The sequence below is a fragment of the Paraburkholderia lebeckiae genome, assembly GCF_050436325.1.
Taxonomy (GTDB): Bacteria; Pseudomonadota; Gammaproteobacteria; order Burkholderiales; family Burkholderiaceae; genus Paraburkholderia; species Paraburkholderia tuberum.
Genome location: NZ_JBNDLZ010000002.1, coordinates 1 through 114502, shown reverse-complemented (window position 1 = coordinate 114502; position 114502 = coordinate 1). Strand labels below are relative to the sequence as shown.

The window sequence follows — 114502 nt, the reverse complement described above, 5'->3', positions numbered from 1 at the left end:
CCGCAAGCTCGATTCGCTTGAAAAAAGAGGATTGATTGAACGAATTCGCAGCACTTCCGACCGACGCTGTGTCGAGCTCACACTGACTGAAAACGGCCGCCAGTTGTTGCGCGGAACCCTGCCGCACATCGTCGATGCAAGCAATCGGCAGCTTCGCGGCTTCACGGTCGAAGAAGTCCGAACCGTCAAACATTTACTCGATCGGATGATCGTCAATCTGAGCTGACTAGCGATAGCAAGCTCGGAACGGACCAGCGTCTGCGCCCCAAGTCAACGCGCATCGATATTTGAAAAGGAGCTTTTATGGAGCACCCCGAAACAACGGAAAGGCAACGCGGGAACCCGGCGCAGGAGCCCAGCCTCGTGCCGCTGCCGGTTCCTCACGTATATCGCGGTCGCACTGTCAACGGAAGCGCCATCAGGCACGTATCGCGTGATCTTGGCCAAGGGTTCTGCACACCCAGGATCGACCTTGACGACCTCGTGTGGCCGCGAGCTGAGTCAGGCCCCGCCTTCGATATGCCGATTGCGAAGGTTATCGACTTTCTTGTCGAGCTGGGGCCGCGTTTGCATCTGGACGTCAATCCGCTGATGCAGGCCGCGCTCGAGTCAATGATCAAAGTGAGTCCGCTCGGGCGACGGATTCTCGAAAACTGCTATCGCGACATTCCCAACCTTTTCGCACGCGAGGTGATCGAGGACGAGTTGCGCATAAGTCTTGGCGATGCGCGCCTCGTCGACGGTTGGGTGGCGCGCACGCTGCGCGGGCGCCCGAGTCGTCTGCGCGCGTTTCCACCGCGCCTCGTACATGTGCTCGCAGGCAACTCGCCGATGGTGGCTGCCATGACGGTCATGCGCGCGGCGCTGACGAAAGGCGTCCACCTGCTCAAGCTCCCTTCGAACGATCTTTTCACGGCCACTGCAATTCTGCGCACGATGGCCGACATCGACCCGGATCATCCCGTCACCCAGTCGTTTTCGGCTGCGTATTGGCGCGGGGTGGAGACGAAAATGTCGAGTCGATTCTTTATCGTCCGCAGTACTTCGACAAGATTGTCGTATGGGGCGGCGACAGCGCGGTTCGGCACGTGATGCGCTACGCTGGCCCCGGGCTCGAGCTGGTCGCGTTCGATCCGAAGGTATCTATCTCGCTGGTCGGCCGTGAAGCCTTTGCATCCGACGAGGTGCTGCGCGACGTCGCGCGTGCCGGCGCAGCCGATGTGCTGTCGTTCAACCAGGACGCGTGCAATGCGAGCCGGTATCAATTCATCGAAGGCGACGAAGACGACGCCGACCGCTATGCCGGGCAACTAGCGCTGGCGCTCGGCCAGGACTTTCGCTATGGCGACGGCCAGGGCCCGCTGGTGCCCAGCGATATTCGCGAAGCGGTTGATGTGCTGCGTGAGATGGAACCGCTCTACCGGGTGTTCGGCGGATACGACGGCAAGGGGCTCGTCATTCGCTCGGAAGAAATGGTCGATTTTCATCCCATTTGCAAGACCGTCAACGTCGTTCCCGTGGCAAGCCTGCGCGACGGTGCGCGCTATGCGACCGTCGCCACGCAAACGGTCGGCATCTATCCGCCGCACCGGGTCACAGAGGTGCGCGACGCGCTCGCGTGCGCTGGCGTCCAACGCATCGTGGCACTGGGCGAGTCTATTTCAGATGGGGTTGGCGGCTATCCGCACGACGGCATGTTCCCGATCCATCGATTCATGAAATGGGTCTCGGAGGAATCGGGCCCGAATCCGGAGGAGAAGCAATAATGCAAGCCCTTTCCACGCTGCTTCAACTCACGGATCTTCAAGACCCCTTCCGCAACGCGCCGGAAAGCCTCCAGGCCGCGCAACTGCAAGCCGTGCGCGAGCGCTTCGCGCAGCGCCGGCAGCAGATTCGCATTCTCGACAAGCGAGCCAGCGAGGCCGGAGTGACGGAAGTGAAGAGCATGAGCGACGCCGTGCCATTGCTTTTTGCCGACTCCGTCTACAAGAGCTATCCCGATTCGTTCATCGAGCAGGGAAAATGGCGCCACCTCACGGCGTGGCTTCAAACGCTCACAACCCGCAAGATCGACGAACTCGACTACGGCACGATCGCCGATCTCGACGACTGGATCCATGCGCTGCGTCGAAACGGCCACTACGTGATGAGCTCGAGTGGAACCTCGGGCAAGCAGTCCTTCATTTACCAGAGCGAAGCCGACCGCGAACTCGGCTGGCGCCTCCTCTCCCAAGGCATTCGCTGGGCGGCGAGCGGCATGCGCGATCCGTCGCGTCGCTATCCCGTGTTCCTTCTGACGCCCTCCTCCGGCTCCTACACTGGAACGGAGCGCATGGCGAAATTCGCCGAATCGATTGCGATGCCGGGCGACCTTCATTACATGTCGGATGTGCCGCAAAGCGCCGCGCACACCACGCGCATGGCGCGCATGCGGCGGGCCATCGCGGACGGCACCGCGCTCCCCAGTGAAATCGAAGCCTTCCAGAACGAAAGTCGAGAACGCAGCGAACGCGTACAAGCCGATTTCCGGCAGTTCATCGACCAACTTCTCGAACGGCGTCACGAGCCGATGTTCATCATGGGCATGATGGGCATGCTTTATCAGATCGTCGCCACGGCGCGCCAGCGTGGCATTCCCGACGCCGACTTTCACCCCGACACGATCATTAGTATCGGCGGCGGCAAGAAAGGTGCGAATCTGCCAGAAGATTTCCAGCAACAGTGTGAGCGCTTCTTCAACTTCAACGCGACCAACTTCAACGACGGCTACGGCATGGGCGAAATATCTGGCTTTTGCCCGTGGTTTCACGAAGCGAAGGCGTGGACGGTCCCGCCCTGGCTCGTCCCGCTGGTGCTCGACTCGACCGGCGAACAACTGCTGAATCCTGCGGACGGGAAAGGCATCGTCGAGGGACGGCTCGCCATGATCGACCTGCTCTCGGATGGGCGCTGGGGCGGCCTGATCAGCGGCGACAAGGTCACCGTGGAGTTCGGTCACGGCATCGACAGCGTGCGCACGCCCATCATTCGCGACGTGGTGCGCTACAAGGATTTGCCCGGCGGCGACGACAAGCTGTCTTGCGCGGGAACGATCGACGCCTACGTCCGCGGAGAGATCGCCGACATGACCGAGGCCCGGACCGCCAATTAAATCGATGTTTGCTACTCATCTGAAGGTCAATCGACAATGACTGAAAAACAGACCAACCCACCCGTGTGGTTCATTACCGGCGTTTCGTCCGGCTTCGGCCGCTCGCTTGCGGAGGCGGTCCTCGCTCGCGGCGACAAAGTGGTCGGGACCGTTCGGAATGACGCACAGATCACGCCATTCGAAAATCTCGCACCCGGACGCGCCCACTGTGTGCTGCTTGACGTGACCGACGCGGCGGCGGTGCCTCGCGCCGTCGAGCAGGCCATCGAGCGCGCGGGACCCATCGACGTACTCGTCAACAACGCGGGCTACGGTCTGTTCGGCGCATTTGAAGAGGTCTCCGACGCGGAAGCACGTCAGCTGTTCGATACCAACGTGTTTGGAACGGTCAACGTGATACGTGCCGTACTGCCTCATTTTCGCGAGCGCGGCCGCGGTCATGTCGTGAACTTCTCGTCGGTTGCCGGGGTGATCGGCATCACGGGCTGCAGTTTCTATTGCGCTTCGAAGCATGCGATCGAAGGGCTTTCCGAATCGCTCGCTCGTGAACTGAGCCCGTTCGGGATTCGTGTGACCGTGGTCGAGCCGGGTGGCTTCCGCACCAATTTCGCAGGCGGATCGCTGAAGTGGAGCGAGGTCGAATCACCCGTCTATACGGAGACCGTGGGCAAGATGCGTCGTTACATGAGCAGCTACCACGGCACGCAGACGGGCGACCCGGCAAGGGCTGCCGACGCCATCGTGCGCGCGGTTTCCGCAGACACCCCACCGCTGCGGCTACCGCTAGGTCCGGACGCCGTCGACCTTGTTCGGAAGAAACTTTCGTCCGTGCAACACGACCTCGAAGCCTGGCTCGACGTGTCGAGTTCCACCGACTTCGACCACTGACGCCTGGCAACTCATAGCCCTGGAGACGACATGTCCGCTTTGGACCCGTTCTATGCAATGCTGCGCGGTGAAAGCGACCCGTTTCGCAAGCACCCCGATAACCTTCGCGAGCTTCAGCTCGCTGCCATGAAAGAGCGCTTCGCCGAGCGCCGCGAACGGATCAGGCTACTGCGTCGCAGAGCGGAAGATGTCGGCGTCAACGAGGTGACCCGCCATGAAGATATGGTGCCCCTGCTGTTCGCGCATCAGATCTACAAGAGCTACCCCGAGTCATTCATCGACAACGGCCGCTGGAAGCATCTTTCGGCATGGCTGCAAACGCTCTCGAGCAAACGGGTGGCCGAAGTCGATCTGGACGGCGTGGACAACGTCGACGCATGGATGGACCGTCTGCGCACAGCGGGACACCATGTTTTCAGCTCGAGCGGCACATCCGGCAAGTGCAGCTTCATCAGTCAGACGCAAGCCGATCTCGACAATGTCACCGAGTCGTGCGTGAAGCTGGGCGTCTACGGCAACGCAATGATCCGAAGAGATTTCGGCAAGCGCCCGGCTTTCCTCATGATGCCGCCTGCCGGCGCGCATCGGCATATCGAACCGGTACTGAACGCAGCGCAACGGCTCGGCGCGGAAACCACGCTGATGTTCGACGAACCGGTGCTCGCATCCGCAACGATTTCGATGGGCCGCATGCGCCGCGCAATCGCCGACGGCTCCGCGAAACCGAGCGAGGTCGCGGCGTTTCAGGAGCAGGCGGTGGCGCGCCAGCGTCATACCGGCAAGATGATCGACCGGTTTCTCGACAAGCTAACCGCGCAGCGCGAAGTTCCGGTGCTCGTCCAGGGCAACTGGTCGTTGCACTGGACGCTCATCGAGCGCGCCCGTCAGCGCGGCATCGCCGATGGCATCTGCCATCCGGATACGGTAATCACCACCGGTGGCGGCTTGAAGGGCACCTCGGCCCCCGCCGACTATCGGGAGCAAATCATCCGCTTCTACGGTATTCGTGCCGAGAACGTCCAGAACAGTTATGGCATGTCCGAGATGATCGGAACCGGCCCCTGGTCGGAAGTTGCGCAGGGTTATGCAATCTGCCCGTGGATCGTCCCGTTCGTCCTCGACAAGGCGGGAGAGCAACTGCTGAATCCTGCGGATGGACTGGGCGTCGTTGAGGGGCGCTTCGCGTTTTTCGACCTGCTGGCCGAAGGATACTGGGGTGGTTTCATCACTGGCGACAAGGTCGTGGTCGACTTTTCACCGGCGGAGAACACCGACGGCCTGCAGGGGCCGCTGGTCCGTCAAGTCGGCCGCTACGCCGATCTCGAAGAAGGCGAAGACAAGCTCTCGTGCGCCGGCACGATGGAGTCGTATGTACGTGGCATGATCAACGTTTGAGCCCTGCTGCGCGCGGTCCGAGCCCCAGGGGCGCCATTACTGGCGCCCCCTTGGGCTCATGAGTATACTGATGTTCTGATTCCGACATCAAACACTCCCCGATGTACAAACCTATGTCAGTTCAGGCTCCCAACGGAGCCTCGCGGCTCGCTGCGGCGGACAAACCTCGAACGGCTGGCCGGCCCACCCACGACGATGCAGTTCAGTTGCGCGAGCGGCTGCTCGACGCCGCCAAATCCGTGTTCATCAGAGAAGGTTTCGGCGCCGCCAGGGTCGAGGAAATCGCATCGCTGGCTGGCGTCAGCAAAACGACCGTGTATCGCCAGTTCGGCACGAAAGAAGAGCTTTTTCGCTCCATCGTCTGGCGCGGGATGGCCGATCTGCGGGGCAAGATCTCGGAGCACCTGGAACCGGGCCGCGATTTTTCTACGAACATGGCATACCTTATCGATGCGCTCGTCGAACACATGGCAATACCGGACAGCATGCACACTTCACGCATGGTCATTGGCGAGGCGATTCGCTTTCCCGATGTCGCAAGGCAGTTTCTGCAGTTCGTGGTGACGATGCTGGAGCCGCTAACCGGCGTTCTGGAAGCCGCCGCGCTCAGCGGCGTAATCGCCATCGACGATCCCTCGAACGCGGCGCGCGATCTTCTCACACTGGTCACAGGCGCGCCCGAAGTGCATCTCGCGGTTCAGACCACCCGTTCCGAACGGAAACGCCGGGCTGAGCGGATTCATCGGCTTCTGTTGACCGCGTGGAGGTACCGTGCGGCACTGGATAAGGTTCGAGCCCGGTCAATGCCGTAACGTTCGCGCGGCCATCCAGGTCTCGCCGACGCACTAGCTGTCAATTTCACCCATCACCTGGAATTGCCCCGACGCCTGGGCGATGCATTTCGCATTCGCCCAGATCCGGCAGTCGGAGAAAATCACCCGCTTTCCCGAACGTAGAACGTCGACGTGTGCTTCCACCCAGTCGCCCGGCTCCGCGTTCCCCATGAAATTGACCGTCAAGCCAGTCGTCAACACCCTGACGGCTGGTTGACGCGAATACTTGCTCGCCCACGTGATGGCGGTGTCTGCCAGCATGCAAACAGCGCCCCCGTGCATCATGTGGCCAAGGTTGCGATGCGCTTCGCGAACGTACATGCCGACGATGTGTCCGCGTTCGCTCTTGCGAAAGTAGGTAGGTCCGAACATCCGATGGAAGGGACCGAACTCCGGCATCAGTGCAAAGCCCTCCGGGATGAGCTTTGCGCCGCTCTCTTCGAGCGCGTCTACCGCCAATGAGTCTGCTTGCTCCAATGCAATCCTCCTGTTCAACGCCGCCTGCACACACACACGAGACGGCGCCAATATTGCTTTTTCATCGATAGAACATAGCGTATCATTATTCGCACACAAGTCACCTATGTGAATGTCCAATGGATACCAATTCGCTCTTTTCGCCCCTCGCCGTGCGCGGGGTCACGCTTGCCAACCGTATCGTCATGTCACCCATGACTCGCGGCTTTTCGCCGAACGGATTGCCCGGTAGTGACGTCGCCGCCTACTACAAGCGGCGTGCGCAGGGCGAGACAGGCCTGATCATCACGGAAGGCGTCGGCGTCGATCACCCCGCGGCGCTCGGCGAAGCCGGACTCGGAGAAAATTCGATTCCCGTGCTCGCCGGAGAGGAATCAGTTGCCGCGTGGCGACGCGTGACGGACGAAGTTCACGCTAGCGGCGGAATCATCTTTCCTCAGTTGTGGCATATGGGACCCATGAAAGAGGCGAATACGGGCCCCTTCCCGGGCGCCTCGCCACTGCGCCCATCGGGACTGTGGGGACCGGAAGGACGAATGACATCGCTCAACGCAGGTTACATGGAGCGCGTCATGCCGCCAACTCGCCCGATGACCGATGCCGAGATCGCGGACGTCATTGCAGCCTATGGTCGAAGCGCGCGCTATGCGACGGCCGCCGGCTTCGATGGCATCGCGATTCACGGAGCTCACGGCTATCTGATCGACGCTTTTTTGTGGGCAGAAACCAATCAACGCACGGATCGATGGGGCAAGGATCTCACGGCGCGCAGCCGCTTTGCCGCCGAAGTTGTCCGCGCAATCCGCGAAGCGATCGGCGCGACGATGCCGATCACGTTCCGCTTCTCCCAGTGGAAGCAGCAGGATTTCCGCGCGCGTCTCGCCAACGACCCGCACGAACTCGAGCACATTCTCGCGCCGCTCGCGGATGCTGGCGTCGACATCTTCGAGGCGAGCACCCGCTATTTCAACCGGGCGGAATTCGCGGGCTCAGAGATGAATCTCGCCGGTTGGGTGAAGAAGGTAACCGGCAAGCTTTCGATGACTGTTGGTGGGATCGGCATTAACAAGGGCTACTACGATTCAATGGCCGGGGCCGCGACAGCGGCGCAGCCCGACCTCACTGCCCTGCTCGATCGTTTCTCACGTAGCGAGTTCGATCTTGTTGGCGTGGGACGCTCGCTTCTACATGATCCGAACTGGGCGCGGCGCGCACGGCTTGGCGAGCCGTTCCTCGGGTTCAGCAACGACTCGCTCGAACACCTCACCTGAAACGCGATTTGCAGTTGGCGCCTTGACTCGGGCGTCAACTGCTATTTCCGGTTCGGGATCTTTACGTACGCCCGGTGACAGGAATCAACGCACCGGTCACCCCCGACGCGGCGCCAGACGCGAGAAAGAGAATCACCTCGGCGATTTCTTCAGGCCGTACCCAGCGGGAAAAGTCAGCGTCGGGCATATCCTTGCGGTTCTGTGGCGTATCGATGATGCCTGGCAAGATAGCGTTGACGGTAATGGATCGGCCTTTGAGTTCTTCGGCCAGCGCCTCAGTCAAACGCATCACCCCTGACTTCGAGGCCGCATACGCTCCCATGCCCGCACCCGCCTTCAGCGCGGCGCCGGCTCCAATATTGATGATGCGTCCGCCCTCCGCGCTGTCGGCAATATAGTCGAGTGCCGCTTTCGACGCAGTCGCTGCCGTGCGCACGTTCGTCCGGTACATCAGATCCCAGGTGTCGAGACTGCCGTCCGCCAGCGTTTCCCAGCTAAAGCCTCCCGCTACGTTGACGATCGCATCGAGCTTGCCAAGCTGCTCGACGAGCGCGGAAAGCGCCGAGCGCGCCGCATCGAGATCAGTCAGTTCGACGCCTCCTCGCCACCAGGAAGCGTGCAGCTGCTCCGCGCTCGCGTTCTCCGGCTCGAGCGCCTTGTCGATCAGCGCGACCTTCCAGCCGTTCTCCGCAAACACGCGACCAACCGTGCGCCCAAGCGTGCCGAATCCACCCGTTATCGCCACTACCCGTTGCATGTGCATCCCTCCCTCGCCGCGCCCGGCGCCGCCTGTACCGCTGGCGCCGGACACTGTAAAAGCTCAACGTCCCTTGAACACCGGCTCGCGTTTCTCGCGAAACGCGTTGACCGCCTCTTGATGGTCTTCCGTGAGGTTCGACAGCGCCTCGTATGCAATCGACGCGTCGAGAATGGCATGCGCAAATTGCTTCAGGCCAATGTTGATCGACGCCTTGGTCCACTGGATGGCGCGCGAAGCGCCGTTTGCGAGACGCTTCGCCATCGCGTCGACCACGGCATCCAGTTGGTCGGCCGGTACGGCATGATTGATGAGACCCAGTCGTGCCGCCTCTTCCGCGGTGACGAGATCCCCCGTCAACAGGTATTCCTTGGCCTTCGCATAGCCCACGAGCTGCGGCCAGATCACCGCGCCGCCATCGCCCGCCACGAAGCCGACTTTCACGTGCGGATCGCCAATCTTTGCGTGATTGGCCGCGTAGCTCAGATCCGAGAACAGCGCGATCGTCGCGCCGAGACCAATTGCATGACCGTTGATCTTGGCGATGACCGGCTTCGGACAATCCAGCATCGAGAAGACAATTTTCTTTGCACGCTGCATGCCTTCGAGAAACAGCGTGGGGTTGTCGATGACCTGCTGCATATGCTCGATATCGCCGCCCGCGCTAAAAGCCCGCCCTGCGCCCGTCAACACAACGACACGGGTCTCGACGTCCTCGGCGACATCCAGAAAGAGCCGTGACATCTCGATGTCCATTTGCTCGTCGAACGCGTTCAACGTTTCCGGCCGGTTGAGCGTAACGGTCAAGACGCCGCCATCGCGTTCGAGCAATAGCGCCTGATAGTCCGAAATATTCATGGCTAGCCTGTTCATAATGAAGAAATCGCGCGGGACCGACAGACCGTCTGCCGCCGCCGACCGGTACAAGGCCAATTACACGTGCAGCGGCATGAACCGGCGGCCGTTGTCGTACATGATCTTGCGCGTGTCTTCTTCCGAGAGCTCATTGCATGCTTCCGACGCGAAGTCCTTCGGTTCGGGCACGCCTTCCGCGTGCGGATAGTCGGAGCCCATCAACAGGAAGTCCGACGATCCCGTTTGAGCGATGATCTGGGCGATGTCGTCCTCCGGATACGCGACCACGAAGACATTTTCCTTGAAGATCTGGCTCGGGCGTTTCTTCAGTTGACCGCACGGCCAGTAGCCATTCTTCGCCATCCCCCGGCACTTGTCCATTTTGACCAGCAGCGAAGGCACCCACTCGGCACCGTTTTCGGCGCTGCACAGCTTGACTCGCGGGAAGCGCTCGAAGAAGTTGTAGAAGATGAACGACGACAGCGTTTCCATGACCGGCCGCTCGCCGTAACCGTGCATCCAGACAAAGGCGGTCTGACGCTGGCGCGACTGCTGCACGGGCTCGCCCCACACCGCCATATGATCCTTCATGTAGATCGCTTCCGACACATGGAAGGTGACGCGCACGCCCGCTTCGTTGAGGATCGACCAGAACGGATCGAAGTACGGATCCGCAGGTGCACGGCCATTGAACGGCCCCATCGGCATCAGGATCACCCGCACACCGTTCGCAACCAGCCACCTGGCTTCGGCGACAGCCGCATCGAGATCGTCGAGCGTGACGACCGGCGTCGTGTAGATGCGGTCTTTGTAGTTGAAGCCCCAGTCGTCAAGCATCCACTGGTTATACGCATGCAACACCGCATTTGCCGCAACGGGCTCGTTGAGGTAGGAAATACACGCGACCATTTCGCCTATGTACATCGTGCAGGCTTCAACACCGAATTCGTCCATCTTCTTCAGGCGCGCGTCGCGGTTGAACATGTCCGGCGTCGGCGAAACCCGCATATCGACGTTATCCTTGCCATCCTTCATCGCGCGCAGCCACTCATGCAGCTTGCCCGGCGGCGGAACGTGCCCCTCGGCCGATGTGTAGCCCTCGCTGATTTCCACCTTCCGGTCGCCCACATACATGCAGCGGTTGCCGTCTGCCGTGACACGGCTGGTAAAAGACCAGTCCTTCCTGAACTTCTCGGGCAAATGACGGTTGAATGCGTCCTCGACTTCGTAGAAGTGCGTGTCGGCGTCGTAGATCTTCCCTTGATACGTTTGCATGGTCTCGCTCCTGATCGTGGGGAGCGCTTCAGAACGTGCGCCCTTGAGAGAAGTATCGGGTCAAGCCATCGACCAAAAAACTCTCATATCGAACTCGAAAACGTCGATATCGATTTGATATCGGGCGGTGGCCTCGCGACCCTTGCGGTCGGCATCGAATTCTCCAAAAAAAAACAGCAATACGAACGACGTTCGTATATAAGTATAATCGAAACGAAGACACGCAACCGGAGACGTTTATGCAAGCCGAAGTACTCTCCCAGCCGGCACACCGAGCGCAACCGGTAGCGGGTCCACCGCGCGGGTTCACGATGGCGATCCTGCTTGCCGCAGTAGCGGCCTCGTCCGGCATCACCGTCATCTACACCGTGCTGGTCACGCTCTACAAGGCTTTTCCTGCGTCGAACTCCGTGAGCTGGACCGTCACCGCATACTGGCTCGGCTCGGCCGTCTTTGCCGCGGTGAGCGGGCGACTCGGCGACCTGTTGGGCTACCGCCGCATCCTGCTCGTGGTGATGTCGGTCGCTGCGGCGGGCGCAGTCGTGGCCGCATGCGCGACCGATGTCGGCATGCTCGTCGCGGGGTGTGCGATGCAATCAATCGCGGCAGGCATTACGCCACTCTCCATCGGTCTGGTTCGTGAGAATCTGCCACCCGCCAGGCTGCCTGCCGCGGTGGGGATGATCAGCGCGGCAGGCATGGTGTCGGCGGGGCTGATCTACATCTGCGCGGGCGTTGTCGTGGATCACTATTCGTGGCAGGGCGGCTTCTGGTTCAAAGTCGCGCTTTGCGTCGTGGCCGTCGCGGCGGTACGCGCGTGGGCACCGCCGTCGCCACCGAATCCCGGCGTGCGGATCGACTACGTTCGAGGTCTCGCGTTCGCTCCGGCACTTTGCGCCATCCTCTTCGCCGTGCAGCAAATCCGCACGTGGGGGCTCGGCGATCCGCGGCTGTGGGGCTTGATCGCTGGCGGGATGATCGTGCTCGGACTCTGGGCACGCCATCAACACGGGGCGCGTCATCCGCTCATCAATGTGCGTCTGCTGAAGACGCGCGAAGTCGTGTTGGCCAATGCATGCATGGCATTCCTCGCGGCAGGCGCCATGCAACTAGGACAGGTCTTCTCGCTGCTCGCCCAGCAACCTGCCGGCACGCGCTCCGGATTCGGGTTGAGCGCGACGGCGGCCGGATTACTGATGTTCAGCGTCAACATCGTCGCGCTGGTCGCGAGCCCATGGAGCGGCCGGGTTGCGGCCCGCTACAAGGCCCGGCCCGCTGCCTTGATTGGCATGCTCATACTGGCCTTGGGCTGGGCCTCGCTGATCGTGCTTCATCGCAGCCTGCTGCTCTTCGTTCCAGGTGCGGTGCTGTGCTCATTCGGCCTCGCCTTCGCAAGCACGGCGCTGTACAACCAGATCGTGGAAGCGACGCCTGCACATCAGACAGGCGAGGCAACGGGGATGCTCTACGTTTTCTTCTCGTGTTTCTTCGCGGTAGGTGCCCAGGCGGTATTTGCGCTGCTGCGCAGCGCGACGGCGGGACACGACGGTGCATCGTTTCCGGCCGATAGCGGCTATGTTTCGGTATTCGTCTACATCGCCTGTAGTTCGATCGCCGGACTGCTGGTCGCCTCCATGCTGCCGAAGCGTCGTACACGCTGACGGTCGTTGCGACCGATCCGTTGCGCGTGGGTGCAACGATTCTTCGACCGCACCGCGACCGCGACCGCGGCGCATTGAAGCACCCGCTTCACTGCGCCGCCGACCGACTGGCGAGTCACTCCTCTTCTGCCTGACCCAACGCAGACGCCCGCTGTGCGACTCTGATCATGTTCTCTTCGAGCCGGTGACGTTCGCGGTCGAAGCGTTCGAGCGGCGCACCAATTGCCATCGCCGCGATGACATTGCCATTCGGTCCGAAGATCGGCGACGACACGCCGGCCGAATCCGGCAGTAGTTCACCGCGACTCACCGACAGGCCGGTTTCGAGGATGTGGTCGAGTTCGTCACGCAACGCCTTCTTCGTTGCGATCGTTTGCGGGGTGCGGCGCTCGAATTTGACCGTCTTCATGTAGTCGTTAACGAAAGCGTCCGGTGCATGGGCGAGCAGCACGCGGCCCGCAGCCGTGCAATAGAGCGGGCGACGCAAACCGATGTGCATTGAATAGCGCACCGATTGCTCGCTCTCGATCACGTCGACATAGGTGATCTCTTTGTGTTCGACGTCAAGGACACCGACATACACGGTTTCATTGGTGCTCTTCGAGAGATCCACCAGGAACGGGCGCAGTATCTTCGAAAAATTCCACGCGGCCATCACGCCTGCCGACAACCGGAAGATCGACGGTCCCAGGCGATAGCGGCCTACGTCGTGCATCAAGTACCCTTCCGCCACCAGAGGTCGCAGCAGATTGAGCAGGCTGCTCTTAGGTGACTCGAGAGCGACATTCAGTTCTGCTAGCGACATCCCGTCCGGAGACTTCGCCAGCACATCGAAAATTCCGAGGAGTCGGGTCAGCGAGCGCGGCCCGCTGACGTCCCGGTCCGCCGGCGCTGAGGTCTCTTTCAACATGATTTTCCCCATGAATTGACTGTATAGATTATACGGGAACTATTCACATAGTTTTACATCGATCACAATCTGGCACACTTTTACACCACCCGAATTCGGGAATACGCCAGGGCGCTCCCTCACACCGCTTGAGATATATTTGAACATCGTTCGAAAAACTGAAATGTGGAAGCATCATCTTCCAGACCATTTACGCAATACGCTCGCGCGTCGAACAGCAACATCAACCTTCACTTCTGGATTCACTCATGTACACGAAAAAACTGGCAGAAAAGGTCGCCATCGTGACCGGAGGCGGCCAAGGCGTTGGACTCGGCATCGCCCTTGCGCTTGCCACCGAGGGGGCGAGTCTGGTCCTCACTGGTCGCACGGAGGCCAAACTCACGCGGGCTGCTGAGGAATTGAGCGCCCTCGGTTCGCAAGTGCTGGTCGTGCCCGGCGATACGCGCAATCGTGCCGACGCCGTGCGGACGGTCGAGCTTGCCGTCGAGCGATTCGGACGTGTGGACGCACTCATCAACAATGCCCAAAGCAGCAGCCCGGGGGTGCCGCTCGAGTCCGTTACCGACGATGACTGGAGCAACACGCTCGAATCGGGCTTGTACGGCACGCTGTATTTCATGCAGGCCGCATTGCCGCGGATGAAGTCGCAGGGCCGCGGCGCCATCATCAACTTCGGCTCGCGCACCGGTATCGAAGGCCTCAAGGGATTCGGCGCGTACGCCGCAACCAAGGAGGGCATTCGCGGGCTCTCGCGAGTTGCCGCGCGCGAATGGGGCGTCTACGGCATTACCGTCAACGTCATTTGCCCGGCAGCGCTCACACCTGCCGCCGAAGCCTACCTCGAAGCCAATCCTCAGGAACGCACTCGCTATCTCTCTGAAATTGCGCTTGGCCGCTTCGGCGATCCTCAGCGCGATATTGGACGAACAGTTGCATTTCTATGTAGTGACGACGCTAATTTCATAACCGGGCAGACTATCAGTGTGGACGGCGGACAGTCAATGCTCTAGTGCGTCTTTTTGAACACGGTGCAATATATGAAACGTCCAGTTGCATTATCGCGAGCCTCGATCCGAGCAGTGAGCTTCCCGCCGGGCGCGTACCACGAAGCTTGAAGAGCGATCAGGTGGTTCTCCTCTCACACACTTCGCGAGAGCGTGTGGAGTTTGGCCTTGGCTGCGGGACACCGAGCCAAGGCGTTTTTTCGCCGTTACCTTTGAGACTCGATCTCGTCTGTTGAGAAATTTCTTAAAACCATTCCGACGTGAAGAACGGCAAGTGCACGTCCATCCAGTCGAACTCGCTGCGGCAGTTCGCCCAAGCCCACTGAGGTGACTTTCCGCTGCGCACGGGAGTATCCGAACGTTGATGCGGACGCGAGATATTCGGGGCGTCCCTGCCGGAGTGGATACACCCGAGTTCTACGTGGTCTGTACATACGATACGGCTGTTGCTTCTCTCAGTCGTCATGACTCCCCTCCTTAGCTGCAACTTTTCACCATCACCACGTTGATCTTGCCGAACTCGCCGTTGATGTCCTTTCTATAGAATCTTCTTTTCGCGCAGGATATCGATATCCGACTGCGACATACTCAGCACATCACGCAGCACGTCGTCCGTATGTTGTCCGAGCATCGGCGGCGCCCCGTACGAATCGATAGGCGTGCCCGACATCTTGACCGGGTTGGCGACCATCCGAACCGCCTTATCCGTGAGCGGGTGCGCAACTTCGACGCACATCGCGCGTGCCTGCACATGCGGATCTGCGAACACCTGCTCCAGATTGTTGATCGGTCCGGCCGGCACCCCGGCGGCGTCGAGTGCTGCGAGCAGTTCATCGCTCTGCCATTGAACGATCAGCGGCTCGAACACTTCGCCCAGCGCGCGACGATTCTTCACGCGCAGCGCAATCTCGCTGAATCGTGGATCGCTGACTAGCTCGGGGTGCCCCAGAACGTTACACATGCGCGCATATTGCTCGTTGTTGCCCGCCACGATCATGATGTCGCGATCGGCGCAGCGGAACATGCGGGACGGCATACCACCGTTGCCCTCGGTACCGCGCCGGATGGGAATCTGGCCTGAAACGAGATACTGGCTTGCATAGTGCGATGTGGCAGCAATCATCGCGTCCAGCAACGCCAGGTCGATGTACTGCCCCTGCCCGGTACCGCCTTGCGCCGCGTCGCGATGATAAAGCGCTGCGATGATCGCCGAAGCGGCGTACTGACCACAAAGGATGTCCGCAAGACTGGGCCCGGTTTTCATTGGCCCGCCGCCCGGCACGTCGTCGCCGTTTCCGGTCACGCTCATCAGGCCACCCATCGCCTGGAAAATCGAGTCGTAGCCGGGACGCGGGCTATACGGTCCGGTCTGACCGAACCCGGTTATCGAACAGTAGATCAGGCGCGGATTGACCACCTTGAGGCTGTCGTAGTCGAGCCCGTACCGCTTGAGGTCGCCAACCTTATAGTTCTCGAGCAACACGTCGCAGTGCGCCGCCAACGAGCGGATCAGCGCCTGGCCTTCCGCCGTGGAGATATCGCACGTGATCGACTTCTTGCCTCGGTTCGCGCTAATAAAAAACGTCGACTCGCGCGTGACCTTTCCCTCCCGATCCATCAGGAACGGGGGGCCGAATTGCCGCGAATCGTCGCCCTTGCCCGGACGCTCGACCTTGATGACCTCCGCGCCGAGATCCGCCAGCATCTGAGCCCCCCAAGGCCCCGCGAGAATGCGGCTCAGGTCGAGTACGCGAACACCCGCCAATGCGCCTTTTGTCATAGCAAACGGTCCCCTTGAATTCACACCGGCTGCGCCGGAAGCCTTGCATCAGCGTCCGACGAACTTCGCCGTACGTTTTTCGATGAAGGATTGAACGCCTTCCTTCGCGTCTTCAGTGTTGTAGAGAAACTGCTGGGTCGACTGAATCGTCGCGTAAGCATCCTGCCAGCCTTGTCCCAGCGAGACGCGCGCGTTCTGCATCGTGGCCTGCACGGCTAGCGGTGCCTGCGCCGCGATTCGCTCGGCGATCCCGAGCGCCCGGTCGAACTCCTCCCCCGCAGGCACGACATCCTGCACGAAGTTCATGTGCCGTGCCTCGTCGGCGGTGAATTCGTCGCCAGTAAGTAGTACCTTCATCGCGTTGCCCCAGCCGGCTCGCTGCACCATGCGAAACGTCGCACCACAACCTGCCATGATTCCCCGCTTGACTTCAAGCTGGGAGAAACGGCAGTTGTCGGCCGCAACAGCCACTTCCGATGCAAGCATCAATTCGACCGCGACCGTGAAGCAGATTCCCTTCAGCGCAATGACGACCGGCTTGGTACGCTGCGGCGCGCGCAAGTTGAACGGATCGACCTCGCCTTCAGGAAGCAGCGGTTTCCCTTCGCGGCGCAACGGCGCGACCTTTGGCATGTCGAGCCCTGCCGTAAAGTGATCGCCTTCGGCGTATACCAGCCCGCAAAAAATATCGCTGCTCTTCTCGAGTTGCGTGTAAGCCATCGCAAGCTCGGTGAACATTTTCGGCGTGAAACCATTGCGCTTTTCCGGCCGGTCAATGCCCATCAAGAGCAGGTTCCCACGCTGCTCAACGCGAATCTGTCCGTCCTCGTGACGAGTGGTCATGCAGTGTCTCCTCGCGGTGTTTTCCGGTTAGCAATTCTGACCTCGCGCTCAATTGACAAAGCCGGGTCACACATTCAGAATCATAAACGTCGTTCACAAAATTGGCAACGCACGATACGCTCTGACGCTGCCGAGCGGCGCACCGCAGACACGCAAATCATCGGCGAGCAGGCCCCATCCGGGCCAAGGTGTTCACCCTCATTCGTTCAAGGAAGAACCATGGCCTACGAGACGATCATCGTCGAAACGCACGGGAAAACCGGCTTGATCAAGTTGAACCGTCCGCAAGCCTATAACGCACTGAACAACCAGCTGATGGATGAGCTGACGGCGGCACTCGACGACCTCGAAACCGACCCTGCCATCGGCGCCATCGTGATGACCGGTAGCGAGAAGGCGTTCGCCGCCGGAGCCGACATCAAGATGATGAACGAATGGACGTACATGGACGTGTACAAGAATCAGTTCATCACGTCGAACTGGGAACGCACGTCGCGTTGCCGCAAGCCGGTCATCGCCGCGGTCGCGGGTCTTGCGTTAGGCGGAGGCTGCGAACTGGCCATGATGTGCGACTTCATTCTCGCCGCCGACAGCGCCCGGTTCGCCCTGCCCGAAATCACGCTCGCGACCATTCCCGGCGCTGGCGGCACGCAGCGCCTTACGCGCGCGCTCGGCAAATCGAAGGCGATGGAAATGATCCTCACCGGCCGCAGGATGGACGCCATTGAAGCCGAACGATGCGGCCTCGTGAGCCGCATCGTGCCCGCCCACACGCTCGTCGAGGAAGCGCTGAAAACGGCCGACGAGATCGCGCGATACTCGCAACCCGTCGTAGCGATGGCGAAAGAGTGCGTCAACCGCGCCTACGAATCGAGCCTGGCAGAAGGCATCCTGTTCGAGCGGCGTATGGCGTATTCGACCTTCGCCACGGAAGATCGAAAGGAAGGCATGGCAGCCTTCGCCGAAAAGCGCAAACCTCAGTTTCGCGATTGTTGAATTGCTAAAAAGCGCCACGCTGTCGTGGCGAACAGAGCCCGCCAGGGTACGCGCGTCACGCGCATTCTCTGGCACCCAGACCTCCTATCCAGGCTACAGGCGCGCGATGAAACCGTATGTCAATCGCATTACTGAATTACTCGGCATTCAATATCCCATCATTCAAGGCGGCATGCGCTGGGTGGCGCGAGCCGAACTGGCGGCGGCCGTGGGCAATGCTGGCGGTCTCGGCTTCATCTCCGCGCACACCCATGCAAGCGCCGATGCACTCGCGCGCGAAATCGACAGGGTGCGTTCGCTCACCGACAAGCCCTTTGGAGTCAACCTGACCGTTCTCGGCGCCAATGTCGGTCTCGACTATGACGCGTATGTGCGCACGATCGTGTCTCAAGGCGTCCAGGTCGTCGAGACAGCAGGCAGCAATCCGGCGAAATACATCGCCGAGTTCAAGGCACACGGCGTCAAGGTCGTGCACAAGTGCGTGACGGTTCGCCACGCGGTGAAGGCGGAATCGCTCGGCGCGGACGCCGTCAGCATCGACGGGTTCGAATGCGCGGGGCACCCTGGCGAAGACGACATCCCTGGACTGATCCTGATTCCCGCCGCCGCCGACAAGCTGAAGGTGCCGATTCTCGCGTCTGGCGGCTTTGCCGATGGGCGCGGGCTGATGGCGGCTCTCGCGCTCGGCGCGGACGGCATCAACATGGGAACCCGATTCATGCTCACGCAGGAGTCCCCCGTCCACCCTGCGATCAAGCAACGGCTGCTGGAAGCGAGCGAGCGCGATACGGTGCTGGTTGGCCGCTCGATCGGCGATTCAAGCCGGGTGGTCAAGAACAGCGTGAGTCTCGCCGCGCTCGAACTCGAGCGCGCCGGCAACGTGACGCGCTCGGACCTCTACGCGCTGACCGGAGCGCTGCGCTGGATGGACGCATTCGTGACAGGAGAAGTGGAAGGCGGCGCCTTCCCCGCCGGTATCGTGACCGGCCTCATTCACGACTTGCCGACCTGTGCGGAATTGATCGGTCGCATCGTGAAGGAAGCCGCCGCGATTGCGCAACGCCAGCTCGGCTTCAGCGCTGCTCTGGCATGAAACTGACCGGCCTTCGCGTCGTGGACCTGTCGCAATTCATGCCGGGTCCGTTCCTCGCCGCCAACCTCGCCGATCACGGCGCGCACGTCGTCAAGATCGAACCGGTCACCGGCGACCCTACCCGCGGCGCACCCGGCACCGACGGCGCGTTCTTCGCCGCGATCAACCGCGGCAAGCGCAGCATCGCGCTCGATCTGAAACATCCGGACGCACGCGAGGTCGCGATCAAGCTGATGAACGAGGCCGACGTCGTGATCGAATCGTCGAGGCCGGGCGTGGCCGCTCGGCTTGGCATCGACTACGACACGATCAGCCGGACGAACCCGGGAGTCGTTTATTGTGCGATAACCGCATTCGGCCAAACCGGCCCGCTCTCTCAATTGCCCGCACACGATCCGGTAGTTCAATCGCTTGCAGGCACGCTGCCGCGCGATGGCCGGGGAATCCCAATTGCCACGGGGCCGTCGCTCGCTGCGCTGGCCGGTTCATTGACGGCGTTGTCCGCCGTGTTGATGGCGCTGCTGCGCGCGCGGGAAACGGGGCGCGGCGACTACATCGACATGGCGCTTTTCGATGCGGCGCTCACATCGCAGCCGTATCTGAGTGGCCGCTTGCTCAACGCGCCGGACAGCCAATTGCGAGGGCCGACTGAAGGCGACAGCGGGCTTGCGTTGCTCGACACCTATGAGACCGCCGATTCGAAGTGGCTCTGCCTTGGCGGCCGGGAACACAGCTTTGCAACCAACCTGCTTACACCACTCGGCCGTCCGGATCTCGTCGCCGACGCGATCGGCCCAGCCGGTGAAGGCCAGATACGCGTCCGGGAATTTCTGACGCAAATCTTCCTGACTCGCACACTCGATGAATGGCTCTGCTGGTTCGAAGGCCGAAACATCAGTGTGGCGCCGGTGCTCTCGCTCGCCGAAGCGCTCGACCATCCGCATGCGCACGAGCGCGGAATGGTCCAGAGGGATCCGTCCGGACACAACCACGTTGCAAGCCCGATTCACTTCCGTTTGGAGCCTGGGTCGCCACCGCTCGCCGTTCCACAACTTGGCGAGCACACAGAACTCGTGCTGCGGAGCATCGGCTACAGCGATGAACGGATTGCGGAACTCGTCGCGACCGGCGCAGTACGTGGGCAGCACGACGAAGCCCTGGCCCTTGCGCAACCCGCCACCTGACGCAAACAACACCATGCCATTACTGCTAGAGGCGGACGCCGTCGATTTCGCGTCCATCATCCGCCCCGGCGATACCCTCGCATGGGGCCAATCGAACGCAGAGCCCCTTGCGCTCACGCGCACTCTACTTCAGCAGCGGCACAGCATCGGCGCGTTCCGGGTCTTTCTCGGCGCCGGCAACTACGACACGTGCCGGCCTGAGCACGCGGACTGCATCGATTTCGTTTCGTACTGCGGGAGCGGCTCCAACCGCGCACTGGCCAAGGCTGGCGCGCTTGATATCCTGCCCTGCCATTATTCGCAGTTGCCAGAGATGATGGAGTCGGGTCAGCTATCGATCGACGTCCTGCTACTGCAGTTGGCGCCACCGGATGCGCACGGCCGCTACAGCTTGTCCGTCGCGCATGAGTATCTGATCCCGGCGCTCGAGCGCGCGCGCGTCATCATTGCGGAAGTCAACGAACAGGCACCCTGGACTTACGGCGAGCGATATCTTCGCGACGACGACATCGACTTCATTGTCCCGACGTCGCGCGCTCTGCCCGAGAGTTCGCCCAGCGCCGTCAGCCCGACGGAGCTGGCGATTGCACGGCACACGGCCGGATTGATCGAAGACGGCGCCACCATTCAACTCGGCCTCGGCGCGATTCCAGAAGCGATCCTCGCTTGCCTCAACGATCGGCGAGACATTGGCATCCATTCCGGCACGATCGGCGACAGAGTCGCCGATCTGATGGAAAGCGGCGTGATCAACAATGTGCGCAAGACCATCGACACGGGCAAGACCATTGCTGGCGTGATGATGGGGGGTCGCCGCATACACGAGTTCGCGCATCGAAACGACGCCGTGCAGTTTCGTTCGACCCGCTACACGCACGATCCGAACGTGCTCGCAAGCATCGACCGGTTCGTCGCCATCAACTCGGCGCTCGAGGTCGATCTGAGTGGCCAGATCAACGCCGAAATTGCCAGAGGCGTGTATGTGGGCGCGGTGGGCGGCGCACTGGATTTCCTGCGCGGCGCGCGGCGCTCGCGTGGCGGCGTTCCTGTCATCGCATTGCCGTCCACAGCGGGCAAGGGCGCGACCCGCATCGTCGCGTCGTTGAACGGACCGGTCAGCACGCCACGCAGCGACGCGGCCATCGTGGTGACCGAATATGGCGTGGCCGATCTGCGCGGCCTGACGCTGCGCCAACGGCGCGAACGCATGCTGGCAATCGCCCATCCGGACCATCGCAGCGCTCTCGATCAGATGGCGGGCGGCCCGCCTTCCAATCGCTTAAGAAGCGCGACGCTCGTCGGCTGATTGCAACCCGGCCGAATCAGAACTTTCAAACTTTGCAAGGAAACGTCCGATGAAACGCGCGGCAATTGTCTCCCCTGTACGAACGCCCGTCGGCACCTTTGGCGGTAGCCTGCGCGGCGTTGGCGTCGAAGACCTCGGCGCGCTCGTCGCGAATGAAACGATCCGGCGCGCTGGACTCGATCCCGCTCGCATCGACGACGTCGTCTTCGCGCAATCGTACGCGAACAGCGAAACACCTTGCGTGGGCCGCTGGATTGCGCTGCAGGCGGGCTTGCCCGTGGAGGTGCCGGGCATGCAGCTTGATCGACGTTGCGGCGGCGGCCTGCAGGCGCTCGTCACCGCCGCGATGATGGTGCAGACCGGCGCCGCCGACGTGGTGTTGGCCGGCGGCGTGGAAAGTATGAGCAATATCGAGTACTACAGCACGGACATGCGCTGGGGCGCACGGTCGGGCTCCGTCCAGTTTCACGACCGGCTCGCGCGGGGCCGCGAGCGCTCACAGCCGGAATCGCGCTTCGGCTTTATCTCCGGCATGATCGAGACCGCGGAAAATCTGGCCACCGACTATGGCATCAGCCGCGAGGCCGCCGACGAGTTCGCGCTGCGCAGCCATCAACGCGCGGCCGCCGCATGGGAGTCTGGCCATATGGCCGAAGAGGTCGTGGCGGTCAACGTTCCTCAGAAAAAAGGCCAGCCGCTTCCGTTTTCCAAAGATGAAGGATTCCGCACCGACGCCAGCATGGAAAGCCTCGGCAAGCTTCGCTCGTTAATGCCGGGCGGCACAGTCACCGCAGGCAACTCCAGCCAGCAAAACGATGCCGCTGCCGCTTGCCTCGTCGTCGCGGAAGACCGCCTCGAAGCGCTCGGGCTCGAACCCATGGCCTGGCTGACCGGCTGGGCCGCGGCCGGATGCGAGCCATCACGCATGGGCATTGGACCCGTGCCCGCAGTGCGGAAGCTGATGACGCGCATCGGGCTTACGCTCGAGCAGATGGATCTTGTCGAAGTAAACGAAGCATTCGCGTGTCAGGTGCTGGCAGTCCTCAAAGGCTGGAACTGGCACGATACCGACCGGCTCAACGTGAACGGCTCTGGCATATCGCTGGGCCACCCGATTGGCGCAACGGGCGTGCGCATCATGACAACGCTGTTGCACGAGTTGACGCGCCGGAAAGGACGTTATGCGCTCGAGACCATGTGCATCGGCGGTGGCCAGGGTATTGCCGCCGTGTTCGAGCGCGCCTGATCCTGAGCGATGAAGCGCACGGCCTTGCGCCGTGCGCGCGCCCGCACGCTCAGGCCTCCACTTCGAACATCACGAAGTCGGCCTTGGTCGCACCGCACTCGGGGCATGCCCAGTCATCGGGGATGTCCTCCCAGCGAGTGCCAGGCGCGATGCCCTCCGCGGGAAGTCCCATTGCTTCGTCGTAGTAAAAACCGCAAAAAATGCATTGCCACTTTTTCATGATCGTCGATGAGTCGTTGAGGGTGGGGATGCTTCAGGGCGCTACGTCCCAGACGAGCGGCAGATAGAGCATGCCGTTGACGGAGCCCGAGCCGCATCGCGGCTTGTCGCCCTCGCGAATGCGAAAATCGGGAATGCGTTTGAGCCACTCCTGGAGGAAAACCTTGATCTCCGTACGCGCAAGGAACGACCCCGGGCAGCGATGCGGGCCGTTGCCGAACGCGGCGTGCAGCACTGGCTTGCGCGTCAGGTCGACGGCGAGCGGATCGCTGAACTTGCGGTCGTCGAGGCCAAACAGGGAGTTCGGCAACTGAATCTGGTCACCCTTCCTGAACTGGATGCCCTTGTATTCCATGTCCTGTGTGATGAGCCGCGCCGTATTCGCCACGCCAAAGCGCCGGATCAGTTCGTCGACCGACGACACCATCAGATCGGGATTCTCGATCAGCTGCCTCCGGTGCGCCGGATTCTCGGCCAGAAAGCGCGCGATGAAACCCATCATCGATGCGACGGTATCGAGACCACCGAACAGCACGACGATAAACATCCCAAACATGCGCTCGGGGCTGATCGGCTTGCCTTCGATCTGCGCGTTGGCGATGAGGCTGACGAGATCGCCGCCCGCCTCTGCCTTGCGCTTCTCCACCCAGGTGGAGATATAGCCAATCAGCCGGTGCTGGGATTCGTTGCGCTGCTCGACGTTGCCGCGCACGGCCCATTCCGCCCATTCGAGCAATTGTCCTCGATCGCTCAACGGAAGATCGGCAAGACGCAGGAAAATCACGATCGGCAGGATCTTCGCGAACTCCGAGACGAACTCGCATTCGCCGCGTGGAGCGATTTCTTCCATCAGCTCGATTGCGAGGCTGCGCACGTCGCTTTCCAGCGAGGCGATAGCTTGCGGCAGGAAAGCGGGCGTAATCAAGTTGCGGTACGCGGTATGTTCGGGCGGGTCAAGCTCGAGAGGCACGAGCTGCGTCTCGTTGAGCGGCGGGATGTTGACACTGCGATGCGAAAAATGGGTGTGGTCCTTCTGCATCGCCTCGATGTCTTCGCCGCGCGTGGCGATCCAGTGGCCGCCATGGTACGGGGACCAGACGATATCGGGCCCGGTGTGCAGCGTCTTCCACGCCATATGAACATCGTCTTGCACGCCTGGCGGATTCATATAGTCGAAATCGACCACGAGTTCTCGCGGAACATGGTCCGGCACGGTCCAGTCTTTCGTAGGGTTCATCTCGCGTCTCCTATCATTTGGTCGTCTTCGAATGGATGAGTCGTCACACTTTGCATCAACGTGCTAGCGTTCATATTATGCAACGCCGTTCAGTTTTGATATTATACCGAAGCGAGCTTTTTTACATCAACGCCTATCGAACGGAGACAAGAGTGAGCGATTTCGTCAAGGACAAGGTGGTAGTGGTAACGGGTGCGGGTGCCGGCATCGGGCGCGATTTTGCGTTGCAATTCGCGGCGAGCGGCGCAAAGGTCATCGTCAACGACCTTGGTCGCGACGCCGAATCCGGCCAGTTCGCCGCAGAGCGCGTCGTCGAAGAAATCAAGGAGGCCGGCGGGCAAGCGCTTGCCTCGACGGATAGCGTCGCCGAATGGGATTCAGCGCAGAAGATCGTGCAGGCCGCGCTGGACACGTTCGGCCGCATCGACTGTGTGGTCAACAACGCCGGCATCGTGCGTGACCGCATGTTCTTCAACATGAGCCTCGACGAGTGGAAGGCCGTAGTCGACGTGCATCTGAACGGGTCGTTTTTCGTGGCACGCGCGGCGGCTCCGCATTTCAAGGCACAAAACGGCGGCAGCTTCGTTCACATGACCTCCACCTCGGGTCTGATCGGCAACATCGGACAGGCCAACTACTCCGCCGCCAAAATGGGGGTCGTCGGTCTGTCGAAGTCGATTGCCCTCGACATGGCGAAATTCAACGTGCGCTCGAACTGCATCGCGCCGTGGGCATGGACCGCGATGACGGCCTCGATCCCCTCGGAGACGCCTGAGCAAAAAGCACGGGTCGAAATTCTCAAGCGCATGGAATCGCGCAAGATCGCGCCGCTCGCGGTCTACCTTGCGTCCGACCAGGCCGCAAAGGTTTCGGGTCAGATCTTCGGCGTGCGCGCCAACGAGATCTACTTCTTCAACCAGATCCGCATGATCCGCTCGCTGCATCGCGACGGCGGCTGGACGCCCGAAGCAATTGCCGAGCAGGTCATGCCGGCGTTCGAATCGAGCTTCTTCCCGAACGTGCCGTCCATGACGCTCACGCCCTGGGATCCGGTGTAAGCGATACCGTGTCACGCCCGCGCCACATGATGCGGTGGTGGCGCGGGCGGTGCGGCGCTCACCCGCCACACCGCTTACCCTTCCTCTGAACCTCGCCCGCTTTCAGACAAGCCAACGATGCGTCTCGCCTTGAGCAATACCGGCAAGTCCACCATCCGTCCATCTACGGACACCGCCCCGCCTTCTGCCCGCTCATACGCATCGACGATTCGCCGCGCCTTGGCAATTTCATCCGCGCTCGGGCTGAACGTCGCATTGACCGCTGCAACCTGGCGCGGATGAATGCACAGCTTCCCGCCAAAGCCCAGCGAACGCGCCTTCGACGAGTCGTGCGCGAGTTGTCGTTCGTCATCGATTGCCACGGTAACGCCATCCACTGGAGACTGAATGCCCGCTACGCGGGAGGCCAGCACGATACGCGAACGCGCGAGCAGCAACGCGTCCCATGAACCGTCACAATCCAGATCGAGCTCGAAGTCAACCGAACCGAATATGAGTCGCTCGACGCCGGGCATTCGCGCCACGTCCAGTGCGTTCCAGACACCCTCGGCAGATTCGATGATCGGCAAGATGGGTTTCGCCGTTGCCGCCGCGACAGCGGCCAAAGCAGCCGGATTCTCCGCCTTGGGCAACACGACGCCATCGATACCATCGAACGCTGCGAGCGAGAGGTCCTGCTGGAACCACTGCGTACCCGCTCCATTGATGCGCAACAGTACGCGAACCGCCGATGCCGAAAATGTTCGTACCGCACCGGCAACACGCGCACGCGCCGACGCTTTGTCCGCATCTGCGACAGCGTCCTCCAGGTCCACGATCACCGCATCGGCGCCTGCCGCGAGTGCCTTGGCGAATCGTTCGGGCTTGCTGCCCGGCACAAAAAGAAACGAACGCATAAGTCTCCCATTCAGCGTCAGGGCCGGCTACGGCGACCCCGCCAGCGGACCGGCTCGACGATCAGACCAGAGTAGCCGTGGCTTCCATGCGCAACGATCCGTCGCTGCCGGCGATCCACAAGCTCACCTTGCTTTGGTCCGATTCGTGTTGCTTTCCGCAAACATAGAAAGGCGAAGTGTCCACCACCGGTTTGATCGCGCGGAACGAAAACTCTCCGACGCGCGCGCCCGGCAGCTCCGATCCGAGCGAGTCCATCAGAAGCGTGGCGAGCAGCGGGCCATGCACGACGAGTCCCTCGTACCCCTCAGCGCCGATCGCGTAAGGCCGATCGTAGTGAATGCGATGACCATTCAACGTAAGCGCTGAGTAGCGAAACAGCAGCACCGGATCGGGATTGACCTCGCGTGCCCATTGAGCGCCGACGGGCGCGGCCTGCAATGCTGCCGGCTTTTCGCTGGCAGCCGGATGATCGCGATACACGATATCCTGGCGCTCGACGATCGCAAGGCCATGAGCGTCGCTGACCTCGTGCTTGACCTTCACGAACACGAGATCGCCGGTACGTCCATGCTTGTGCGCGACACTCTCGATGCGTGAAAGACGCGTGATCGTGCTACCCGCTTTCAGCGGCCGTAGAAACTCGAGTTGACTGCCCGCCCACATGCGGCGAGGCAAATCGACCGGCGGCAGAAAGCCGCCGCGTTTCGGATGACCGTCCGCCCCCACCATCGACTGGCGATGAACCGGAAGAAAATAAAGCCAGTGCCATAACGGTGGCAAGTCATCTCCACGTGCTGAAAGCGCGTCATCGTGGTCAAGCATGGCGCTGAGGGCCGCCATCGGCGTGGAGGTGACCTGGTCCCGCACTTCCTCGGTGCGCCCAGTCCATTGGTGCAAATACTCGATATCCATGCGCATCGTGCCAATCACTTCAGATCCAGTGCGTCGCGAATCGCCGCAGCGATCGGAAGCAGCGGATCTTCTTCCGGCGTGGTCGGGTTGAACAGCTTGTTATGGCAGATCGCGACGGCGAGCCCGGTATCCGGGTCCGCCCAGCCGATCGAATTGCCCTGCCCCGGATGGCACAAGGCGCGCGGTGAACGTGCCGCCGTCACCGGCGGATGGTTGCCGCCGAACCAGAAGCCACCGATCGTGATTGGAATCGGAAAGCCGAACATCACCGGGTCGGGTTCCTCGCTATTGGCGCGTGGCGTGTTCAGCGTGGCGACGAGCTCCTTCGAGAGTATCCTCACGCCGTCCAACTCGCCGCCGCATGCCAGCATTGCCCAGAAGCGCGCCTCACTGCGTGCATTGAAGATCCCGCCAACGCCCGCGACTTCCGCGCGCCGCACGTCCGGGCGCTCGAACACTTGCGGCGCCAATGCGACCTGTTGCGGCATCGAGCGCAGGAACAGCGGCGGCAGGTATTCCGCGGGAACCGGCACCATTGCATCGGTGAGACGTGCGATGCGCGGTTCGACTTCGTCGGGAATGCCGATCCACAGATCGTCGATGCCGAGTGGCATCGCAATCTCCTCCCGGACAAAACGGCCCAGCGAGCGCTTCTTCGGATCGGCGCGTCGCACCAGCTCGCCAACGATCCAGCCGAACGTCATCGAGAGGTACAGCGTCTTCGTCCCCGGCTCCGCAAGCGGCTCAAGGTTGGCGATGGCGCTGGTCATCCACTGCCAGTCACACATCAGCTCCGGTGTGACGCCTTCGGGCATTTGCGGCACACACGCGCGATGAGTCAGCACATCGCGCACCGTCGTTTTCTGCTTGCCGTGGGCACCGTACTCTGGCCAGTAGCACGTCACCGGCGCATCGTATTCGATGAGCCCGCGGTCGGCCAGGATATGCAACGCGGTTGCTGCAACGGCCTTCGTCACCGAATACACATTGAAGAGCGTTTCGCCGTCGACCAGACGGCCGGTGGACGGATCGGCCACGCCGCTCCATGCGTCGATCATGAGCTTGCCGTTCAGATAGGCCGCCACCTGCACGCCGATCTCACCGCCTTCCCGCGTGGCGCGGTCGAGCGCCTGCTGAACGATCGCGTTGCGCTCCGTTGATGCTTGCACTACCAAGTTCATATCGTGTCTCCGATTCGTGAACATTCGCGTTGACGGGCTACGTCTTGCCGGACTGCGCGGCAATACCGGCGAGCCCTTCGAGCGCGAGCCCGTAGCCCAGTTCGTCGAGCATGCGGCGCTTGAACGGCTGCGTGAAGACCGCGCGCGTGTATCGCAGCGTTTCGATCGGCTTCGCCGCGAGTTCGTGCGCCATTTGCCACGCACGTTCGAGCAACGTATCGTGCGCGACGACTTCACCGACGACGCCAAGCTCCCACGCGCGCTGCGCCGTGACGCGCTCGCCGCTGAGAAGAAAGTAGCGGGCGCGGTTGTGGCCAATCAGCATCGGCCAGACGATCTGCACGCCGTCCGCCGGCACCACGCCGTGAACGAAGTGCGCCTGGTCCGAGATTTCGGCGCGACTGGAGGCCAGCACGATATCCGACAGCACGAGCAACTCGGCATGAATGAGTGCCGGCCCGTTGATCGCGCCGATAACCGGAACCGGAATGTCCAGCAGTTGCATCAGCAGGTCCTGCCCCTCGCGCTGAAGGCGCGGCCAGCCTTGCGCAAGTGGCTCCGTCGGCATCTCGGCGTAATTCATCGCGTCGCAGAACGAATCGCCGGTGCCGGTCAGGATGACTACGCGATTGTCGAGGTCGCGTGCGATCTGGTAGAACGCCTCGCCGAGCTGGCTGTGAATGCTGCGATCGAGCGCGCCCCACTTGAGCGGGCCGCCATCGGTATGCAGGCGCACTTGCAAAATACCGTCGCGTCGCTCGAAGTCGATGTTCGTAAAGCGCCCGCTGTAGTCTTCAAGGCGGCTCATCGCGCGTCCTCCAGGATCAGGCCGGCGGCGCGCCATGCCATCGCCATCATGGGGCCATTCGTGTTGCCGGAGATCATCGTGGGTGTTACGGAGAGATCCATCACGCGCAGGCGTTCGACACCGCGCACGCGCAGCCGCGAATCGAGCACGGCAAGCGTGTCCGATCCCATCTTGCAGGTGCCGCAAGCGTGATAGCCGGATTGGCCTTCACGCCGGTAGAGGTCGAGAATCTCGTCATCGGTCTGGACGGCGGGGCCTGGGCGTGTCTCCCCTGCCAGCAGGCTGGCAAGCGGCTCGGCGGCCAGCACGCTGCGCATGAACCGGAATGCGTTGACAGCCATCTGCCGGTCGTACGGATCGGCAAGGTAGTTCGCGACGACTTCGGGCGGCACGCGGGGGTCCGCGGACTGGATCCTGACGTGCCCTTCGCTGCGCGGGCGCAGCGGATAGCTGAAGAGCTGCATGCCTGGGAAAGGCTCGAACGCGTAACCGGCTGCGCCGAAATCCATCGAGTACGGCGCCATCATCAGTTGGACATCGGGACGCATCGCATCCGCCGCGGTCTTGACGAAGCCGCCCACCTGGTACGAGCCGAGCGACATCACGCCACGGCGGAACAGCAGATACTGCATCGCGTTGCGCCATAAGCGCATGCCGCTGAACTGCCGGTTCTGCGAATCCCGCCAATGCCGCAGGCGGGCTTGCAGCATATATAGATAGTGCTCGCGCAGGTTCAGTCCGACCCCCGGACTCGCCGCCACGACAGGAATGCCAAGCGATTGCAGATGGCCGGGATCGCCAACGCCCGACAACTGCAAAAGCCGCGGCGACTCGATCGCGCCCGCCGAGAGCACGACCTCGCGACGCGCACGGTAAGCGATCTGCTGCCCCCCGCTTTCGCACTGCACGCCGACGGCGCGCGTGCCGTCAAACACGATTCGCGCGGCTTGCGTGCCGGTAGCGACTGTGAGGTTCTTGCGCGCCCTCGCGGGCTTCAGAAAGGCTTCGGCCGAGCTTTGCCGACGACCGTTGCGTATCGTATAGATCAGATAGGCCACACCCTCGTGATCGAGCCTGTTGATATCTTCCACGCGCCGCACGCCGAGCGACCGGCACGCTTCGAGTACGGCGTCGCCGATACGATTGCGCTGCGCATACGGTGACACTTTCAGCGGGCCGCCCTCTCCACGCAACTCATCGGCGCCGAGCGCGTGATCTTCGATGCGCCGGAAGCAAGGCGCCAGGTTCTGCCAGCTCCAGCCTTCGACACCCAGTTCGGCCCATCCGTCGTAGTCTTCGGGATGACCTCGCATATACACCATGCCGTTGATGCTGCTGGAACCGCCGAGCATCTTGCCGCGAAGCCAGATTTCGTTGCGATGCCCGTTGCCTTGATCGGGCTGCACTGGAATGAACCAGGCATGAGCTGGGTCGCCCAACAGTTTGCCAAAGCCTTTTGGCATCCGGATCAGCGGATTGCGATCTTCCGGACCTGCCTCGATGAGTAGCACGGTATGGTGCCCGCTCTCTGAAAGGCGATTGGCTAGCACGCAACCCGCCGCACCCGCGCCAATCACGATAAAGTCAAACTCGGTCATCTATGCGTTCTCCACCGTCCGTGCCTTGTCGGCCAGCCCCATCCACAGCACGCGAGGCCGGCGTTGTTCCTGTTAGCCGAAGATGACGGGAATCGAATGCGGAACCCGCATCATGATCCCGTTGATCTGTGGAGCTGGCGCGGCCGGATCGAGCCGAAGATTGGGCAGGCGATCGAGAATCGCGTTGAGCGCGCGCGTCATTTCCACGCGCGCCAGGTGCTGGCCGATGCACACGTGTGGGCCATAGGCGAATGCAAAGTGCCGGTGACCCGCCTTGCGATAGATATCGAACCTGTCCGGATCGGCGAAACGGCTGGGGTCGCGATTGGCGCTGCCCGCCACCACGTCGAGAAATGCGCCGGCAGGAATCTCGACACCGCCGAGCGTGACATCACGCGTCGCCATACGCGACTGCATCAGCACGGGGCCGTCCCAGCGCAGAGCCTCTTCGATCGCCGCCGCGACCAGCGTGCGATCCTGGTGCACCGCTTCGAGCTGTACCGGATCGCGCAGCAACGCAAGCAACAGTACGCTGGTCGCGCGATAGGTCGTGTCGCCGCCCGCATTCACCAACTGGCGAAGAAACGAAATGACGACCTCGTCCGGTAGCCGCTCACCGTCCACCTCCGCGGTGGCCAGCGAGCTCACCAGATCGTCGCCGGGATTACTGCGGCGCTCGTCGACAAGCCGCGCGAAATAGGTGCCCAGCTTCGTCGATGCCTCCACGCCATGCTCGACATCGATCGAAACCAGCGTCTGTGCGATTGCGAGCTTGTGAAAGATCTTCACATCTTCCGGCGGCAATGCCAGTTGCCGATAGATGATGTTGAACGGGTAGTGAAGCGTGAACTCGTTGACGAGATCCGCATGTCCGCGATCCATGAACTTCGACATCAGCTCGCTCACCACCGGGTCGACCAGCGTATCGCCCCATGCCGCGACGGTGTGCGGCAAAAAGGCCTTCTGGAAGATGCGGCGGTAGCGCGGGTGCTCGGGCGCATCCATCGTCGAGATACTGCGCCCGAAGCTGATGCCGAGATTGCGCTCGTAAGACTTGTTTGAAAACACTGCCGGGTCGCCAAGCACCTTCGAGACTTCGTCGTATCCGAATACGGAATAGTGCGCGACGTCGGACATGGTCAGGTCCGCCGCGCCGCCCATCAGCACACGGTAGTCACCGTGCTGAACCGCAGCCTTTTCCCGCAGTTCCGCAATGCGTGGATAAGGGTCCGCATCGGCACCGTAAGCGAGTGAATCCTCGAAAAAGGGGTTGAACTTAGGATCGTCGAAGTCCTCGAGTCGCAGCGCGCCGGCCATGGTTCCTGTCTCCGTTAATCGTTTGTTTGCAGGCACCTCTGCTTTCGCGTGGTACCAATAGTTGAACTATGTTCTATTTTGCACAAGTGTGCAAGATCGATTTATCATTCGCGGAAGGGGTTGTTGCGCGCTTTCTGGCTCGCGCCCGCCATCAAAGGGAAACCATGCCGTCCAGCACCACGCACGCCGCCAACAGACGGGCGACTGCCATCAATGAGCCGCGTGCCACGGCGCGCAGCACGACGCCAGAGCGCATTCTCGATACGGCCGAGCGGCTGTTCGCGATGCACGGCTACTTCGGCACGTCGATTCGCGACATCATGCAGAGCTGCGGCATGGAACTGAGCCTCGCGCGGTACCACTTCGGCAGCAAAGACGCGCTGTTTCAGCAGGCGATCGGTCGCCGCGCCGCGGTGATCAGCCGGCAGGTCATCGAATCGCTCGAGGCCGAACTGGCGCCGCTGCAAGGCAAGCGTCCCGACGTGGAAGCAATCGTGACCGCACTTTCCGCACCAGCCTTCGCGCATCTGAAGAGCGGCGATCCGGGGTGGCGAAATTACTTGCGCCTGCTAACCCAGATTGGCTGTCTTCTGGAGCGCCCCGATCTCACGGCGCCGTTTTATGACCAATACGCGCCTGCGGCCGCGCGCTACCGTGACGCCTTCGCCAAGGCACTTCCCCGCGTCACGCCGGAGACCGTCGAACTGGTGCAGCATTTCGTCGAGTCCGTGTTTCATCTGGTGCTCAACGAGCTTTACGCGCAGGAAGCGCGCTCCGGAGCCAAGGCACTCACGACAGCACATATCGAGCGCATGCGCACCTATCTGATTCGTTTCGCGGTTGGCTGGCATCGAGGCGATGGTCAGCTCCGCATCGGCCCAGCGGGGTTCATGAGCATTGACAGTCGCAGCAACCGTCGTTCACAATTTAGAACATTATTCAGACTTACTGTGGCCGCAGCGAGCGTGCGGCCGTGCGAGATGGAGTTAGCCTCATGACAGCTGGAGACGCAGAGAACATCGCGCTGATCGTCGGGGCGGGTCACGCAGCGGGAGAATGCGCGACCGCGATCCGCGAACAGGGATGGACGGGACGCATCGTGATGGTGGGAGAAGAACCGCATTTGCCCTACCAACGGCCACCGCTCTCCAAGGCATTCCTGTCGGGCGAATCGACCGCCGAGCAGCTGTACCTGAAACCGCTGTCGACGTACGATAAAGCGCGTGTCGAGTTCATCCCGAACACGCGCGCGCAGCGCATCGACCGTGACGCGAAACGGGTCACGTTGTCCAACGGCAGCGAAATCAGCTATACGAAACTGGTTCTGGCCACCGGCGGCCGCGCGCGGCGCCTCGCGTTGCCGGGTATCGAAGCGATCGAGAAGCTGCAGAATTTTCACTACCTTCGCACGCTCGATCACGTCGCGCGCATTCGAAACCAGTTTCATGCCGGCTCGCGCCTCGTGATCATCGGCGGTGGATATATCGGGCTGGAAGTGGCCGCGGTAGCCGTGAAGCGCGGCTTGCGCGTCACCGTGCTCGAGGCGTTGCCGCGCGTCCTCGCGCGCGTCACGGCTCCCGAGCTTTCCAGGTTCTACGAGGAAGTTCACCGCGAAGCCGGAGTCGAGATCCGTACCAACGCGATCGTGAGTGGGTTCGAACTCGACGCATCCGGCGACGCCGTTGCCGCCGTGTGCTGCGCGGACGGCACGCGCGTCGCCGCGGATCTCGTCATCGTCGGCGTGGGACTGGAGCCCGCCACCGAACTCGCGCAAGCGGCCGGCCTTGCTGTCGACAACGGCATCATGGTCGACGAACACACGCGCACGTCCGACCCGGACATTTTTGCGGTCGGGGATTGCACCAACCACCCCAACCCTTCCCTTGGACGTCGCCTGCGTCTCGAGTCCGTCCCTAACGCGCTGGAGCAGGCCCGCACCGCCGCTGCGTCGTTGTGCGGCAAGGAGCGTGTCTACAACAGCGTGCCGTGGTTCTGGTCCGACCAATACGATCTGAAGCTCAAGATGGTCGGCTTGTCCCTCGGCTACGACGAGTTTGTCCTGCGCGGCGATCCCAAAGCCCGCTCTTTCTCGGCGTTTTATCTCAAGGACGGCGTCATGCTCGCAGCCGATACGGTCAGCCGTATACCCGAATTCGTGCTGGCCAAGCGTTTCGTTGCCGAGAAAATTCCGGTCCGCGCCGCCGATCTCGCCAACGAATCGATCCCGTTGAAAAGTCTGCTTCCCTAGTCCAATTCATTTTTCAGAGGTTCAGAAGCCATGCCGCTCATTCGATTCATCCAGCCGGACGGCAGCGAGGCCGCCGTAAGCGCCAACGTTGGCGACTCAGTCATGCAAACAGCGGTGAACAATCAGATCCCTGGCATTCTCGGCGATTGCGGCGGCAGCTGCAGCTGCGCAACCTGTCACGCGTATATCGACGACACCTGGAGCAGCCACATGCCAGCGGCGGAATCCTATGAAGTCGACATGCTCACCTGCGCGATGGACGTGCGCGAAAACAGCCGTCTGACATGCCAGATCTTCATGACGCCGGAACTGGACGGGCTGGTGGTGCGTCTGCCCGCTCTGACGGCGTAAGCGCGAGGAGCACGGAGGCCTGCCGCACGACGCCGATCACCGGCGCTGACTCAGGCATCCGCGCGGCGCTGTCGCCGTATCTGACGACGCTCGGCGAACAGGGGATCGGCGTCGATCTAAACGATGCGGAAGTTTGCGCGGAGCTCACTCCTTGCATTCCTCGCCAGTTCCACGAATGGCTACGTGGTGCGGCCAGGAGCCGAAGACGAGACCGCGCTTACGGCGCTTTCGTCAACGCGTCGATCGCGTGTTGTTCGCTGTTGCTCCAGAACGCCGCCCACGTCGGAAATCCTTGCGGAAGACGCGGCTGATACCGATCGCCTTCATACTTGCCGGGCCAGTTCTGCAAGCGCGGCGCACCGGGGCGAGCGAGCCAGTCCGTCGAATACCAATGCTGTTCGTCGCGACGCTCGAAGCACCACTGCCCGTCGCGCCGCACATAGTGATCGAAGTAGCAGATCGCCATCACCACCCACGCTCCGTTGTCCTCGTGCTCCGCGCGACAATAGACGCTTCCCGTCGCATGATCGGCATCGATGAAATCGACGACGTGGCCGCAGATCTGGTGAATGCTGCGATAAAAGCCGCGCAGAATATGCTCGGACCCGTAGAACGTCTTCAATGCCGCGCGCCCTACGCCCCATCGGCCGCAATCGACGTCTTCGGCGAACAGTTGCACCAGGCTGTCCAGATCGCGCGAATCGACCGCGAGCGCGTATCGGACGGGCAATTGTTGGATGGCGAGCTGCGCCTCAATGCGCTCGACACGCGCGAGCAGCGCTGAATCCGTCGTCATGCCTTCCCCTTCCTAGCGTTGGCCATCGCGGCCGGGCGCGCGCGGATTTCGTCGGCATAGTAAGGCTGGTGTGAAAGAAGTCCGCCATCGACGTTGAACACCTGGCCCGTGACGAACGCCGCCTCGTCCGAAGCGAGATATACGACCGCGTGTGCAATGTCTTCGGGCCGCCCGAGGCGAGGCGTGAGATGGTGGCTCAGCATCATCTCTCCGGTCTCCCCCGCGTAGTACGCCTGGGTCGCCGGCGTGACGATCAGGCCGGGAGCGATCGCGTTGCAGCGTATCCCCTCCTTGCCGTGCTGCGCGGCGACGTAGCGCGTCAGCGCCTCGATACCGGCCTTGCAGACACCGTACGCGCTGTACCCCAGCGCGCCCGCCTGAGCGGCACCGGAAGAGGTATTGATAATCGAACCGCCGCCTCGTGCGCGCATCAGCGGCAGCGCGCACCGCGAGGCCAGCATGGTGCCGCGAAGATTGATGCGCATCGTGTCGTCCCAGACGCCGACGTCGAGTGCCTCGACTGCCGCATCGACCGTACTGGAAAGCGATGTGGCCGCGGCGTTGTTATGCAGGATATCGAGCCCGCCCCAAGTCTTGAGCGTCAGATCGAACAATGCATCGATCGAACTTTCGTCGCCGATATCGACCTGCACCGGGACCGCGTGCCCCCCCGCTTCGTTAATACGACGAACCTGTTCCTGCGCGCCTTCGAGATTCAGGTCCGCCACGACGAGCAAGGCGCCCTCCTGCGCGAGCATGGCGGCACAGGCAGCGCCGATACCGGATGCGGCCCCGGTCACGATGGCAATCTTTTGCTTCACGCGTTGCATGATCTGCTCCTCGTCTCAGGCCGTTATCGGTGTCCGGCCGCTTGCTGCAACGCGGTCGAGATGAAAGTCGATATCGCCGAACATCTTCTCCATCATCGTCATCTTGCGGAAGTAGTGCCCTACCGGATATTCCTCGGTGAGCCCCATGCCTCCGTGCAACTGGATGCCCTGCGCGCAAACGAAGCGATTGGCGCGCGCGGCAACGGCTTTGGCCGCCGAGATGACGCGGCTGCATTCGGCCGCCGGGCCGTTCAGGTGCGCGATCCCGCAGTACAGCATCGAACGCGCCTCCTGCGTGGCGACGAACATCTCAGCCATGCGATGCTGCAGCGCCTGGAACTTGCCGATAGGTTGGCCGAACTGCGAGCGTCCCTTGATGTACTCCGAGGTGATCGCCATCACGGCTTCCATCATGCCAAGGCTCTCGGCCACGCTCGCGAGACTGGCGAGTTCCGTTGCCTGCGTGAGCACCTGCAGCGAGCGTTCAGGTCCGACGATCAATGCATCGTCACTGAGCTCGACGTTGTGCAGGTCGATATCCGCGGCACGCGATCCATCGAGCAAGCGGTACGACCGGCACGTCACGCCCGCGGCCCGGCGATCGACAAGAAAAACGCCCACGCCTTGCGACGCGCCTTCGACTCGCGCCGTCACGAGCAGCTGGTCCGCCGACGCGCCGGCGATCACCAGTGTCTTCGCGCCGCTGATCACGTAACCCGAGGCGCTCTTGAGCGTGTGCGTTTGCGCGTGGCATCCCAGCGTGTACCGGCTGCCCGCTTCGCTGTCCGCGAGCGACAGCAGCAGCGTGCCGTCGATGACGGCGGGCAGCAGCGTCTCACGCTGGCGCCGCGCATCGCCTCGTTCGATGATCGTGGCGCAAAGCAGCGCCGTCTGCACGACCGGCTCGAGCGCCATACCGCGGCCGAGCGCCTCCATCACGATCGCCGTTTCAACGAACGAGCACCCGAGACCGCCGACGTCTTCCGGCATCGTCAGCCCGAGCCAGCCAAGTTCGGCATAGGCGCGCCAATGTTCGCGGCTGAAACCCTCTTGCCCCGATGCGATGCGCGTGCGCGCCTCGAATCCATACTCCTGCTGAACGTATCGCTCTGCGCCGTCCTTCAGCATCAATTGTTCTTCGGAGAAGTTGAAGTCCATGGCTACAGTCCAAATGCCAGCTTGGCAATGATGTTCTTCTGCACTTCGCGCGCGCCGCCATAGATCGTGGATGCGCGAGCGATCAGATAGCCCGACGTGCGGCCGCCGATGTAATCCGGCCAATTTTCGTCGACCGCCAGATCACCCTGCGGCTCGCCGTGGTCCTCGAAACGCATCGCGCGGGGACCGAGTGCGTCCATTTGCAGCTGTGTCACGCGCTGTTGCATCTCCGACCCGCTGATCTTCAGCGCAGAGACGACCGCATCGAGATTGCGCTCGCTCTTCTCTTCCGCAAGGATGCGGAGCACCGACCATTCGAGCGCCATCAGGTCCGCTTCGACCTCCGCGACCTTGCGCGCGAACCCCGGTGTATCGATGAGCCGTACGCCGTCCTCCCGCTCCTGCTCCGCGATGTCTTTCGCGCGTTGCAGCTCGCGTTTGTTGAAGTACAGGAACGCGCTCGCCGTGCGCTCCTTCTCGAGGAGGTACTTCGCATAGGTCCATCCCATGCCGGCCTCGCCCACGAGATGCGACTTCGGCACACGCACGTTTTCGAGGAACACTTCATTCAGGCCCTTGCCGCCCTCGATCGAAACGATCGGACGCACCGTGATGCCCGGTGTGTCCATTTTGACCAGCAGGAAGGAAATGCCTCGTTGCGGCTTGACGCTCGTATCGGTCTTGACGAGGAAAAAGCCCCAATCGGCGATCGTTGCGTCGCTGGTCCAGATCTTCTGGCCGTTGATCACGTACTCGTCCCCGTCGAGCACGGCCGTGGTCTTCAGTCCAGCCAGATCCGAGCCCGCGTTCGGCTCCGAAAAGCCCTGACACCAGAACTCGTCGCCGCGCAGAATAGGCCCGAGAAAACGCTCCCTCTGCCAGTCCGAACCGAACGCGATGATGACGGGCGCCACCATCTGCGTCGACTGCCACCCATAGTCCATGGCATCGGCGTTGTACAGCTCTTCCATGAAGATATGCTTGCGAAGCGCGCTCCAGCCGGTGCCGCCATGTTCGACGGGCCAATGGGGCGCACCCCAGCCGCGCTCGTACAGAATGCGCTGCCATCTGCGGATGTCATCGCGCGCAGGCGGATGCACGCCGACCCGCCAGCGGCGTGAAATGTCGGCCGGCGCATGCTCACTGAAAAACGTTTTGACTTCCCGACGAAATGATTCGTCTTCCTCGCTATAGCCGAAATGCATGCCTGACTCCTGACTCTCTTGCGGCCCCGTTGTCTGCTCTGTCGCGCCACTTCGCCGCGCTTGTGCGAGTGCTCCGCCTAGCGGCCTCTGAAAGCCGGGGCGCGTTTTTCTCTCGCCGCGAGCCGGCCCTCCGCGGCGTCCTCGGAGTTCACCGCAAGCGCCACCGCGTTCAGTTCCTGCGCAAGAAACTCTTCCATGCCACCGCGGTTCAACCTGAACAACTGCTTGGTCAGCCCGAGCGAGAAAGTCGGGCCAGCCGCCAGCTCGCCAGCCAGCTTTTCGGCAGCCGCGTCAAGCTCGCCGTCCTCGACAAGGTGACTGGCAAGACCCATATCGAGTGCTTCCTTGCCGCTCAGCCGGCGATTCAGATACATGATTTCCTTGGCGCGAAACTCGCCGCAATGACGCGCAAGCAGATGCACCATGCCGCCTTCAGGTAAGGTGGCGCGCATCAGGAAGGCGGGAATGAACTGCGCCGTATCTGAAACGATGAGCTGGTCCGCGCACAGCGCAAAGCTCCAGGCAATTCCCACGGCAACGCCTCGTACCGCCGCGACCATTGGCTTGTTCAGGTTGTACAACCGAAGCGCGATCTTCTGATACACCGCCATCGATGCGCGCGCGTGCGCCACACTCATCTGCGGTGGCGCGGCGCCGCTGCCCTTGATGTCGGCACCGGCGCAAAATGCGCGGCCTGCGCCAGTGAGAATCACCGCGCGAATCTCCGGATCCTTTTCGATGCGATCGAGGTGGCCGAGAATCAGATCAAGCATTTCCGGCGTCAGCGCGTTGAGCTTCTCGGGGCGGTTCAGACACAGCGTCGCAACCGCGCCGTTCAAAGTGAGTTCAACATCCATGATGTTCGGATCTTCGTCTGAGTTTGGTTCGTCCGTTCGACGGTCTGGTCAACTGCCGCGAGCATGCAGGCGGATCATCCCGTCGCCGAACGGCTCGTCGCGGCGCTTGAGCGCTTCCTTCAGGCCAACCGCTTCCATGTCCGCCTTGAACTGCGCGCGGCGCGGCCCCAGGCTCTGGTGAGCCCGTGAGTCGTTTTCCACCGCGAGCCGCTGAAGCGTGCGCGAACCGGCCAGCTCCAGCCCGATGTTGACAATGCGCTTGTTGGCCGCAAGCAGATCGGCATCGACAAAGGACAGACGGCGTGCCAACTCGCCCACCTCCGCTTCGAGCTGCACTGCCGGCACCGCATCCATCACGAGCCCGATCTTCGCGGCATCGCGGCCCGTCAGCGAGTCGCCAGACAGCAGCAGACGCTTCGCCCACTGCGGGCCGACGTGATAGAACCACATATGCGCAGGCGGCGAGCCGTTCGCGCGCGTGGCGGGAAAGCCGATCCTTGCGTTGTCGGCCGCGATCACCATGTCGCACGCCAGCGCGAGATCCGTGCCGCCCGCAAGACAGTTGCCATGCACCTGCGCGATGATCGGCTTGTGGATATCGGCCATCAGATTGACCGTCTCCGACTGCCGCTCCATCGACCAGCAGTCGTCGTCGAAGCTGCGAATCGTTCCACGATAGTCACCCGGATCAGCGGCGTCCGCGGCCCGATCCGAATACGTCGTCACCAGATCGTAGCCTGCGCAGAAGTCGCGGCCAGCTCCCGACAGTACGATCACGTTCACCGATTTGAGGTCGTCGGCTTCGAGCAACGCCGCCTTGAGTTCCTGCAGAAGCGGATTGTTGATGGCGTTGCGCTTGTCCGGACGACTCAGCGTGATGCGCGCAACGCGTTGAGCCACTTCAAACTTCACGCACTCCGATGTTTTTAGCCATTTGGCCATGGTCGATTCCCTCCAATTGAGGCGATTGCCGTTCACCGGGCAAACTGCGCGCGCAGACTTACCTTGCTGATCTTGCCCGTCGGCAGCCTCGGCAATTCGTCGACGAATGCAATGGCTTTCGGACATTTGTAGCTCGCGATCAAGCCGCGACAGAACTCGATCAATTCGGCTTCGCCCGCTTGCTCGCCACGGCGCAAAACGACGATCGCCTTGACGCACTCTCCCCACTTCTCGTGCGGCACGCCGATCACCGCCACATCGATGACTGCCGGATGATGGAGCAGCGCATCTTCGACTTCACGGCTGTAGATGTTCTCGCCGCCGGAAATGATCATGTCCTTCTTGCGGTCGACGAGGAAAATGTAGCCGTCCTCGTCCTGGTAGCCCATGTCGCCCGAGCGATACCAGCCATCGCGCAGTGCTTCCACCGTCGCCACGCTGTTGTTCCAGTAGCCACTCAACTGCGTCTGCGAGCGCAGCCAGACCTCGCCGGTCTGGCCTTGCGGCAGATCGTTGCCGTGATCGTCGACGATGCGCAGGTCGATGCCGGGGCACGGGCGCCCCACCGATGCGAGACGCCGTACCTGTTCCGGAGACCCTTTGGGCTTGACCTCGTGCGCAGGCAACCAGCAGGCGTTGCTCTCGGTCATGCCGTACTGGACCGAAAACACCGGGCCGAGCACCTGAATGCCGCGCGACAGCAGCGGTGCAGGCACCGGGGCTGCCGCCGTGACGATGTTTTCGATGCTGGACACGTCATAGCTCGACAGTTCGGGCACATCGAGGACCGCCTGAAGCATCGCGGCAACCATGAACGTGAAGGTGATGCGTTCTTCGGCGATCGTCTCGAGCATTTGCTTCGGCTCGAAGGTGCGATGCACGACCGTCGTGCCGCCCATCCAGGCCACCGAATTGACGAAGCCAATCCCGCCGACGTGGAATGCCGGCGTCGTCTGCAGCACGCGGGTATTGCCCGAAAACTCCGTCACCAGCGCGCAGCTTTCCGCGGTGACGCACATGGCATGGTGCGTGCGCACGACGCCCTTGGGACGTCCCGTGGTGCCGCTCGTGTACATCAGGTACGCGTAGTCTTCCGGTTTCGAACGGATCGGCGGCCCTTCCACTGGGCCGGCTTTCATCACCGCCTCGAATGAAACGGCCCATTCCGGCGCGTCGCCAATGCAGATGTACTGCTCGATTTCGGGCAGTTGCGAACGCAGTCCGTTTACGACATCGGCATACTGAGCCTCGAATACGAGCGCCTTAGGGGCCGCGTCCTTAAGAATATAAAGAATCTCTGCGGGGGCCAGCCTGAAATTGACGGTTGCCAGAATGAAGCCGGCCCACTCGCATGCACGGTAGCTCTCGTAGTACTCCGCGCAATTCATCGCGAGGATCGCAACCCGGTCCTGACGCCGCAGGCCGCGCTCATATAGCGCTCCCGAAAAGCGGCGTGCGCGCTCCGCCAACTGACTGTGCGTCAGACGCCGGTCGGCGTACACGAGCGCCGTGTGGTCGGCATGCAAGCGAGCGTTTCGCTCGATCATCTCGCCAAGGGTTCTCATCTCAATCCTGTCGTTGTTTTGCCAGATCGACTGTTAGCCAGCGAGCGTCTGCGGATCGGCCAACACGGTTCCAATGAATGCGGCGAAGCGCGCCGCGTCGGCTCCGTTGATCACTCGATGGTCGTAGCTGAGCGACAGGGGCAGCATCTTGCGCCAGCTGACGCCGCCGTCGTCCGCCGGCGCGGCTACCAGCCGGGTTTTAGTCACGCCGAGAATCGCCACCTCCGGCGCATTGACGATAGGCGTAAAACCAGTACCGCCAAAGCCGCCGAGCGAACTGATCGAAAAGCAACCGCCCGACATATCTGCCATCGATAAACCCTTTTCGCGCGCCTTCTGCGAAATTGCTGCAAGTTCCACCGAGAGTTCTTCGACGCTCTTCCTGTCGCAATCGCGCAGCACCGGCACGAGCAATCCGAAGCGCGTGTCCACGGCGACCCCGATGTGGAAGTACTTCTTCAGAACGATGTTTTTGCCGTCACCGTCGAGCGACGCGTTGAATTGCGGGAACTCCTGCAAAGCCCGCACCACCGCTTTGATAAGGAAGACGAGCGGCGTCAGCTTAACCGCCGTGCCCGCCTCGTTACGGGCCTTGCGATAACTTTCGAGCGACGTAATATCAGCGTCGTCGTGGTGGGTCACATGCGGGATCGTCAGCCAGTTGCGCGACAGGAAGGCTCCTGTGAGCTTCTGGATGCGCGACACCGGCCTGACTTCCACCTCGCCGAATTCGGCGAAATCGACCTGCGGCCAAGGCGGCAGATTCGCGCCGAAAGCGGGGACTGCGGCCTCGCCGGGGCCGGTATTCACATTGGACTGCGGTCGCGTAGCAACGGATTCGACACTCATCGCGGATGCCTCTTCGAACGACTGTTGGACAGCGTGACGGCCTGCGGCCAATCAGACGATTTCCGCCAGCACCGTGCCGACGGGATACACTTCGCCAACCTGGGCAACGATGCGCAGCGTGCCCGACGCGGGCGACTCGACCTCCTGAATCGATTTGTCGCTCTCGAGCGCGTAGAGAATCTGCCCTTCGCTCACGGTTGCGCCGTCGTCAGCCAGCCATTCGGCTAGCGTGCCTTCGTTCATGGAAAAGCCCAGTTTGGGAAGCAGAACTTGTGTGGTCATGACCTTGCTCTATTGATGATGGAATTCCGGGTGTTCGTGCCTGTCATTCCAGCGTCGCGCGAACCGCCGATTCGATTTCGGCCACGCCCGGTACGAACGCGTCTTCGAGCGGCTTCGAGAACGGCACGGGGCAGAATTGCGCGCCTACGCGCTGCACGGGCGCCTTGAGCTCGCGAAAGAGGGCTTCGTAGATACGGGATGCGATTTCCGCACCCACGCCGAACGGTTTGACGGCTTCGTGCACGACAACGGCGCGCCCGGTTTTTGCAACCGAAGTCAGGACAGTTTCGGTATCCAACGGAGAGACGGTGCGCAAATCGATCACTTCGCAGGCGATACCGTCTTTCGCCAGCACTTCGGCAGCAGCCATGGCTTCCTGCACGCGGCGGCTGTAGCTGATCACCGTCACGTCGGTGCCCGCGCGAATGACGTTGGCTTTGCCAAGCGGGATCGCCACGCCGCGCTCCGGCGCACTGCCCGGATTCCAGTAGGTCGGCATGTTCTCGATGAAAAGGCAAGGGTCGTCATCACGGATGCAGGACAGCATCAAGCCATACGCATCGGCAGGATTCGACGGTGTGACGACCTTGATGCCGGCAACGTGCGCAAACCAGGCCTCGAGGTAGTCGGCGTGCTGGCCACCCGTGCCGAAGCCCGCGCCCGTCATGGTACGGATGACGATCGGCACATGGGTCTGTCCGCCCGACATGAACCGCAGCTTCGCGGCGTGATTCACGATCATGTCCATCGCGACGGTCGTGAAGTTCATCAGCATGATTTCCGCCACAGGACGCATCCCGACCATCGAAGCGCCGATTGCCGCACCGATGATGGCCTGCTCTGAAATCGGCGTCGAACGCACCCGCGACGTGCCGTATTTCGACGACAGTCCCTTCGTTACGCCGACGATGCCGCCCTCCTGGCCGTCGGCAACGTCTTCACCCAGCACGATTACATTGGCGTCGGCGGCCATCGCGTCGTCGAGCGCGAAGTTGACCGCCTGGATGGTGTTGATGTTGGTTGGCTGCTGGCTCATGCAAGCACCTCGTCCTTGAAGATGTCGCGCCGAAGCTCCGCGACATCGGGATATTCGCTCGACAGCGTGAATTCGACCGCAGCGTCGATCTGCGCCTCGTGTTCGGCTTCCATCGCAACCAGTTGCTCCTCGGTCGCATGCTTCGCATCGATGAGCCACTGACGGAACAGCGGCACCGGATCCTTCGCGAGCCAGGCGGCCTTTTCGTGCTTGTCCATATAGGCGTCCGGGTCGCCGAACACGTGCCCCTGAAAGCGGAACGTGTTCGCTTCGATCAGCGTCGGGCCGCCGCCGTTGCGCGCGCGTTCGACCGCTTCGTGCGCCGCCTTGTGCATCTGGATCGGATCGTTGCCGTTCACCGTGATGCCCGGCATCTGGTACGCGACGGCGCGCTGGGCGATGTTCGGCGCGGACGTGCCATACGCGTATTTGGTGTGCTCGGCATAGCCGTTGTTCTGGCAGACGAAAATCACCGGCAACTTCCACACGGACGCCATGTTCAGCGACTCGTGGAAGGCGCCAATGTTTGATGCGCCGTCACCGAAGTAGGCCACGGCCACGCGCGATTCACCACGAATCTGCGCGGCGAGCGCAAGCCCGTTTGCGATCGGCATCGAACTGCCGACAATGCCGGTCGTCACCATGACGCCCGACGCGGGATGCGTGACGTGCATCGGGCCGCCCTTGCCTTTGCAGGTCCCCGTCACTCGTCCTCCGAGCTCGGCCCAGAGTTCCTTGAGCGGCACACCTTTGGCGATCATGTCGTGGACGCCGCGGTAGATCGTGCAGATGTAGTCGTCGTCGGTGAGACACACCGACATCGCCGACGGAATCACTTCCTGGCCGCGCGGCGAGTAGTACGGCATCACCAGCTTGCCGGCCTTGATAACGGCACGAAAGCGCTCATCGTTCTGCTTGATGAGAGCCATGCGCCTGTAGATGTCGACCAGGACTTCGCTGCTGGGCGGCTGATAGGCATTCATTCGTCACTCTCCTGTGTCACCAGATCTTTTGCGCGCCGCTCGCATGCAGCGCCGCGATGTAACCGAACACGAACGATGCGCCAATGCTGCTGCCGGCGCCCGGATAACACCGGCCAACCACGGATGCCGTGCAGTTGCCGGTGGCGTACAGTCCAGGGATTTGCGAGCCGTCGTCCTTCAGCACACGTCCGAACTCGTCGGTCACGAGACCGCCTGCCGTGCCCACATCCCCTGGATACATGCGCACGGCGTAGAACGGCCCGTCCTCGATCGGCCCGAGATTGGGATTCGGTTTGATGGTCGGATCCCCATGACAGCGATCGAATGCGCGCGAGCCGCGACCGTAATCTTCGTCGACGCCCGTTTCGCAGAAGCCGTTAAAGCGCTTGACGGTCTCGAGCAGCCCAGCACGGTCGATGCTGCATTTCGCGGCCAGTTCTTCGAGCGTGTCTGCCTTGATCATGTATCCACTGTCGAGCCACTTCTGCGGAATCTGGCCCGGCATCGCCGTGCCCCACGGGTAGTACTTACGCTGCCGGCTGTCCATCACGACCCATGCGGGAACGGCCTTACCCGTCTGCTTGTGGCGCTGGTACATGCGTTGACCGATTTCCATGTACGCTCCCGCTTCGTCGCAAAAGCGCTCGCCGTCCTGGTCGACCATGATCGAAAACGGCAGCGACAGGTCGAGGTGATGCATGAACGGCAGCGGCGAGCCATCCGGCGCGCGTGCACCTTCGGGCAGTTCTTCGTTGGGACCGAGCGACGTCACGACCCACCACGCTTCCTCCATGCAGTCCACTGCGCCGCCGAGCGCAATCGCGGCTTGCAGGATTTCACCGGTATCGCCTGGGTTCGCATTGGTCCAGTGCGCGGACGAAGGCTGCGGCTGGTACTTGCGGCGCATTTCCGCGTTGTGTGAAAAGCCGCCGGTATTCAGCAGGACGCCTTCGCGAGCGCGCACGCGCAACTCGCGGCCGCTGCGTACCGCGACGATGCCGGTCACGCGTCCGTCCTCGACGATGAACTCGCGCACCGGCGTGTCCGTCCAGATCGGCACGTTCGCGCGCAGCGCCATCTGCAGCATGCGCCCCTGAATCGCCGCGCCGTTGGCCACGAGTTCCTTGCCGGTAATCTTCTGATAGAGCATCCGGCCACCCAGTTGCATCGCCTTGCGCTTGCCGCCCCACGTCCGCTTCATCAGGAACAGTTGCGGATACTCGTCCGAGTTGGCCGGCATCGACGGGCCCTTGTAGCGCGACAGACGCGGCGCCCATTCGCCCAGTTCCTTCACGTCGAACAACCTGGCCAGCAGCGACCGGCCACGCGGCTCGCCGCCGGGCAGCGTGTCGTAATAATCGGACCAGCCGTCCGCGTACACGAACTGCATGCCCTGCTGCTCGAGAAACTCGGCCATCTTCGGGCCGGTGCGCAAGTAAGCCTCGCGTCGCGCGTCAGAAGTGCCCGGGCCTTGATAAGTAACCGCCGCATCGAAGTACTGGCGCGCGCGTTCATAGGAATCGCTGACGCCGTGACGCTTCATCACATGGTTGTTCGGAAGCCACCAGACCCCGCCCGAATATCCGGTCGAGCCGCCGACCTTCGCCTGCTTCTCGATGATCAGTGCTTCTTTGCCCACCGACTTGCAGGCAAGCGCCGCACACATCGAACCCCCGCCGCTGCCGACCACCACGAAGTCGTAGGTTGCGTCCCAGTTTGTCGACATCACTCATCCCGCGCGATGAATTCGCGCAGCGCGCGATGGAAGTTCGAAACCGACGATTCCTGCAGCGGATTGGTGCGCAAACCCTTGAAGCCGCGCGACTTCATGCCCTGCTGAACGTTGGTCATGTTCTGGAAGTCCTGCCACAGGATCAGGCCGAAGTTCTCCTGCGCGTTCTCCTTCCAGTCGTCCACGCCGTAATAGAACTCGCGCTTCAACGGCGGCTCCGCCCCAGGCGCGAAGCGCTGCAGCGACCAGATGTCGTAGATGCACGAATCCGGGTTGTCGCCATCCGGCCGCGCGCGATAGAACAACGCGCCGTCCGGGTACGGCAGGAACACCAGATTCGGAAACACGTGCCAGTCCGCTCCCGCGCGACCCAGTTGCTCGAAAGAGATCTCGGGCCAGCCCGCACCCTCGGCGATGGCCGCCTCGCGCTGAAATTCCATCGCCTTCCCAAGGACTTCGAACTGGTTACCCGACGGCGACATTTCGGTCATCAGGCGCTTCGCGGCTTCGTAATCGCGCGCGGTATTGATCGCCTTCAGAGTCTCTTCCATTACCCGGAAAAAGTTCACGAGCCCATGGCGGACGTCTTCCGGCATCGGCTTGCCGGTTCGCGGCGAGGGCGCGCCGATCATCCGCGTAGCCGTCGAATAACCAAACATCCCATGGCGGCCATAGGAGAAACTGCGCGTCACGTCATCGCCGGCGACGTCGAGCAGTTGCGGATGGGTTGCCGCTACGTGATAACCCTCGTTGAACGCTTCGAGTGCAACCTTCCAGTTGCACGGCAGACGAATCGACTTGTACCAGCGGTAGCGCATCTTTTCGAACTCGAAGCAGTTCGTGATCTCCGGCACCGGGTCGAGAAATTTCGCGAGCGGCTCTGCATCCGGATCCATATTGATGAACACGAACCCGCCCCACGTATCGACCAGCAGGTCCGTGAGACGAAGGTCCCCGTCAGCCATGTCCGGGCAACCTTCCCAATCTTGCCTGTCGAGCACACGCGCAAGACTGCCATCCAGATTCCACTGCCAGCCGTGATAGGCGCAGTGAAATTTCGCGGCCTTGCCACAGCCATTAGTCAGGCGCCGGCCACGGTGCTGGCAGACGTTGAAGAAGGCCTTGATCTGATCTCCCGCGGTTCGCACCACGATGACCGATTCGCCGGCCACGTCGAAGGTCACGAAGTCGCCCACGTTGGGAATCTCTTCCAGACGGCAGGCGACCTGCCAGATTCGCGGCCAGAGGCGCTCTTTCTCGCGCTCGAGAAACTGCTTCGACAGGTAACTGTCCTTCGGGACAAAATCGAGGCGGACAGTGTGCTCACACGAATCGGGACTGGTGTTACCCATTGTTATCTCCTTCGTCATATGGCCGGCGTAGGCACCGGTTCCGGCTTTTTATGTGGTGGCCGCGCAGTCGACGGCCATATTGCAACTAGCTGTTCAATTATCTTGAACAGCGTTCTGGTCGGTGTCAATCCGGGCGAACGTCAATCGAGCGCCGCGGTCAGTGCCGGGACAGCGTCGAAAAGGTCGGCGCTCAGACCGTAGTCGGCCACCTGAAAGATCGGCGCCTCGCTATCCTTGTTGATCGCGACGATGACTTTCGAGTCCTTCATACCGGCGAGGTGCTGAATCGCGCCCGAGATACCCACTGCGATATACAACTGAGGCGCGACGATCTTGCCGGTCTGGCCGACCTGATAGTCGTTCGGCACGAAGCCGGCGTCGACCGCGGCGCGCGACGCGCCGACTGCGGCGCCAAGCTTGTCCGCGAGCGCGTCGAGCAGTTTGAAGTTGTCGCCGTTCTGCATGCCTCGGCCGCCCGACACCACGATGTTGGCTGCCGCAAGCTCCGGCCGGCTCGATTTCGTCAGTTCCTGGCCGACGAAACGGGCCTTGTCGAAAGCCGCTGCGGATGCGACGCCGCGCGTCGGCGCGGCGGCCGAACCGGTAGCGGCCGCATCGAAAGCGGTCGGACGAATCGTGACGACCTTGATCGCGTCGGACGACTGGATCGTGGCGAGTGCATTGCCGGCGTAGATCGGACGCACGAACACATCGGGGGCCTTGAAAGCGATCACGTCGGAAATCTGCGCGCTGTCGAGCAGCGCGGCCACCCGCGGCATGAAGTTCTTGCCCACGGCCGTGGAGGCCGCGATCACGTGCGTATAACCGCTAGCCAGCGAAACGACGAGTGCGGCCAGATTTTCCGGCAGCCCATGCGCGTATTCGGGTGCATCCGCGACGAGCACTTCGGCGACGCCGGCAACGTTCGCGGCCTGCTCTACCACCGCCGACGCGCCGTGGCCTGCGACCAGTACATGAATCTCGCCGCCCGCAGCGCCCGCCGCCGTGATGGCGTTGAGCGTGGCGCGCTTGAGGCTTGCGTTGTCGTGTTCGGCGATAACGAGAATAGTCATGATCAGATCACCTTCGCTTCGTTACGTAGCTTTTCAATCAGCGCTGCAACATCGGGAACCATCACGCCGCCCTTACGCGCCGGCGGCTCGGTCACTTCGAGAACCTTCAGACGAGGTGCAACGTCGACCCCTAGCGCGTCGGGGCTCAGCGTCTCCAGCGGCTTCTTCTTCGCTTTCATGATGTTGGGCAGCGTCACGTAGCGCGGACTGTTCAGACGCAAGTCCGTCGTGACCACCGCCGGCAGATCGAGCGCGACACGTTCGAGTCCGCCATCGATCTCACGCGTGACGAGTAGTTGTTGACCGTCCACTTCCGTCTTGAACGCGAACGTGGCTTGCGGCCAACCGAGCAACGCGGCGAGCTTCTGGCCGGTTTGTCCCGCGTCGTTGTCGATGGCCTGCTTGCCGAGCAGCACCAGTTGCGGAGTTTCCCGAGCGGCCACGGCGGCCAGCAGCTTGGCGACCGCGAGCGGCTGCAGATCCGCATCGCTTTCCACCAGCACCGCGCGATCAGCCCCCATCGCGAGCGCCGTACGCAGTACCTCCTGCGATTGCGTGGTTCCCGCGGACACCACGACGACTTCACTCGCCACGCCCGCTTCCTTGAGGCGCACCGCCTCCTCCACCGCGATCTCATCGAATGGGTTCATGGCCATTTTCACGTTGGCCAGATCGACGCCCGAACCATCGGACTTCACCCGAGGTTTCACGTTGTAGTCGATCACGCGCTTCACCGCGACCAGTATTTTCAATTTGACGCTCCGAACGCTTTGTTGAACAATGTTCTATATTCTGAACTCATCTTTCTGTAGCTGTCAACGAGAAGAATGAGGAGAACGTCGCTAGTCGCTCAATTCGACGCCCTCGTTCGACACCATGGAGACGACCAATGAAGCTCTATCGATGTGAACGGTTTGAAGGTATTGCGGGTCTGGCATTGCGCGAGGAACCCGATCCGGCGCCGCCCGGCGCTCATCAGGTACTGGTACAGGTCAATGCGAGTTCGTTGAATTTCCGCGAGTTGCTGCTGGTCAACGGTGCGTATCGCGACTGGATGGCGCCTAACTTCATTCCGGCCTCGGACGGCGCGGGCGTCGTGCTTGCCGTCGGCCCAGGCGTGCGGCGCTTCCGACCCGGCGACCGGGTGATGGTCAATTTCGCGCAGAACTGGCACGGCGGCAGCCGCCCGCAACACGCGGATACGCTGGGCCGCGGCGCTATCGTCGAAGGCATGCTGCGCGACAAGGCGGTGCTGAGCGAGGAAGAACTGGTTAGCGTTCCGGATCATCTTTCCGACGAGGAGGCCGCAACGCTGCCTTGCGCCGCGCTCACCGCATGGAACGCGCTGTGCCAGCATGCGCCGCTGCTGCCGGGCCAAACCGTGCTCGTACAGGGCTCTGGCGGGGTATCGCTGTTCGCTCTGCAGCTCGCCCGTCTGTTCGGCGCGCGCGTGATCGCGACTTCGTCGAGCGATGCGAAGCTCAAACGGCTTGCCGAACTCGGCGCCGACGCCACGATCAACTACCGAGACACGCCGAATTGGGATGACGCCGTGCTGCGCCTGACCGATGGCTTTGGGGTCGATCTGGTCGTCGAGGTGGGCGGCGCCCAAACCTTCGGCAAGTCCATTGCCGCCACTCGCGACAGCGGCCGCATCAGCGTGGTCGGACTGCTGACCGGCGCCCCTTCTCCCGGCGAAGGATTCTTCACGCGCGGACTGTCGATCGCGCCGATCCGCGTCGGCTCACGTCAGGATTTCGAAGCGATGAACCGCGCGATCGGACTGCACAAGCTCAAGCCCGTCATCGACTCGGTTTATGACTTTGCGCGCGTACCGGATGCGCTGCGGCATCTCGAAAGCCAGCAGCATTTCGGCAAGATCGTCATTCGCCACCAGTAAACAGCCTTCGCATGATCGACGGGAGTCAGACTATGAAGCTCTTTTCACTGGAAGGACAGATTGCGCTCGTCACCGGCGCGTCGCGCGGCCTCGGCTTCGCCATGGCTAACGCGCTGGCGGCAGCGGGTGCCACGGTGATACTGTGCGCGCGTTCGCGCGCGAGTCTCGAAACCGCCGCGGAATCGATTCGTAAAGCCGGCGGCGACGTCGATATCGAACCGTTCGACCTCACCGATCAGGGCGCAATCAGAAACGGCGTTCGCAACGTCCTTGCACGCCACGGACGCATCGATGTCCTGCTCAACAATGCCGGCATTTGCGAGTGGAGTGATTTTCTGCAGTCGAACCTCGACATGTGGCAAAGAACGATGGATACCAACGTCACGGCCGCCTACGTGCTCGCGCAGGAAGTTGCGCGCCCGATGATCGAACGCGGACACGGACGCATCATCAACGTCGGGTCTTATGTGTCGGTGCTCGGTCGCGAGAAGCTGCAGGCGTACGTGGCCAGCAAGCACGCGATTGCCGGACTGACGAAATCGCTCGGCGCGGAACTGGGCCGACACGGCATTCGTTGCAACGGCATCTGCCCCGGCTACTTCCTCACCGAAATGGCCGAGCCTGTCACGTCCAACCCGCGGATGAAGGAAATCGTGCGCTCGCATATCTCGGTGGGACGCTGGGGGAACCCCGAGGAACTCGGCGGCGTCGCGGTTTTTCTCGCCTCCGAAGCGAGCTCTTACATGAATGGGCAAATGCTGATGGTCGACGGCGGGGTCTCGGAGATCCTGAGCTTCTCGATGTCGGTGGTGTAGCGCAACGAGCGGTTCGCCCCAACGCGCCGCGTGACTGCAGGCAAACCGGCCCGCTATCTCCACGGATAGCGGGCCAATTATTTTGTCCTGCCAGGGTGCCGCGCGAAGAGCGGCACCCGTTACGCAGTCACGACCGCAGCGTTGCCTCACCGCTGCAGGCCTCGACCTTCGCGGAACCGGCGGCGCCGCCCTTCGCCACTGCTTTACGCGAAATGCCTTGCAGCAGGAAATGCGACAGCGCCGGAATGAGGATCAGCGCGCCGATCATGTTCCACAGGAACATGAACGTGAGCAGGATGCCCATATCAGCCTGGAACTTGATCGGCGAGAACGTCCACGTTACGACGCCGGCAGCCAACGTCACACCGACCAGCGCCACGACCTTCCCGGTGAACTGCACCGCGTGCCGATAGGCTACACGCAGCGGCTGCCCAGCGCGCTGATACGCGAGCTGCACACTTAGCAGATAGAGCGCATAGTCGACGCCGATGCCCACGCCGAGCGCGATCACCGGCAGCGTTGCCACCTTCACGCCGATGCCGAGCTTGACCATCAGCGCCTCGCACAGCACCGACGTGATCCCGAGCGGCACGACCGCCACCACGACCGCGCGCCAGCTGCGGAAGGTGATGAAGCACAGCAGGATCACCGCCGCATACACCATCAACAGCATCGTGCGGTTCGCCTTGGCAACAACGACGTTCGTCACCGCGTCGATGCCAGCCGACCCGGCGACCATCAGGAACTGATGATCGGCGTCGCTATGGGCTTTCGCGAATGCCTCTGCAGCCTCCATCACGCGCGACAGCGTCGCCGCTTTGTGATCGGTCAGATAGGCGATGACCGGTGCGGTGCCGCAGGTCTGGCTCAGCAGATCAGGATGATCGAGCAGGATCTGCCACACCGTCTTGTTCACGATCGAAGGCACGCGGTCGATCGTGTACCACTTCGGGTAGCCCTCGTAGAACCCGGACGTCACCCAGCGCGCGAGACCGCCGACCGAGGTGGTGGTCTGCACCCCCGGCACGCCCCGCAGTGTGGTTTCGAGCCGGTCCGCCTCGAGCACCAGCGGGAAGTTGTTGGCGTCGCAGGTGCCGTGCGACGACTTGCCGATCACGACGAACAGGTCGCTCGACAGACCGTAGTGCGCGTTGGTGTACGCGTTGTCGAGGTTATAACGCGACTCCGGCCTGAGTTCCGGCGCGCCCGAATCGAGGTCGCCGATCTGCAGGTGCTGACTGATCGACAAGCCGAACACCGTGAGCGCCGCCGCACAAGCGATCGCACCGACAGCCCAGCGGCGCTCGGTGAAGCGATCAAGCAGATTCCACAACGCGCCCGCCGACGAGGTGCCGCGCGCGTCGTTCTGCTCGCCACGCACGCTGCGTCGAGCAGCCGACGGACTCACACCAATGTATGACAGTAGTACCGGCAGCAGCAGCAGGTTGGTGAAGACCAGCACGCCCACGCCAACGCTCGCGGTAAATGCCAGATCCTTGATTACCGGAATGTCGATCACCATCAGCACGGCAAAGCCAACCACGTCCGCAAGCAACGCCGTGAGACCGGCGAGAAAAAGCCGCCGGAACGTGTAGCGCGCCGCCACGTAGCGATGGGTGCCACGCCCGATGTCCTGCGTGATCCCGTTCATCTTCTGCGCGCCATGCGAGACGCCGATCGCGAAAACGAGAAACGGTACGAGCACCGAGTACGGGTCTAGCACATAGCCGAGCGTGCGAATGATGCCGAGCTGCCAGACCACGGCAATCAGCGAACACGCCACCACCAGCAGCGTGCTGCGATAGCAGCGCGTATAGAGAAAGATCACGACGAGGGCGATCCCCGCGGCCACGCCGAAGTACATCGCTACCAGCTTGAGTCCGTCGATCAGGTCGCCGATCAGCTTCGCGAAGCCCACCACGTGAACCTGCACCTCGCCGCGGCCCTCCGCTTTGATGACCTCGTCGATCCGGTGCGAGAGCTTCGCGTAGTCGAGCTGCTTGCCGGTATCGGCGTAATGATCGAGCAGCGGCAGCTGGATCATGCTCGAATGCAGATCGTTCGACACGAGGCTGCCCACGATGTTGGCGCGGGCAACGTTGGTGCGCAGCCGTTCGACTGCCTGCGCGGACGCGTCGAAGCCGTCCGGCATCACCGGTCCCCCTGCGAAGCCGCGCTCCGTGACCACGTTCCAGCGCACGATCGGCATCCAGAGCGACTTCACGCCAGGCCGGTCGACGCCCGGAATCAGGAACAACGCGTCGTTGATACGCCGCAGCGCCGCGAGATATTTCGGATCGTAGATGTCACCCGACGGATTCTCGACGACGATCCGCAGCGAATTGCCGAGTCCTTTCAGATCCGCCTTGTTGGCGAGGTAGTTTTTGATGTACGGATGCGACAGCGGAATCATCTTCTCGAAGCTCGCATTCACATCGAGCCGCAGCGCCTGAAATCCCAGCACCGCCGTAATGATCGCGCAGATGATGATGAGCCACGGACGCCGGTTGAAGATCAACCGCTCGAGCGCGTTACCCGAGCGCGTATCGAACTCGGCAAGATCCGCCACCACGGGCATCTTGTCGAATTGGGCATTGTTGCCGCCAGCCATGTCTGCTCCCCCTTAGTGCGACTTCGACAATGCGATCCGCGACAGGCCGGCCGCACCGGCCAGCACCGCGGTGTCGCCGCGCAGCGCCATGGCGAAGATGCCGCCTGGCTGGCTCGCGCCGAGTGTATGAAAGCTTGCTTCGTGGTCCGCGCTCTCGAGCAGCTCGCCCGCCTGGGTCGCGAGAATCAGATGACCGTTCGGCAGTTCGCCCGAAGCGAGAATGCTGGCGCCAGTCGGCAGCGTCAGCTTGGCCCACGTCGCGCCGCCGTCGGTGGAGCGATAGGCGCTGCCGAGCATCCCGTAGACGATCAGCGCGTCGCCCGACGAAGCGAGACCGAAAAAGCTGCCCTTCGAAGGCGTCGGCACCGCGACGAAACGCTGCTTGCCGGGATCGAGCCTGAGCAGCAAGCCCTGCTCGCCCGCAATATAAAGCGTCCCGTTGATGCGGCGCATCGCATGCAGATTCAGTGCGTTGGGATTGTCGACGCGGTCGAACCAGGGCACCCAGCTCTTGCCGCCGTCGTCGGTATGAAAAATGATGTTGAACGAACCGATGACCCAGCCGGAACGCTCGTCATCGAACCAGACGTCGAGAAACGGACGGCCTCCGTGGTCTGCTTCAAAGCGTTCGGCCTCTTCGCGCGATGCCTTGAGATCAGGTGAATCGCCCTGTTGCTTCGCGTAGTACTCGCTCATCAGCCTGGCCGCCTGCTGGCCGTCGAGCTGTCGCGTCCAGCTATTGCCACCGTCGGTGGTATGGAGCACCTCGCCGTCGTGTCCGACGGCCCAGCCCTGCGCGGCCGACTTGAACGTAACGGCCACCAGATCGGAACTCACCGGCACCTGTACCTGGCGCCAGTGCACGGCGGCGTCGTCCGATACGAGAATTGCTCCGCGCGGACCTACCGCGACCAGGCGCTGTCCGGCCTGCGCCAGCGCCATCAGCGGTTCATGCGCGGCATGCGGGTTGATGACGGCGGGCGAGCGCATCGGGTCGGCGAATTCGGCATAGACCGACCCGCTCGCGGCGCATGCCGCGGCGACGATTGCCAGCCAACGAAACAGGGTCTTGCGCATTGTGTCTCCTTCACAGTAACTGGCGATCGATCACGCGAACAGTCCTGAGCTTTTTATGAAAACTTCCTTTTGCGCCATGCCATAGCCGGCACGGCGCACGTGCTACGCCCTTCCTTGTGCCTGGGCCGGCGGTACAGTGAACTCCTGAATTGGGCAGCGAGGATCGGCGTGCCGCTCGAGTCGACCAGCCACGTCTTCACATTATTGCGCTGCGCCGTGCCCACGTAGCGCAGTTCCCAATCCCACAACGCTTCCTGACCGTCCTTCGGCACCGGGAACGGCTTGCCGCCGAATGCGCCGGAAACGAACAGGCCATTCTTTTCGAGCTTCGTGTTCTGCTGGTGATGCGTCCCGCCAGGCAAGCCCGGCAGGACGCATCACTCGATACCTCATCCTCAACTCGGCGCGCAATTAGCGCACACCCGCGGACTGCATACGCTCAGGCGTGAAGTAGTCATTTGGGAAATTCACGTTGAAGAAAATCCCGGGCGAGTCCGCCGGATGGCTGCCGAAAATGTAGATGCCGCTGTTGAAGTCGTAGAACCAGTTACCGAGCGAATACGGCACCTTGTAGTCGTACGCTGGAACCGTGGTCTCAAAGCCGGCGCGATAGAGCTTGCCGGACTGGTCGTAGGCATCCATCATCCCCCCGCCGCCATCCTCATCGAAGTACAGCGTCTTCTTGCTGTAGATGTGACGCGCGCCCGGCTTGAGCGTCAGATCCACGACCCATACGCGGTGCAGTTCCCACCGGACATAATCGGGATTCACGAAATGCGGCGTGGTGATCTTGCTGGCCGGCGTGTCGTACTGCTGCTTGTAGTCGTTGTACGGAATGTACATTTCCTTCTTGCCGACCAGCTTCGCGTTCCAGCGATCGATCTTGCCGTAGAACAACTGAATGTCGTCCATCGTGATCGCGCCGGAATAGCCGGGGTTCGGCGTGTCGTAGGCGAGATCGGGCGCCACGCGCACGCGGCGTTGGCCCGGGTTGTATTCCCACGATTGCTGATCGTGATCGGCCGAATCCGTGAAGTACCAGAAGAGCGTCGTGTCGCCAATCAGACGGGCCGGCGACGCGTAGTCGTTATATACCTGATACCAGATCGCGAGGGGACCCTTCTTGCGAAACTCCGCTTCGTACTTCGGCTCGAAATACGGATAGAGCAGCGAACTCTTGAACTGCGCAGCAAGAATCGGCGTGCCGCTCGAATCGACGAGCCACGTTTTCACGTTGTTTTTCTGGGCCGTTCCGACGTAGCGTATTTCCCAGTCCCACAGCGCCTCCTGACCGTTTTTCGGCACCGGGAACGGCTTGCCGCCGAACGCCCCATCGATATAAAGGCCGTTTTTTTCGAGCTTGGCACTTTCCGCGTTCTTTTCCGAGTTCTGAAGGTACCAGTCCGGATACGAAGCCGAGCGGTGCGTCGGGTAAATGTCCATCCGGTAGGTCGGATAGCGCTTGAACAGCTCGATCGAGGCGGCGCTCAGTTTGTCGGTGTATTGCTGATAGTTCTGAGCGGTGATTTGCAGAACAGGCTTTTCACCAGGAAACGGGTCCGCCCATTTACCGGAGTCGGCCTTGAACCCGGTCGGAAAGTCCTTGATGCCCCCCGTGTATGCCGGAATCGTACCGTCCTTGTTGCCGGCAATTTCCGCGCCGAACGGCGTGATCCCACTCTCGATTGCCAGCGTATACGGCGAGGCCCAAACCGCGGCGAGTATCGCCAGCGCCTTAAGAAGCTTTGGGAATCTTTTCACACGTGCCTCCATCATCAAAACGTTGTCTGATAGGTAATGCCGATCCACGACTTGTCGCTGTACGGTGCACCGAGCGCCGTCGCGGCTCCCGCCGTTGAGTACCCCTTCTTGTTCATGTAGTAGGTGTAGGTAATGTCCACCTCATGCTTGTTGTAGATCGTGAAATCAAGCCCGACCACGAAGGTGTTCTGCCCCTGTGATTCGGCCGCTGGCGTGATGACAGATGAGTAGCCCTTCAGATTCAGATTAACGAACAGCGGCATCGTCAAATCAACCCCAGGGAATACCTGATACCACTGCGGGCTCGCACCAATGCCGATCCCGGCCCAGAAGCGTGTCGAGCAGTTGTTGAACGCGGAGTTGCCCGATGCCGAACATTGGCCCGTGGTGTCATAACTGGAGTTGGCAAAATTCCGCGCATTCGATTGCACGCTTAGCAGCTCGTTGAACGCGAATTCCGCCTGCAGGAACATGTTGTCCCACAAGGGCGTCTTGCCGAACGACTGCGTGACGTTCAGCAGACCGTGCAGCGTGCGACCCGTCGGCGCATCGTTGACCGTCGTCGTGTTGACGGCATTGAGTGGCATGTTCCAGCGATATGACAGCTCGCCTGCCACTGCCGCGCTGCCGACCGCACTGTTGAAGCCAGCGCCGATCAGGTTCACGTCGTTGCCGTACTTCGCCGTAACACCGGGAAGGTTGGTGCCAGGGAAGAGTTCTGGTCCGGCACCCGGGAGTAGCACCGCCGCCCACGGCATCTTCATGGCGAAGTGGCGGTACGTGAATTCATAGGTCGTTGCGATCGAATCGACACGCCACTTGCCGTCGATGCCGATATCGCCGATCTGGCCTTTCGTCGGCGCGATGCGCGGAATCGCGAATGTGCCCAGCCCCGGAATGTTTTGGTAACTGGCGATCGGAGGGCCGTAAAGAATAGGGTCGGCACCGCCGAAATATGTGCCGCCTTCAGGCAGCCGATCGTGATTCCATTCGAACGTGTACTGCGCGCCGAGGGAGAACGTGTCGGTAATGTTCGTCGTCACGTTGGCCTGAGCCGTCGGCAACACGATTTCCTTGAGCGAAGCGCTCGGGCTCTGCGTCAGTTTCATCAGGTCGAGCGGCTGCTGACCGATGGCCACCGAGTTCGCGCCACCCAGCGTAGCAAACGCCGACTGCCCCCAGGTGACTGCCGTCCGGCCGAGCTTGACGTTGACAGAGTGACCACCGAGGTCAAAAGTGTGGAACACGAACGCATCACGCAGCTCGGCGCTCGGCCCCTGGTAGTACTTCTTGATGTAGCTGGTGTACTCGTTGTTCGGATAGTTCGGAGGAAATGCAGGATTGCTCGTATTGTGATTCTTGAACGTCGGGTCGTACCACGCGTCCATACTGATGCGGAAGCCGGACGTGTCCTTGTACTTGAAATCGAATTCGCTGTAGAGGTTCAGCCTCGACTGGATCGTGCTGAACTTCGGCGTCGATAGATCGCCTTCGTCGTAGGTCGGGCTGTTCGTGTAGAAGTGGCTCGGGTTCTGAAGCCGGATGCCGTAGTCCGCACGCAGCGTGTTGTCCCATTCCATGTCGATGTCCGGGTTCGGCACATCGAAGTGGAAGGCGTTGGCGTTCGCGCTCCACAACCCGCACGCTGCAGCGATGCAGGTCGCGTGCACGCCAAGGCTTATCGCACTTGGCTTTAGACTCTTCTGTTTCATGCGTCTCCTCTTGTCTTTGTCGAGCTGCCGCAGAAAAGGCCCAGGCCGTTGGACTGCCGCAGACTTTTGCAATGAAGCGAAACCGGCCTCCCTACCTCGTCAGCATCGCGCCTCACATACTTCCAACCTCGCAACCAGAATGCGAATGCTGTTCGCAAAGATAAACGCCCGAAACTCGACTGTCAACGCTCGCTCACCCCTAGGTGATGCAATTTTACGAACGACGTTCAAGATGCGGGGTAAACGTGGATTTGAGTTGGTGATGAACTCGAAGCGGTCCGCGCATGGCCAGGGTCGCAGTGGTGCCCAATGCGTGCGGAGCGCGTGACGCTGACGAGACAGTGGCGACGCTTGCATTTTCGAGGTGTCCGATTCGACTGCGCGGATTGGCAATGCAAACCATGGATGGCTTTCGGAAAACGCAGTACAGGCCACGATGAGCCCGCCGTTCGTCTTTCCATTCAAGCGCGAAAGCAGGTGAATCGCAGAAGCAGCAGAAAACGCTTGTGCGATCGGATCAGTTTCCTTTGCAGTCCTTTTGTATAGGCTGGTCATGGACCGCGATCAGACGAATCCCTTATCCCGTTCCTGCGTAGAAGTGCCTTTCTGGTTTGCGGGGAGGAGGCGGGAACACGCGCCATGCCCCGTCGTCGTGCCGAAAGAAGAATATCGCGAGGGAGTTCTCAGCGGCGGACGACCGCGCAAGTACCCACCTCGTCTGGCCTGAATTTGCGAAAGTACATCGGGTGATGCGCACCGGGGTGGTTGCAGTGGGCGCAATCCACTTGTCGATCAGCGAACGCAAAGAACCTTCCGCAACCTTCATGTCCAGCTCCTTCTACGGCCTGTGCGCGCTGCTGACATCACAACCGCGAACGCAAATTGGCGACTCTAACCGGCCAACCCCAAACCCTGCGAATCTGCTGCTTCGGCTTGCGACACAGCGGGAATGGTCGGGTTCCGGCGTAATGTGTCGATTGACTAAATACTAGTAGTCAGCCGACCCATTATCAAGCCCAGATAACACCAGGGAAAATGCTGGTATGGACAAATCTACCCTTTATTCGGGTAGGATATGTGATGTCACTAGTGACTGGATCAGACTCTATCTAAAAGCTAATTAGTCGGCAGACACATATTTATTCGTCATCTGACTATCATCAGATTAATGCCGGCGCTGCCCGATCAGGATCGAACGCCGCTCGTATCAGGCGGGGTATAGCCCGCAGATACACATCCCGGACTGGCAACAAGCGAGAGGACAGCAGACGCCAAGGAGACCACAACAGATGAAAGACCTGACCATCTCATCGGCAGACCTCGGCAACACGGCAGCAGACGGGCCCAAACGGCGCGGGAACAGAACGACCCGCGTGCCCGCCATCATCGAAGTGGCGATCGAGGTCTTCGCATCCGAAGGTAACGCTGGTTTCACTCAACGCCGAATTGCCAGCGAGGCAGGGATTCGACTGAGGACCCTGCAGCACTACTTCAGCACCCGCGAAGAACTATTGCGGGCCACGATCGAGGCATACACGGATCGCTATTTCGAGCACTATCGGGCGATCGCCCAAGACAAGTCCCGGTCACCGGAAGCGCGACTGGATGTCATCGTCGACGAGGCGTTCTCCGTACTGACGGCGAGCGGCGGAAAACGCGTCAGCGCCTTTGTGCTGGAATCCTGGAGCCTCGCAGAGCACGAGCCCTTTCTGCATGTCCTGATGGCGAAATCTACTGCGGATTTTCAGGGTCTCCTGGCGGAACTGATCGCGCAGATAAACCCAACCTTGCCTTCGGGAGAATGCACGTTGCGCGGCGCCCTACTCCTTTCACATCTGCATGGTCTGGTCGTCTTTCTTCGCCGGTCCGGCGCGGACACAGTTAATGCGGACTCGTTCCGTCACGCCATGAAGGTCGTCTGGCGAGCGTTGAGCAAGGCATCTCCATAAAACGATAAGGCAGGTTCTTGTGCCAGAATCGCGCCCGGACGGAGCGGTTGGCGCGCCATGTGACTGGCGCACCGAGCTCCAGATCGCCCTCTACAGACTCACATGATCACAATGGCCAGTTCAGGCCATTGTGACCGATCCTCAGCGGACCACGTCCCAGACAAGAGGCAAGTGGTATAGCGTGCCGTTCACACCTCCGTGGACACCCGCTTTCTCGCCAGGCTTGATCTGGAAATCGGGAATCCGCTTAAGCCATTCCTGAAGAAAAACCTTCAACTCCACGCGCGCAAGGAACGAGCCGGGACAACGATGCGCGCCATTGCCGAAGGTCGAATGAATCGGCGTGGGCCGAGTGAAATCGACGCTCAGCGGATCGTCGAACTTTCTCTCGTCCAGACCGTGCAGTGTGGTCGGCATGATGATCATGTCACCCGTCTTCATCTGCACGCCCTTGTACTCGAAATCGTGTGTGATCCGCCGCCCTTGATTCACCACAGGGAAGCGCCGCAGAAGCTCGTCCACGGCCTTCTGCGTCAGTTCGGGGTTGTCGATGAGCTGCTTGCGGTGCGCCGGGCTGCCGGCGAGGAATCGCGCGATAAAGCCCATTGCCGAGGCAACCGTGTCGAGGCCGCCAATCAGCACGAGACCGCAAAGCCCCTGCACTTCTTCGTCGGTGAGCGCGCGCCCGTCGATCTTCGAATGAACAATCTTGCTGATGAGATCGTCACCCGGGTTCGCGCGGCGTTCCGCAATCTTCACCCCCAGGTACTGAAAAATCGCACCGAGCGCCTTGAGCTTCTCGTTGGCATCGACCGGGCGGACCATCTTGTCAGCGAGGCCGAGCAAGTACTCGCGATCCTCGGCGGGCAGCGCCACCATGTTCATGAAAATGCCGATCGGAAGATGCTGCGCAAACCCCGATACGAATTCCACCTCGCCCTTAGGATAAAAGCCGTCGATCAGTTCGATCGCCATTTCGCGCGCCTTTTCCTCGAGCTTGCCGATTGCCTGTGGCATGAACGCAGGCGCGATCAGCGCGCGATAGGCGGTGTGCTGCGGAGGATCGAAGAAGATCGGCGGCAACGGTTGATGCTCGACGAGCGGCACTGTTAGCTGCTTCGACGAGAAATTCTCGTAGTCCTTGAGGATGTGATAGATGTCATCGCCGCGCGTCGCGATCCAGTGTCCGCCGTTGCGGGGTGTCCAGAGAATGTCGGGAATGCCTTCGGCGTGCAACTGCTTGAGCGAGAGATGGTAGTCGTCTTCGGCACCGGGCGGATTGTAGATATCGATGTCGAACACGCGTTCAGGCAATACGTGCGCGGGAATTGGCGCCCGCTCCGGAGTCGCGCCATGAGCAGCTACTGACATTAGTTATCTCCTTTCGAATCGACCGGTATGAGCGGTCGGGACCATTCTTCATCTGATTAACCGCAATTAGAGGAACGCGCCGTACAGCTCGATATGGTGTTCGGTGTTTCCCCAGGTCATGTCGATGCAGGTGAGCCGCTTCACGTACCACCCCACCGCAAGTTCGTCCGTCATGCCCATCCCTCCGTGCAGTTGTACCGCTTGCTGCGCCACGAAGCGTGCACTGCGGCCAATGAGCGCCTTTGCGGCTGTAACAGCACGATGGGCTTCCAGGTCATCGTCCTCGCCAAGTTTCGCGGCAGCAAAGAAGACCATCGATTTCGCTTGCTCTACCGCGGTCAAAATATCGGCGGCGCGATGCTGCAGCGCCTGGAATTTGCCGATCGGCGAACCAAACTGCTTTCGCGTGCGCAGGTATTCAAAGGTCAGATCGCTCAGCCGCGACATGGCGCCGACCGCTTCCGCGCACAGCGCAAAAATGCCTTGATCGACGGCCCATTCGAGCAATGGGTAGCCCTGATCGACGGCACCGATGACAGCCGTTACACCGACGTGTACGTCGTCCAGCACTACCTCGGCGACACGCTGGCCATCGAGTGCCGGAAATCCTTTGACGCTCACGCCTTGCGTTCGCGCATCGACGGCGAAGAGTGTGATGCCGTGCCTGTCGGTCTGCTCGCCTGCGGTACGCGCCGAAACCAGCAGAATGTCCGCGCTGTCGCCGTGCAGTACGACGCCCTTCCGTCCGTTCAGGACGAACCCGTCACGCGTTGGCTCTGCCCTCGTCGCGACGTTCCACAAATCGAAACGCGCACCAGGTTCGAGCGTCGCGAGCGCGGTCTTCAGGCTGCCGTCGGCGATGCCGGCCAGCAGCTCAGCCTTGCGCGCCTCGTGTCCTGCGCGCCCGATCAGCTTCGCGCCGATCACAGCCGTCGAAACAAACGGCTCCAGTACGAGCCCACGGCCGAAGGCCTCCATCACGAGCATGGTCTCGACCGGCCCCGTGCCAAGGCCGCCATGGTCCTGCGGCACGTTCAGTGCCAGCACGCCCATTTCGGCGAGCGTAGTCCAGTGCGCAGCCGACCAGCCCTCGGGAGTAGCGGCGAGACGGCGCCTCGCCTCGAAGTCGTATTCCTTTTCGACGAAACGGCCGACCACGTCGGCCAGCATCTGTTCCTCTTCAACCAGCGTGAAGTCCATGGCGTGTCCTCAGATGCCGAGCGCCTGCCTGGCGATGATGTTTTTCTGCACTTCAGTCGAACCGCCGTAGATCGAAATCTTGCGCCAGTCCAGGTAGTGCGCGGCCAGCGCGTTGAGCAGCTCGCCGTTCGCGGTTTCGCCGCGCCAGTCCGCCTCCAGTGCTTCGCTTACAAATGGCACCGCATAGGGGCCTGCGCATTCCATGATCAGCTCCGTAAGCTCCTGCTGAATCTCCGAACCGCGGATTTTCAGCACCGAAGCCTCCGGTCCGATGGGACGTCCTGCAGTTTCGGCTGAGACGACGCGCAGCAGCGACCATTCGTGCGCGATCAAATCGATTTCCACCCTGGCGATGCGATCGCGAAAGCGAACGTCCTCGATGAGAGGCTTGCCGTGCTTACGCTCGGTGCTGGCAATCTCCTTCAGACGTCGCATGAAACGCTTGCAGTTGCCGAGGCCGGCGATGTTGGTCCGCTCGTGGCCGAGCAGGTACTTCGCGATCGACCAGCCGCGATGCTCCTCACCGACGAGATTGCTCACTGGCACTGCCACATTGTCGAAGAACACTTCGTTGACGTCGTGGCCGCCGTCAAGCGTGCGGATGGGTCTGACCGTAATGCCGGGCGTGGACATATCGATCAGCAGGAACGAGATGCCTTCCTGTGGGCGGCCGCTGCCATCCGTGCGGACCAGGCAGAAAATCCAGTTCGCCCATTGGGCAAACGAGGTCCAGATCTTCTGGCCATTGACGACGTAGAACGGTTGACCGTCGCGCTCGACGCGGTCCGCACGCGTCTTGAGCGACGCAAGATCGGAACCCGCACCCGGCTCGGAGTAGCCCTGACACCACCAGTCCTCCATCGAGATGATGCGCGGCAGGAACCGTTCGCGCTGCGCGTCGGTGCCGAACTTCTGGATTACAGGTCCAACCATCGAAAGGCCAAACGGCATCTGGCGCGGCGCGCCGGCGGTAAAGCATTCCTCGTCGAAAATGTTGCGCTGCGCGGCGTTCCAGGCGGCGCCGCCGAATTGCGCGGGCCATGCAGGTGCGCCCCATCCCTTCCCGGCCAGAATGCGTTGCCAGCGCACGTAGTCTTCGCGCGGCACATGGCGGAAGTTCAGCACCCGCTCACGAATGTCGTCGGGCAAATGAGTCGCTACGAATTCGCGCACCGTGGCGCGAAATTCCTTGTCGGCGGGACTCTCTTTCAGGTCCATCGTCAGGCTCCAGTCGCGGCCCGGCAAAGCACGTCGGCGCTGCCGGGCCGCGGTTTCAGGCAATTTCCACGATTCCGTTGTTCAGCACCACCACATCGCGTGCGTCGACGCGCGCCCGCAGATGCAGACGCGTGTCACTGTCCCGCCAGAACTGGAAGCGCACTTCTTCGCCGGGATACACCGGCGCAGTCAGGCGCAAGGCGAGTCGCTTCAGACGCTTTGCGTCGTTGCCCGCGAAGGTGCGAATCGCGGCGTAACCCGCGATGCCATAGGTCGCGAGGCCGTGAAGAATGGGCCGGTTGAATCCGGCTTTCGACGCCACCTCCGGGTCCGCGTGCAGCGGGTTGGCGTCTCCCGAAAGGCGATAGATCAACGCTGCATGCGCGCCGGTCGAAAACACGTATTCCGCGTCCGGCGCGCGCTCCGGCACAGCCGGAAGCGCTTCGGGCGGCGCGTCGCTCGCGCCCGACCCGCGCGCTGAACCCTCCGTCGCCGCGCAGAAAGGACACCTGCCGGACTTCGGCAAGTTGTTCGCCGGTCAAGGCGTCGATGATGTCACGCTTGAGTTCGACGATCGCGCCCTTGCCCGCGCCCTTGTCCGAGATGCGGCTCACCCGCGTCTTGCTGACGATGGTCGCTGCAACCGGCATCGGGCGCATGAAGCGAACGTCCTGCTCACCGTGCACGAGCTTCAGGTAGTCGATGCCCGTACGCGAATCGCGCATCCACGATTTCGGCCACGCGAACGCGGCCGCGCAAGTCGGCATCGCTTGCAGGTCCTTTTCATATACGTAGCGCAGCTGTTCGGCGTCCAGCGGGTCTGCGCCCAACCCGAGACCCAGCGAATACAGCATCACGTCGCGCTCGCTATATGTCTGCGTGACATCTTCGATCGGCCAGTTCTTGACGACTTCATAGTTCAGCATGAGGTGGTAGTCCTGTGTGTGCTCAGTAGTCCGTGAAGTTGGGCTTGCGCTTCTCGAGAAAGCTAGCCATGCCTTCCTTGTAGTCATCGCACTGGTTGGCGATCGGCATGTCCAACCCGGCGTACATCACAGCCTCGTGGGGCGTCTGGAACGGCACCTCCCAGACCTGCTCCTTCATGATGCGCATCGAGCGCGGCGAGCAGTACTCCGCCATTTCACGCGCGTACGCGTAGGTCTCCTCGACCAGCTTGTCCGCCGGAATTGCCCGATTCACGAGTCCCATACGTTCGGCTTCGCGCCCCTTGATCTTTCGTCCCGACAGCAGCAGGTCGAGCGCATGCGCCTGGCCGACGTGGCGCGCGAGTATCCAGGCCATGCCGTATTCCGCGCTCAGGCCGCGGCGCGCGAATGCCGTCGTGATGGTCGCGTCTTCGGACGCAAAGCGGATGTCGCAGAAAAGGGCGTGGATCAGGCCAATGCCGACGGTGGCGCCGTTGAGCATCGCGATCACCGGCTTCGGAATGGCCGGGTAGTAAGAGCAGCGCGTTTGCCAGTCGGCGCGCTTGCGCATATCGAACGGACGCGGAAGCTTCGTCATGAGCGCGGCGGGATCACCGCCGAAGCTGTGAATATCGCCGCCCGCGCAAAACGCCTTGCCCGCGCCGGTGAAAACGATCACGCGAACGCCACGGTCCGAGCCGGCCGCCTGCATTGCCTCGTACACCTCGGTCGCCACCTGGTCGTTCCAGGTGTTCATGTGTTCCGGGCGGTTCAGCGTGATCGTCGCTACCCGGTCCTTGACGTCGTACAGAATGGTCTCGAAGCGCATGATCTCCTCCTCGAAGTTCAGAATGAACGCGGCAGGTCGAGCACGTGCTCGGCGACGTAGGACAGAATCAGGTTAGTCGAGATCGGCGCTACCTGATAGAGCCGCGTTTCGCGGAACTTGCGCTCGACATCGTATTCGCAGGCGAAACCGAAGCCGCCATGGGTCTGCAGACAGGCATTGGCGGTTTTCCACGAAGCCGTGGCCGCGAGATGCTTCGCCATGTTCGCTTCGGCGCCGCACGGTTGATGGTTATCGAACAGTTCGCAGGCCTTGTAGCGCATCAGATCCGCCGCGCGCACGTCGATGTATGCCTCGGCGATCGGGAACTGGATGCCCTGGTTCATACCGATGGGCCGGTCGAACACGATACGCTCGCTGGCGTACTTCGACGCGCGCTCGACGAACCAGTAGCCGTCGCCGATGCACTCGGCCGCGATCAGTGCGCGCTCGGCGTTGAGTCCGTCGAGGATGTACTTGAAGCCCTTGCCTTCCTCGCCGATCAGGTTCTCTTCAGGAATCTCCAGATTGTCGAAGAACAGTTCGTTTGTCTCGTGATTGACCATGTTCGGAATCGGCCGCACGGTCAGGCCATTGCCGATAGCCTGGTGCAGGTCCACGAGAAAGCACGACAGCCCATCCGACTTCTTCTTCACGTCCGACAACGGCGTGGTGCGCGCGAGCAGGATCATCATGTCCGAGTGCTGCACGCGTGATATCCACACCTTCTGGCCGTTCACCACGTACCGGCCGTCTCTTTTTACAGCAGTGGTCTTCAGCTTCGTCGTGTCCGTTCCGGTGGTCGGTTCGGTCACAGCCATCGATTGCAGACGCAATTCTCCGCTCGCGATCTTCGGCAGGTATTTGCGCTTTTGCGCCTCCGAGCCGTTTCTGAGCAGCGTATTCATGTTGTACATCTGGCCATGACAAAAGCCAGAGTTGCCGCCGTTGCGGTTGATCTCCTCCATGATCACGGACGCCTCAGTCAGCCCGAGGCCGGAACCGCCATACTCCTGAGGGATGAGCGCGGCCATCCAGCCGGCCTTCGTCAGCGCGTCCACAAACGCCTCGGGATAGACGCGCTCATGATCGATACGGCGCCAGTACTCGTCCGGGTACTCCTTCGAGAGGTCGCGCAAGGCGTCGCGCAGTTCCTGATATTGATCGGGTGGGGAAATTCGGCTCATGAATGGTTTCCGTTTGCTTGGCTAGACGCGCGGCTCACGCTGCTGCATCGATCAGTCCGCCTGCATTGGCGAGCCGGGTCAGATGATGTTCGGTCGAACCGAACTGGATATCGATCACGCTCAGGCGTCTCAGGTAGTGACCGATCTTGCACTCCTCGGTCATCCCGATGCCGCCGTGCAATTGCACGCCTTGTTGACCGACGAAGCGGCCCGAGCGTCCGATCTGCACTTTCGCCGCCGACATACTGCGATCGCGTTCCGCCGCGTCCGGCTCCTCGCTCATCATGGTCGCGAAAAGCGCCATGCTGCGCGCCTGCTCCACCATGACGAGCATGTCGACCGCGCGATGCTGGAGTGCCTGAAACGATCCGATAGGCACGCCAAACTGCTTGCGGATCTTGAGATACTCCACGGTTTCTTCGTGCGCAGCTGCCATTGCACCTACGGCTTCCGCGCTCACCGCCGCGATGGCGTGCGCAACGACCGTTTCTATCAGCGGCAACGCGGCGCCCGCCGCGCCCAGAACGTCGCTATCTGGAACGCGCACGCCGGACAACTGAATGTCGGCCGCACGCAGTCGGTCTTGCGTCGGATACGGGTGGCGCGTCACGCCCTCTGCGTCGCCCCTAACCACGAACAGCCCGATGCCGTCACGCTCGCGCCTCCCACCCGACACGCGCGCCGACACCACGAGAAGATCGGCGCTGCCGCCGTGGAGGACAACGCGCTTGGCGCCGTCGAGCACCCAGCCGGCGGCTTCGCGCCGTGCCGTGGTCGCGACGTCCGCCAGGTCATACCGCGCCTGCGCCTCGCTGTGTGCGAACGCCATCTGCAACTCGCCCTGCGCAATCTGCGGCAGAATCGCCGCACGTTGCGCCGCGTTGCCGCCAAGCCGCACCAAGCCGCCGCCCAGCACGACCGTCGCAAGATACGGTTCGACGGCGAGAGCGTGCCCCAACGCCTCCATCACGATCATCGTTTCGACAGGACCGCAGTTGCTGCCGCCGTATTCCTCGTCAAACGAAAGGCCCGACAGACCCATGTCGGCGTAACGCGCCCAAAGCTCGCGGCTGAAACCGTCCGGCTCAGCGAGATACTTCGCGCGCTGCTCGAATCCATACTCGTCTTTGACGAGCCGTTCGACGCTGTCCTTGAGCATGCGTTGCTCATCGGTGAAATCAAAGTCCATATCTCATGCTTCTCCGCAGTTCGCCCGTCGCTCAAAGTCCGAGTACGGACTTGGCGAGAATGTTCTTCTGAATCTCGTTGGAGCCGCCCACGATCGAGACGTGGCGCGCGAAGTAGTGATTCGGCGCGATCGTGAGCGCCCATTCGGGTTCCCGAACCGGATCGGCAAGCCCACGCAGGAAGTGGAGATCGAGCGGTAAAGCGTCCGGCCCTGCCACCTCGAGGAGCAATTCAGCCGAGAGTTGCTGGAGCTCCGAACCCTTGATCTTCAGGATCGAGGTCTTCGGATCGGGCACATGACTCTCCTGCGAGCTGCTCTCGGCGATCACGCGCATCTGCGTCATCTCCAGGGCCTTCAGCTCGACCTCGACGGCCGCGACACGTTCGCGAAAACGCGGGTCGTCCCACAGCACACCGTCGCCACAGGGCACGCGCTTCGCAAGATCCTTCGCGTGACGCACGCGCATCTTCGAAACGCCCACGCGCGCAATGCCGCTGCGCTCGTTGCCAAGGAGATACTTCGCGTAGTCCCAACCCTTGTTCTCCTCGCCAATGCGGTTCGCAACCGGCACGCGCACGTTGTCGAAGAACACCTCGTTGGTTTCATGGTGGCCGTCGATCGTGATGATCGGGCGAACGGTCAGGCCCGGTGTCTTCATGTCGATCAGCAGGTACGTGATGCCCTGCTGCTTCTTGCCGTTCGAATCCGTGCGTACGAGACAGAACATCCAGTCCGCGTGATGCGCCGTCGAAGTCCAGAGCTTCTGGCCGTTGATGACATAGTGGTCCCCGTCGCGCACCGCCTGGGTTCGCAGCGCGGCCAGGTCCGAACCGGCGCCGGGCTCGGAGAATCCCTGGCAGAACCAGTATTCGAGGCTCGCGATGCGAGGCAGGAAATGGCGTTTCTGCTCTTCGCTGCCGAACGCGATCAAAACCGGACCGATCATGTTCACGTTGAATGACAGCGTCTCGGGCGCCGGGGCCATGTGCAGCTCTTCCTTGAAGATGTATTGCTGCACCGCGCTCCAGCCCGTCCCGCCCCACGCCTTGTCCCACGCTGGCGTCGCCCAGCCGCGCTCGTAGAGCATGCGTTGCCAGCGGCGCAGGTCGGCCGCCGAATAGCGCTGCCCCAAGGTAGCTTTGCGTCGGATGTCGGCCGGCAGCGCTTCCTTGAAGAAGGCTCTGACCTCATTGCGGAACGCCAGCTCTTCGTCGGTATATCGCAGATCCATGAGTGTCTCGTTTCGTCTTTATGGGTCGCCTGTCGGGCGCGGCTCAGGCCAGCGTTCCCGCTTCTTTCAACTCGCCAATGCGGCCCGGTTCGAGCCATGCCGCCAGCGCGGCGTCGATCGTGGTCGCGTCGGGCGCCTCGGGCGCCGTCGGCTTCGCGGGCACCGTGGCGGAGAAGCGCGGCGCCGGCGCGGGCTGCACGATGCCGTCCACTTCGATGAATGTGCCGCGCGCCTTCAGATGCGCATGCTCGGGTGCCTCGGTCCACGACAGAACCGGTGCGAAGCACGCGTCCGTGTGTTCGAGCAAGGTGGTCCATTGCTCGCGTGTGCGTCTCTTGAATTTCAGCGCGAACAGTGTGCGCGCGGCGGGCCAGTTGCTTGCGTCGAGCTGCGTCCCCAGCGTTCGCGGATCGATGTCGAGCAGGCGGAGGAGTTCGAGATAGAACTTGTCCTCGATGGGGCCGACCGTAATCCACTTGCCGTCCGCGCATTCATAAACGTCGTAGAAGTGCGATCCCGAATCCGTGATATTCGTCCCGCGCCCGTCGCGCCAGATGCCGGCAGCCTGCATGCCGAAGAACGTGGTAGCAAGGTTGGCCGTGCCGTCGACGATCGCGGCATCCACGATCTGTCCCGCGCCGCCGTTGCGCGCATGCAGGATCGCCGACAGGAGCCCCATTGCAAGGTAAAGCGAACCGCCCGCATAGTCGCCGATCAGATTCAGCGGTATCGACGGTGGCTGATCGCGGCGGCCAATTGCGTTGAGGACGCCGGTGATCGCGATGTAGTTCAGGTCATGACCGGCGTACTGCGCGAGCGGACCTTCCTGGCCCCATCCCGTGATGCGTCCGTAGGCGAGCTTCGGATTGCGTTCGAGGCAGGCCTGCGGACCCAGCCCGAGTCGCTCGGTCACGCCGGGTCGGAAACCTTCTATCAGGGCATCGGCGCGCTCCACCAGCGTGAGCACGAGTTCGACGGCCTCCGGGTCTTTCAGGTCGAGCGCAATCGTCTTTCGGTTGCGCAGCAACAGGTTGTAGCGCAGCGGACGCTCGATACCGAGCTTGACAGGCTGGCGACGTTCGATGCGCAACACCGTCGCACCCAGATCGGCGAGCAGCATCGCCGCCATGGGCCCCGGGCCGATGCCGGCCAGCTCGATGATTCGAACTCCTGCAAGCGGACCCATGGTTCAACCCTTGCGAGCGTGGGCGCGCATGGCGTCCCATTGCTCGTCGGTCCAGTCCTGCATCGCGCGGAAGGTCGGGCCGCCAACCCCCTGCATCCAGCGGCCGCCGTCGATCACGATCATGTCGCCGGTGATGTAGCCGGAGCCATTGGACGCAAGATAAGCGTAGAGATTGGCAAGTTCCGCGTGATCGCCGAAGCGCCGCAGCGGCACCGAGCGCTCCTGCGGCTCGACCTGCGAGCCCGGCGGGTACAACTGCTCCCATGCGCCCGGCGTCGGGAACAGTCCGGGCGCCACCGCGTTCAGGCGAATGCCCTTCGGGCCCCACTCGACCGCAAGGCTGCGGGTCATGGCGAGAATACCCGCCTTCGCGGCCGCGGACGGCACGGTAAAGGCCGAGCCGGTCATCGTGGGCGTCGAGACGGTACTGATCACGTTGCCCGGGTGACCCTCGTCGATCCAGCGCTTGCCCGCCGCGATCGTGCAATAGAAGCTGCCGTGCAGCACGATGTCGAGCACCGCATCCACCGCGCGCGCCGACAGGCTTTCCGTGCGCGCGATGAAGTTGGCCGCCGCGTTGTTCAGCAATACGTCGAGCGGACCATCCCGCCAGATCGTCTCCATCATCGACTCGACGGACTCGGCGCTGCGCACGTCCGCCTGCACCGTCGTGACACGCGCGCCAGGCACGACGCCGCGAAACTCGTCGGCCGTCGCGTCCAGCACTTCCTTGCGGCGACCGCAGATGACGAGATCGGCGCCCAGTTCGAGGTAGCGCAAGCCGATACTCTTACCAAGGCCGGTGCCTCCTCCGGTGATGAGGATTCTTTTGTCCTTCAGCAGGTCAGGCGTAAACATATGCGTTGAACTTCCAGTAGAGACAGCAATGGAGAATGGCAGCGTCAGGCACCCGTGAAAACCGGCTTGCGTTTTTCCATGAAGGCCGTCACCGCCTCCGCGTGGTCGCTCGTTTGACGGGTCAGCGGATTGAGGTCAGTTTCGAGGCGGCACGCATCTTCGATCGAATTGCCCGCAGTGACGAGGCTCGCCTTCAGGAGTGCCAGCGTCACTGGCGGATAGTTCGCGAAGCGCGCCGCGGCCTCGATCGCCGCATCGAGCGCGCCGCCGCTCGCGACCACCTCGCTGACCAGGCCGATGCGGCGCGCCGTGGCCGAGTCAATGACATCGCCTTTCAGCATCAACTCACGCGCCTTGCTGCCGCCGACCTTTTGCGGCAGTGTCCATAGAATTCCAGTGTCGGGAAGCAGTCCGACCTTGCCGAACGCACATGAGTATTTCGCGGTATCGGCACCGACCACGACATCGCATGCAGCGGCCAGCGACAGCCCCGCTCCATAGCACGTGCCCTCCACCGCCGCGACGACCGGCTTCGTGCCCGTATAAATCAGCTTGAACAGACGCACGCCCACCGCGATACGCTCACGAAGCGCCAACAACTGTAGAGTGGTCGCGTGCATTTCGGACAGGTCGCCGCCCGCGCAAAAATGGCCGCCCGCGCCTGTCAGCACAATGGCGCGCGTTTGCGGATCGTCGTGCATTAGCCGGTGCAAGACCTCCGTCAGCGCAACGCGCATCCTCATGGAGAATGCGTTGCGGCGCTCGGGATAGTTCATCGTGACAATGGTCACGTCGCCTTGACGGCGCACCTGCACGATCTCGTCGGCGCCCGCGGCCTGTTCCTTCTGCTCGATACTCATCGCATTGCTCCCCGCGCTCACTCACCCGTGAAGACCGGTTTGGTCTTTTCCATAAACGCCTTGCAGGCAGCCTGATGGTCTTTCGACTGACGCAGGATGGGCTGATAGTCGATCTCGGCTCGCAGCGCGCCTTCCATGGTCGTCGCGGCGTTGGTCAGCGCGTCCTTCAGCAGCGCCACGCCGAGCGGCGGCAAGTCGGCAAGACCGCGCGCAACTTCGATTGCCTTTGCGCGCGCAGCACCCGGCCCGACGACTTCATTGGCAAGGTGAATCGTGCCGGCCTTGTCGCCGTCGATTTCAGCGGCGAGCGAGAGCATCTCCCTCGCGCGAGCCATGCCGATGCGCTTCGGAAGCGTCCACAGAATACCTGTATCCGGAATCAGGCCGACGCGCAGAAACGCCGCGCAAAAGCGTGCATTCGATGCAGCCACGACATAGTCGGTCGCGACCGCGAGCGACAGCCCGGCGCCGAAGGCTACGCCTTCCACGGCCGCCACGACCGGCTTGGGTCCGGCCTGCATTTCACGCACTACCACGCACGACTCCGCCAGAATCTCGCGGCTTTGCAGGATCGTGCGCTTCGTCATCTCGGAGATGTCGGCGCCGGCGCAAAAGTGCTCGCCCGCGCCCGTCAGGACGATTGCCCGCGAGTCCGGATCGTCGACCATCAGGCGATGCATCGTGTCGCGCAACAACTGACGCATCTGACGTCCCATCGCGTTGCGGCGTCGGGGATTGTTTAGCGTCACGATCGCGACCGGTCCCTCTCGGGTCACCTCGATCAGCGACGTCGTATCGTTTCCCGCCGTTTCTTTTTCGCTCATGTTGGCTTCCTTCAGTCGGCCACGAACACCGGCTTGCGCTTTTCCATGAAGGCGCTCACGGCCTCCTGGTGTTCGCGGCTGCGGCGCAGGATGGGCTGCAGGTTCACCTCCGCTTCGATGGCGTCGTCGAGCGTACGGATGCCCGTCGCGAGCGCGGCCTTCAGGTGCGCGGTGGCCACCGAGGGCAGTTCCGCGTACTGTTGCGCCACCTTCGAGGCCGCCTTCAGCGCCTCGCCGGGCTCGACGACCTGATTGGCAAAACCGGTCTCGCCCGCTTCGACGCCGTTGAACTCACGAGCACTCAACATGAGCTCGCGTGCAAGGCCACCGCCCACGCGCTGCGACAACGACCAATAGAGCCCCGTATCGGGCAGCAGCCCGACCTTGACGAACGCGCTCGCATAGCGCGCGGCCGATGATGTGACGACATGATCGCAAGCAGCGGCGAGCGACAGACCAGCGCCAAACGCAAACCCTTCGACGGCGGCGACGATCGCTTTCGGGCCTCCCACCATCAGTCTGAAGATACCGAGCGGCAGTTCATTGCGCTGTCGATATTCGAGCACCTTGCGCGTCTGCATCTCCGAGATGTCCCCACCCGCGCAAAACGTATTGCCCGCGCCGGTCAGTACGATCGCACGGCAGGTTTCCTCCTGATGCATCAGGCGATAAAGCCGCGCGTACAACGTCTCGCGCATCTTTAGCGAAAACGCGTTTCGCCGTTGGGGATAGTTCAATGTGACGATCGCGATTGCACCGTCTTGCCGGACCTGTACGATCTCTGCTGCGTCGCTGCTGGTCTCTTCGCTCATCTGTCCGTCTCCTGTCGATCGGGGTTAGCGCTTTAGCGCTTACTCCGATCCCATGCAAAGCTGTTGACAGTGACCCTGGCGGGCGGCGTGTCTCACAGCGTGTCTTTACAGGGTTTCCTGCGTCCCGAGAATCACCGTAGCCTGGCTCGAGAGCACACCACCGTTACCGTGCGCGATCGCCAGCTTCGCACCGGGTATCTGGCGCTCACCAGCGCGGCCCGTCAATTGCCGCATCGATTCTTCCATCAGGAACAGCCCATACATGCCGGGATGAACGCAGGACAAACCGCCGCCGTTCGTGTTGACCGCGAGTCGGCCGCCCGGCGCGATGCCGCCGTCTGAAACGAAGTGGCCGCCTTCGCCTTTAGGGCAAAAGCCGAGGTCTTCGAGAAACAGGATGGTGTTGATCGTGAAGGCGTCATACAGCATCGCGACATCGATATCGTTCGCCTTCACACCCGCCATGTGATACGCACGCCTGCCCGATTCCGCTGCGGCAGTCACGGTGAGATCCGGCATGCTCGCGATTTCGCGGTGCGAAGTGGCCGAAGCCGCGCCGAGCAGATACACCGGCTTGTCGGTGAGATCACGCGCTCGATCGGCGCGCACCATGATGATCGCTGCCGCGCCATCCGTCACGAGGCAGCAATCGCGCACGGAAAGCGGATCCGACACGAGGCGCGCGCCCATCACGTCGTCGATCGACAGGGGCGTGCGCATATACGCATCCGGATTCAGTTGCGCCCACTTGCGCGCGGCTACAGCCACCTCGGCCAGATGCTCACGCTTCGTGCCGTACTGATGCATATGACGCGCTGCCGCAAGCGCATACGACGACACCGGATTCATCGGCTTATACGGGCTCTCCCACGGCGAAGGACGCGACGACTGCACGAGCTTGCCCGCCGCGCTGCGCTGATTGCTCCCATATGCAATCAAGGCAACATCGATCTGTCCCGTACACAACGCCATGGCCGCCGTGTGCGCGTAGATTTCGAACGCCGATCCGCCGCTTCGGTTGTTGTCGGTGAACTTCGGGTTAATACCGAGGTATTCGGCAAACGTGATCCCCGACAGCATGTCGTCCGGCGTGCACACGAAAAGGCCGTCTACATCGCCAGGCGTAAGTCCCACCTGGGCGAGCGCGTCAACGGACGCACGCGCAGCAAGGTCCAGCGACGACAAGCCGGGTGCTTCCCCCATCCCATAGGTGGCGCCTGCCACCAGTGCGGTACGCCCGCGCAAGTTGAATTCCATTCGATCTACCTTTCATCGGTGTGACCGGCTGTTGACGGCCGGCTGCAGGTTAGCGGGCGTCAGGCTGGTTCGAACACAAGCAATGCCGCATCCCCTCGGTACACGATCTTCGCCTGCACCGGCATGCCAATGCGCACGGCCTCCGGCTCGATGCCCTCCACACAACTCAGCATGCGCACACCTTCTTCCAGATCGATCACTGCGACGTTGTAGCTGGGCGTGGGCGATTTCTGGCGCACCACGGTAGTGGAATAAACCGTACCCTTCCCGCAGGCTTCGACCCACTCCAGATCGCGCATCCCGGTAACCGGCTCAGCCACCCGCGGGTAGAAGACATAGCGGCCGCTGCCGCGGCTGCGCTGGATCATCAAGCGGCCCTCGGCCAGGAATTTCTGATAATCGACTTCAGGACAAAGAGAGTCCATTCCCCGCTCCTCCGAATCGTTTTGCCATGGGCTCGCGCCGAATCGAGCCGCTCTGTCGGGCCAAATTGGAACAAATAACCGAACACTGTTCCAAATCTTAAACGCACTGGGAGCGCGCTGTCAACGGCGGGAAAGCCCTGCCGTGCCCCGTCGCGCAAGGCTGAAACTACATCCCGACCAAATTCCCGACGCACCTCGGACAAACCCGCGGGAGCCGGTTTCAGCGCTTGACGATCACCTGGCCCTTCGTTTAATTTATCGAACATTGTTCATAAACGTGAAGACTTCGAATGTGATCAGGAAGTGGTCGGCGGGGCGACGTATCCCCACTCCGGAGACGAATCCGGGGCCGGTCCGAAAAAACCGTTAGCAAGAGAGCTCGAAGTGACATACGAACTAACAGACGACCAACTTCAGATCCGCGACCTCATCCGTCGCGTCGCAAGGGAGCGCGTGGCGCCGCGGGCCGACGAGATCGACCGTACGGCCGGGTATCCGCACGACATGTACGCACTGCTCAAGGAACTTGGCCTCTTCACGTTGCCGTTTCCCGAAGCGTATGGCGGCGCCGGCAGCGTGATGTCGGCCTGCATCGCGGTCGAGGAGTTCGGGCGGGTTTGCTACAACACGGGCTATCTGCTGGTCGTGCAATGGACACCCTTCGGAGCGATTCTCGAAGGCGGCACCGAAGAGCAGAAGGCTCGCCTGCTGCCGGGTCTCGCCTCCGGTGAGTTGCGCGGTGCGCTGTCCATTACCGAGGCTCAAAGCGGCTCCGACGTTTCGGGCATTCGCACGACAGCGCGCCGCAAGAACGGCGGCTATGTGCTCAACGGCTCAAAGATCTGGTGCACGAATTCGCATATCGCCGACTTCATTCTCGTCGCCGCCAGGACACTCGACGAGGAAGGACAGGCGCTGGGGATCAATCTTTTCATCGTCGATCGCAACACGCCGGGCCTGACGATCGGCAACGAAGAAGACAAGATGGGCGCGCGCGGCGTGGCGTCGTGCCCCCTTTATTTCGACGACGCCTTCATCCGCGCGGAAGACCGTCTCGGGCCGGAAGGCGGCCAGGGGTTCAAGGTGGCAATGGAGGCGCTCAACACGAGCCGTCCCATCGTGGCCGCGCGCGCGGTTGGCATCGCGCAGGGCGCGATCGATCACACCGTCAAATTCATTCAGGACCGCGTTGCATTCGGCCAGAGCATCAGCAACTTTCAGGGTGTGCGCTGGATGATCGCTGACATGGTCACCCAGACCGAGGCCGCGCGCCAACTCGTCTATCGCACGGCGTCGCTCGTCGATGCGGGCGTTAGCGGCCGCGAGCTCGCCCCAATGGCGGCGATGGCGAAGATGTTCGCGTCGGATGTCGCCATGAAGGTCGCGACCGATGCCGTGCAGCTATTCGGCGCCGCAGGCATCTCCAACGAGTACCCGATCAACCGTTATTTCCGCGACGCGAAGGTGGTGCAGATCATTGAAGGCACCAACCAGATCCAACGCAACATCGTCGCGGACAGCGTGCTGGGCCGCATCAGGAAGAACTGACAACGACAGCTCAGCTAACAGCCGAGCCGACAACGACAGAGGACAGACAATGGAAGAAATCGAAACGGTTGGTCTGGGAATTCACTGGGAGGACCTGCCCGTTGGACGCAAGTTCAAGACCGTGGGCCGCACGGTGACCGAAACGGATGTCGTGAATTTTGTTTCGGTGACCGGCATGCTGGAAGTTCTGTTCACCAACATCGAGTTTCTTCGCGAGCAGTCGGCCATCAAGGGGCGCGTCGCGCCGGGCGCGCTGGTCTTCACGCTGATGGAAGGGCTGCTCACGCAGGCCACCATGCAGGGCGTCGGCTTCGCGTTCCTCAACATGGAACTCGACATCAAAGGCCCGACCTATGTGGGCGACACGATTCACGTGGAATGCGAGGTGATCGAATGCAGGCCTAGCAAGGGGCGCCCCGGACTTGGGCTGGTGCGCACCCGCAACCGCGTGATGAAGCAGGACGGCACGGAAGTGATGGTGTACACGCCGCTCAGGCTCGTTAAAGGCAAGGAGTACAAGGCCTGAGCATGGAAAATCCCCAACAACCCCTCGAACCGGCGACCGGCCCGTTAGCCGGTGTCCGCGTGATCGACCTGACCATCAACGTGCTCGGTCCGGTCGCCACGCAGCTACTCGGCGACATGGGCGCGGACGTCATCAAGATCGAACCGCCCGAAGGCGACCAGAACCGCAAGAATGGCCCTGGCCGCAATCCCGACATGGCAGTGTTCTATACGATCATGAACCGCAACAAGCGCAGCGTGATCCTGAACCTGAAGCAGGCCGAATGCCGCGAAGCGCTGCTCAAGCTCGTCGAGACCGCCGACGTCATCGTGCACAGCATGCGCCCGAGCGCCGCCGAGCGCCTCGGCATCGACTATGAAACCGTGCGGGCGCGCAACCCACGCATCGTGTACGCGTCGGGTGCCGGCTATCGAATCGACGGACCCTACAAAGACCGCCCCGCTTTCGACGACGTGATTCAGGGCGAAACCGGCATTGCCGCGATGAACCGCGACGCGGACGGCTCGCCGCGATACTTCCCCACCGTGATCGTCGACAAGTTCTGCGGCTACGTGCTGGCGTCGTCGATCGGCATGGCGCTCTATCACCGCGAGCGGACCGGTGTCGGCCAGCTCGTCCATGTGCCGATGTTCGAAACGATGCTGCAATTCAACCTGTTCGAGCATCTTTGGGAAGGTGCGCTGGGCTCCAATGACGGAAGCGGCCTGGGCTATCCGCGCATGTTCTCGCCGCACCGCCGGCCCTACGCGACAAAAGACGGGCATATCTGCCTGCTCGCCGTGAATAACGAGCAATGGCGCCGCGTGCTGTGCGCAATCGATGCAGCGCATCTGCTCGACGACCCGCGCTTTCGTCACATGACCGAGCGTATGCGCAACATCAGCGAGCTTTATCGCATCGTCGGCGACGCCATCCGCAACAAGACGACTGCGGAATGGAATGCGATCTTCGCCTCGGCGGACGTGCCGCACGGTCCCGTGCGCGACCTGAAAGACCTGATGCACGACGCGTACATCAAGGAGACCGGGTTCTTCCAGCGCTTCGAGCACCCGACCGAAGGCGACATGGTCATGACCTCGATACCGGTGCACTTCTCCGAGTCGCCCGGCAACGTTCGCTATCTGCCGCCGAATCTCGGCGAGCACAGCATCCAGGTTCTGGTCGAAGCGGGATATAGCGCGGACGAAGCGAGCGCGCTCCTCGCCCGGGCCACAGGAAGGGGCGAAGCCGTATCGGAAGCGCTGAGCAAGGATTAACTGGCGCGACAGCGCCTCGCACATCACGGAGGGAATCAATGAAGGGGCTCAAGGAGAAGGTCGTCGTCGTCACTGGCGCGGCAGGTGGGATCGGAACCGCCATTAGCAGACGATTCGGCGACGAAGGTTCGACCGTCGCGCTGTTCGACCTGAACGAAGAAGGCGCCGTGCGTGTCGCGGCGGAAATTGAGGCGGCGGGCGGCAAGGCGCGAGCCTACCGCGTCGACATCACGGATCACGAAGGTGTGCATGCCGCGGTGGCGAGAGTCGAGGAAGAACTGGGACCGATCGAGGTTCTCGTGAACAACGCCGGCTGGGACATGGGTGCGTTCTTCCTGCAAACCGAGAAACCGTTCTGGGACAAGGTGGTGGCGATCAATCTGTACGGACCGCTGAACATGCACCATGCCGTGCTGCGACGGATGGCCGAACGTGGCCGTGGCCGCGTCGTCAACATCTCGTCGGATGCGGGACGCGTGGGCTCCTCGATGGAAGCGGTGTACTCGTTCTGCAAAGGCGGCCTCATCGCCTTCACGAAGACGATGGCACGCGAAATGGCCCGCCAGATGATTCCCGTCAACGTCGTTTGCCCCGGCCCGACCGCGACCCCGCTTCTCGACAACCTCGCGCAGGGCGAGAAAGGCGAGCGCATCAAGGCCGCCCTCGTGAAGGCCGTGCCGTTCGGCCGCATGGGCGAACCTGGCGACATCCCGGGCGTGGTGGCCTTTCTCGCGAGTGACGACGCCGCGTTCATCAGCGGTCAGGTCATCAGCGTGTCGGGCGGTCTGACGATGGCCGGATAGACGGCAGCGCGAACGCAATCAATCAACAACATTGGAATACGACATGGAATTCAAGGACATCGGCTATCAGGAGGCGGACGGGGTCGCGACGATCACCATCAATCGCCCGAAGGTGTACAACGCATTCAGCGCCAACACCGTCGAGGAGCTCATCAAGGCCTTCGGCGCGGCGGGATGGAACAAGGATATCGGTGTCGTGGTGCTCACGGGCGCCGGCGACAAGGCGTTCTGCACGGGCGGCGACCAGTCTGGCGACGGCTACAACGGGCGCGGCACCGTCGGCCTGCCGATCGAGGAACTGCAAAGCATCATCCGCGACATTCCGAAGCCCGTGATCGCACGCGTGAACGGCTATGCAATCGGCGGTGGCAACGTGCTGGTGACGCTCTGCGATCTCGCCATCGCTGCCGAGACCGCGGTCTTCGGTCAGGTCGGCCCGAAGGTCGGGTCGGTCGATCCGGGCTTCGGCACCGCCTACCTCGCGCGCATCGTCGGCGAGAAGCGCGCGCGCGAAATCTGGTACCTGTGCCGCAAATACAGCGCTAAACAGGCGCTCGACTGGGGTCTCATCAACGCCGTCGTACCCGCGGAGCAACTCGACGCCGAAACGAAGAAGTGGTGCGACGAGATTCTGCAGATGAGCCCCACCGCTATTGCGCTCGCAAAGCGCTCGTTCAATATCGATACCGAGAACATCCGCGGCATCGGCGCGTTCGCGATGCAGGCGCTTGCGATGTACTACGACACGGACGAATCGAAGGAAGGCGGCAATGCGTTCCGCGAAAAGCGCAAGCCGGAGTTTCGCAAATACGTGAAGTGACCGGCGGAAATGCCGGCAGGGCGACGCTCAGCTTCGGCGTCGCCCTTTGCGCATAAGCGCCGAAGTTCAGTATTTGCGGAAGTTCACGCCGACACGCGTGCCAAGCCCCGGGAGCCGGTTGATGGGGCGGCTGCCATGCTCAGGGGCGGCTTCGCCCCATGCGAACCACACGTCAGGCTCGCGCGCATCGCCCACGCGCCGCCAGCGGCCGTCCACCTGCGGATTCTTGAGCGTCCCGAGACCGACCAGACGCCCGCGCGGATCGGGCATGAACTCCCACTCTTCGCCGAACGCTGAGTAACGGATGCCTTCCTGCCAATACCCATTCGCGCCGAAATCGATGGTGCCCGTCACGTCATAGGTAAAGCGCACCTCGCCTTTCTCGTTGCCGAGAATCGCGAAGCCGAACATGTCGTTACCGAGCGTGAAGTGCCCGAAGTCGATGCTGCCATCCTTATAACGCGTCGCCCACGTGTACCAGACGAGTTCCAGCTTCTCCTGCACCAGCGCATCTTTCGTCTTGTAGATCTCGCCGCCCTCGTACATATGGATCGGATCGAAGCCGATCATGCCACGTACCTTCTTTCCGAGTATCGTCCCTTCCATCTCGAAGATGTTCGCGACGTAGTACATGCCCGCGTCGCGGCCCGGCAGATACCAGTGCATGCCGGGCTTGACGAGCTTGCCCTTGATATCCATGCCGTTCTCTTCGTACCAACTGCAATCCTCGGGCGTCCAGGTGACGTGAAAGCGATTGCCGGGCGCCTGCGGGTGGCTTCGCCAGTGAATGCGCTCCTCTTCGAGCGTTCTTGCGAATCCATCGTTCGGCACCGATTCCTTACCTACCGGATGCATATGCATGCCGTCGTCGTGGCCGAGCGTCGTGCACAGGTAGAAACGCCGCCGCGTGTCCTTCGCGTCGGTCCGCAGGCCAGCGGGAATCCGCCGCATCGGGCAATAGATCTCGCCATCCTCGTCGCGCAGCGTTCCCCACAGGTAGAGCGCTTCGGGCGGCATGCCGAAGTAGGCGCGATTGGACAGCATGTCCTCGATGGTGGGCTCGAAGGCGCTGACAAGAGGCTGCCAGCCAAAGTCGCCGCGGCGCGGCATGGATAGTTTGGTGTCGCTCATGGTCGTTACACCCGTCACGATGATGAAGTAGTTGGAGCGGCTCACTATAGGTATCCTCGCGCGTGGCTGAAAACCGGTCGATCCGCTCGTCTGGCCACGCGCCCGCCCCGCGCGCGATCAGCACAGGGGCACAGAAGCTAACGTATTGATTTACCGGCTTTCTCTCGGGTCCGGAAACGCGCGCTGCCTTCTCGCACGAAAGCTTCGTTACACGTAACGATCATGTGCGATATATTGAACGACGTTCGCATCTAATACTGAACCCGGACATGCCAAAGTCGTCTGCCGAACGCGTCGCCGCTTATCGCACCCGCAAGAAGGCCGAAGGCATGGTGAGCCTGACACTGGTCGTCCCGGCAGCCGACGTCGCCCTCTTCAGCCAGTTCGCCGCGCAACGCCGCGAAAAGCTGCGCGACAACATGCATCCTGGCCAAGCCCCGCGCCAGCAGTGGCTCTCGATGCTGGCCGCGATGACGCCTGCGCTGCCCCCACCTGCCGAGTCGCGCCGCAAGCGCAATGCGATAGGCGCACCGATCACGCGCGCGCAGACGCTCTTCATGGCGCTGCTGAAGCACATCATCGATCTGGGATGGCCGGCAGGACTACCGCTCGGCTCCGAGCAGGAATTGATGAAGGTCCATGGAGTAAGTCGCGCTGCGTTGCGCGGAGCGATCCGCTTGCTCGAGCACCACTCGATCGTGAGGGTGCAGCGCGGCACCGGAGGCGGCGTGATCGTCGCCCAGCCGGACCTGAGCGCGACGATGCAGGCAGTCAGCGTCTATCTGGAGTATGCGGGCATCGCGCCGCGCGATATTCTCGCGACGCGCCGCACGCTCGAACTGGCCGCCATGGATCTCGTCATCGAACGGCTCGACCATGAAGGTGAGCGACGCGTGCACGACCAGGTTCAGGCCGAGGCGCAACTCGACGGCCGTGCCGGCGCCGATGAGTTGCTGCGATTTCATTTCCTGCTCGCTGAACTTTGCGGCGATCCCGCACTGCGTCTCTTCGACGGCATCGTCCTGCAACTTGCCGATGCGCATTCCACGTTTCATCGGCGCAGCCGAACGGACCGCGACCGCGTCGTGGCGAGGATCAAGGAATACCATCGCGAGATCGCGCGCGCGATCATTGCCCGCGATAAAGAGCAGGCTCGCAGGCAAATGGCCGACTACATCGCGGGGATCAGGACGTGGCTGGAGTAGCGGCAGCGCTGCGCTTGCCTGTCCGCCTCAACCGTGGCCGTGCTAGCCGTCTACGGCGTCAGCGTGCTCAGCCGGTTCGACGCCGCCACCGCGTCGTCGATCATCTCGTCGAAAATTGCCTCGACCTTCCTGACCGCGTCGGCAAACACCGCGGCATGACCATAGTCGATCATGCCCTTGCGCGTGTCGCCGGTCACGTAAGCCTGGTGCGCGAGTGCGCCCATCACGTGAGGGCGGAACCGCTCGAACTCGCTCACCTGCGCGCGATCCAGTTCCATGACCGCCTCGGCGCTCTCGTTGCGCAGCACACGGTGATGATCGCGAATCGCAGACTTGACCACGACGCTTTCGCTGCCGTCGCCCGCCACCACCTTCGCCTTGACTTCAGGATGAATCCACGGCTCCTCGGCGACCATCATGCGCGTACCCATGATGACCGCGTCGGCGCCCATCGCCAGCACGCCCGCAAGCTGCCGCCCGGTGCCGATGCCGCCGCCAATCACAACCGGTAAGCCGATTTCGCGCGGCGCCTGCGCGGCCTGCACGATGCTACCGATCTGGTAGATGCCCGGATGGCCGCCGCACTCATTGCCGACGACGATCACACCGTCGACGCCCATCCGCACCGCCGTATGTGCATAGCGCACAGCGGGCACCTTGTGCAAAACCTTGATGCCCGCCTCCTTGAGCAACGGCACGACCGCTTCGGGGCTCGCACCGGCGGTCTCCACGCAGGCGACGTTCTCTTCGATCAGAATGCGGATCTGTTGCTCGACGCGCTCCACTCCGCCCGCTTGCCGCGATATGTAGAGATTGACGCCGAAATTCTTTGCACCGGTCAGTTCACGACAGGTGCGCAACTCGTTGCGGAATTCGTCGGAATCAGGAAAGCCCGCGCCGACGATAAAGCCCATGCCGCCTGCGTTAACGATGGCCGCGACATACCGTGCGTCGGACACGCGCGGCCCAAGACCGCCGCAAAGTAATCGTAGAGATTTGCCATGCGAGTCCCCTCAGGGCGAAATTGTCGATTGAGCCAGAGTCACGGCCCTCGCGTCGCGCGCTTCGCTCAGGCAATCGATTATTTCCCCACCTGCCACGCCATGCCGCCGCCTTGCTTTCTTTTCGCCAATGCCGCCTTCTCGATCCGCAACGCCTCTTCCAGCGAAGCTAGCGCACCCTGATCGATCACCCGCTTGACCGTCGCGACGAGATCGGGGCGGCGGCTCGCAATCGTCTTCGCTAGTGACGCTGCCCGCTCCATCAGTTGATCGTGGCTGACCACCTCGTTCACGAGGCCGATGCGCAACGCCGTGGCCGCGTCAATCGGATCGCTCGTCAAGCTGAACTGCTTCGCCCACCGCGGACCCACAATATACGGCAACCTCGCGGTCATGCCGCCCCCCGCGAGCGCACCGATTTTCGTGTGCGTGTCGGCAAAGCGCGCGCGCTCGGACGCGATGATGAAATCGCACCCCATTGCAAGTTCCAGCCCGCCTGTAACGGCAGCGCCGTTGACCGCCGCGATTACCGGCTTGGTGATGCGCGGCCACATATCGATCATGTCCGCGACCCGCGTGCGCGGCGCATCGGGCGCGGAAAAATCATTCAGGTCGAGCCCAGCACAAAAGGCCGGATCGGCGCCCGTCGCGATGAGGACGCGCAGGCTTTGGTCCGCTTCGAAACGATGCAATGCGTCGACCAGCGCTTCGGTCAATGCGAGGTTCAGCGCGTTGCGGGCCGCGGGCCGGTTCAGTGTCAACGTGAGAACCGTTTCGTCACTCTGCACGCCGAGCAGATCGGTTGCTTTCGCGTTCATGGCAATGCCTCGAAAGGGTTCACGCCGCCGCGGCCAATGCCTCGTGCTGAATCTGGCGGGCGTAGCGATTCAGGTGGTAGTCCGCGTTGCCGAACAATGCGTCGAGCACCAGATGACGGCGATAGTGATGGCCCACCTTGTATTCATCCGTGATGCCGTAACCACCGTGCAACTGGATGCCCTGTTGCGTGACGAACTTCGCGCTACGCGTGGTCTGTGCCTTGCAGCCCGAGATTTCGACGCTCCGGTTCTCCCTGTCCTCGCTGATAGAGAGCAACGCACGGTGCAGTGTTGCGCGCGCCTGCATCGCTTCGATCGCCATGTCGGCCATCCGGTGTTGCAGCGCCTGGAAGCTGCCAATCGTCACGCCGAACTGTTTGCGCGTTTTAAGGTATTCCGACGCGAGCTCGATAGCGTCTTCCATATCGCCCACCAGTTCGGCACAGATCGCAACGACCGCTTCGTCAACGGCGGCCTGCAGTCCTTCGAACGCTCGCCCAGCCTCACCCAGAACATTCGATTCCGCGACGATCACACCATCGAGCAGCAAGTCGGCAGATGGCGTGCCGTCGAGCAACGCGCAAGTCTTCAGCGTCACGCCTGCCTGCTTCGGATCGACGACGAAAACCCCGATGCCGTCCGTAGCATCGGCTGCACCCGCCGCGCGAGCGACGACGAGCAGACGCTCTGCGACGGGCGCTCCAACCACGAGCGTCTTATAGCCGTCCAGCCGCCAGGACCCGTCCTCTGTCTTCTTCGCGGTGGCCGTCACGTAATGCACCTGACCCCGCGCTTCACGTTCACTTTGCGCGACTGCATAGACAGTCTCGCCCGAAACGATCTCGCCAAGTATCGCCTCGCGCTGCCCGTCTCGCCCGCAGCGCGTGACAAGCGACGCAGGGAACACACCACACATGACGTATGGTTCCAGCACCAGCGCGCGCCCGATCTGCTCGGCCACGATGGCGCTTTCGACTGGCGAAAAACCGAGCCCGCCCAATTCATCCGGCACCGCGACACCGAGCCATCCCATTTCGCCGAACGTACGCCACGTCTCGCGCGAAAATCCGCCTCCTTGCGAAGCAAGATTGCGACGATGTTCGAACGTATAACTCTTTTGCAAGAAGCGTTGCGCGCTTTCCTGCAACATCCGCTGTTCGTCGCTCAACTCAAAGTCCATGCTGCACCCTCTTTATGCCGCCAATTGATGCGATCCCACGTCTCGGGGATCGAATACCGTTCGTGACTCGATACGGCGTCAAAGATCGAACAGTGCTTTGGCGATGATGTTTCGCTGAATTTCGGCCGTCCCGCCATAGATCGAGCAAGCCCGCCGATAGAAGACCTCTGCCGCCAGGCCTGGCGCGTATTCAGGTCCGATGAACTGGGCCTCGCGCAGTTCTCGCTCTTCATTCGGATCGGGATAGAACACGGCGCCATAATCGCCGATCACCTCCAGCAGCATCTCCGTGAGCTTCTGATGGAGTTCGGATCCGCGCACTTTGAGCATGGAGCCGATCGCCATACCGCCACTGCGCTCGTCTATCCCTTGATGCAGGATTTTCTGCACCGCCATGTCGATAGCGCGAACCTCCAATTCGTGCTGCGCGAAACGTGCCGCAAACGTCGGATCCTGCATCAATGGCTTGCCGGCCATCCGTTCGCGCGAGGCGTAGTGCCGGATCTTGCGCAGATAGCGCTTGAGTGCAGGCGCTTCGGCGCCAAGAAACGCCCGCTCGTTAAAGAGCAGAAACTTGGTGTATCCCCACCCCTTGTTGACCTCGCCGATAAGGTTTTCAGCGGGCACACGCACGTTGTCGTAGAAGACTTCCGCCAGGTGATGGCAGCCGTCGAGCGACGCGATCGGCCGTACGGTAACGCCCGGCGACGACATGTCGAGCAGCAGGAAGGAAATGCCCTTTTGTGGCTTCGCATCGCTATCCGTGCGGACCAGCACGAAATTCCATTGACCATAGGCGCCGAAGCTGGTCCAGATCTTCTGTCCATTGACGATGTAGTGGTCTCCATCGAGAACCGCCGTCGTTCGTAGCGATGCAAGATCGGAACCCGAGCCCGGCTCTGAAAAACCCTGTACCCAGAACACTTCACCACGCTGGATAGGAGGAAGAAAGCGCCGCTTCTGCTCTTCGTTGCCAAACTCGCAAATCACGGGTCCGACGAGCGACACGCCCGCCTGATTCTGTATCGGTGCGCCGGCCAGATAGCACTCTTCCTCGAAGATGTAACGCTGCATCGCGGTCCACCCTGTGCCGCCGTCAGCAACCGGCCAATGCGGCACTGACCAGCCGCGCGTTTCGTGCAAGATGCAAGTCCAGCGCTGTGAATCGTCGTCACCTGCCAGAAAGCCCTGCTGCCCGCGAAAGGCCAGCTCGGCCGGCAAATGCTCGTTGAGGAACGCACGAACTTCTTTGCGGAACGCGATGTCCGCGGGATCTACGCGAAAATCCATTGTTTAGCTTCCAGCGTTTTCAGTACGTTGAACTCGATCTGCGCCCGCTGCTGCGCCAGCGTTGCCGACCAATGTGCGCGGCGTGGGCGGCACGCAATAAAGCTCGTCCACGACACCGCGCCGTCGCTCGAGCACATTGCGTTGGCTGATTGCGCTCTTTGCACTCAATTCGCCGTTATCGAGCGTCGGCTGCTCGCTTTCGAGCACGATGCGCGCAATGCGCGTAGAGCTGCCTCCAGGACGCGCGGCGAGCTGGTCGAGTCCGGTCTGGAAGAACGCGCGCACGCCGCGACTGTTGATGATCTGGTCGGCGTCCGGCATCGGATCGAGAAGGTCGTCGCAAAGCGCACGGCACGCTTCGATGTCAGGGAACACGAGCGCGCTCAGGTAGTCGCGGTCGTGCCCCGCAATCACGATATCCCGCGCATACGGGCCCAACACGTTCAGCGCGTACAGTCGCAACTCGGCGACGTTGACCCAAGTGCCCGAGGACAGCTTGAAATTTTCCGCGATCCGTCCGTCGAAGCGCAGTCCAAGTTCGAGGCGCTGCGGGTCGATGAACGTTGCTGCGTCACCGGAGCGGAAATAGCCTTCCTCGTCGAACGCGGCGGCGGTGCGCTCGGGATCTTTCCAGTAGCCGGGCGTCACACAGTCGCCGAGGAAACGGATTTCCAGCTTCGCGCCGACCGGCGCCACCTTCACTTTGACGCCGGGCACGGGCAACCCCGCAATCGCTTCCCGTCGCGGATCCCAGGCCGCAGATAGCGGCGTTGGGCCCGCTTCCGTGCTGCCGATGCCCGACATGATGAGCACACGCTGGCCGATGGTACGCACCGCGAGTTCGTCGAGTTGAGCCCAGATGTATTTCGGCAGACTTGCGCCGCCGTAGTAGATGAGCGCGAGTTTGCTGAAGAATTTCTCGCGCAGAGCCTTGTCCGCCTGCAGATGCGGAATGAGCGAGGCCAACCCTTGCGGCGTATTGAGGTAGACCGCCGGCGCGATTTCACGCAATGCCTGCACCGTCGGGCCAATTTCCTCCGGCGTTGGCTTGCCTGGGTCCAGGTAGTAAGTCCCCCCGCCGTACAGCACCATGCCGAAGTTATGCGTGCCGCCAAAGGTGTGATGCCAAGGCAGCCAATCGACGAGATCCGATGGTCCGTCCTGAAGAAACGCGAACACCTGGGCGACTTGCTGTCGATTGCTGCACAACATGCGCTGCGGGTAGATCACGCCTTTCGGTGCGCCGGTCGTTCCCGAAGTAAACATGATCTTGCCCACCGTATCCGGGCCGACTGCCTTGAACGCCTCGTCGACGTCGGCTGTAACCGGCGTCTTCAGCCACTCCGCGACGCGCGAACCGCCACGACCCTCCGGCAACGGACCGACGACGACACATTCCACGTCGCCGAACACCTCACGCAATGCGCGGCCATACTGCGCGCCGTCCTCCGCGAAGACGAGGCCGGGCGTGCATACCGCCGCGAGTTGCCTGAGCTTCGAAAAGTCCCGCGATAACAGCGAATACGCGGGCGTCACCGGGATATAGGGAATCCCGACGTGCAATGCGGCGAGCGCGAAGAGCGCGTGTTCAAAGCTTCGATCGGAGAGAATCATCAACGGACGAGACGGCGACAATCCTCGATCGAGCAGCGCCTGCCCCAGCGCACGCGCATCGTCGAACGCCTGGCGGTAGGTCAGAGACTCCCATGACTTGCCGTCCGGCGTCCGCCGCGCGAGCAACGCGCGCTCGGGCGTGACGCTCGCCCAGTGTTCGAGCCGCTCCGTCAAGCGGACGGGATACGCCTGGAGCGGTTCCTTCAGTTCATACACCACGCTTCCATCTGGCCTTCGCTCGACGATGGCATCCATGCTGCCGACGCGAATCGGGCGAAACGGCACATCCATCAGGGCATCGTGCGAAGCCGTACCTGCATCCATCTGAGTCGTCCTGTTGTTATCTGGCAAATCATGTCCCGCGAGCGCTCGCATCGCCTTCCGATACCTGGAAATGTTGCGGGCCAGTTTCAACCAATAATTGAACGTCGATCATCTTGCTGAACCAGAATAACGCGAAATCCCAGCCACGTCTATCCGTTGTCACCCACGAGGAAGGCCTGATAGCACACACGCAATCTGGCGCGAACGACGTGCGCAATGTTCGGCACGATCGCAGCTTTGCGCATCGCACAACAACGTGGACAGCAAACAAGAAATGCGCTACTTTCCGAACGTCATTCGTATTGTTAAACATGACACCGGATCGTAACCGATTACCGGAACCAAGGAGCCATCATGTCGGAAGAGGTTGTCGTCACCGCTGCCGTTCGCACCGCTATTGGAGACTTCGGTGGCGCGCTGTCGAGCATTCCGCCCACGACGCTAGGCGCAACCGTCGTTCGCGCGCTGCTCGAGCGTTCGAATCTGCCGGGTGAAGATGTGGGTCAAGTGGTGTTCGGCAACGTGATCCATACCGAGCCTCGCGACATGTATCTCGCGCGCGTCGCCGCGATGGAAGGCGGTGTCAGCGCGGAAGCACCGGCACTGACGCTCAACAGGCTATGCGGCTCCGGCCTCCAGGCAATCATCTCCGCTGCGCAAGCTATCGCGCACGGCGACACGGAAATTGCGATCGGCGCTGGTGCAGAAAGCATGTCGCGCGCGGCATACGTTGCGAGCGGCGCGCGTTGGGGTTCGCGCATGGGCGACATCCGCCTGGTCGACATGATGGTCGGCGCGTTGACCGATCCGTTCAGCGCTTGCCATATGGGCGTAACCGCGGAGAACGTCGCAAAGAAGTACGGCATTTCGCGCGACGACCAGGACCTGCTCGCCGTAGAATCGCACCGGCGCGCTGCGCAAGCTATTCATGACGGCAACTTCCGCGAGCAGATCGTGCCCGTAGCACTGCGCACGAAAAATGGCGAAACCGTTTTTGACACCGATGAGCATGTGCGGTCGGGCACGACCATCGCCGATCTCGCCAAATTGCGCCCAGCCTTCCAGAAAGACGGTACGGTCACGGCCGGCAATGCGTCGGGCCTCAACGACGGCGCGGCTGCAGTCCTGCTGATGGCCCGTCGCACCGCCGAACAACGGGGCCTTCGTCCGCTTGCGCGACTCGTTTGCTGGGCTCACGCGGGCGTCGATCCGCAATACATGGGCATCGGCCCGGTCCCCGCGACACGCAAGGCGCTACAGCGCGCAGGGTTGACCGTCGCAGATCTGGATGTGATCGAAGCGAACGAGGCGTTTGCCGCTCAAGCTTGCGCCGTGGCGAAGGAGCTGGAACTCGACAGCGCAAAGGTCAACCCGAACGGATCGGGCATCTCGCTCGGCCATCCGATCGGCGCAACCGGCGCCGTGATTGCGGTCAAGGCCATTCACGAGTTGCATCGTCGCGGTGGGCGCTATGCGCTCGTGACAATGTGCATCGGCGGAGGTCAAGGCATCGCGGCCATCTTCGAGCGCATTTAGGGCTTCGTTCGCACAGCGTTATCCATTCAACCAGAGGGACAAACGTGGTACGCCCCGAACAACGACTCCACCCGCAACGGCAGCCGGTGGCACCACGCCCCGCTGCGACGATGCTCTTGCTACGCGACGCGCAATACGAGCGTTCGCGCGCCATTGAAGTGCTGATGACACGACGTTCGGCGCAAGCGAGCTTCGCGCCGGGCGCGTTTGTCTTTCCTGGTGGCGCAATCGACCCGTCCGATGGACGAATCGCCGGCGGCGTACGACGGCGCCCCACGCAAGACGATACTCAAGCGGTTCAGGCCGTGGCCGCCATTCGGGAAACATTCGAAGAGCTCGGTGTGCTGCTGGCATGGCGACACGACGGCGGTTTCGTCGACGACCACGATATTGCGAAGCTAGACCGGGCAACAGCGATCGAAGACCATTGCTCGCAGCACGGTCTCACACTCGCCGCGGATGTGGTCTATCCGTTTGCGCATTGGGTCACCGATCGTGATCTGCCGCGGCGCTTTGACGTGCAGTTTTTCGTGGCGCGCATGCCCGTCGGTCAAACCGCTGTCGCGGACGGCGCCGAGCAGTTCGAACCCGTGTGGCTCCGTCCCGACGAGGCACTGGCGCGTCATGCCTCGGGCGACTTCACGATGATCTTCCCGACCGTGCGAACGCTCGAACGCCTTCGCCCGTTCAACTCGGTTGATGCACTGCTTACGGCGTGCAGTTCTGAAAGGTCGCTGTGGAGCAGTTGTCCGCGCGGTGGGTTGAGCTCAGGCAGTGTCGTGCGCTGCATGGAAGGCGACCCCTCATACGGGGAACTGCGTCTCGTGTGCCCCGACGGTCAGGTGCTCCACTCTCTGGATTGGCGATCGACGCAAACCGCCCCGCTTCTGAGAAACGTGATGCGGTTGACCGCCAGCAACAGCGGCTTGATGACGGGCCCAGGCACGAATAGCTACATCGTCGGCACGGTGGCGACCGGCTTCATCGTGATCGATCCGGGGCCGGACGACCGGGCGCATCTTCAACGCATCTTCGCGGCTACGGGCGGCGATATTCGAATGATCGTCTGCACGCACTCCCACGTGGACCACGCACCCGGGGCGAGGCCACTGCAGTCCATGTGTCCGCACAAGCCACCCGTCCTCGGTCGGTCGGCCGGACCTGCCGACAGGGCAAGCCATCACTTCGTTCCGGACCGCGAATTGCTCGATGGCGATTTGCTGACACTCGCGCATGACGGCGAGACGCATCGATTGCTCGTCGTCTCGACACCGGGGCACGCAAGCAACCACGTGTGCCTGGTCCTTCTGGAAGACGGACTGCTATTCAGCGGCGATCACATTCCGAATGGCAGCACGACCATCATCGATCCTCCCCACGGCAACATGACGGCGTACCTTACGTCACTCGACCGGTTGAACGCGATTTGCACCGAACGTGAGATCGACTTTATTCTGCCCGCACATGGGTACGTGCTGGACCGACCGCATGACCAGATCGCCCGCCTCAAGGCACACCGTCTCGCCCGGGAAGCAAAGATCGCCGGCGCGGTAAAGGCACTGCCGACCGGTTCGATCGACGACTGGCTGCGTCTTGCTTATACCGATGTTCCCGAAAGGCTCTGGCCAGCGGCATCCCGGTCGCTGCTGGCGCATCTCGAACGACTCGACGAACAAGGTCGTCCGACTTCGCAGGCCTGATTGCGATCGTCATGCATGCATCGGCTGCCACGCCCGCTAAAACCGGGGACACGGTCAGCCTGGTTCGACGGCGTCTTTTTGCGGACTCAGCTCTCTTCTACAAGCGCGGCCAGTCGGCCATGAATGAGTGCGCGCGCCTCGCCGACCATCCGACTCACGAGTTCCGCGCAGGTGGGAATATCCTCGATAAGCCCGATTGCGAGGCCAGCCGGAAACGTTCCGTCTTCGGTGTCACCCGTCTCGTACACTCGCTTACCGCGCTCACCGCTCACCAGCGGCTTGAGATCCGCAAACGTCACACCCTCTTTTTGCTCGAGTTCCAACACCTGCTCCGCTACCGAATTCCTGAAGATACGCGACGTGTTCTTCAGCGTGCGGAAGATCAACGCCGTATTGCGCTCGTCATTCTCTACGAGCCTGCGCTTGACGTTCTCGTGAATCGGCGCCTCCCGCGTTGCCATGAAGCGCGTACCCATATTGATCCCATCCGCGCCGAGCGCGAGCGCGGCGACCATGCCGCGCGCATCGGCAATGCCGCCTGACGCAAGCATCGGAATATGCAGTTTCGCGGCCGCGGCCGGCAACAGGATCAGATTGGGCACGTCGTCCTCGCCCGGATGTCCGGCGCACTCGAATCCGTCCACGCTCACGGCGTCGCAGCCCAACGCCTCCGCTTTCAGCGCGTGACGCACCGACGTGCACTTGTGGATGACCTTGATCCCCGCAGCCTTGAATGCGGGCATATATGGCTCGGGATTGCGCCCCGCCGTCTCGACGATCTTCACACCGTTCTCCACGACCGCTTGCACGTACTCGTCGTACGGCACTGGCTTGATCGTCGGCAGAATGGTCAGATTGACGGCGAACGGCTGATCCGTCAGTGAGCGAACCCGAACGATCTCGTTGCGCAGCGCCTCGGGCGTGGGCTGCGTCAGAGCGGTGATGGTGCCGAGCGCACCGGCGTTCGAGACGGCAGCGGCAAGTTCAGCGCGACCCACCCACATCATGCCCCCTTGAACAATAGGGTATCGAATCCCAAGCAGCTCTGTAATGCGCGTTTTCATGTGCTGATCCCTGGTAAGTGCAACCTGATTTTTCGACCCGCAGTGTTCGAACGTCGCGTGTGAGGCGAACCGGTCGTTTGTATTTACGAACACTGTGCAATTATATACACTTCCTCCACATCACCGACACTCGTGTGCCGCACTCGCGGACGCCGATGCGATTGCACGAGGCATGAATGATCAGGAGAGTTGATGAACAAGCGAGACAATCAGATTGGCGCTGAGGAAGTGTCGATTCGCCCCACGCGGGACGAGGCGGAACAAGCCGTGCGCACGCTGATCCGATGGGCCGGTGACGATCCCGAAAGGGAAGGTCTCATTCAAACGCCTGCACGGGTGGCGCGCGCATACCGCGAGTTCTTCTCGGGCTATGACTCCGATCCAATGCAGATTCTCGCCACCACGTTTTCCGAAGTGGATGGCTACGACGAGATGGTGGTGCTAAAGGACATCCGTTTCGAGAGCTACTGCGAACACCATATGGTGCCCATCATCGGACGTGCGCACGTTGCCTATTTGCCCGAGCATCGCGTGGTCGGCATCTCCAAACTCGCGCGCCTCGTCGATGTCTATGCCAAGCGCCTACAGATTCAGGAGAAGATGACCGTTCAGATCGCCGATGCGCTGAACACCGTGCTGCAGCCGAAGGGAGTCGCTGTCATTCTCGAAGCCGCGCATCAGTGCATGAGTACGCGAGGCGTGCACAAGCCCGGCGCATCGCTGGTGACGAGTCGAATGCTGGGCGCATTCCGTGACGATCCTTCCACCCGCCGCGAGTTTCTGTCGATTGTCGGTCACAGCACGATTGCACCATTACCCAATAGCTGAAAGCCAACGTCGGCTTCCTGCCGACGTTGGCTTTCATGGCATATCGATGCTGGTGTCCGTAGTGGCAAGCGTCGTTGCAGGCTTGCGTCTGGCCTTAAACCTCGCTGGGTTGGCGTGTCTTTAAAGGCCGTTCGTAAGAGACGTCTTCACGATTTCGTGCACTGACGCCATTGCCCATCAGGATTTCGCGCCACGCAGAGGGCACTTCCGCAGGGCTCAGTTCGTTGATCGCTTCGGAGATGCAGACACGGGCGGCAATCGCCCATACGCCATCACGCTTTTCGAAGCGGTCGATATAGCGCCCCACCGCTAGCGTGTCTGGCTTGACGCGATTTTCTCCGAAGAAAAGCCAGTACGTCTCTCCGTGCGCCTCGTCGCCCTGCAATTCGACGCTGTGATTGAACACCATATGGTGGTGCGACAACTGATGCTCGGTATGGTACGCAAAGGCCCAGTCGACGAATTCCTCTGCGTTCCCGACGAATGCGCCGTGGTCGTCGATTGCGTCCGGATGGTACGCCGACAGCGTCAACTTCCGGTCTATGCGATCGACCCCGCGGCAATAGCGGTGTACGCATTCGAGTATGTCCTGCTTATCCAACAGTGCTTCGACGCGCGCGCTCAGTTCTTCATTCATGGCTTCTACCGTTAGATAGTCATGGCGACAAAAAAGACGACCGCACCGATCACGGCGCCAATGAAGCAATAACCCTCGCCTGTCGACAAGTCGGCTTCCTGCGCTCGCGCACGGCTCGCAATCGCACATCCGATGATGCCCGCCAATGCCGTCGCCCCGAGCACGGCAAACATCATCACGACGTCGAAGAGTGCGGACCGGCCTAGCTCTTCCATGCGCACATCGCGTTGCAGCAGCCAGACCGCCGCCGCCGAAATCGACAGGAGAATGAGTGGGAGCCATACTCTACGCGCTTCCCGAGCGCTCTCGCGAGTCAGCGTTTTCATCGCGCCCGGCCCTCCGTCCGCAGCTTGCCCAGAGCACGAGGCGCCACCGCGCCCAACACGCGCGCCACCCAATTCGATTGTTTTGCGCGAGCCGATTCGTCCGACGACGCAGCACCCTTTTCAGCGCGCTGGCGACGATAGTCGTACGTATAGTCGGCAAGAGGACCGCGTAAATCGCTGTCGAGAAAGTACATCGCATGTCTCCGATCAGGCTTATGCCTCTCGGGCGCTTGCATGGCGCCTCTTGATGGACATCCTAGGCCATGGAATATGGTTATGCAACAAGTCGTTCAATTAATGGCGTCGGTGTTTTCACTACCCGACAAGGCACAGTCCGACGCGCATGCGCGAGCGCCCGCCACACACATGGACGTGTGTGCGAACGGGTCGGCAATCAATCGGGGAAAGGGAATTGCAGCGCTAAGCTGCGTTCTCGACGCAGCTTAGCGATCCGAACATGACACGCAGACGAGTGATCAGGAGACCTGGAAGCCGCCGTCGACAGCGAGAAGCTGACCGGTGACGTAGTCCGATGCCGGCGACGCGAAAAACAACACTGCCCTGGCGATATCGGAGGCGACGCCGATGCGGCCCAGCGGCATGCGACCAGGTTGGGTGATCGGCCCGTGAGCCTGATGAACCTTCGTCGATGCGGCCGCGCCCTCGGTTGCCACGCCGCCGGGCAGCACTGCGTTCACGCGAATTCCGTCTGCTGCGAATTCGAGCGCTGCCACCTTGGTGAGGTTGTTAACGCCAGCCTTCGACGCGCCGTAGTCACCGTTGTCGAAAATCACCGGCTGCAGCGAAGCCACTGACGAAATATTGATAATGGAACCGCCGTTTTTGGCACCTTGCATTCGCTTGATCGCTTCGCGCATGCAGAGGAAGGTGCCGCGCAAGTTGATGCCGAGCACCTTGTCCCACTTTTCTACCGACGTCTCGACGAATTGCGTCTTCGGATAGATGCCCGCGTTGTTCACGAGAATGTCGAGGCGCCCAAGTTTGGCCTGCACCGTTTCGTACATCGCAAGAATCGACGATTCATCGCCGATGTCCACTTTGATCGCGATAGCCTTGCCAGACGCACTTTCGATTTGCCTGGCCGTCTGCTGCGCCGCTTCCTCATTCAGGTCCGCCGCGACCACCGCCGCGCCGGCCGACGCCAGCAGCAAAGCCGTCTCGCGGCCGATGCCTGAGCCTGCCCCTGTTACCACCGCCACTTTCTGATCGAGATTGAAAAGACTCGCCACATTCGTGCTCATTGCTCCTCCTTTGGCTCGCCACGCGAGCGGGTTGTTTTCTGAACGTCATTCGCAAAGATAAACACACCACTTTGGAGTGTCAAGACGAATGAGAAGCGGATGACGAAAGGAGCAGCATGGAAGAAGCTGTCGAGCAGCGCGAGCGCGTATCACCCCGCCGCCGGCGACGCGATATCGCGCATGATGTCGAGCATAGAACGGTGGTAGGGCTTGTGAGGTCTATCGGACCACACCAGCGACACCTCAGTTTCGCCTGCAGCCGGAACATCCTCGATGTCGACGAAGGCGACACCCTCCACGGGCAGGTATCGCGCCGAGTCCAGCATTAGACCGACGCCCAGTTCATGAGACACGAGGTTGAGCATCGTGTATGGATGGCGCGCTTGCTGGGTCACCCGCGGCGACAGCCCCGCCTCGCGGCGCGCTGTCTCGAACGCAGCGAACAGCGGCTGCGACATCTGCTGAGGGAACATGATGAGCGGGTATCGCGCGAGATCCGCGATACGAATTGAAGGCTGCGCCGCCACGGGCCACTTCGCCGGAACCGCGGCCACCACACGCAGACGCTCGATGACCACGCTTTCCAAACCGGAGACGTCCGCCGAGCTGGTGACTACCACGCCCAGGTCGATGCTGCCGTTTTTCACGCTGGCGACGGTCAAAGCACTGCCGCGCTCGATCAACCGGACGTCAACGCCCGGCCATTGCTTGCGAAGCCCCTGAATGGCTAGCGGCATGATTCGCAGTGCACACATCGGCACGAACGCTACGCTCAGGCTCGCCAGTTCGTCGGCTGCTTGCCGTACGCGCCGCTCGGCCAGCTCCGCTTGCGCGATCAGTGGCTTCGCTTCCGCGAGCAACGCGGCTCCGGCGGCTGTGAGCGAAACGCCTCGCGGTGTACGCTCGAGCAGCTTGATACCAAGCTGCTCCTCCAGCCGCATGATCGACTGGCTGAGCGGCGGCTGCGCCATGCCTAGGCGCGCAGCCGCACGGCCAAAGTGCTGGGTCTCCGCAACCGCAACGAAGTGTCTGAGATGCCGCAATTCCATGACGTGATATTGCTTTGATATCGGGTGTCCCCAGCATATCGCCTTTGTCCCGTTACGGTGCACTACGGACGAACCCTGGTCATATCGGGTGCGCACTATGTTGACGTCCAGCACCGTTCAACATACATTTTAGAATGTCGTTCTACAATACGAACCACGTCCAAGGCGACTCGGGTGAGTCGCATCCGCTATCAATAGCCGCGCCGCCGCGGTTAAACAGGAGACACAAGTGAATAGCCTCGAAGAAAAACTTGCCTATGGTTTAAAGGTATTCGGCGAAATCATGGGTGAAGACAAGGCAGCCGGCTTACAGGCCGCAAGCGAATCCACCGGTTTCGGATCCGACATTTCACGCCTTGCCATTAACTACGCGTTCGCGGATGTCTGGGGCGACGACAAACTCGAGCGCAAGCAGCGCAGCCTCGTCACGCTGGGCATTCTCATCGCGAGCCGGCAGACGCTCGAACTGAAGAACCACGTCCGCATTGCCGTGCGCAACGGTCTGAGCGCACGCGAACTCGAAGGGGTGCTCATTCAGGCGCTTCCGTATGCCGGGTTCCCAGCCGTCGCCTCCGCGACCACGGCCGTTCTGGAGACACTGCGGGAACTTGGCATCGACACCACGACCCGCACTTCGGAAGAACGCGGATTGCTGTGAGCCGACATCAGAGCGCCCCGCGACCAAAGGAGACAATTTATGAGCACACCAGGCGTGGATATCGTGCCGACGATGCGGGAATTCAACGTTTCCAATGACCTGCTCGGCAATCACGCCGGGTTGCAAGAGCGCTGGAAAGAAGACGGCTACCTGTTCTTTCGCGACGTTCTCGACCACGAGCCGCTGGAGCGCATGCGCGGTCTGCTTGTTGATCACCTCGACAGCAACGGCTTCGTGGACCGCAACGACCGGGACGTGCGATGGACTGGCAAAGACCGCGAAAATTTCAGCTTTTTTCCCGTGAAGGCGATGAACGAGCAGCGTGCGGCACGCACCGTGATGGACGACCCCGCGGTTCGTGCATTCTTTCAGCGGCTGTTCGGCGTACCGCTTTATTGGGTACCTTTCACCGAATACCGCACCTCGCCGCCCGCTATCGACAAAAGCCGCACACGGTTCGACTTCATTCATGAAGATGCGATCTACAGCGACCGCCTCGATTTCATTATCTGCTGGATTCCGCTCAGCGATATCGATGCGCAAGTCGGCGGATTGGCCGTCGCGGAAGGATTGCATAAGCTTCCGTGCCTGCACAGGAAGGACGGCGACAAGATCGTTCCCATCGATCTCGCGAGCGTGCCAGAAGACGCATGGCGCCGCACGAACTACCGCGTGGGCGACGTCCTGTTGATGAGCCGACGCACGCCGCACTCCGGTCTCAGCAATCATTCGGACCGTTTTCGTCTGTCACTCGACACGCGCATCCTGCCGCACGGCGGAAGTTTCCCGTTTGAGCCCCGCCTGCCCTATGTGGGCACGCTGACGTCGATCGCATCGGACCAGATCGTCGTGCGCGACGCGCATGGTGAACATGTGTTGCGACTCGACGACACGAGTTATCTGCGCGGCCTCCAGGGCAACCGCCTGCGCGGAGACGAAATTGCCGGGGTTTATCAGCCGGGATCCGAGGTGATCGTTGCACATGAAGGCGGCCTCGTTCAAACGCTGCGCCCGCAGCATTGATCGTCGTGTCAGGCGCGAAGACGAAGCTTCGTCTTTGCGCCTCGCGCCATTCGCCTTGCTCTCTGGCGTGGCAACTCTGAAGCATCGATCACTGGCATCCTTTGCTCGCTGTTTTGTGAACATCGTGCTAATATCGGAACGAATGCTTGTGAGCAACCAGGCCACGAGCCTGCAATGGCTGTCACAGGGTTAGCGGCATCGCGCGAGCCGCCCAGGCGTGACACGCCTGGGCCAACGTCTAACGTTCGACCTCGGGACAAGTCATGATCGATTCATCCGCCGCGGTACTCGTCATCGGCGCCACTGGCGCACAAGGAGGCGCCGCGGCTCGCCATCTTCTTGCGGCTGGACGCAAGGTACGCTTCCTGACACGAAATCCAGACTCGCCGGCTGCGCGGGCACTCGTCGAAATGGATGCGCAGGCGCTACGGGGAGATCTGGACGACCGCGACTTGCTCGCAAAAGCGATGGAGGGCGTCGTTTCCGTCTTCTCCGTTCTCCTGCCTGATTTTGAACGCAGCGACAGGGAACGCCGCCAGGGTTTTGCGCTCGTCAACGCAGCGCGCAACGCGGAGGTCCCGCAGTTCGTTCACACCTCCGTGGCGCAGGCCGGCAATCATGAGACGTTTCCTGGCTGGAGCGAGAAACGTTGGAACCGAAAATACTGGACGGACAAATGGGAAGTGGAAGAGGCCGTTCGCGCCGCGGGTTTCGAATCGTGGACGGTCTTGCAACCGGCATTCATGATGGACAATCTCGCTGAGCCAAAAGCGGGCACGATGTTTCCGCACCTGCGCGAAGGCTTGCTGCTCAGCGCGTTGCTACCCGACGCACGACTCGACTGGATTGCCGCCGACGACGTGGGCGCGCTCGCGGGCAGCGCGCTAAACGATCCGCAACGCTGGCACGGTGAGACCGTGCCGCTGGCGTCGGAAAGACTCACGATGTCTGAAGTGGCGAATCGCCTCGGCAACGTTCTGGGCGCACAGATCAACGTTTTGCACGTGTCACCGGATGAAGCCCGAGCAAAGGGTCTCGCACCCGGATGGGTGAATGCGCAAGAATGGATCAACGCGGTCGGGTACCGCGTCGATATCGATTCGCTCTCCAAACGTGGTGTCAAGCTCACCCCGATGGTGGACTGGATCGATGCGAATCGACAGCACATCGTACTCGCATAGCTGGTCGATGGACCGCGTGTGCAAGCCTCAGGCAATGGAAAATCCGCAATGAATGACCGTATCCCTTCATGGTTCGACCACGCCATGGCCCAGCCGCGTCGATCTCACTTCACCGAAGGCGGCGGGGTGACTGTCCATTATGTCTCGTGGAACGCCGCAGACACCGGTAAGCCGCCACTTGTCTTCGCACACGGTTTTCTCGGGCACACGCACTGGTGGGACTTCATTGCGCCCTTCTTCACCGATCGCTTTCGCGTCTTTGCTCTGGATTTCCGCGGCATGGGCGAGAGCGCCTACAGGCAGGAATACAGCGCCGACGTTTTCGTGCGCGACCTCGTCGCTGTGGCGGATGCAATCGGCTCTGGACCGTGCGTCGCGGTGGGCCACAGTTTCGGCGGATCGCGTCTGCTCCAGGCGTGCGCGACCTTTCCCGACCGTCTCTCGCATGCAGTCGTGCTCGATTCGTATTTCATGCTACGCGGCGAAACCCTGCCTGCAGTGGAACGACGCCCGCCGCCCCGTCCCTATCCTGACTGGCATACTGCACTCAGTCGCTTTCGACTCATCCCGGAACAAGATTGCGAGCCGTGGCTGCTCGAGCATCTCGCGCGGACATCACTTCGTCAAACCGCCGACGGCTGGGTATGGCGCTTCGACCCGAAGTTGCGGAATCTCCAGCCGGTCGAAGGCGAAGAAGACCTGCTGACCCGCATCGCGGTTCCCGTCAGCTACGTTCACGCCGAGTGCAGCAGCGTGGTCTGCGCCGATCGCGCGCGCCGCATCGTAGCTGCGATTCCCGGCGCGAAGGGTCCGATCACGATGCCACGCGCAGGCCATCACATGATGCTTGACCAGCCACTCGCGCTGGTGAGTCTCTTGCGAGCCTTGCTAGCATGAATTCCAATCTGCGCGAATCGAAAACTGCGCCGTGGTCGGGCGGTTTGCCTCTTGCGGCCCTGATCGCGCGCGCCGTCGAAAAGCACGGCGCGACGCCACTCCATTTTCATACCCAGGGCGGTGCCTACACTTGCACCACCGAGTCCCTGCTGCACGACGCGAAAGAGATTGGCAAGGCACTCACAGCCATCGGTCTGCGTCGAGGCGACGTGATCGCGATACAGCTTCCCACACAGCGCGAAACTGCGCTTCTGTATCTGGCTGCACTGGAGATCGGTGCGGTACTCGTGCCGATCGTCCACATCTACGGTCCCGCCGAAGTCGGCTTCATCCTTCGACAATCCCGCGCCCGCGTTCTGTGCGTGCCCGATTTCTGGTCCCGAACCGACTACCTTGAGCGTGTCGCCGCGCTCGGCGACACGCCCGACCTCGAGCGCGTTATCGTCGTTGGCGATCGGGCGCCCTCGAACGGCATCACGTTCGGCGCACTGCAACGACTCGCCGCGACAACGCATGAACACCGCCCTGCTGACCCGCCAACGTCGGAAGACATTTGCCTGCTGCTGTACACGTCAGGAACGACAGCTTCGCCCAAAGGCGTGCAGCACTCTCATCGCACAGTAGGCGCAGAGTGGCAGATTCCGTTCATCGACGGGCCTGGGCCGTATCTCACGCCCTTCCCTGCTGGCCATATTGCAGGCTTCAATTTCCTGTTGCGTCCATTCATTACAGGCACCGAGATGGTGTTCATGGACCGATGGGACGCCTCGCTTGCCGCGCGACTGGTCGACGAGTATCGCGTGCGCCTCTCGGGTGGCACACCGTTTCATCTCCAGGGGCTCCTCGAAGCCGCCCGCCGCGACGGGCGCAGCCTGGCGTCCCTCGCTTCTTACGGTCTGGGCGGCACGGGTGTCACGCCGGAGCACGTCGCCATGGCCGATCGGGCCGGATTCGCGGGAACCCGCGCGTACGGGCTGACCGAGCATTCGACAGTGAGTGTCGGCTGGGCCGATTCGCCTTTTGATATCCGGGCCTGCACGGACGGTCGCATTCAGCCCGGCTCGCAGGTGCGCGTCGTCGACGAGTTGGACAGCGACCTGCCTGCCGGACGCGACGGCGAGATTCTGATCAAAGGACCGGAGCTGTTCGTCGGCTACACCGACCCGGCGCTCAATGCGGCCGCGTTCACTCACGACGGATGGTTCCGGACCGGCGATATCGGCCGTCTCGACGAAAACGGTTGCCTGACCATCACGGACCGAAAGAAGGACATCGTGATTCGCGGAGGAGAAAATATATCGTCGCTCGAAGTAGAGCGAGTACTTGCCACTCATCCGGCCGTGCGCGATGTCGCCGTCGTGGCGCAGCCAGACGCACGATATGGCGAAAGAGTCTGTGCGGTCGTCGTCTTGCACGAACGCACGTCGCTCGACCTGATCGCAGTCCAGACCCACTTTGCCGGCGCGGGCGTGGCGAAGCAAAAGACGCCCGAGCAACTTTGCATCGTCGCAGAGTTGCCGCGCACGCCTTCGGGAAAGGTGCGAAAAGGCGATCTGCGCAAGCAACTTTCCGCGTAGTAGCAAATCAGCTGGTGCTTATCGAGCGGAGCCGTCCCGGCGAGACTTGAAAAACCGATCTCGTTGCATTGATACCTGATCGGACGAAACGAGCCGATCGTAGATCGCACGCGCTGCGGCCATGCCGGCATCGAAATCGGGCGACTCGGCTGCGGCGGCGATGGCATCCAGACACTGGCTTTCTATTGCATCGCTACAGCCGAGGCGTGAGCGCGCTTCAGCGACAATGGAAACCGGATCGCCATCAGGCAATGGCAACCGGCGAATCAATGGCAACGATGTACCGCCTATCTTCTCACGCGCAAGCTCGATCGCAAGGCGCGACATTTCATGCTCATCGCCATCGACGATCCGGTCAAATAACGCGGTGCCCCGGAAGGTTCCTGCGCGCACGATTTGAGCACCAAGAATGAATTCGATCGACTTCGCGAAGCCCAGCACACGCGGCAAGCGCTGCGTGCCGGACAAAGGGATCACGCCGAGCTTGCATTCGGGCAGACCGATCTGCGCATTGTCCGCGACCACACGGTAGTGGCACACCAACGCGGTTTCCAGACCACCGCCAATGGCAAACCCGTGGATAGCGGCTACAACCGGCTTGTCGCTCGCCTCGATCACCGGATGAACGTGCAGCGACAACGCTGGCGAAGCTGTGGCCGCGGAAGTGCCGAACTCGCGAATATCACCTCCCGCGGAAAAGCCGCGTCCACTGCCATTGAGTACGATCGCGCGAACCCGCGCGTCGCGCCGGGCCGCTTCAAACGCGGCAACGAGTCCGCGACGGATGCCCAGACCTAATCCGTTGACTGGCGGATGGCTCATCGTGACGATAGCGATCTCGTCTTCTACACGATACTCGACGTCGGCGAAGCGATGCGGCTTGCAATGCGTCATCGGTTATCCGCTATGGCGTTCGACGATGGCGGGCACTGTGCGCCTAACGGTTGTTAGCGAGCCAGCTCGGCATATCCGCCGGCCACGGATCGGCATACACCGCGTGCACACCCATCGCGCTCGTGTAGGCCAGATTCAGTATGTTGCAAAACGCGATGAAAGCCAGCACCCGAAGCGCCGTGCGCACCGCTGGATGACACCCGACACGATCGACACCTCGCTCGATGGCCGTATATCCGTCTTCGTCGACGTTCAGCAGAAGGAAGGCCGACGCCACGAAAGCAGACGGAAACAGCAGGAACTCATAGACCGGAAACTGGTAGTAGTGACCGCCCCAGAAGGAGACACTCTGGAACGCACCCGGCCACGCGTCGAAGCCCATGAAGCGGCTGGCCGCGATGTCGAGCAAGCCCATTGTCATCCAGATGGCGGCAAAACCAGCGAGTGCGAGTCGTACGTTGCCCGCGCGGGGCCAACGCTTACGGACCGCGCGCATCGCCCACACCGCCACTACGGCGGTGCCTGTAAAGGTATAGAAGTAGCTTGGCGCGTCGATCAGGATAGGCTCGGCGATGCGAGCATGGGACGATTGCCAGAATGGAATGAAGCGGCACCAGCAGCCGTAGTTCAGCGCATAGGCGTTATAGGTGAACATCGGGCGAAGAAAGTCCAGCCACGGATCAAGCCAATATGCCGAGAGCCAACCGATCATCATCAAACGCACCGCATCGATGCGGCGACTTTTGACGATTCCGTAGACATACCAGATCGCTATGGGAATCAGGATCAGCACGCTGACCCACTGGTAATGGTCGATCGTCGCCTTCACGGATTCCGGTAGCGGGTCCGCGCCCAACTCGACGGGGCGGAAGTCCTCCGAACGAATCCATGCGACGTAGGTGCGGACTTGTGCAAAAGCGAAAAGCGCACCGAGTCCTGCCCACGCATACACGCTGGGCCAGGTTGTGCTGCGTCGAGCGACCATTTCCGACATGCTTTGCCTCCTACATTATTCCCCCGGCATTCACATTTCAGAATGTCGATCGCAAAACTGTACTCCTGCGGAAACGGCGACGTCAAGTGCGTGTCGCTCAACGCCTGGTGGATTATCGACCCATGAGATCATGAATCTCGTGATCGAGTGCCGCCATCGCGAACCGGGGCGCGACTGCACAATTGTTGACTTCGACCTGCCACTCCACCGGATTCACGAGCCAGAAGAACAGCCCATAGACGATGTGGCGCCGGTAGGCATCTAGCGCGCTTTCAAGTGACGGCGGGTTGTTGACGCCGTGAAAGGCGAGCCGCTCAAGATAGTATTCGAGCAACGCCCGCTCCCATCTCGGCCGATCCGCGATATCCAGAGCCGATATCAGGAAGTACGTGACGTCATGAGCCCACGGTCCGCGTCGATATGACTGCCAGTCGAGAAAGCCGGGCGTGCCGTCGCGGTCGAAATACAGGTTTCCGAGGTGAACATCGCCATGGAGAAACGTCATCGGCCCGATGCGGTCGAAAGCGCGCAGATCGAGGAGCGCCCGCTCCATCCAGTCACGATCGTGAAACCGCTTTGGCACGGCGGCCCCGCGCGGCAACTGTGTATAGCGGGCGAACACCTCGGGTTTCAACTGGCCCCAGTGATAGGTGCCGGACTCGCCATCGGGCAGCGGGTCTTGCGACGCGAGCCACGCCAGTTCGCCATCGCTTTCGAGCGCAGGCGATTGCCAGAACTGCGCGTGCCACCGCGCTTGCGCGTCCAGGTTTGCCGCCGCCTGCGCAAACGTCAGCGTCCGCTGCACGCGACAGAACTCCACTTCCCGTGAACGTAGATCCTCGAGGATCACGATCGACTGCCCGCTTCGACTTTCGGTCTCTGCATAGAAGCAGGCAGGCACATTTGCACGCAAGCAGGGATGGACTTCCTTGAAGAACTTCGCCTCGTATTCGTATATGTAGGCGTTCAAGTTCCGGTACTCGGGAACGAAACCGCCCTTGACGATCAGAGACTCCGGCAAGCCAAGCTCGCGCCCTGTTGCGTTGTAAGCAAGATGCACCCTGACTTTGGTAGCCGTGCCGTACATCACGTCGTCGATGGCCAGTGATTCGACCGCCACCCCTTCATGGCTGCGCGCGAGCGCCGACGTCAGCCACGAAGGGGTGATGTCCTCAACCTGCAAAGGAAGCGTGCCGGTATCTGGCTGCGGTCGCTGCGATTCCATCTGGGCGGGGCTTCTTTTCGCAACATTCATCTTGGCACCTTCCTGTGAGGTTGTATGTGCGTTCGTGCCGACATCATCATTGGCGGACCGACGTTCTCCACGCGCATGTTGCGCGGCACGTCTGAAGACCCGCAACGAGGGAAATCCCGGCTGGTATTATCGTTGCGTTTTTAGAACGATGTGCGTATTTTCGCTCAACCCGTTTCGACGAGGCCCGCTAGCACCGCGCTGAGTCGCTTCATTCCTGCCGTTCAAAAAACGACACACGGCCCCCTGGAGACAACTCGATGACCACATCCTTGCTTGAGCGGCTATACGGCATCAGCGGAAAAATCGCTGTCGTGACTGACAAGGGATGCAATTCCAGCATCGATATCGCCCCTGTGCTGGCCGAGGCTGGCGCACGGGTCGTAGTCGCCGATCACAGCGCAGCGCACATGCAATCGGTCGTCGACAAAATCGTTTCGGCGGGCGGCGAAGCAATCGCTATCGAGGCAGACGTGGAACGTGAAGCCTCCGTGATTGCGTTGTTCAATCAGGTCAGCGCAGCCTGGGGTAGCCCGGACATCGTGGTCAATTGCGCGGCCATGACCAATAACGGGCCGCTTACGGAGTTCTCCGAAGCCGCCTGGGACGAAGTGATGGCGATCGACCTGAAGTCTGTGTTCTTTTGCATGCGAGAAGCGATCAAGCACATGCTCGCCGCGGGCCGGGGTGGACGCATCGTGAACGTGACTACCATGGGAGCCACGCATGCCGTACTGAATGGCAATGGCGCCTACGGTGCCGCGCGAGCGGGCGTAGCGGGATTAGTGCGCTCCGCAGCGCTGGACTATGCCCGCGACCAGATTCTCGTCAACTGCGTGCTTCCCGGTGCAGTGCCCGGCAAGGTTCAGTTTCATCCGGATATGCAGGCTCGCCTGAAAACAGCAAAGCTCACGGGACCCGGTACGGATGCGGAGCGACGTCTGCCGCTGGGATGGGGCGATCCCGCCGATATTGCCGCCGCGGTGCTGTACCTCGCAGGGCCGTCAGGCCGCTACATGACGGGCCAATCGATTACGCTCGACGGCGGATTTCTGATTAGCTGAAGACGTCCGCACCCAATCATCTTCACTGTCTGGTGAATTCCGATGAACTACCAACGATTGGGCCACAGCGGCAAGACTGAAGCGAACCGAACAGCGCGACCTTCATTGACACTCAAAACGGAGCATTCCATGTTTAGTGAAACACAGATCGGCGCGCACCTCGCGAAGAGGTTCAATCTCGCGGGCAAGACCGCCGTTGTTACCGGCTCTGCGCAAGGTCTCGGTCGCGAGATTGCGCGACTGCTCGCCGAGGCCGGCGCCAAGGTCGTGATTGCCGACTTGAACCCCGATGCCGCGTCCGCAACAGCGTCGGATATCGATGCGGACGGCGGCATTGCAATGCCATGCAAAGTCGACGTGGCCGACGAAGCATCCGTCAAGGCACTATTCGCAGCCGTCGATACGAAGTTTGGCGGTGTCGACATTCTGATCAAACAACGCGGCGCACCGTTCGAAGGCCGAATTCTTTGAAATGTCCGTCGAACAATGGGACCAGATGCAAGACGTCACGCTGCGGGGCACGTTCCTGTGTTGCCGAGAGGCTATCACGCGCATGAAGGCGAATGGCGGCGGCTCGATCGTCAACATCTCCTCCGTTGGCGCACTGCGACCCACGCTGTGGGGCGTCAACGCCCATTACGACGCCGCGAAGGCCGGCGTGGACAGCCTCACGCGATCACTGGCCAGCGAGTTCGCGGCCGACGGAATCCGCGTCAATTCAATCCTTCCGGGCGGCATGGCCAGCGAGGGGGGCAAGAACATCAGCGCGACGTTCAAGATTCGAGGGCCGATCGTAGGCGCAGGACGGATTCCGATGGGACGAATGGCCGCCCCGATCGAGGTTGCACAGAGCGTATTCTTTCTCGCAAGCCCTGCCGCAAGCTATGTCACCGGGCAGATCATCGCCGCGGACGGCGGCTTCACGGTCAGCTAGGACTAGTCGTCCGGTTACCCGTTTCGCAAATCTGACTGCAACCGTTATTCGTTGAATCGAACCGGGCGGCAGGTGATCTTCGCGCTTTCCGTCATCCCGGCATTTGCGCTGATGAGAAGCCTGGGGTTGGTTTCCAGACACATTCGCGCGTCGTGAATGGCGTCGATGCGTGCGCTGCGGCCGGCTTTGCTTTTTTCCGACGCCGTGAATTTCCATGCTAATGGTGCTTACGGCGCTCCGCGAAATAGTAATTCATTAAGCATGAAGCAGTATTTTTTACACGATTTTTTTATATAAAAAATTAGAAAACGCGCTTGATTTTTCACATTTGTTCAGACAACATCAATTCGCCGGACATTGCGCCGAACCACCATTAAATGCGATTGATTTCAGCAGCTTAGCTGACTGCGTCCTGTCGTGTATGTCGCATTGTCGCCGACATTTAAACGTCAATTCGTCATGCATTTCCAAATGCAGGAGGTTCTATGTCCATCGAAAAACGTATCTTTCATTTACCTAACTCGCTTAAAGTACAAGTCGAATCGCATATTTTTGAAGTTGGTCGTAAAACCGTAATACTGGTGAATGGCGCTTTAGCGACAACTGCGTCGTTCGGACAGACAATCAAGTATCTCGGCGAGCGATATAACGTCATTTGCTTCGACCTGCCTTATGCGGGGCAATCAAAGCAGCACAATCGGGCCGGTTCCCTCCTGACGAAAGAGGACGAAGTCGAAATCCTGCTGCACCTGATTCAACACTTCGAGCCCCGCTTCCTGTATTCCGTGTCTTGGGGAGGACTCGCGTCATTGCTCGCGCTGGCGCGGCAGCCTGCTTCTATCGAGCGGGCGGTAATCGGCTCCTTCTCACCGTTTCTCAACGATGCGATGGTCGCCTATGTGACGCAGGCGAGGCACCTGCTCAATGCGGGCGAGAATCTGCAAGCCGCGCAACTGCTGAACGACACCGTGGGCAAACATCTGCCGCGCATACTGAAACTCTTGAATTACCGCTATCTGACGAGCCTGCCGAAGGAAGAGCAACGCCAGGTCGCCTTTCACGTCGAGCAGATACTGGCGTTAAGGGCCGAAACGTATCTGGATCAATTGGCGAACATCCGCTGCAGGGTGAAGTTCATCAACGGCGAGCTCGACGAATACACCACTGCGCACGACATTCGCACCATGGCGCGCTATGTCCGTCACGCGCAGTTCGCGACCGCACCGAACACCGGGCATTTCCTTGAACTCGAAGGGCGGGCACAGGCCGCCACGATGCGCGACGAAATTCTCGGCTTCTTCGGCGTCAACCAGGAGTTCGATCGTTCACGGCTCGACGCGCTCTCGCCCGCGGCAGAAGCGCAAACGTTTGCTCACTCGGGACTGAACGTCGAATTCGGGAGCGGAAAATGACGATCTATCACACGCTTGCCGTCCTCGGCCCATGGGCCGTCTGGGTCGCCTACTGGATGAAAGCATCGTCCGGTGTGAAGAAAACCCTAAAACGCGAGGATCGACTTTCACGCACGCTTCAGTCGATCCCGCTGATCATCGGCTGTGCGCTGATTGTGTTGCCGGACGGCGTCGCCATCTCGAGTCCGGCGGCCGCTCATTTCGATTTGCAGCAATGGATCGGCCTCACGATCGTTGTCGCCGGTCTCGCTTTCTCGGTGTGGGGCCGTCGCCATCTCGGGCCTAACTGGAGCGTGTCGGTCACGCTGAAAGCCGACCACGAACTCGTCCGCAGCGGTCCTTACGCGCTCGTGCGCCATCCGATCTACTCAGGTTGCCTGCTGGCGATTGCCGGCGCCGCGCTCGTCAACGGACAATGGCGCGGCGTGATCGGCTTCGTACTGATCTTCGCTTCGCTCGCGTACAAGGTGCGCGTCGAGGAACAGTGGCTCTCCGAGTATTTCGGCGCGCCGTACCGTACCTATCGCGAGGAGGTACGGGCCCTCGTGCCGTGGCTCTATTGAGGAGCCGCAAGCAAACCATGGCACAAATCGTCATTACTGCAATCGGCTCGGCAGGCGACGTTCATCCGTTCATCGGCATTGCGCGAACCCTGGCAGAACGCGGACATCGGATCGTGTTCTGCACGCATCCGCAATTCGCCGCGCTCGCGGCACAACACGGCTTCACGTTCGTGCCGATTGGTACGTGGGACGAGTATGCGCGGGCGATTGCAAGCCCGGCGCTGTGGAATCCGCGGACCTCGTTTCGCACGCTATGGACCGTCATCGCACCGACTATCCGCCCTCACTTCGATGCGCTCGCCGCGATCGCGACCCCCGACACCATACTGGTCGGCTCGTTGTGGGCGTTCGCCGCGCGTCTGATGCAAGAGGTTCATGGCACGCCCTACGTATCGGTCCAGGTGTCGCCTTCGACGCTGCTTTCCGCGAGCGCTCCTCCCACGCACAAGCGTCTGACCGTGCCGTTGTGGCTGCCGCTGCCCGTCAGGGCAAAGTGCATGGAAATGATCGAAAAAGGCGTGCTCGACAAGGCGTGCGGACCTGCTCTGAACGACGTCCGGGAAAACCTTGGGCTTGCGCCCGCGAGCCGCATACTCGGTGAGTGGCTGCACTCGCCCGACGGCGTGCTGTGCCTGTTCCCGGACTGGTTTGCCCCTGCTCAACCCGACTGGCCGCGCAATCATTTCATGGCGGGCTTTCCCCTCTTCAACGATGTAGCGCCCAACGCCCTCGACGACGAACTGCGCGCCTTCGTCGCCTCGGGCGAACCTCCGGTCGTGTTCACGCCAGGCTCCTCGCGGATCGACGAGCGGACCTATCTGGGCGCCGTCGACGAAGCCGTGCGCCGCACGGGTGCCCGCGCGATCGTGCTGGCCGGCACCGCCGCAGCGCGGGCGCTCGCGCGCCGCGACGTGCTGGTGCGCGACTTCGTACCCTTGCGAATGCTCTTGCCGCACTGCGCGGCCATGGTCCATCACGGCGGCATCGGCACGGCGGCGCTCGCATTCGCGGCTGGCATTCCACAGGTCGTCACCCCGTTCGCGCACGACCAGTTCGACAATGCGCAGCGCGTCGCGAAAAGCGGCTGCGGCCTTCGCATCGACAGTCCTGCAAGCGGCAAGGCGCAGGCCTCGGCACTCGTGCGCGTCACCACGGACAAGCTCGTGACGGCCCGTTGCACGATCGCCAAACGGCTCATCGACGCAGCGCCCGACGCCTGCGAGGCGGCCGCGCGATACATCGAACGCTGCGCAGATCAGCGCGGCGGCCTCAGCATCCGTTCGGTCGCCTGAACGGCTTCGGGAAATACCGTCCACATGAGCACTTCAAGAGGCATGGCCATACAGGACGTCGGCGGCCGCGACGCCCCGCCACTGCGCGGCGCGTGGCTCGCGTTGCTGACCTTCGCGCTCTCGCTCGCCACCTTCATCGAGGTGCTCGACTCGACGGTCACGAACGTCGCCGTGCCGTCCATCGCCGGCAGCCTCGCCGTGTCGAATTCCCAGGCGACGTGGGTCATCAGCTCCTATTCGGTCGCGGCGGCTATCGCGATTCCGCTGACGGGATGGCTGTCGCAGAGGATCGGCGAAGCGCGTCTTTTCGTCTGGTCCGTGCTGCTGTTCACGCTGACGTCGCTGCTATGCGGCATCGCCGGCAACCTGGAACTGCTCGTTCTATGCCGCGCCATGCAGGGACTCTTTTCAGGTCCGATGGTGCCGCTGTCGCAGGCCATCCTGTTGCGCTCGTTTCCGCCGCAAAAGCGGGTGCTCGCGCTTGCACTCTGGGCAATGACGGTGCTGCTCGCGCCGATCTTCGGTCCGGTGCTCGGCGGCTGGATCATCGATCAATTCTCCTGGCCGTGGATCTTCTTCATCAATCTGCCGATCGGCCTGTTCGCCTTCGCGGCCTGCGCCGCGCTGTTGCCGCGCGAGCGTCCGGATGCCCGGCAGCCGCCGATCGACATGATGGGTATCGTGCTGCTCGTCGTCGGCGTGGGCGCACTACAGGCGGTGCTCGACCTCGGGCGCGACCACGGCTGGTTCGACTCGCCGCTGATCGTTGCGCTGTCGTTGATCGCCGCGCTCGCGCTGGTTTGCCTGTTGATCTGGGAGTCGGCTGAACCTTTTCCCGTCATCGACCTCGACCTGTTTCGCGATCGCACTTTCTCCTTCGGCGTCGCGATCATTTGTCTCGGGATGGTCAGCTTCTCAGTAATCGGCGTCATCTTCCCGCTGTGGCTGCAAACCGTGATGGGCTACTCCGCGTTTCAGGCCGGACTGACCGTTGCGCCGCTCGGCATCCTCGCCCTCGTCTTTTCCATGCTGATAGGGATTTTTCTGGACCGGTTCGATGCCCGCGTCGTGACATCGTTCGGCTTTCTCGTGTTTTTCGCGGTGCTGGCATGGGACGCGCACTTCACGCTGACGATGTCTTTCTGGCAAATCGTCACGCCAACGTTTATTCAAGGTATCGGCCTGCCTTGCTTTTTCATTCCGCTGAGCGCAGCGATTCTGTCGCGCATTCCCAACGAGAAGCTCGCTGCCGCATCGGGCCTGTCGAACTTCCTGCGCACGCTGTCCGCCGCGCTCGGCACCGCCCTCAGCGTGACCTGGTGGGACAACCGCGCGGCACATCACTACGGCACACTCGCGCAATCTGTCACGCAGGCATCCGAGGGCACCGGCCTTTTCACGCGGTCGCTGCAAACGCTCGGATTCGGCGCCAACCCATTGGCGGCCATCCGCGATGTCGTTCAGCAACAGGCGTACATGATGGCGACCAACGACCTGTTTTACATGGCGAGCCTCGTGTGCCTCGCGCTCGCGGCGCTGATGTGGGCCACCAAACCCTGGCGCGGCGTATCGGCCCAACGCGCCGGACATTAATACTCCTGACAGGGTGACGATCATGAGCCAGACGATCTCCTCTCCCGGCGCTGCGGCCAGCGCCGGTTACGCAGTGCCGCTGCTCGGTGCGCTGGTGGTGTTGTACCGCCCAACTTCCGAGCACCTGACTCACCTGCTGGAACTCTGCGCGCACGGCACGCCGTTGCTGGTCGTCGACAATTCGCCGGCGGCCTCCGGCGCGTTGGCCAATGCGCTGAACGCGCACGGCGCGGAGTATCTCTGCAACGCGAATCGTGGCGGCATTGCCGGTGCTTATAACCGGGGCCTTGCGCGGATGTTCGAACGCGGCCTCGGCGCCGTCGCGCTATTGGATCAGGATTCGCAGGTGAGCACCGATTACTTCCGGTTGATGCTCGAGTCATGCAAGGCGCTCGGCCCACGAGCTTTCGCGATCGGACCGCGTATTTACGACGAGAACGTCAGGCACTTCCTGCCGCAGATGGTTAGCAACGGCTTTTCGATCCGCACGCTGGTGTTCGAAGCGGACGCATCCTTGCAGCCCTGCTCCTTTCTGCTGTCCTCCGGTTGCGTGGTCTCGCGCCTCGCGTACGAGCGCCTCGGTGCGTTCGCGGAAGCGCTGTTCATCGATCACGTCGACACCGAATATTCGTTGCGCGCAC

General features: G+C 61.8%; 107 protein-coding genes and 2 pseudogenes (1 of these 109 cut by a window edge). 44 read left to right on the top strand and 65 right to left on the bottom strand.

The genetic code is table 11. The features are described 5' to 3' along the window. The 7 genes from OKW44_RS03525 to OKW44_RS03495 form a co-directional block, all read left to right on the top strand. Window positions 1-226 carry the 3' portion of a MarR family winged helix-turn-helix transcriptional regulator gene (locus OKW44_RS03525; protein WP_018425455.1) on the top strand. Its footprint begins 272 nt before the window's first position, so the window shows 226 of its 498 coding nt (coding positions 273-498); its start codon lies beyond the left edge, outside the window; the stop codon is at window positions 224-226. 293 nt (window positions 227-519) lie between these two features. Beyond that, on the top strand, window positions 520-1092 hold the full coding sequence (locus tag OKW44_RS03520; protein WP_429409494.1) for an acyl-CoA reductase: 573 nt from the start codon (window positions 520-522) through the stop codon (window positions 1090-1092). Continuing rightward, window positions 1092-1766: an acyl-CoA reductase gene (locus OKW44_RS03515; protein WP_429410808.1), complete on the top strand. Its 675-nt coding sequence runs from the start codon at window positions 1092-1094 to the stop codon at window positions 1764-1766. Before OKW44_RS03520 ends, OKW44_RS03515 begins: the two co-directional genes overlap by 1 nt. Next, a complete protein-coding gene (locus OKW44_RS03510; protein WP_018425457.1) occupies window positions 1766-3151 on the top strand; it encodes a hypothetical protein in 1386 nt (461 codons plus the stop codon). The genes OKW44_RS03515 and OKW44_RS03510 overlap by 1 nt, the downstream gene beginning before the upstream one ends. 36 nt (window positions 3152-3187) lie before the next feature. Further along, the gene (locus tag OKW44_RS03505; RefSeq protein ID WP_018425458.1) at window positions 3188-4039 is read left to right on the top strand and encodes an oxidoreductase; all 852 of its coding nucleotides are present in this window, start codon (window positions 3188-3190) and stop codon (window positions 4037-4039) included. A 30-nt stretch (window positions 4040-4069) separates the two neighbouring features. Then, window positions 4070-5434 carry a hypothetical protein gene (locus tag OKW44_RS03500; protein ID WP_018425459.1) on the top strand — a complete coding sequence of 455 codons (1365 nt, stop codon included), beginning with the start codon at window positions 4070-4072 and terminating at the stop codon, window positions 5432-5434. A gap of 113 nt (window positions 5435-5547) precedes the next feature. Further along, window positions 5548-6246: a TetR/AcrR family transcriptional regulator gene (locus tag OKW44_RS03495; RefSeq protein ID WP_239499276.1), complete on the top strand. Its 699-nt coding sequence runs from the start codon at window positions 5548-5550 to the stop codon at window positions 6244-6246. A gap of 33 nt (window positions 6247-6279) precedes the next feature. Here OKW44_RS03495 and OKW44_RS03490 read toward each other — a convergent pair whose 3' ends face one another. Beyond that, entirely contained in the window at window positions 6280-6864 is a 585-nt protein-coding gene (locus OKW44_RS03490; RefSeq protein WP_429409491.1) for a PaaI family thioesterase, read from the bottom strand. On the opposite strand from OKW44_RS03490, the gene OKW44_RS03485 reads away from it, so the two are divergent. Next, window positions 6864-8015 (top strand): NADH:flavin oxidoreductase, encoded by a 1152-nt coding sequence (locus tag OKW44_RS03485; RefSeq protein ID WP_018425462.1) that lies wholly within the window; start codon window positions 6864-6866, stop codon window positions 8013-8015. The two genes, OKW44_RS03490 and OKW44_RS03485, sit on opposite strands and share 1 nt — an antisense overlap. 61 nt (window positions 8016-8076) lie before the next feature. Here OKW44_RS03485 and OKW44_RS03480 read toward each other — a convergent pair whose 3' ends face one another. The 3 genes from OKW44_RS03480 to OKW44_RS03470 all read right to left on the bottom strand — a co-directional run bounded on the left by OKW44_RS03480 (window position 8077) and on the right by OKW44_RS03470 (window position 10902). Beyond that, entirely contained in the window at window positions 8077-8772 is a 696-nt protein-coding gene (locus OKW44_RS03480) for an SDR family NAD(P)-dependent oxidoreductase (protein WP_018425463.1), read from the bottom strand. Window positions 8773-8835: 63 nt separating this feature from the next. After that, a complete protein-coding gene (locus OKW44_RS03475; RefSeq protein ID WP_018425464.1) occupies window positions 8836-9630 on the bottom strand; it encodes an enoyl-CoA hydratase/isomerase family protein in 795 nt (264 codons plus the stop codon). A 75-nt stretch (window positions 9631-9705) separates the two neighbouring features. After that, a complete protein-coding gene (locus OKW44_RS03470) occupies window positions 9706-10902 on the bottom strand; it encodes an amidohydrolase family protein (protein ID WP_018425465.1) in 1197 nt (398 codons plus the stop codon). Between the two features lie 239 nt (window positions 10903-11141). On the opposite strand from OKW44_RS03470, the gene OKW44_RS03465 reads away from it, so the two are divergent. Next, on the top strand, window positions 11142-12563 hold the full coding sequence (locus OKW44_RS03465; protein WP_239499277.1) for an MFS transporter: 1422 nt from the start codon (window positions 11142-11144) through the stop codon (window positions 12561-12563). Window positions 12564-12678: 115 nt separating this feature from the next. On the opposite strand, the gene OKW44_RS03460 is transcribed toward OKW44_RS03465, so the two are convergent. Beyond that, window positions 12679-13473 carry an IclR family transcriptional regulator gene (locus OKW44_RS03460; RefSeq protein WP_018425468.1) on the bottom strand — a complete coding sequence of 265 codons (795 nt, stop codon included), beginning with the start codon at window positions 13471-13473 and terminating at the stop codon, window positions 12679-12681. A gap of 248 nt (window positions 13474-13721) precedes the next feature. Here OKW44_RS03460 and OKW44_RS03455 point away from each other — a divergent pair, with 248 nt between their 5' ends. After that, window positions 13722-14486 carry an SDR family NAD(P)-dependent oxidoreductase gene (locus OKW44_RS03455; RefSeq protein ID WP_018425469.1) on the top strand — a complete coding sequence of 255 codons (765 nt, stop codon included), beginning with the start codon at window positions 13722-13724 and terminating at the stop codon, window positions 14484-14486. 532 nt (window positions 14487-15018) lie between these two features. On the opposite strand, the gene OKW44_RS03450 is transcribed toward OKW44_RS03455, so the two are convergent. Beyond that, window positions 15019-16260 (bottom strand): CaiB/BaiF CoA transferase family protein, encoded by a 1242-nt coding sequence (locus tag OKW44_RS03450; protein WP_026226705.1) that lies wholly within the window; start codon window positions 16258-16260, stop codon window positions 15019-15021. A gap of 48 nt (window positions 16261-16308) precedes the next feature. Beyond that, window positions 16309-17103: a crotonase/enoyl-CoA hydratase family protein gene (locus OKW44_RS03445; RefSeq protein WP_018425471.1), complete on the bottom strand. Its 795-nt coding sequence runs from the start codon at window positions 17101-17103 to the stop codon at window positions 16309-16311. Between the two features lie 219 nt (window positions 17104-17322). Between OKW44_RS03445 and OKW44_RS03440 the strand changes: the two genes are divergently transcribed. The 5 genes from OKW44_RS03440 to OKW44_RS03420 all read left to right on the top strand — a co-directional run bounded on the left by OKW44_RS03440 (window position 17323) and on the right by OKW44_RS03420 (window position 22928). Beyond that, complete coding sequence (locus OKW44_RS03440; RefSeq protein ID WP_018425472.1) at window positions 17323-18099, top strand: enoyl-CoA hydratase; 777 nt, start codon at window positions 17323-17325, stop codon at window positions 18097-18099. Window positions 18100-18205: 106 nt separating this feature from the next. Next, window positions 18206-19192: an NAD(P)H-dependent flavin oxidoreductase gene (locus tag OKW44_RS03435; protein ID WP_018425473.1), complete on the top strand. Its 987-nt coding sequence runs from the start codon at window positions 18206-18208 to the stop codon at window positions 19190-19192. Then, window positions 19189-20376, top strand: a complete 1188-nt coding sequence (locus OKW44_RS03430; protein WP_018425474.1) for a CaiB/BaiF CoA transferase family protein — start codon at window positions 19189-19191, stop codon at window positions 20374-20376. The genes OKW44_RS03435 and OKW44_RS03430 overlap by 4 nt, the downstream gene beginning before the upstream one ends. A gap of 13 nt (window positions 20377-20389) precedes the next feature. Then, complete coding sequence (locus OKW44_RS03425) at window positions 20390-21682, top strand: acetyl-CoA hydrolase/transferase family protein (RefSeq protein WP_035472410.1); 1293 nt, start codon at window positions 20390-20392, stop codon at window positions 21680-21682. A 49-nt stretch (window positions 21683-21731) separates the two neighbouring features. After that, window positions 21732-22928, top strand: coding sequence for an acetyl-CoA C-acetyltransferase (locus tag OKW44_RS03420; RefSeq protein ID WP_018425476.1), 1197 nt, complete (start codon window positions 21732-21734; stop codon window positions 22926-22928). 49 nt (window positions 22929-22977) lie between these two features. On the opposite strand, the gene OKW44_RS03415 is transcribed toward OKW44_RS03420, so the two are convergent. Then, entirely contained in the window at window positions 22978-23148 is a 171-nt protein-coding gene (locus OKW44_RS03415) for a rubredoxin (RefSeq protein WP_018425477.1), read from the bottom strand. Window positions 23149-23181: 33 nt separating this feature from the next. After that, entirely contained in the window at window positions 23182-24384 is a 1203-nt protein-coding gene (locus OKW44_RS03410; protein WP_018425478.1) for a cytochrome P450, read from the bottom strand. 152 nt (window positions 24385-24536) lie between these two features. Here OKW44_RS03410 and OKW44_RS03405 point away from each other — a divergent pair, with 152 nt between their 5' ends. Next, a complete protein-coding gene (locus tag OKW44_RS03405; RefSeq protein ID WP_018425479.1) occupies window positions 24537-25442 on the top strand; it encodes an SDR family NAD(P)-dependent oxidoreductase in 906 nt (301 codons plus the stop codon). A 74-nt stretch (window positions 25443-25516) separates the two neighbouring features. Here the strand turns inward: OKW44_RS03405 and OKW44_RS03400 are convergent, their stop codons facing one another. From OKW44_RS03400 to OKW44_RS03375, 6 genes are all read right to left on the bottom strand, one after another. After that, window positions 25517-26338 carry an HpcH/HpaI aldolase/citrate lyase family protein gene (locus tag OKW44_RS03400; RefSeq protein WP_018425480.1) on the bottom strand — a complete coding sequence of 274 codons (822 nt, stop codon included), beginning with the start codon at window positions 26336-26338 and terminating at the stop codon, window positions 25517-25519. A gap of 61 nt (window positions 26339-26399) precedes the next feature. Then, window positions 26400-27257 (bottom strand): HTD2 family dehydratase, encoded by an 858-nt coding sequence (locus tag OKW44_RS03395; protein WP_026226706.1) that lies wholly within the window; start codon window positions 27255-27257, stop codon window positions 26400-26402. Between the two features lie 8 nt (window positions 27258-27265). Continuing rightward, complete coding sequence (locus OKW44_RS03390; protein ID WP_018425482.1) at window positions 27266-28432, bottom strand: EstA family serine hydrolase; 1167 nt, start codon at window positions 28430-28432, stop codon at window positions 27266-27268. 37 nt (window positions 28433-28469) lie between these two features. Then, window positions 28470-29240 (bottom strand): enoyl-CoA hydratase/isomerase family protein, encoded by a 771-nt coding sequence (locus OKW44_RS03385; RefSeq protein WP_018425483.1) that lies wholly within the window; start codon window positions 29238-29240, stop codon window positions 28470-28472. Then, window positions 29237-30838 carry a GMC family oxidoreductase gene (locus OKW44_RS03380; RefSeq protein ID WP_018425484.1) on the bottom strand — a complete coding sequence of 534 codons (1602 nt, stop codon included), beginning with the start codon at window positions 30836-30838 and terminating at the stop codon, window positions 29237-29239. Before OKW44_RS03380 ends, OKW44_RS03385 begins: the two co-directional genes overlap by 4 nt. Window positions 30839-30910: 72 nt before the next feature. Further along, window positions 30911-32155, bottom strand: a complete 1245-nt coding sequence (locus OKW44_RS03375) for a cytochrome P450 (RefSeq protein ID WP_018425485.1) — start codon at window positions 32153-32155, stop codon at window positions 30911-30913. A 68-nt stretch (window positions 32156-32223) separates the two neighbouring features. Here OKW44_RS03375 and OKW44_RS03370 point away from each other — a divergent pair, with 68 nt between their 5' ends. Genes OKW44_RS03370 through OKW44_RS03360 form a run of 3 tightly spaced genes read left to right on the top strand, consistent with a single transcriptional unit; the run spans window position 32224 to window position 34754 of the window. Next, the gene (locus OKW44_RS03370; protein ID WP_429409482.1) at window positions 32224-33153 is read left to right on the top strand and encodes a TetR/AcrR family transcriptional regulator; all 930 of its coding nucleotides are present in this window, start codon (window positions 32224-32226) and stop codon (window positions 33151-33153) included. Then, complete coding sequence (locus OKW44_RS03365; RefSeq protein WP_018425487.1) at window positions 33150-34403, top strand: NAD(P)/FAD-dependent oxidoreductase; 1254 nt, start codon at window positions 33150-33152, stop codon at window positions 34401-34403. The genes OKW44_RS03370 and OKW44_RS03365 overlap by 4 nt, the downstream gene beginning before the upstream one ends. Window positions 34404-34433: 30 nt before the next feature. Further along, window positions 34434-34754 (top strand): 2Fe-2S iron-sulfur cluster-binding protein, encoded by a 321-nt coding sequence (locus tag OKW44_RS03360; protein WP_018425488.1) that lies wholly within the window; start codon window positions 34434-34436, stop codon window positions 34752-34754. A gap of 217 nt (window positions 34755-34971) precedes the next feature. Here OKW44_RS03360 and OKW44_RS03355 read toward each other — a convergent pair whose 3' ends face one another. From OKW44_RS03355 to OKW44_RS03285, 15 genes are all read right to left on the bottom strand, one after another. Further along, window positions 34972-35550 carry a nuclear transport factor 2 family protein gene (locus OKW44_RS03355; RefSeq protein ID WP_018425489.1) on the bottom strand — a complete coding sequence of 193 codons (579 nt, stop codon included), beginning with the start codon at window positions 35548-35550 and terminating at the stop codon, window positions 34972-34974. Beyond that, on the bottom strand, window positions 35547-36380 hold the full coding sequence (locus tag OKW44_RS03350) for an SDR family oxidoreductase (protein WP_018425490.1): 834 nt from the start codon (window positions 36378-36380) through the stop codon (window positions 35547-35549). Before OKW44_RS03350 ends, OKW44_RS03355 begins: the two co-directional genes overlap by 4 nt. A 15-nt stretch (window positions 36381-36395) precedes the next feature. Then, the gene (locus OKW44_RS03345; RefSeq protein ID WP_018425491.1) at window positions 36396-37538 is read right to left on the bottom strand and encodes an acyl-CoA dehydrogenase family protein; all 1143 of its coding nucleotides are present in this window, start codon (window positions 37536-37538) and stop codon (window positions 36396-36398) included. Window positions 37539-37540: 2 nt separating this feature from the next. Beyond that, window positions 37541-38743: an acyl-CoA dehydrogenase family protein gene (locus tag OKW44_RS03340; protein ID WP_018425492.1), complete on the bottom strand. Its 1203-nt coding sequence runs from the start codon at window positions 38741-38743 to the stop codon at window positions 37541-37543. Between the two features lie 77 nt (window positions 38744-38820). Then, window positions 38821-39600: an enoyl-CoA hydratase/isomerase family protein gene (locus OKW44_RS03335; RefSeq protein WP_018425493.1), complete on the bottom strand. Its 780-nt coding sequence runs from the start codon at window positions 39598-39600 to the stop codon at window positions 38821-38823. A 48-nt stretch (window positions 39601-39648) separates the two neighbouring features. After that, entirely contained in the window at window positions 39649-40542 is an 894-nt protein-coding gene (locus tag OKW44_RS03330; RefSeq protein ID WP_018425494.1) for a crotonase/enoyl-CoA hydratase family protein, read from the bottom strand. 32 nt (window positions 40543-40574) lie between these two features. After that, window positions 40575-42107 carry a class I adenylate-forming enzyme family protein gene (locus OKW44_RS03325; protein WP_026226708.1) on the bottom strand — a complete coding sequence of 511 codons (1533 nt, stop codon included), beginning with the start codon at window positions 42105-42107 and terminating at the stop codon, window positions 40575-40577. A 33-nt stretch (window positions 42108-42140) separates the two neighbouring features. Further along, on the bottom strand, window positions 42141-42956 hold the full coding sequence (locus OKW44_RS03320) for a 2-oxo acid dehydrogenase subunit E2 (protein WP_084754498.1): 816 nt from the start codon (window positions 42954-42956) through the stop codon (window positions 42141-42143). A 51-nt stretch (window positions 42957-43007) separates the two neighbouring features. Further along, window positions 43008-43238: a biotin/lipoyl-containing protein gene (locus OKW44_RS03315; RefSeq protein WP_018425497.1), complete on the bottom strand. Its 231-nt coding sequence runs from the start codon at window positions 43236-43238 to the stop codon at window positions 43008-43010. Window positions 43239-43281: 43 nt separating this feature from the next. Further along, complete coding sequence (locus tag OKW44_RS03310) at window positions 43282-44274, bottom strand: alpha-ketoacid dehydrogenase subunit beta (RefSeq protein ID WP_018425498.1); 993 nt, start codon at window positions 44272-44274, stop codon at window positions 43282-43284. After that, window positions 44271-45257 carry a thiamine pyrophosphate-dependent dehydrogenase E1 component subunit alpha gene (locus OKW44_RS03305; RefSeq protein WP_018425499.1) on the bottom strand — a complete coding sequence of 329 codons (987 nt, stop codon included), beginning with the start codon at window positions 45255-45257 and terminating at the stop codon, window positions 44271-44273. The genes OKW44_RS03310 and OKW44_RS03305 overlap by 4 nt, the downstream gene beginning before the upstream one ends. Before the next feature lie 16 nt (window positions 45258-45273). After that, window positions 45274-46983 (bottom strand): FAD-binding protein, encoded by a 1710-nt coding sequence (locus OKW44_RS03300; RefSeq protein WP_018425500.1) that lies wholly within the window; start codon window positions 46981-46983, stop codon window positions 45274-45276. Beyond that, on the bottom strand, window positions 46983-48341 hold the full coding sequence (locus OKW44_RS03295; protein WP_018425501.1) for an aromatic ring-hydroxylating oxygenase subunit alpha: 1359 nt from the start codon (window positions 48339-48341) through the stop codon (window positions 46983-46985). Before OKW44_RS03295 ends, OKW44_RS03300 begins: the two co-directional genes overlap by 1 nt. Before the next feature lie 140 nt (window positions 48342-48481). Next, window positions 48482-49414 (bottom strand): electron transfer flavoprotein subunit alpha/FixB family protein, encoded by a 933-nt coding sequence (locus OKW44_RS03290; RefSeq protein WP_018425502.1) that lies wholly within the window; start codon window positions 49412-49414, stop codon window positions 48482-48484. Between the two features lie 2 nt (window positions 49415-49416). Then, the gene (locus tag OKW44_RS03285) at window positions 49417-50166 is read right to left on the bottom strand and encodes an electron transfer flavoprotein subunit beta/FixA family protein (RefSeq protein WP_018425503.1); all 750 of its coding nucleotides are present in this window, start codon (window positions 50164-50166) and stop codon (window positions 49417-49419) included. Window positions 50167-50303: 137 nt separating this feature from the next. On the opposite strand from OKW44_RS03285, the gene OKW44_RS03280 reads away from it, so the two are divergent. Then, a complete protein-coding gene (locus tag OKW44_RS03280) occupies window positions 50304-51314 on the top strand; it encodes a zinc-dependent alcohol dehydrogenase family protein (RefSeq protein ID WP_018425504.1) in 1011 nt (336 codons plus the stop codon). A gap of 32 nt (window positions 51315-51346) precedes the next feature. Continuing rightward, a complete protein-coding gene (locus OKW44_RS03275) occupies window positions 51347-52129 on the top strand; it encodes an SDR family oxidoreductase (protein WP_018425505.1) in 783 nt (260 codons plus the stop codon). 127 nt (window positions 52130-52256) lie between these two features. On the opposite strand, the gene OKW44_RS03270 is transcribed toward OKW44_RS03275, so the two are convergent. From OKW44_RS03270 to OKW44_RS03250, 5 genes are read right to left on the bottom strand one after another with little or no spacing between them, the layout of a single operon-like run. Beyond that, on the bottom strand, window positions 52257-54740 hold the full coding sequence (locus OKW44_RS03270; protein WP_018425506.1) for an efflux RND transporter permease subunit: 2484 nt from the start codon (window positions 54738-54740) through the stop codon (window positions 52257-52259). Between the two features lie 12 nt (window positions 54741-54752). Next, window positions 54753-55817, bottom strand: a complete 1065-nt coding sequence (locus OKW44_RS03265; protein ID WP_018425507.1) for a YCF48-related protein — start codon at window positions 55815-55817, stop codon at window positions 54753-54755. A 53-nt stretch (window positions 55818-55870) separates the two neighbouring features. After that, a complete protein-coding gene (locus OKW44_RS03260) occupies window positions 55871-56179 on the bottom strand; it encodes a DUF1329 domain-containing protein (protein ID WP_018425508.1) in 309 nt (102 codons plus the stop codon). Window positions 56180-56228: 49 nt separating this feature from the next. Then, window positions 56229-57578 carry a DUF1329 domain-containing protein gene (locus OKW44_RS03255; RefSeq protein ID WP_026226709.1) on the bottom strand — a complete coding sequence of 450 codons (1350 nt, stop codon included), beginning with the start codon at window positions 57576-57578 and terminating at the stop codon, window positions 56229-56231. Window positions 57579-57592: 14 nt separating this feature from the next. Beyond that, window positions 57593-59290 (bottom strand): DUF1302 domain-containing protein, encoded by a 1698-nt coding sequence (locus OKW44_RS03250; protein WP_239499279.1) that lies wholly within the window; start codon window positions 59288-59290, stop codon window positions 57593-57595. A gap of 1289 nt (window positions 59291-60579) precedes the next feature. Between OKW44_RS03250 and OKW44_RS03245 the strand changes: the two genes are divergently transcribed. Then, window positions 60580-61239: a TetR/AcrR family transcriptional regulator gene (locus OKW44_RS03245; protein ID WP_018425511.1), complete on the top strand. Its 660-nt coding sequence runs from the start codon at window positions 60580-60582 to the stop codon at window positions 61237-61239. A gap of 141 nt (window positions 61240-61380) precedes the next feature. Here OKW44_RS03245 and OKW44_RS03240 read toward each other — a convergent pair whose 3' ends face one another. From OKW44_RS03240 to OKW44_RS03170, 15 genes and pseudogenes are all read right to left on the bottom strand, one after another. Beyond that, window positions 61381-62610, bottom strand: a complete 1230-nt coding sequence (locus tag OKW44_RS03240) for a cytochrome P450 (RefSeq protein WP_026226710.1) — start codon at window positions 62608-62610, stop codon at window positions 61381-61383. A gap of 66 nt (window positions 62611-62676) precedes the next feature. After that, window positions 62677-63810 (bottom strand): acyl-CoA dehydrogenase family protein, encoded by a 1134-nt coding sequence (locus tag OKW44_RS03235; RefSeq protein WP_018425513.1) that lies wholly within the window; start codon window positions 63808-63810, stop codon window positions 62677-62679. Window positions 63811-63819: 9 nt separating this feature from the next. Then, window positions 63820-65028, bottom strand: coding sequence for an acyl-CoA dehydrogenase family protein (locus OKW44_RS03230; RefSeq protein WP_018425514.1), 1209 nt, complete (start codon window positions 65026-65028; stop codon window positions 63820-63822). Window positions 65029-65083: 55 nt separating this feature from the next. Continuing rightward, window positions 65084-65954 (bottom strand): annotated as a pseudogene (locus OKW44_RS03225) (MaoC/PaaZ C-terminal domain-containing protein). A gap of 22 nt (window positions 65955-65976) precedes the next feature. Beyond that, the gene (locus OKW44_RS03220) at window positions 65977-66783 is read right to left on the bottom strand and encodes an enoyl-CoA hydratase (RefSeq protein WP_018425516.1); all 807 of its coding nucleotides are present in this window, start codon (window positions 66781-66783) and stop codon (window positions 65977-65979) included. Window positions 66784-66800: 17 nt separating this feature from the next. Then, window positions 66801-67967 (bottom strand): acyl-CoA dehydrogenase family protein, encoded by a 1167-nt coding sequence (locus tag OKW44_RS03215; RefSeq protein ID WP_018425517.1) that lies wholly within the window; start codon window positions 67965-67967, stop codon window positions 66801-66803. 34 nt (window positions 67968-68001) lie between these two features. Next, the gene (locus OKW44_RS03210) at window positions 68002-69156 is read right to left on the bottom strand and encodes an acyl-CoA dehydrogenase family protein (protein WP_018425518.1); all 1155 of its coding nucleotides are present in this window, start codon (window positions 69154-69156) and stop codon (window positions 68002-68004) included. 31 nt (window positions 69157-69187) lie between these two features. After that, entirely contained in the window at window positions 69188-70387 is a 1200-nt protein-coding gene (locus OKW44_RS03205) for an acyl-CoA dehydrogenase family protein (protein ID WP_018425519.1), read from the bottom strand. A 43-nt stretch (window positions 70388-70430) separates the two neighbouring features. Next, a complete protein-coding gene (locus OKW44_RS03200; RefSeq protein ID WP_026226711.1) occupies window positions 70431-71573 on the bottom strand; it encodes a CaiB/BaiF CoA transferase family protein in 1143 nt (380 codons plus the stop codon). A gap of 3 nt (window positions 71574-71576) precedes the next feature. Next, the gene (locus tag OKW44_RS03195; RefSeq protein WP_018425521.1) at window positions 71577-72431 is read right to left on the bottom strand and encodes an SDR family oxidoreductase; all 855 of its coding nucleotides are present in this window, start codon (window positions 72429-72431) and stop codon (window positions 71577-71579) included. A 44-nt stretch (window positions 72432-72475) separates the two neighbouring features. After that, window positions 72476-73291, bottom strand: coding sequence for an enoyl-CoA hydratase/isomerase family protein (locus tag OKW44_RS03190; RefSeq protein WP_026226712.1), 816 nt, complete (start codon window positions 73289-73291; stop codon window positions 72476-72478). 17 nt (window positions 73292-73308) lie between these two features. Continuing rightward, window positions 73309-74115: an enoyl-CoA hydratase/isomerase family protein gene (locus OKW44_RS03185; protein ID WP_018425523.1), complete on the bottom strand. Its 807-nt coding sequence runs from the start codon at window positions 74113-74115 to the stop codon at window positions 73309-73311. Between the two features lie 11 nt (window positions 74116-74126). Then, window positions 74127-74927 carry an enoyl-CoA hydratase/isomerase family protein gene (locus OKW44_RS03180; RefSeq protein ID WP_018425524.1) on the bottom strand — a complete coding sequence of 267 codons (801 nt, stop codon included), beginning with the start codon at window positions 74925-74927 and terminating at the stop codon, window positions 74127-74129. Between the two features lie 105 nt (window positions 74928-75032). Continuing rightward, window positions 75033-76184, bottom strand: a complete 1152-nt coding sequence (locus tag OKW44_RS03175) for a thiolase family protein (RefSeq protein WP_018425525.1) — start codon at window positions 76182-76184, stop codon at window positions 75033-75035. Between the two features lie 59 nt (window positions 76185-76243). Continuing rightward, on the bottom strand, window positions 76244-76609 hold the full coding sequence (locus tag OKW44_RS03170) for a Zn-ribbon domain-containing OB-fold protein (protein WP_018425526.1): 366 nt from the start codon (window positions 76607-76609) through the stop codon (window positions 76244-76246). Between the two features lie 384 nt (window positions 76610-76993). Here OKW44_RS03170 and OKW44_RS03165 point away from each other — a divergent pair, with 384 nt between their 5' ends. Genes OKW44_RS03165 through OKW44_RS03145 form a run of 5 tightly spaced genes read left to right on the top strand, consistent with a single transcriptional unit; the run spans window position 76994 to window position 81562 of the window. Next, window positions 76994-78157, top strand: a complete 1164-nt coding sequence (locus tag OKW44_RS03165) for an acyl-CoA dehydrogenase family protein (RefSeq protein WP_026226713.1) — start codon at window positions 76994-76996, stop codon at window positions 78155-78157. 49 nt (window positions 78158-78206) lie between these two features. Next, window positions 78207-78683: a MaoC family dehydratase gene (locus OKW44_RS03160; protein ID WP_018425528.1), complete on the top strand. Its 477-nt coding sequence runs from the start codon at window positions 78207-78209 to the stop codon at window positions 78681-78683. Between the two features lie 2 nt (window positions 78684-78685). Then, window positions 78686-79939, top strand: coding sequence for a CaiB/BaiF CoA transferase family protein (locus OKW44_RS03155; protein ID WP_018425529.1), 1254 nt, complete (start codon window positions 78686-78688; stop codon window positions 79937-79939). Window positions 79940-79977: 38 nt separating this feature from the next. Then, entirely contained in the window at window positions 79978-80742 is a 765-nt protein-coding gene (locus OKW44_RS03150) for a glucose 1-dehydrogenase (protein WP_018425530.1), read from the top strand. Between the two features lie 43 nt (window positions 80743-80785). Next, window positions 80786-81562, top strand: coding sequence for an enoyl-CoA hydratase-related protein (locus OKW44_RS03145; RefSeq protein ID WP_018425531.1), 777 nt, complete (start codon window positions 80786-80788; stop codon window positions 81560-81562). 66 nt (window positions 81563-81628) lie between these two features. On the opposite strand, the gene OKW44_RS03140 is transcribed toward OKW44_RS03145, so the two are convergent. Then, window positions 81629-82738 (bottom strand): hypothetical protein, encoded by a 1110-nt coding sequence (locus OKW44_RS03140; protein WP_018425532.1) that lies wholly within the window; start codon window positions 82736-82738, stop codon window positions 81629-81631. Window positions 82739-82962: 224 nt separating this feature from the next. On the opposite strand from OKW44_RS03140, the gene OKW44_RS03135 reads away from it, so the two are divergent. Beyond that, on the top strand, window positions 82963-83898 hold the full coding sequence (locus OKW44_RS03135) for a FadR/GntR family transcriptional regulator (protein WP_018425533.1): 936 nt from the start codon (window positions 82963-82965) through the stop codon (window positions 83896-83898). A gap of 50 nt (window positions 83899-83948) precedes the next feature. Here the strand turns inward: OKW44_RS03135 and OKW44_RS03130 are convergent. The 5 genes and pseudogenes from OKW44_RS03130 to OKW44_RS03110 form a co-directional block, all read right to left on the bottom strand. After that, a pseudogene (locus tag OKW44_RS03130) lies at window positions 83949-84860 on the bottom strand (NAD(P)H-dependent flavin oxidoreductase); the annotation flags it as partial. Window positions 84861-84979: 119 nt separating this feature from the next. Beyond that, complete coding sequence (locus OKW44_RS03125) at window positions 84980-85717, bottom strand: enoyl-CoA hydratase (protein ID WP_018425535.1); 738 nt, start codon at window positions 85715-85717, stop codon at window positions 84980-84982. 19 nt (window positions 85718-85736) lie between these two features. Then, complete coding sequence (locus tag OKW44_RS03120; protein ID WP_018425536.1) at window positions 85737-86897, bottom strand: acyl-CoA dehydrogenase family protein; 1161 nt, start codon at window positions 86895-86897, stop codon at window positions 85737-85739. 78 nt (window positions 86898-86975) lie between these two features. Next, window positions 86976-88187: an acyl-CoA dehydrogenase family protein gene (locus tag OKW44_RS03115; RefSeq protein WP_018425537.1), complete on the bottom strand. Its 1212-nt coding sequence runs from the start codon at window positions 88185-88187 to the stop codon at window positions 86976-86978. Between the two features lie 3 nt (window positions 88188-88190). Then, the gene (locus tag OKW44_RS03110; RefSeq protein WP_084754459.1) at window positions 88191-90125 is read right to left on the bottom strand and encodes an AMP-binding protein; all 1935 of its coding nucleotides are present in this window, start codon (window positions 90123-90125) and stop codon (window positions 88191-88193) included. A 354-nt stretch (window positions 90126-90479) separates the two neighbouring features. Here OKW44_RS03110 and bktB point away from each other — a divergent pair, with 354 nt between their 5' ends. Continuing rightward, complete coding sequence (gene bktB / locus OKW44_RS03105; protein ID WP_018425539.1) at window positions 90480-91661, top strand: beta-ketothiolase BktB; 1182 nt, start codon at window positions 90480-90482, stop codon at window positions 91659-91661. Between the two features lie 44 nt (window positions 91662-91705). Then, window positions 91706-93361 carry an MBL fold metallo-hydrolase gene (locus OKW44_RS03100; protein WP_026226714.1) on the top strand — a complete coding sequence of 552 codons (1656 nt, stop codon included), beginning with the start codon at window positions 91706-91708 and terminating at the stop codon, window positions 93359-93361. 86 nt (window positions 93362-93447) lie between these two features. Here the strand turns inward: OKW44_RS03100 and OKW44_RS03095 are convergent, their stop codons facing one another. After that, entirely contained in the window at window positions 93448-94425 is a 978-nt protein-coding gene (locus OKW44_RS03095) for an NAD(P)H-dependent flavin oxidoreductase (protein WP_026226715.1), read from the bottom strand. Window positions 94426-94617: 192 nt separating this feature from the next. Here OKW44_RS03095 and folE point away from each other — a divergent pair, with 192 nt between their 5' ends. Beyond that, window positions 94618-95253, top strand: coding sequence for a GTP cyclohydrolase I FolE (gene folE / locus OKW44_RS03090; protein WP_018425542.1), 636 nt, complete (start codon window positions 94618-94620; stop codon window positions 95251-95253). Between the two features lie 94 nt (window positions 95254-95347). Here the strand turns inward: folE and OKW44_RS03085 are convergent, their stop codons facing one another. The 5 genes from OKW44_RS03085 to OKW44_RS03065 all read right to left on the bottom strand — a co-directional run bounded on the left by OKW44_RS03085 (window position 95348) and on the right by OKW44_RS03065 (window position 98527). Further along, window positions 95348-95890 (bottom strand): nuclear transport factor 2 family protein, encoded by a 543-nt coding sequence (locus OKW44_RS03085; protein ID WP_018425543.1) that lies wholly within the window; start codon window positions 95888-95890, stop codon window positions 95348-95350. Between the two features lie 11 nt (window positions 95891-95901). Further along, the gene (locus OKW44_RS03080; RefSeq protein WP_018425544.1) at window positions 95902-96216 is read right to left on the bottom strand and encodes a hypothetical protein; all 315 of its coding nucleotides are present in this window, start codon (window positions 96214-96216) and stop codon (window positions 95902-95904) included. Beyond that, window positions 96213-96410, bottom strand: coding sequence for a hypothetical protein (locus tag OKW44_RS03075; protein WP_018425545.1), 198 nt, complete (start codon window positions 96408-96410; stop codon window positions 96213-96215). The genes OKW44_RS03080 and OKW44_RS03075 overlap by 4 nt, the downstream gene beginning before the upstream one ends. 282 nt (window positions 96411-96692) lie before the next feature. Beyond that, on the bottom strand, window positions 96693-97478 hold the full coding sequence (locus OKW44_RS03070) for an SDR family NAD(P)-dependent oxidoreductase (RefSeq protein ID WP_018425546.1): 786 nt from the start codon (window positions 97476-97478) through the stop codon (window positions 96693-96695). A 149-nt stretch (window positions 97479-97627) separates the two neighbouring features. After that, window positions 97628-98527, bottom strand: a complete 900-nt coding sequence (locus tag OKW44_RS03065; RefSeq protein WP_018425547.1) for a LysR family transcriptional regulator — start codon at window positions 98525-98527, stop codon at window positions 97628-97630. Between the two features lie 229 nt (window positions 98528-98756). Here OKW44_RS03065 and OKW44_RS03060 point away from each other — a divergent pair, with 229 nt between their 5' ends. The 5 genes from OKW44_RS03060 to OKW44_RS03040 all read left to right on the top strand — a co-directional run bounded on the left by OKW44_RS03060 (window position 98757) and on the right by OKW44_RS03040 (window position 103863). After that, complete coding sequence (locus tag OKW44_RS03060) at window positions 98757-99185, top strand: carboxymuconolactone decarboxylase family protein (RefSeq protein ID WP_018425548.1); 429 nt, start codon at window positions 98757-98759, stop codon at window positions 99183-99185. 39 nt (window positions 99186-99224) lie between these two features. After that, entirely contained in the window at window positions 99225-100208 is a 984-nt protein-coding gene (locus tag OKW44_RS03055) for a phytanoyl-CoA dioxygenase family protein (protein WP_018425549.1), read from the top strand. A 263-nt stretch (window positions 100209-100471) separates the two neighbouring features. Beyond that, window positions 100472-101389, top strand: a complete 918-nt coding sequence (locus OKW44_RS03050; RefSeq protein WP_018425550.1) for an NmrA family NAD(P)-binding protein — start codon at window positions 100472-100474, stop codon at window positions 101387-101389. A 48-nt stretch (window positions 101390-101437) separates the two neighbouring features. Then, window positions 101438-102286, top strand: coding sequence for an alpha/beta fold hydrolase (locus OKW44_RS03045; protein WP_026226717.1), 849 nt, complete (start codon window positions 101438-101440; stop codon window positions 102284-102286). Then, window positions 102283-103863, top strand: a complete 1581-nt coding sequence (locus OKW44_RS03040; protein ID WP_018425552.1) for an AMP-binding protein — start codon at window positions 102283-102285, stop codon at window positions 103861-103863. Before OKW44_RS03045 ends, OKW44_RS03040 begins: the two co-directional genes overlap by 4 nt. A gap of 18 nt (window positions 103864-103881) precedes the next feature. Here OKW44_RS03040 and OKW44_RS03035 read toward each other — a convergent pair whose 3' ends face one another. From OKW44_RS03035 to OKW44_RS03025, 3 genes are all read right to left on the bottom strand, one after another. After that, window positions 103882-104757, bottom strand: a complete 876-nt coding sequence (locus OKW44_RS03035) for an enoyl-CoA hydratase-related protein (RefSeq protein ID WP_018425553.1) — start codon at window positions 104755-104757, stop codon at window positions 103882-103884. 43 nt (window positions 104758-104800) lie between these two features. Beyond that, window positions 104801-105586 carry a spirocyclase AveC family protein gene (locus tag OKW44_RS03030; RefSeq protein WP_239499283.1) on the bottom strand — a complete coding sequence of 262 codons (786 nt, stop codon included), beginning with the start codon at window positions 105584-105586 and terminating at the stop codon, window positions 104801-104803. Window positions 105587-105863: 277 nt separating this feature from the next. Further along, on the bottom strand, window positions 105864-107111 hold the full coding sequence (locus tag OKW44_RS03025) for a phosphotransferase (protein ID WP_239499284.1): 1248 nt from the start codon (window positions 107109-107111) through the stop codon (window positions 105864-105866). Between the two features lie 152 nt (window positions 107112-107263). On the opposite strand from OKW44_RS03025, the gene OKW44_RS03020 reads away from it, so the two are divergent. The 8 genes from OKW44_RS03020 to OKW44_RS02985 form a co-directional block, all read left to right on the top strand. Then, window positions 107264-108067 (top strand): SDR family NAD(P)-dependent oxidoreductase, encoded by an 804-nt coding sequence (locus tag OKW44_RS03020; RefSeq protein WP_018425556.1) that lies wholly within the window; start codon window positions 107264-107266, stop codon window positions 108065-108067. 129 nt (window positions 108068-108196) lie between these two features. Next, entirely contained in the window at window positions 108197-108538 is a 342-nt protein-coding gene (locus OKW44_RS03015; RefSeq protein WP_429409459.1) for an SDR family NAD(P)-dependent oxidoreductase, read from the top strand. 1 nt (window position 108539) lies between these two features. Then, entirely contained in the window at window positions 108540-109001 is a 462-nt protein-coding gene (locus OKW44_RS03010) for an SDR family NAD(P)-dependent oxidoreductase (RefSeq protein ID WP_429409457.1), read from the top strand. Between the two features lie 485 nt (window positions 109002-109486). Continuing rightward, window positions 109487-110413 carry an alpha/beta fold hydrolase gene (locus tag OKW44_RS03005; protein ID WP_084754461.1) on the top strand — a complete coding sequence of 309 codons (927 nt, stop codon included), beginning with the start codon at window positions 109487-109489 and terminating at the stop codon, window positions 110411-110413. After that, window positions 110410-110976: a methyltransferase family protein gene (locus OKW44_RS03000; RefSeq protein WP_018425559.1), complete on the top strand. Its 567-nt coding sequence runs from the start codon at window positions 110410-110412 to the stop codon at window positions 110974-110976. Before OKW44_RS03005 ends, OKW44_RS03000 begins: the two co-directional genes overlap by 4 nt. A gap of 17 nt (window positions 110977-110993) precedes the next feature. Next, window positions 110994-112268 carry a glycosyltransferase gene (locus OKW44_RS02995; RefSeq protein WP_018425560.1) on the top strand — a complete coding sequence of 425 codons (1275 nt, stop codon included), beginning with the start codon at window positions 110994-110996 and terminating at the stop codon, window positions 112266-112268. 24 nt (window positions 112269-112292) lie between these two features. Then, window positions 112293-113861 carry a DHA2 family efflux MFS transporter permease subunit gene (locus OKW44_RS02990; protein ID WP_113062001.1) on the top strand — a complete coding sequence of 523 codons (1569 nt, stop codon included), beginning with the start codon at window positions 112293-112295 and terminating at the stop codon, window positions 113859-113861. Window positions 113862-113883: 22 nt separating this feature from the next. After that, the coding region (locus OKW44_RS02985) for a glycosyltransferase (protein ID WP_429409454.1) at window positions 113884-114502 on the top strand (619 nt) is incomplete at its 3' end.

Excerpts from the sequence above, each read along its gene's own strand:
- OKW44_RS03520 (WP_429409494.1), top strand. The coding sequence starts at position 520 with ATGCCGATTGCGAAGGTTATCGACTTTCTTGTCGAGCTGGGGCCGCGT.
- OKW44_RS03515 (WP_429410808.1), top strand. The coding sequence starts at position 1,092 with ATGCGCTACGCTGGCCCCGGGCTCGAGCTGGTCGCGTTCGATCCGAAG.
- OKW44_RS03510 (WP_018425457.1), top strand. The coding sequence starts at position 1,766 with ATGCAAGCCCTTTCCACGCTGCTTCAACTCACGGATCTTCAAGACCCC.
- OKW44_RS03505 (WP_018425458.1), top strand. The coding sequence starts at position 3,188 with ATGACTGAAAAACAGACCAACCCACCCGTGTGGTTCATTACCGGCGTT.
- OKW44_RS03500 (WP_018425459.1), top strand. The coding sequence starts at position 4,070 with ATGTCCGCTTTGGACCCGTTCTATGCAATGCTGCGCGGTGAAAGCGAC.
- OKW44_RS03495 (WP_239499276.1), top strand. The coding sequence starts at position 5,548 with ATGTCAGTTCAGGCTCCCAACGGAGCCTCGCGGCTCGCTGCGGCGGAC.
- OKW44_RS03485 (WP_018425462.1), top strand. The coding sequence starts at position 6,864 with ATGGATACCAATTCGCTCTTTTCGCCCCTCGCCGTGCGCGGGGTCACG.
- OKW44_RS03480 (WP_018425463.1), bottom strand. The coding sequence starts at position 8,772 with ATGCAACGGGTAGTGGCGATAACGGGTGGATTCGGCACGCTTGGGCGC.
- OKW44_RS03475 (WP_018425464.1), bottom strand. The coding sequence starts at position 9,630 with ATGAATATTTCGGACTATCAGGCGCTATTGCTCGAACGCGATGGCGGC.
- OKW44_RS03470 (WP_018425465.1), bottom strand. The coding sequence starts at position 10,902 with ATGCAAACGTATCAAGGGAAGATCTACGACGCCGACACGCACTTCTAC.
- OKW44_RS03465 (WP_239499277.1), top strand. The coding sequence starts at position 11,142 with ATGCAAGCCGAAGTACTCTCCCAGCCGGCACACCGAGCGCAACCGGTA.
- OKW44_RS03460 (WP_018425468.1), bottom strand. The coding sequence starts at position 13,473 with ATGTTGAAAGAGACCTCAGCGCCGGCGGACCGGGACGTCAGCGGGCCG.
- OKW44_RS03455 (WP_018425469.1), top strand. The coding sequence starts at position 13,722 with ATGTACACGAAAAAACTGGCAGAAAAGGTCGCCATCGTGACCGGAGGC.
- OKW44_RS03450 (WP_026226705.1), bottom strand. The coding sequence starts at position 16,260 with ATGACAAAAGGCGCATTGGCGGGTGTTCGCGTACTCGACCTGAGCCGC.
- OKW44_RS03445 (WP_018425471.1), bottom strand. The coding sequence starts at position 17,103 with ATGACCACTCGTCACGAGGACGGACAGATTCGCGTTGAGCAGCGTGGG.
- OKW44_RS03440 (WP_018425472.1), top strand. The coding sequence starts at position 17,323 with ATGGCCTACGAGACGATCATCGTCGAAACGCACGGGAAAACCGGCTTG.
- OKW44_RS03435 (WP_018425473.1), top strand. The coding sequence starts at position 18,206 with ATGAAACCGTATGTCAATCGCATTACTGAATTACTCGGCATTCAATAT.
- OKW44_RS03430 (WP_018425474.1), top strand. The coding sequence starts at position 19,189 with ATGAAACTGACCGGCCTTCGCGTCGTGGACCTGTCGCAATTCATGCCG.
- OKW44_RS03425 (WP_035472410.1), top strand. The coding sequence starts at position 20,390 with ATGCCATTACTGCTAGAGGCGGACGCCGTCGATTTCGCGTCCATCATC.
- OKW44_RS03420 (WP_018425476.1), top strand. The coding sequence starts at position 21,732 with ATGAAACGCGCGGCAATTGTCTCCCCTGTACGAACGCCCGTCGGCACC.
- OKW44_RS03415 (WP_018425477.1), bottom strand. The coding sequence starts at position 23,148 with ATGAAAAAGTGGCAATGCATTTTTTGCGGTTTTTACTACGACGAAGCA.
- OKW44_RS03410 (WP_018425478.1), bottom strand. The coding sequence starts at position 24,384 with ATGAACCCTACGAAAGACTGGACCGTGCCGGACCATGTTCCGCGAGAA.
- OKW44_RS03400 (WP_018425480.1), bottom strand. The coding sequence starts at position 26,338 with ATGCGTTCGTTTCTTTTTGTGCCGGGCAGCAAGCCCGAACGATTCGCC.
- OKW44_RS03395 (WP_026226706.1), bottom strand. The coding sequence starts at position 27,257 with ATGCGCATGGATATCGAGTATTTGCACCAATGGACTGGGCGCACCGAG.
- OKW44_RS03390 (WP_018425482.1), bottom strand. The coding sequence starts at position 28,432 with ATGAACTTGGTAGTGCAAGCATCAACGGAGCGCAACGCGATCGTTCAG.
- OKW44_RS03385 (WP_018425483.1), bottom strand. The coding sequence starts at position 29,240 with ATGAGCCGCCTTGAAGACTACAGCGGGCGCTTTACGAACATCGACTTC.
- OKW44_RS03380 (WP_018425484.1), bottom strand. The coding sequence starts at position 30,838 with ATGACCGAGTTTGACTTTATCGTGATTGGCGCGGGTGCGGCGGGTTGC.
- OKW44_RS03375 (WP_018425485.1), bottom strand. The coding sequence starts at position 32,155 with ATGGCCGGCGCGCTGCGACTCGAGGACTTCGACGATCCTAAGTTCAAC.
- OKW44_RS03370 (WP_429409482.1), top strand. The coding sequence starts at position 32,224 with ATGTTCTATTTTGCACAAGTGTGCAAGATCGATTTATCATTCGCGGAA.
- OKW44_RS03365 (WP_018425487.1), top strand. The coding sequence starts at position 33,150 with ATGACAGCTGGAGACGCAGAGAACATCGCGCTGATCGTCGGGGCGGGT.
- OKW44_RS03360 (WP_018425488.1), top strand. The coding sequence starts at position 34,434 with ATGCCGCTCATTCGATTCATCCAGCCGGACGGCAGCGAGGCCGCCGTA.
- OKW44_RS03355 (WP_018425489.1), bottom strand. The coding sequence starts at position 35,550 with ATGACGACGGATTCAGCGCTGCTCGCGCGTGTCGAGCGCATTGAGGCG.
- OKW44_RS03350 (WP_018425490.1), bottom strand. The coding sequence starts at position 36,380 with ATGCAACGCGTGAAGCAAAAGATTGCCATCGTGACCGGGGCCGCATCC.
- OKW44_RS03345 (WP_018425491.1), bottom strand. The coding sequence starts at position 37,538 with ATGGACTTCAACTTCTCCGAAGAACAATTGATGCTGAAGGACGGCGCA.
- OKW44_RS03340 (WP_018425492.1), bottom strand. The coding sequence starts at position 38,743 with ATGCATTTCGGCTATAGCGAGGAAGACGAATCATTTCGTCGGGAAGTC.
- OKW44_RS03335 (WP_018425493.1), bottom strand. The coding sequence starts at position 39,600 with ATGGATGTTGAACTCACTTTGAACGGCGCGGTTGCGACGCTGTGTCTG.
- OKW44_RS03330 (WP_018425494.1), bottom strand. The coding sequence starts at position 40,542 with ATGGCCAAATGGCTAAAAACATCGGAGTGCGTGAAGTTTGAAGTGGCT.
- OKW44_RS03325 (WP_026226708.1), bottom strand. The coding sequence starts at position 42,107 with ATGAGAACCCTTGGCGAGATGATCGAGCGAAACGCTCGCTTGCATGCC.
- OKW44_RS03320 (WP_084754498.1), bottom strand. The coding sequence starts at position 42,956 with ATGAGTGTCGAATCCGTTGCTACGCGACCGCAGTCCAATGTGAATACC.
- OKW44_RS03315 (WP_018425497.1), bottom strand. The coding sequence starts at position 43,238 with ATGACCACACAAGTTCTGCTTCCCAAACTGGGCTTTTCCATGAACGAA.
- OKW44_RS03310 (WP_018425498.1), bottom strand. The coding sequence starts at position 44,274 with ATGAGCCAGCAGCCAACCAACATCAACACCATCCAGGCGGTCAACTTC.
- OKW44_RS03305 (WP_018425499.1), bottom strand. The coding sequence starts at position 45,257 with ATGAATGCCTATCAGCCGCCCAGCAGCGAAGTCCTGGTCGACATCTAC.
- OKW44_RS03300 (WP_018425500.1), bottom strand. The coding sequence starts at position 46,983 with ATGTCGACAAACTGGGACGCAACCTACGACTTCGTGGTGGTCGGCAGC.
- OKW44_RS03295 (WP_018425501.1), bottom strand. The coding sequence starts at position 48,341 with ATGGGTAACACCAGTCCCGATTCGTGTGAGCACACTGTCCGCCTCGAT.
- OKW44_RS03290 (WP_018425502.1), bottom strand. The coding sequence starts at position 49,414 with ATGACTATTCTCGTTATCGCCGAACACGACAACGCAAGCCTCAAGCGC.
- OKW44_RS03280 (WP_018425504.1), top strand. The coding sequence starts at position 50,304 with ATGAAGCTCTATCGATGTGAACGGTTTGAAGGTATTGCGGGTCTGGCA.
- OKW44_RS03275 (WP_018425505.1), top strand. The coding sequence starts at position 51,347 with ATGAAGCTCTTTTCACTGGAAGGACAGATTGCGCTCGTCACCGGCGCG.
- OKW44_RS03270 (WP_018425506.1), bottom strand. The coding sequence starts at position 54,740 with ATGGCTGGCGGCAACAATGCCCAATTCGACAAGATGCCCGTGGTGGCG.
- OKW44_RS03265 (WP_018425507.1), bottom strand. The coding sequence starts at position 55,817 with ATGCGCAAGACCCTGTTTCGTTGGCTGGCAATCGTCGCCGCGGCATGC.
- OKW44_RS03250 (WP_239499279.1), bottom strand. The coding sequence starts at position 59,290 with ATGAAACAGAAGAGTCTAAAGCCAAGTGCGATAAGCCTTGGCGTGCAC.
- OKW44_RS03245 (WP_018425511.1), top strand. The coding sequence starts at position 60,580 with ATGAAAGACCTGACCATCTCATCGGCAGACCTCGGCAACACGGCAGCA.
- OKW44_RS03240 (WP_026226710.1), bottom strand. The coding sequence starts at position 62,610 with ATGTCAGTAGCTGCTCATGGCGCGACTCCGGAGCGGGCGCCAATTCCC.
- OKW44_RS03235 (WP_018425513.1), bottom strand. The coding sequence starts at position 63,810 with ATGGACTTCACGCTGGTTGAAGAGGAACAGATGCTGGCCGACGTGGTC.
- OKW44_RS03230 (WP_018425514.1), bottom strand. The coding sequence starts at position 65,028 with ATGGACCTGAAAGAGAGTCCCGCCGACAAGGAATTTCGCGCCACGGTG.
- OKW44_RS03220 (WP_018425516.1), bottom strand. The coding sequence starts at position 66,783 with ATGCGCTTCGAGACCATTCTGTACGACGTCAAGGACCGGGTAGCGACG.
- OKW44_RS03215 (WP_018425517.1), bottom strand. The coding sequence starts at position 67,967 with ATGAGCCGAATTTCCCCACCCGATCAATATCAGGAACTGCGCGACGCC.
- OKW44_RS03210 (WP_018425518.1), bottom strand. The coding sequence starts at position 69,156 with ATGGACTTTGATTTCACCGATGAGCAACGCATGCTCAAGGACAGCGTC.
- OKW44_RS03205 (WP_018425519.1), bottom strand. The coding sequence starts at position 70,387 with ATGGATCTGCGATATACCGACGAAGAGCTGGCGTTCCGCAATGAGGTC.
- OKW44_RS03200 (WP_026226711.1), bottom strand. The coding sequence starts at position 71,573 with ATGGGTCCGCTTGCAGGAGTTCGAATCATCGAGCTGGCCGGCATCGGC.
- OKW44_RS03195 (WP_018425521.1), bottom strand. The coding sequence starts at position 72,431 with ATGTTTACGCCTGACCTGCTGAAGGACAAAAGAATCCTCATCACCGGA.
- OKW44_RS03190 (WP_026226712.1), bottom strand. The coding sequence starts at position 73,291 with ATGAGTATCGAGCAGAAGGAACAGGCCGCGGGCGCCGACGAGATCGTG.
- OKW44_RS03185 (WP_018425523.1), bottom strand. The coding sequence starts at position 74,115 with ATGAGCGAAAAAGAAACGGCGGGAAACGATACGACGTCGCTGATCGAG.
- OKW44_RS03180 (WP_018425524.1), bottom strand. The coding sequence starts at position 74,927 with ATGAGCGAAGAGACCAGCAGCGACGCAGCAGAGATCGTACAGGTCCGG.
- OKW44_RS03175 (WP_018425525.1), bottom strand. The coding sequence starts at position 76,184 with ATGGAATTCAACTTGCGCGGGCGTACCGCACTGGTGGCAGGCGCCACC.
- OKW44_RS03170 (WP_018425526.1), bottom strand. The coding sequence starts at position 76,609 with ATGGACTCTCTTTGTCCTGAAGTCGATTATCAGAAATTCCTGGCCGAG.
- OKW44_RS03160 (WP_018425528.1), top strand. The coding sequence starts at position 78,207 with ATGGAAGAAATCGAAACGGTTGGTCTGGGAATTCACTGGGAGGACCTG.
- OKW44_RS03155 (WP_018425529.1), top strand. The coding sequence starts at position 78,686 with ATGGAAAATCCCCAACAACCCCTCGAACCGGCGACCGGCCCGTTAGCC.
- OKW44_RS03150 (WP_018425530.1), top strand. The coding sequence starts at position 79,978 with ATGAAGGGGCTCAAGGAGAAGGTCGTCGTCGTCACTGGCGCGGCAGGT.
- OKW44_RS03145 (WP_018425531.1), top strand. The coding sequence starts at position 80,786 with ATGGAATTCAAGGACATCGGCTATCAGGAGGCGGACGGGGTCGCGACG.
- OKW44_RS03135 (WP_018425533.1), top strand. The coding sequence starts at position 82,963 with ATGCCAAAGTCGTCTGCCGAACGCGTCGCCGCTTATCGCACCCGCAAG.
- OKW44_RS03125 (WP_018425535.1), bottom strand. The coding sequence starts at position 85,717 with ATGAACGCGAAAGCAACCGATCTGCTCGGCGTGCAGAGTGACGAAACG.
- OKW44_RS03120 (WP_018425536.1), bottom strand. The coding sequence starts at position 86,897 with ATGGACTTTGAGTTGAGCGACGAACAGCGGATGTTGCAGGAAAGCGCG.
- OKW44_RS03115 (WP_018425537.1), bottom strand. The coding sequence starts at position 88,187 with ATGGATTTTCGCGTAGATCCCGCGGACATCGCGTTCCGCAAAGAAGTT.
- OKW44_RS03110 (WP_084754459.1), bottom strand. The coding sequence starts at position 90,125 with ATGGATGCAGGTACGGCTTCGCACGATGCCCTGATGGATGTGCCGTTT.
- bktB (WP_018425539.1), top strand. The coding sequence starts at position 90,480 with ATGTCGGAAGAGGTTGTCGTCACCGCTGCCGTTCGCACCGCTATTGGA.
- OKW44_RS03095 (WP_026226715.1), bottom strand. The coding sequence starts at position 94,425 with ATGAAAACGCGCATTACAGAGCTGCTTGGGATTCGATACCCTATTGTT.
- folE (WP_018425542.1), top strand. The coding sequence starts at position 94,618 with ATGAACAAGCGAGACAATCAGATTGGCGCTGAGGAAGTGTCGATTCGC.
- OKW44_RS03085 (WP_018425543.1), bottom strand. The coding sequence starts at position 95,890 with ATGAATGAAGAACTGAGCGCGCGCGTCGAAGCACTGTTGGATAAGCAG.
- OKW44_RS03080 (WP_018425544.1), bottom strand. The coding sequence starts at position 96,216 with ATGAAAACGCTGACTCGCGAGAGCGCTCGGGAAGCGCGTAGAGTATGG.
- OKW44_RS03075 (WP_018425545.1), bottom strand. The coding sequence starts at position 96,410 with ATGTACTTTCTCGACAGCGATTTACGCGGTCCTCTTGCCGACTATACG.
- OKW44_RS03070 (WP_018425546.1), bottom strand. The coding sequence starts at position 97,478 with ATGAGCACGAATGTGGCGAGTCTTTTCAATCTCGATCAGAAAGTGGCG.
- OKW44_RS03065 (WP_018425547.1), bottom strand. The coding sequence starts at position 98,527 with ATGGAATTGCGGCATCTCAGACACTTCGTTGCGGTTGCGGAGACCCAG.
- OKW44_RS03055 (WP_018425549.1), top strand. The coding sequence starts at position 99,225 with ATGAGCACACCAGGCGTGGATATCGTGCCGACGATGCGGGAATTCAAC.
- OKW44_RS03050 (WP_018425550.1), top strand. The coding sequence starts at position 100,472 with ATGATCGATTCATCCGCCGCGGTACTCGTCATCGGCGCCACTGGCGCA.
- OKW44_RS03045 (WP_026226717.1), top strand. The coding sequence starts at position 101,438 with ATGAATGACCGTATCCCTTCATGGTTCGACCACGCCATGGCCCAGCCG.
- OKW44_RS03040 (WP_018425552.1), top strand. The coding sequence starts at position 102,283 with ATGAATTCCAATCTGCGCGAATCGAAAACTGCGCCGTGGTCGGGCGGT.
- OKW44_RS03035 (WP_018425553.1), bottom strand. The coding sequence starts at position 104,757 with ATGACGCATTGCAAGCCGCATCGCTTCGCCGACGTCGAGTATCGTGTA.
- OKW44_RS03020 (WP_018425556.1), top strand. The coding sequence starts at position 107,264 with ATGACCACATCCTTGCTTGAGCGGCTATACGGCATCAGCGGAAAAATC.
- OKW44_RS03015 (WP_429409459.1), top strand. The coding sequence starts at position 108,197 with ATGTTTAGTGAAACACAGATCGGCGCGCACCTCGCGAAGAGGTTCAAT.
- OKW44_RS03010 (WP_429409457.1), top strand. The coding sequence starts at position 108,540 with ATGTCCGTCGAACAATGGGACCAGATGCAAGACGTCACGCTGCGGGGC.
- OKW44_RS03005 (WP_084754461.1), top strand. The coding sequence starts at position 109,487 with ATGTCCATCGAAAAACGTATCTTTCATTTACCTAACTCGCTTAAAGTA.
- OKW44_RS03000 (WP_018425559.1), top strand. The coding sequence starts at position 110,410 with ATGACGATCTATCACACGCTTGCCGTCCTCGGCCCATGGGCCGTCTGG.
- OKW44_RS02995 (WP_018425560.1), top strand. The coding sequence starts at position 110,994 with ATGGCACAAATCGTCATTACTGCAATCGGCTCGGCAGGCGACGTTCAT.
- OKW44_RS02990 (WP_113062001.1), top strand. The coding sequence starts at position 112,293 with ATGAGCACTTCAAGAGGCATGGCCATACAGGACGTCGGCGGCCGCGAC.